Source organism: Shewanella sp. 433 (assembly GCF_059338565.1).
Map to the genome: position 1 here is coordinate 2,710,557 of NZ_CM181703.1, position 115,343 is coordinate 2,825,899.

The 115,343-nt window shown below is 46.1% G+C and carries 97 protein-coding genes (2 of these 97 cut by a window edge); 33 read left to right on the forward strand and 64 right to left on the reverse strand.

Annotated elements, in window-relative coordinates; genetic code table 11:
• Positions 1–26 carry the start of a heavy metal translocating P-type ATPase gene (locus AC5YB1_RS11925; RefSeq protein WP_494519358.1) on the reverse strand. The gene continues 2,284 nt to the left of window position 1, outside the view, so only the first 26 of its 2,310 coding nucleotides appear in the window; the start codon lies at positions 24–26; its stop codon lies off the left edge, out of view.
• A 94-nt stretch (positions 27–120) separates the two neighbouring features.
• Here AC5YB1_RS11925 and AC5YB1_RS11930 point away from each other — a divergent pair, with 94 nt between their 5' ends.
• Positions 121–516: a MerR family DNA-binding protein gene (locus tag AC5YB1_RS11930; protein ID WP_494519359.1), complete on the forward strand. Its 396-nt coding sequence runs from the start codon at positions 121–123 to the stop codon at positions 514–516.
• Here AC5YB1_RS11930 and AC5YB1_RS11935 read toward each other — a convergent pair.
• The 10 genes from AC5YB1_RS11935 to cobB form a co-directional block, all read right to left on the reverse strand.
• Positions 513–743 (reverse strand): hypothetical protein, encoded by a 231-nt coding sequence (locus AC5YB1_RS11935; protein ID WP_494519360.1) that lies wholly within the window; start codon positions 741–743, stop codon positions 513–515. The genes AC5YB1_RS11930 and AC5YB1_RS11935 overlap by 4 nt on opposite strands.
• 205 nt (positions 744–948) lie before the next feature.
• Entirely contained in the window at positions 949–1,707 is a 759-nt protein-coding gene (locus tag AC5YB1_RS11940; RefSeq protein WP_494519361.1) for an SDR family oxidoreductase, read from the reverse strand.
• Between the two features lie 4 nt (positions 1,708–1,711).
• Positions 1,712–2,611, reverse strand: a complete 900-nt coding sequence (gene mmsB, locus AC5YB1_RS11945) for a 3-hydroxyisobutyrate dehydrogenase (protein ID WP_494519362.1) — start codon at positions 2,609–2,611, stop codon at positions 1,712–1,714.
• Between the two features lie 56 nt (positions 2,612–2,667).
• On the reverse strand, positions 2,668–3,801 hold the full coding sequence (locus AC5YB1_RS11950) for an enoyl-CoA hydratase/isomerase family protein (RefSeq protein WP_494519363.1): 1,134 nt from the start codon (positions 3,799–3,801) through the stop codon (positions 2,668–2,670).
• Complete coding sequence (locus AC5YB1_RS11955) at positions 3,801–4,574, reverse strand: enoyl-CoA hydratase (RefSeq protein WP_494519364.1); 774 nt, start codon at positions 4,572–4,574, stop codon at positions 3,801–3,803. Before AC5YB1_RS11955 ends, AC5YB1_RS11950 begins: the two co-directional genes overlap by 1 nt.
• A gap of 21 nt (positions 4,575–4,595) precedes the next feature.
• Positions 4,596–5,753, reverse strand: a complete 1,158-nt coding sequence (locus AC5YB1_RS11960) for an acyl-CoA dehydrogenase family protein (RefSeq protein ID WP_494519365.1) — start codon at positions 5,751–5,753, stop codon at positions 4,596–4,598.
• Between the two features lie 147 nt (positions 5,754–5,900).
• Positions 5,901–7,406, reverse strand: a complete 1,506-nt coding sequence (locus AC5YB1_RS11965; RefSeq protein ID WP_494519366.1) for a CoA-acylating methylmalonate-semialdehyde dehydrogenase — start codon at positions 7,404–7,406, stop codon at positions 5,901–5,903.
• A 120-nt stretch (positions 7,407–7,526) separates the two neighbouring features.
• On the reverse strand, positions 7,527–8,717 hold the full coding sequence (locus AC5YB1_RS11970) for a thiolase family protein (protein WP_494519367.1): 1,191 nt from the start codon (positions 8,715–8,717) through the stop codon (positions 7,527–7,529).
• A 460-nt stretch (positions 8,718–9,177) separates the two neighbouring features.
• Positions 9,178–9,648 carry an ATP-binding protein gene (locus tag AC5YB1_RS11975; protein ID WP_494521634.1) on the reverse strand — a complete coding sequence of 157 codons (471 nt, stop codon included), beginning with the start codon at positions 9,646–9,648 and terminating at the stop codon, positions 9,178–9,180.
• Between the two features lie 44 nt (positions 9,649–9,692).
• A complete protein-coding gene (gene cobB / locus AC5YB1_RS11980; RefSeq protein ID WP_475516580.1) occupies positions 9,693–10,433 on the reverse strand; it encodes a Sir2 family NAD+-dependent deacetylase in 741 nt (246 codons plus the stop codon).
• A gap of 313 nt (positions 10,434–10,746) precedes the next feature.
• Here cobB and fur point away from each other — a divergent pair, with 313 nt between their 5' ends.
• Entirely contained in the window at positions 10,747–11,178 is a 432-nt protein-coding gene (gene fur, locus AC5YB1_RS11985) for a ferric iron uptake transcriptional regulator (RefSeq protein ID WP_110458160.1), read from the forward strand.
• A 231-nt stretch (positions 11,179–11,409) separates the two neighbouring features.
• Here fur and AC5YB1_RS11990 read toward each other — a convergent pair whose 3' ends face one another.
• The 10 genes from AC5YB1_RS11990 to sdhC form a co-directional block, all read right to left on the reverse strand.
• Positions 11,410–11,673, reverse strand: a complete 264-nt coding sequence (locus AC5YB1_RS11990) for a PepSY domain-containing protein (RefSeq protein WP_494519368.1) — start codon at positions 11,671–11,673, stop codon at positions 11,410–11,412.
• A 319-nt stretch (positions 11,674–11,992) separates the two neighbouring features.
• Entirely contained in the window at positions 11,993–13,321 is a 1,329-nt protein-coding gene (locus tag AC5YB1_RS11995; protein WP_494519369.1) for an IS4 family transposase, read from the reverse strand.
• A 123-nt stretch (positions 13,322–13,444) separates the two neighbouring features.
• The gene (gene sucD / locus AC5YB1_RS12000; protein ID WP_110458162.1) at positions 13,445–14,317 is read right to left on the reverse strand and encodes a succinate--CoA ligase subunit alpha; all 873 of its coding nucleotides are present in this window, start codon (positions 14,315–14,317) and stop codon (positions 13,445–13,447) included.
• Positions 14,317–15,483, reverse strand: a complete 1,167-nt coding sequence (gene sucC / locus AC5YB1_RS12005; RefSeq protein ID WP_475516578.1) for an ADP-forming succinate--CoA ligase subunit beta — start codon at positions 15,481–15,483, stop codon at positions 14,317–14,319. The genes sucD and sucC overlap by 1 nt, the downstream gene beginning before the upstream one ends.
• A 101-nt stretch (positions 15,484–15,584) precedes the next feature.
• The gene (gene odhB / locus AC5YB1_RS12010; protein ID WP_494519370.1) at positions 15,585–16,772 is read right to left on the reverse strand and encodes a 2-oxoglutarate dehydrogenase complex dihydrolipoyllysine-residue succinyltransferase; all 1,188 of its coding nucleotides are present in this window, start codon (positions 16,770–16,772) and stop codon (positions 15,585–15,587) included.
• A gap of 30 nt (positions 16,773–16,802) precedes the next feature.
• Positions 16,803–19,622 (reverse strand): 2-oxoglutarate dehydrogenase E1 component, encoded by a 2,820-nt coding sequence (gene sucA, locus AC5YB1_RS12015; RefSeq protein WP_494519371.1) that lies wholly within the window; start codon positions 19,620–19,622, stop codon positions 16,803–16,805.
• A gap of 216 nt (positions 19,623–19,838) precedes the next feature.
• Entirely contained in the window at positions 19,839–20,546 is a 708-nt protein-coding gene (locus tag AC5YB1_RS12020) for a succinate dehydrogenase iron-sulfur subunit (protein WP_475516575.1), read from the reverse strand.
• A 10-nt stretch (positions 20,547–20,556) separates the two neighbouring features.
• Positions 20,557–22,323 carry a succinate dehydrogenase flavoprotein subunit gene (sdhA, locus tag AC5YB1_RS12025; protein WP_475516574.1) on the reverse strand — a complete coding sequence of 589 codons (1,767 nt, stop codon included), beginning with the start codon at positions 22,321–22,323 and terminating at the stop codon, positions 20,557–20,559.
• Positions 22,324–22,671, reverse strand: coding sequence for a succinate dehydrogenase, hydrophobic membrane anchor protein (gene sdhD, locus AC5YB1_RS12030; RefSeq protein ID WP_110458168.1), 348 nt, complete (start codon positions 22,669–22,671; stop codon positions 22,324–22,326).
• Entirely contained in the window at positions 22,665–23,039 is a 375-nt protein-coding gene (gene sdhC, locus AC5YB1_RS12035; RefSeq protein WP_475516573.1) for a succinate dehydrogenase cytochrome b556 subunit, read from the reverse strand. Before sdhC ends, sdhD begins: the two co-directional genes overlap by 7 nt.
• A 435-nt stretch (positions 23,040–23,474) precedes the next feature.
• Between sdhC and AC5YB1_RS12040 the strand changes: the two genes are divergently transcribed.
• Positions 23,475–24,764: a citrate synthase gene (locus AC5YB1_RS12040; RefSeq protein WP_494519372.1), complete on the forward strand. Its 1,290-nt coding sequence runs from the start codon at positions 23,475–23,477 to the stop codon at positions 24,762–24,764.
• 518 nt (positions 24,765–25,282) lie between these two features.
• Here the strand turns inward: AC5YB1_RS12040 and AC5YB1_RS12045 are convergent.
• The 5 genes from AC5YB1_RS12045 to AC5YB1_RS12065 form a co-directional block, all read right to left on the reverse strand.
• Entirely contained in the window at positions 25,283–25,762 is a 480-nt protein-coding gene (locus AC5YB1_RS12045; RefSeq protein ID WP_494519373.1) for a zinc-binding dehydrogenase, read from the reverse strand.
• 38 nt (positions 25,763–25,800) lie between these two features.
• A complete protein-coding gene (locus tag AC5YB1_RS12050; RefSeq protein WP_494519374.1) occupies positions 25,801–26,214 on the reverse strand; it encodes an alcohol dehydrogenase catalytic domain-containing protein in 414 nt (137 codons plus the stop codon).
• Between the two features lie 66 nt (positions 26,215–26,280).
• Positions 26,281–27,369, reverse strand: coding sequence for an alkene reductase (locus AC5YB1_RS12055; protein WP_494519375.1), 1,089 nt, complete (start codon positions 27,367–27,369; stop codon positions 26,281–26,283).
• Between the two features lie 10 nt (positions 27,370–27,379).
• Complete coding sequence (locus tag AC5YB1_RS12060; RefSeq protein ID WP_494519376.1) at positions 27,380–28,477, reverse strand: alkene reductase; 1,098 nt, start codon at positions 28,475–28,477, stop codon at positions 27,380–27,382.
• 225 nt (positions 28,478–28,702) lie between these two features.
• Positions 28,703–29,584: a LysR family transcriptional regulator gene (locus AC5YB1_RS12065; RefSeq protein ID WP_069530148.1), complete on the reverse strand. Its 882-nt coding sequence runs from the start codon at positions 29,582–29,584 to the stop codon at positions 28,703–28,705.
• Positions 29,585–29,771: 187 nt separating this feature from the next.
• Between AC5YB1_RS12065 and AC5YB1_RS12070 the strand changes: the two genes are divergently transcribed.
• Complete coding sequence (locus tag AC5YB1_RS12070; protein WP_494519377.1) at positions 29,772–30,968, forward strand: MFS transporter; 1,197 nt, start codon at positions 29,772–29,774, stop codon at positions 30,966–30,968.
• A gap of 83 nt (positions 30,969–31,051) precedes the next feature.
• Positions 31,052–31,744, forward strand: a complete 693-nt coding sequence (locus tag AC5YB1_RS12075; RefSeq protein ID WP_494519378.1) for an SDR family oxidoreductase — start codon at positions 31,052–31,054, stop codon at positions 31,742–31,744.
• Between the two features lie 563 nt (positions 31,745–32,307).
• On the opposite strand, the gene AC5YB1_RS12080 is transcribed toward AC5YB1_RS12075, so the two are convergent.
• Positions 32,308–32,484: a hypothetical protein gene (locus AC5YB1_RS12080; protein WP_494519379.1), complete on the reverse strand. Its 177-nt coding sequence runs from the start codon at positions 32,482–32,484 to the stop codon at positions 32,308–32,310.
• 146 nt (positions 32,485–32,630) lie between these two features.
• Here AC5YB1_RS12080 and AC5YB1_RS12085 point away from each other — a divergent pair, with 146 nt between their 5' ends.
• The 6 genes from AC5YB1_RS12085 (at position 32,631) to AC5YB1_RS12110 (ending at position 45,147) form a co-directional block, all read left to right on the forward strand.
• Positions 32,631–33,695 (forward strand): efflux RND transporter periplasmic adaptor subunit, encoded by a 1,065-nt coding sequence (locus AC5YB1_RS12085; RefSeq protein ID WP_494519380.1) that lies wholly within the window; start codon positions 32,631–32,633, stop codon positions 33,693–33,695.
• A 14-nt stretch (positions 33,696–33,709) separates the two neighbouring features.
• On the forward strand, positions 33,710–36,970 hold the full coding sequence (locus AC5YB1_RS12090) for an efflux RND transporter permease subunit (RefSeq protein ID WP_494519381.1): 3,261 nt from the start codon (positions 33,710–33,712) through the stop codon (positions 36,968–36,970).
• Positions 36,967–40,011 carry an efflux RND transporter permease subunit gene (locus AC5YB1_RS12095; protein ID WP_494519382.1) on the forward strand — a complete coding sequence of 1,015 codons (3,045 nt, stop codon included), beginning with the start codon at positions 36,967–36,969 and terminating at the stop codon, positions 40,009–40,011. Before AC5YB1_RS12090 ends, AC5YB1_RS12095 begins: the two co-directional genes overlap by 4 nt.
• A 171-nt stretch (positions 40,012–40,182) precedes the next feature.
• Positions 40,183–41,553, forward strand: coding sequence for a sigma-54 dependent transcriptional regulator (locus tag AC5YB1_RS12100; protein WP_494519383.1), 1,371 nt, complete (start codon positions 40,183–40,185; stop codon positions 41,551–41,553).
• Between the two features lie 44 nt (positions 41,554–41,597).
• Positions 41,598–42,383 carry a DsbA family protein gene (locus AC5YB1_RS12105; RefSeq protein ID WP_494519384.1) on the forward strand — a complete coding sequence of 262 codons (786 nt, stop codon included), beginning with the start codon at positions 41,598–41,600 and terminating at the stop codon, positions 42,381–42,383.
• A 478-nt stretch (positions 42,384–42,861) separates the two neighbouring features.
• Entirely contained in the window at positions 42,862–45,147 is a 2,286-nt protein-coding gene (locus AC5YB1_RS12110; RefSeq protein WP_494519385.1) for a hypothetical protein, read from the forward strand.
• 72 nt (positions 45,148–45,219) lie between these two features.
• On the opposite strand, the gene AC5YB1_RS12115 is transcribed toward AC5YB1_RS12110, so the two are convergent.
• From AC5YB1_RS12115 to AC5YB1_RS12140, 6 genes are all read right to left on the reverse strand, one after another.
• Complete coding sequence (locus AC5YB1_RS12115) at positions 45,220–48,294, reverse strand: NEW3 domain-containing protein (RefSeq protein WP_494519386.1); 3,075 nt, start codon at positions 48,292–48,294, stop codon at positions 45,220–45,222.
• A gap of 621 nt (positions 48,295–48,915) precedes the next feature.
• Positions 48,916–49,632, reverse strand: a complete 717-nt coding sequence (locus tag AC5YB1_RS12120; protein ID WP_494519387.1) for a serine/threonine protein phosphatase — start codon at positions 49,630–49,632, stop codon at positions 48,916–48,918.
• A 154-nt stretch (positions 49,633–49,786) separates the two neighbouring features.
• A complete protein-coding gene (locus tag AC5YB1_RS12125; RefSeq protein WP_494519388.1) occupies positions 49,787–49,966 on the reverse strand; it encodes a Trm112 family protein in 180 nt (59 codons plus the stop codon).
• Positions 49,956–50,993 carry a tetraacyldisaccharide 4'-kinase gene (lpxK, locus tag AC5YB1_RS12130; protein WP_494519389.1) on the reverse strand — a complete coding sequence of 346 codons (1,038 nt, stop codon included), beginning with the start codon at positions 50,991–50,993 and terminating at the stop codon, positions 49,956–49,958. Before lpxK ends, AC5YB1_RS12125 begins: the two co-directional genes overlap by 11 nt.
• Before the next feature lie 4 nt (positions 50,994–50,997).
• A complete protein-coding gene (gene msbA / locus AC5YB1_RS12135) occupies positions 50,998–52,812 on the reverse strand; it encodes a lipid A export permease/ATP-binding protein MsbA (protein WP_494519390.1) in 1,815 nt (604 codons plus the stop codon).
• 35 nt (positions 52,813–52,847) lie between these two features.
• A complete protein-coding gene (locus AC5YB1_RS12140) occupies positions 52,848–55,457 on the reverse strand; it encodes a DNA internalization-related competence protein ComEC/Rec2 (protein WP_494519391.1) in 2,610 nt (869 codons plus the stop codon).
• 31 nt (positions 55,458–55,488) lie between these two features.
• On the opposite strand from AC5YB1_RS12140, the gene AC5YB1_RS12145 reads away from it, so the two are divergent.
• Entirely contained in the window at positions 55,489–56,001 is a 513-nt protein-coding gene (locus tag AC5YB1_RS12145) for a DUF2062 domain-containing protein (protein WP_494519392.1), read from the forward strand.
• Between the two features lie 108 nt (positions 56,002–56,109).
• Here AC5YB1_RS12145 and lolE read toward each other — a convergent pair whose 3' ends face one another.
• The 3 genes from lolE to AC5YB1_RS12160 are packed head-to-tail and all read right to left on the reverse strand — an operon-like array spanning position 56,110 to position 59,322.
• The gene (lolE, locus tag AC5YB1_RS12150) at positions 56,110–57,366 is read right to left on the reverse strand and encodes a lipoprotein-releasing ABC transporter permease subunit LolE (protein ID WP_494519393.1); all 1,257 of its coding nucleotides are present in this window, start codon (positions 57,364–57,366) and stop codon (positions 56,110–56,112) included.
• Positions 57,363–58,085 carry a lipoprotein-releasing ABC transporter ATP-binding protein LolD gene (lolD, locus tag AC5YB1_RS12155; protein ID WP_494519394.1) on the reverse strand — a complete coding sequence of 241 codons (723 nt, stop codon included), beginning with the start codon at positions 58,083–58,085 and terminating at the stop codon, positions 57,363–57,365. Before lolD ends, lolE begins: the two co-directional genes overlap by 4 nt.
• Before the next feature lie 4 nt (positions 58,086–58,089).
• On the reverse strand, positions 58,090–59,322 hold the full coding sequence (locus AC5YB1_RS12160) for a lipoprotein-releasing ABC transporter permease subunit (protein ID WP_494519395.1): 1,233 nt from the start codon (positions 59,320–59,322) through the stop codon (positions 58,090–58,092).
• Positions 59,323–59,417: 95 nt separating this feature from the next.
• On the opposite strand from AC5YB1_RS12160, the gene AC5YB1_RS12165 reads away from it, so the two are divergent.
• From AC5YB1_RS12165 to AC5YB1_RS12185, 5 genes are all read left to right on the forward strand, one after another.
• Positions 59,418–60,011: a hypothetical protein gene (locus tag AC5YB1_RS12165; protein ID WP_494519396.1), complete on the forward strand. Its 594-nt coding sequence runs from the start codon at positions 59,418–59,420 to the stop codon at positions 60,009–60,011.
• Between the two features lie 78 nt (positions 60,012–60,089).
• Positions 60,090–63,572: a transcription-repair coupling factor gene (gene mfd, locus AC5YB1_RS12170; RefSeq protein ID WP_494519397.1), complete on the forward strand. Its 3,483-nt coding sequence runs from the start codon at positions 60,090–60,092 to the stop codon at positions 63,570–63,572.
• Entirely contained in the window at positions 63,565–64,587 is a 1,023-nt protein-coding gene (locus tag AC5YB1_RS12175) for a peptidoglycan binding protein CsiV (RefSeq protein ID WP_494519398.1), read from the forward strand. The genes mfd and AC5YB1_RS12175 overlap by 8 nt, the downstream gene beginning before the upstream one ends.
• Before the next feature lie 373 nt (positions 64,588–64,960).
• The gene (locus tag AC5YB1_RS12180; protein ID WP_494519399.1) at positions 64,961–66,274 is read left to right on the forward strand and encodes a molybdopterin-dependent oxidoreductase; all 1,314 of its coding nucleotides are present in this window, start codon (positions 64,961–64,963) and stop codon (positions 66,272–66,274) included.
• Positions 66,275–66,279: 5 nt separating this feature from the next.
• Positions 66,280–66,933 carry a c-type cytochrome gene (locus AC5YB1_RS12185; RefSeq protein ID WP_494519400.1) on the forward strand — a complete coding sequence of 218 codons (654 nt, stop codon included), beginning with the start codon at positions 66,280–66,282 and terminating at the stop codon, positions 66,931–66,933.
• A gap of 158 nt (positions 66,934–67,091) precedes the next feature.
• Here the strand turns inward: AC5YB1_RS12185 and AC5YB1_RS12190 are convergent, their stop codons facing one another.
• The 3 genes from AC5YB1_RS12190 to nagZ all read right to left on the reverse strand — a co-directional run bounded on the left by AC5YB1_RS12190 (position 67,092) and on the right by nagZ (position 69,577).
• On the reverse strand, positions 67,092–67,361 hold the full coding sequence (locus tag AC5YB1_RS12190) for an acylphosphatase (RefSeq protein WP_494519401.1): 270 nt from the start codon (positions 67,359–67,361) through the stop codon (positions 67,092–67,094).
• A 572-nt stretch (positions 67,362–67,933) separates the two neighbouring features.
• Positions 67,934–68,488: an alpha/beta hydrolase YcfP gene (gene ycfP, locus AC5YB1_RS12195; RefSeq protein WP_494519402.1), complete on the reverse strand. Its 555-nt coding sequence runs from the start codon at positions 68,486–68,488 to the stop codon at positions 67,934–67,936.
• 75 nt (positions 68,489–68,563) lie between these two features.
• Positions 68,564–69,577 (reverse strand): beta-N-acetylhexosaminidase, encoded by a 1,014-nt coding sequence (gene nagZ / locus AC5YB1_RS12200; protein ID WP_494519403.1) that lies wholly within the window; start codon positions 69,575–69,577, stop codon positions 68,564–68,566.
• A gap of 354 nt (positions 69,578–69,931) precedes the next feature.
• Here nagZ and AC5YB1_RS12205 point away from each other — a divergent pair, with 354 nt between their 5' ends.
• Positions 69,932–71,308: an L-serine ammonia-lyase gene (locus tag AC5YB1_RS12205; RefSeq protein ID WP_494519404.1), complete on the forward strand. Its 1,377-nt coding sequence runs from the start codon at positions 69,932–69,934 to the stop codon at positions 71,306–71,308.
• Positions 71,309–71,564: 256 nt separating this feature from the next.
• Here AC5YB1_RS12205 and cysB read toward each other — a convergent pair whose 3' ends face one another.
• A complete protein-coding gene (gene cysB / locus AC5YB1_RS12210) occupies positions 71,565–72,539 on the reverse strand; it encodes an HTH-type transcriptional regulator CysB (RefSeq protein WP_494519405.1) in 975 nt (324 codons plus the stop codon).
• A 232-nt stretch (positions 72,540–72,771) separates the two neighbouring features.
• Here cysB and AC5YB1_RS12215 point away from each other — a divergent pair, with 232 nt between their 5' ends.
• Positions 72,772–73,548 (forward strand): hypothetical protein, encoded by a 777-nt coding sequence (locus AC5YB1_RS12215; protein WP_494519406.1) that lies wholly within the window; start codon positions 72,772–72,774, stop codon positions 73,546–73,548.
• A gap of 179 nt (positions 73,549–73,727) precedes the next feature.
• On the opposite strand, the gene pdxH is transcribed toward AC5YB1_RS12215, so the two are convergent.
• From pdxH to speA, 4 genes are all read right to left on the reverse strand, one after another.
• On the reverse strand, positions 73,728–74,369 hold the full coding sequence (gene pdxH, locus AC5YB1_RS12220; protein ID WP_494519407.1) for a pyridoxamine 5'-phosphate oxidase: 642 nt from the start codon (positions 74,367–74,369) through the stop codon (positions 73,728–73,730).
• Between the two features lie 59 nt (positions 74,370–74,428).
• Complete coding sequence (gene speB, locus AC5YB1_RS12225) at positions 74,429–75,352, reverse strand: agmatinase (protein ID WP_494519408.1); 924 nt, start codon at positions 75,350–75,352, stop codon at positions 74,429–74,431.
• 28 nt (positions 75,353–75,380) lie between these two features.
• Complete coding sequence (locus AC5YB1_RS12230) at positions 75,381–76,301, reverse strand: adenosylmethionine decarboxylase (protein ID WP_494519409.1); 921 nt, start codon at positions 76,299–76,301, stop codon at positions 75,381–75,383.
• 96 nt (positions 76,302–76,397) lie between these two features.
• Positions 76,398–78,311 (reverse strand): biosynthetic arginine decarboxylase, encoded by a 1,914-nt coding sequence (gene speA / locus AC5YB1_RS12235; RefSeq protein WP_494519410.1) that lies wholly within the window; start codon positions 78,309–78,311, stop codon positions 76,398–76,400.
• A gap of 430 nt (positions 78,312–78,741) precedes the next feature.
• Between speA and AC5YB1_RS12240 the strand changes: the two genes are divergently transcribed.
• From AC5YB1_RS12240 to AC5YB1_RS12255, 4 genes are all read left to right on the forward strand, one after another.
• Positions 78,742–79,575: a CvfB family protein gene (locus tag AC5YB1_RS12240; RefSeq protein ID WP_494519411.1), complete on the forward strand. Its 834-nt coding sequence runs from the start codon at positions 78,742–78,744 to the stop codon at positions 79,573–79,575.
• Positions 79,576–79,676: 101 nt separating this feature from the next.
• Positions 79,677–80,360: a YceH family protein gene (locus AC5YB1_RS12245; RefSeq protein WP_494519412.1), complete on the forward strand. Its 684-nt coding sequence runs from the start codon at positions 79,677–79,679 to the stop codon at positions 80,358–80,360.
• 171 nt (positions 80,361–80,531) lie between these two features.
• Positions 80,532–81,368, forward strand: a complete 837-nt coding sequence (locus AC5YB1_RS12250; protein ID WP_494519413.1) for an ABC transporter permease subunit — start codon at positions 80,532–80,534, stop codon at positions 81,366–81,368.
• A complete protein-coding gene (locus AC5YB1_RS12255; RefSeq protein WP_494519414.1) occupies positions 81,365–82,270 on the forward strand; it encodes an ABC transporter ATP-binding protein in 906 nt (301 codons plus the stop codon). Before AC5YB1_RS12250 ends, AC5YB1_RS12255 begins: the two co-directional genes overlap by 4 nt.
• Positions 82,271–82,644: 374 nt before the next feature.
• On the opposite strand, the gene AC5YB1_RS12260 is transcribed toward AC5YB1_RS12255, so the two are convergent.
• From AC5YB1_RS12260 to AC5YB1_RS12270, 3 genes are all read right to left on the reverse strand, one after another.
• Complete coding sequence (locus tag AC5YB1_RS12260) at positions 82,645–82,851, reverse strand: cold-shock protein (RefSeq protein ID WP_028764848.1); 207 nt, start codon at positions 82,849–82,851, stop codon at positions 82,645–82,647.
• Between the two features lie 303 nt (positions 82,852–83,154).
• On the reverse strand, positions 83,155–83,967 hold the full coding sequence (gene rlmA / locus AC5YB1_RS12265) for a 23S rRNA (guanine(745)-N(1))-methyltransferase (RefSeq protein WP_494519415.1): 813 nt from the start codon (positions 83,965–83,967) through the stop codon (positions 83,155–83,157).
• A 78-nt stretch (positions 83,968–84,045) separates the two neighbouring features.
• Positions 84,046–84,867, reverse strand: a complete 822-nt coding sequence (locus tag AC5YB1_RS12270; RefSeq protein WP_494519416.1) for a hypothetical protein — start codon at positions 84,865–84,867, stop codon at positions 84,046–84,048.
• Between the two features lie 165 nt (positions 84,868–85,032).
• On the opposite strand from AC5YB1_RS12270, the gene sbcB reads away from it, so the two are divergent.
• Together sbcB and cdd are read left to right on the forward strand one after the other, a co-directional pair.
• Entirely contained in the window at positions 85,033–86,445 is a 1,413-nt protein-coding gene (gene sbcB, locus AC5YB1_RS12275) for an exodeoxyribonuclease I (protein WP_494519417.1), read from the forward strand.
• A gap of 96 nt (positions 86,446–86,541) precedes the next feature.
• Positions 86,542–87,435 (forward strand): cytidine deaminase, encoded by an 894-nt coding sequence (cdd, locus tag AC5YB1_RS12280; RefSeq protein ID WP_494519418.1) that lies wholly within the window; start codon positions 86,542–86,544, stop codon positions 87,433–87,435.
• A gap of 105 nt (positions 87,436–87,540) precedes the next feature.
• Here cdd and AC5YB1_RS12285 read toward each other — a convergent pair whose 3' ends face one another.
• The 12 genes from AC5YB1_RS12285 to yceD all read right to left on the reverse strand — a co-directional run bounded on the left by AC5YB1_RS12285 (position 87,541) and on the right by yceD (position 97,677).
• The gene (locus AC5YB1_RS12285) at positions 87,541–88,416 is read right to left on the reverse strand and encodes an NAD(P)-dependent oxidoreductase (protein ID WP_494519419.1); all 876 of its coding nucleotides are present in this window, start codon (positions 88,414–88,416) and stop codon (positions 87,541–87,543) included.
• 451 nt (positions 88,417–88,867) lie between these two features.
• Positions 88,868–90,196, reverse strand: coding sequence for an IS4 family transposase (locus tag AC5YB1_RS12290; RefSeq protein WP_494519369.1), 1,329 nt, complete (start codon positions 90,194–90,196; stop codon positions 88,868–88,870).
• Between the two features lie 118 nt (positions 90,197–90,314).
• Positions 90,315–90,794, reverse strand: coding sequence for an acyl-CoA thioesterase (locus AC5YB1_RS12295; RefSeq protein ID WP_494519420.1), 480 nt, complete (start codon positions 90,792–90,794; stop codon positions 90,315–90,317).
• Positions 90,795–90,882: 88 nt separating this feature from the next.
• Positions 90,883–91,242, reverse strand: a complete 360-nt coding sequence (locus tag AC5YB1_RS12300; RefSeq protein WP_494519421.1) for a hypothetical protein — start codon at positions 91,240–91,242, stop codon at positions 90,883–90,885.
• 160 nt (positions 91,243–91,402) lie between these two features.
• A complete protein-coding gene (gene fabF, locus AC5YB1_RS12305; protein WP_494519422.1) occupies positions 91,403–92,644 on the reverse strand; it encodes a beta-ketoacyl-ACP synthase II in 1,242 nt (413 codons plus the stop codon).
• 185 nt (positions 92,645–92,829) lie between these two features.
• Entirely contained in the window at positions 92,830–93,063 is a 234-nt protein-coding gene (gene acpP / locus AC5YB1_RS12310) for an acyl carrier protein (protein ID WP_011865403.1), read from the reverse strand.
• A gap of 160 nt (positions 93,064–93,223) precedes the next feature.
• Positions 93,224–93,970, reverse strand: coding sequence for a 3-oxoacyl-ACP reductase FabG (gene fabG, locus AC5YB1_RS12315; protein WP_494519423.1), 747 nt, complete (start codon positions 93,968–93,970; stop codon positions 93,224–93,226).
• Between the two features lie 11 nt (positions 93,971–93,981).
• On the reverse strand, positions 93,982–94,908 hold the full coding sequence (fabD, locus tag AC5YB1_RS12320; RefSeq protein ID WP_494519424.1) for an ACP S-malonyltransferase: 927 nt from the start codon (positions 94,906–94,908) through the stop codon (positions 93,982–93,984).
• Positions 94,909–94,951: 43 nt separating this feature from the next.
• Complete coding sequence (locus tag AC5YB1_RS12325) at positions 94,952–95,911, reverse strand: beta-ketoacyl-ACP synthase III (protein WP_494519425.1); 960 nt, start codon at positions 95,909–95,911, stop codon at positions 94,952–94,954.
• A 9-nt stretch (positions 95,912–95,920) separates the two neighbouring features.
• Positions 95,921–96,949, reverse strand: a complete 1,029-nt coding sequence (gene plsX, locus AC5YB1_RS12330) for a phosphate acyltransferase PlsX (protein ID WP_494519426.1) — start codon at positions 96,947–96,949, stop codon at positions 95,921–95,923.
• Positions 96,950–96,964: 15 nt separating this feature from the next.
• Positions 96,965–97,135: a 50S ribosomal protein L32 gene (rpmF, locus tag AC5YB1_RS12335; protein ID WP_020913118.1), complete on the reverse strand. Its 171-nt coding sequence runs from the start codon at positions 97,133–97,135 to the stop codon at positions 96,965–96,967.
• Positions 97,136–97,152: 17 nt separating this feature from the next.
• On the reverse strand, positions 97,153–97,677 hold the full coding sequence (gene yceD / locus AC5YB1_RS12340; protein WP_494519427.1) for a 23S rRNA accumulation protein YceD: 525 nt from the start codon (positions 97,675–97,677) through the stop codon (positions 97,153–97,155).
• 325 nt (positions 97,678–98,002) lie between these two features.
• Between yceD and AC5YB1_RS12345 the strand changes: the two genes are divergently transcribed.
• Positions 98,003–98,611: a Maf family protein gene (locus AC5YB1_RS12345; RefSeq protein WP_494519428.1), complete on the forward strand. Its 609-nt coding sequence runs from the start codon at positions 98,003–98,005 to the stop codon at positions 98,609–98,611.
• Positions 98,612–98,787: 176 nt separating this feature from the next.
• Here AC5YB1_RS12345 and AC5YB1_RS12350 read toward each other — a convergent pair whose 3' ends face one another.
• Both AC5YB1_RS12350 and rluC read right to left on the reverse strand, forming a co-directional pair.
• Positions 98,788–99,444 (reverse strand): HAD-IA family hydrolase, encoded by a 657-nt coding sequence (locus AC5YB1_RS12350; protein ID WP_494519429.1) that lies wholly within the window; start codon positions 99,442–99,444, stop codon positions 98,788–98,790.
• Positions 99,441–100,400 (reverse strand): 23S rRNA pseudouridine(955/2504/2580) synthase RluC, encoded by a 960-nt coding sequence (gene rluC, locus AC5YB1_RS12355; RefSeq protein WP_110456148.1) that lies wholly within the window; start codon positions 100,398–100,400, stop codon positions 99,441–99,443. The genes AC5YB1_RS12350 and rluC overlap by 4 nt, the downstream gene beginning before the upstream one ends.
• 597 nt (positions 100,401–100,997) lie before the next feature.
• On the opposite strand from rluC, the gene rne reads away from it, so the two are divergent.
• Together rne and AC5YB1_RS12365 are read left to right on the forward strand one after the other, a co-directional pair.
• Positions 100,998–104,363 carry a ribonuclease E gene (rne, locus tag AC5YB1_RS12360; RefSeq protein WP_494519430.1) on the forward strand — a complete coding sequence of 1,122 codons (3,366 nt, stop codon included), beginning with the start codon at positions 100,998–101,000 and terminating at the stop codon, positions 104,361–104,363.
• Positions 104,364–104,490: 127 nt separating this feature from the next.
• Positions 104,491–106,050 (forward strand): SulP family inorganic anion transporter, encoded by a 1,560-nt coding sequence (locus AC5YB1_RS12365; protein ID WP_494519431.1) that lies wholly within the window; start codon positions 104,491–104,493, stop codon positions 106,048–106,050.
• Positions 106,051–106,187: 137 nt separating this feature from the next.
• Here the strand turns inward: AC5YB1_RS12365 and AC5YB1_RS12370 are convergent, their stop codons facing one another.
• A complete protein-coding gene (locus tag AC5YB1_RS12370; protein ID WP_494519432.1) occupies positions 106,188–107,096 on the reverse strand; it encodes a bifunctional methionine sulfoxide reductase B/A protein in 909 nt (302 codons plus the stop codon).
• A gap of 298 nt (positions 107,097–107,394) precedes the next feature.
• Between AC5YB1_RS12370 and AC5YB1_RS12375 the strand changes: the two genes are divergently transcribed.
• From AC5YB1_RS12375 to AC5YB1_RS12385, 3 genes are all read left to right on the forward strand, one after another.
• On the forward strand, positions 107,395–108,234 hold the full coding sequence (locus AC5YB1_RS12375) for an isopenicillin N synthase family dioxygenase (protein ID WP_494519433.1): 840 nt from the start codon (positions 107,395–107,397) through the stop codon (positions 108,232–108,234).
• A 105-nt stretch (positions 108,235–108,339) separates the two neighbouring features.
• Positions 108,340–109,278, forward strand: coding sequence for a ribosome biogenesis GTPase YlqF (gene ylqF / locus AC5YB1_RS12380; protein ID WP_494519434.1), 939 nt, complete (start codon positions 108,340–108,342; stop codon positions 109,276–109,278).
• A gap of 566 nt (positions 109,279–109,844) precedes the next feature.
• The gene (locus AC5YB1_RS12385) at positions 109,845–111,722 is read left to right on the forward strand and encodes a methyl-accepting chemotaxis protein (protein ID WP_494519435.1); all 1,878 of its coding nucleotides are present in this window, start codon (positions 109,845–109,847) and stop codon (positions 111,720–111,722) included.
• Between the two features lie 197 nt (positions 111,723–111,919).
• On the opposite strand, the gene AC5YB1_RS12390 is transcribed toward AC5YB1_RS12385, so the two are convergent.
• Positions 111,920–112,795 (reverse strand): DNA ligase, encoded by an 876-nt coding sequence (locus AC5YB1_RS12390; protein WP_494519436.1) that lies wholly within the window; start codon positions 112,793–112,795, stop codon positions 111,920–111,922.
• A 227-nt stretch (positions 112,796–113,022) separates the two neighbouring features.
• Between AC5YB1_RS12390 and AC5YB1_RS12395 the strand changes: the two genes are divergently transcribed.
• Entirely contained in the window at positions 113,023–113,394 is a 372-nt protein-coding gene (locus tag AC5YB1_RS12395; RefSeq protein WP_494519437.1) for a diacylglycerol kinase, read from the forward strand.
• A gap of 403 nt (positions 113,395–113,797) precedes the next feature.
• Positions 113,798–114,604: a DUF481 domain-containing protein gene (locus tag AC5YB1_RS12400; protein WP_494521635.1), complete on the forward strand. Its 807-nt coding sequence runs from the start codon at positions 113,798–113,800 to the stop codon at positions 114,602–114,604.
• A 117-nt stretch (positions 114,605–114,721) separates the two neighbouring features.
• Here the strand turns inward: AC5YB1_RS12400 and AC5YB1_RS12405 are convergent, their stop codons facing one another.
• A protein-coding gene (locus AC5YB1_RS12405; protein ID WP_494519438.1) for a nucleoside recognition domain-containing protein crosses the window boundary here: on the reverse strand, positions 114,722–115,343 show its 3' portion. Its footprint extends 605 nt past the window's final position; the window shows 622 of its 1,227 coding nt (coding positions 606–1,227); its start codon lies beyond the right edge, outside the window; its stop codon occupies positions 114,722–114,724.

Genomic DNA, 115,343 nt, shown 5'->3' on the forward strand with positions numbered 1-115,343 from the left:
GGCACATAAAAGATAAGTTTATCCATGGGTATGACTCCTGTAGATGGATATTAATTTGTCTTTCTATACCATCAAGCGTAATGTCTCCCCTTATGGGAGAGTCAATGTGTGGAGATAAATATGATCAATATTGGAGAGGCGGCAAAACAAACTGGCTTATCGGTTAAAAGTATCCGCTACTATCACGATATTGGCCTAGTGTGCGCCGAACGCGGCCATAATGGTTATCGATATTATAGTGATGCCCAGCTCGATGAATTACACTTTTTACACCACTGCCGCGAGCTCGGCTTTAGTCTAGACGATTGCCGTACGTTACTGAGTTTAAAAAGTGACACCAGCCGCAGCGCAGAAGATGTGAAACGTATTGCTCAAGTGCACCTTGATGAGACTAACCGGCGTATAGAGCAACTGAATCAACTGAAACAACAACTGAGTGAGTTGATCCATCAGTGTGCCGGCGGGGCTCAGCCAGAATGCGCCATTTTAAAAGGGTTAAGCAACAATAACCTTTAATTAGAACGATTAAATGGCCACTTTTTTCGTAACCAATGAAGCGTGCGACGCTGTTGTTGTGCGCTTAAACCAAAGTAAATACATAACCAGGGAGACAGCAAGATATACCAAGGCAACTGTGGCCTTTGAGACTGAAATAACAGATAAAAAAAGCCACTGTAAATCACTAATACTCCCATAATGCCAATGAGCAACATCAACTGTTTCGCGACTTTTTCTATCCACATAATCTCTGCCTAATCTCTGACTAACCATTTAAAACATTGATGACCGTATTTAAGTATCACTCATCTCCATATAATCTCTGACTCATGTATAAGATGTATATGACGAAACAAGCTAGTTAAGTATCACTCATTTAGCCCATTGATGAAATCCGCCAACAAAAAACGGGCCTATGCCCGTTTTGCTTGGTGTATCAAGACGTTTAGCTTAAATACGAATGCCACCGTCGATTTCAAATACTCGGCCGTTAACATAATCGTTTTCGATGATAAATTTCACCGTCGAGGCGATTTCACTCGCTTGACCTAAACGGCCAACTGGCACCATCTGTTCAAGACGCGCCAAGGCCTCAGGCTTCATGGCGGCGGTCATCTCGGTTTCTATCACACCTGGCGCTACGGCGGCGCTACGAATATTGTAGCGTGCAAGCTCTTTCGCCCAACCAACCGACATCGCGGCCACACCCGCTTTTGATGCCGCATAGTTGGTTTGACCAATATTGCCGGCCTTAGCAAGACTAGAAATATTGATGATCACGCCCGGCTGCTGTGATTCAATCATGGCGGCTGCCGCTTCACGACCGCACAAGAATGAACCTGTCAGGTTAACATTGATCACCGCTTGGAATTGCGCAAATGACATACGGTCGGTCACCTTGCCATCTTTGGCTTTGACCAACATGCCGTCGAGCAAAATACCAGCATTGTTGATTAACACATTCACCTGACCAAAGTCTTCTAAAATGTAACCAAACCCCGCCACCACATCTTCTTCATCGGTGATATCAAAAGCGTAACCTTGAACTTCGGTCGCCGCGCCAATATCGGCGCAGGCGCGTTCGAGTTTTTCTTGATCGACATCGATAAGCGCCAATTTCGCCCCAGCAGCCGCTAACTCTTGTGCCATCGCCAAACCAAGTCCGCCAGCTCCACCTGTGATGACCACTACCTTATCTTTTAAATCCATCAACTTACCCTTTGTTATTAAACTGCTCAAAAATACTGGAGAAATCACGCTTACCATTGCCTTGACGGGCATGATTAACATATAAACTGCGTGCCAAGGATCCCATTGGAGTACTGGAATTAGACAACAGCGCCGCTTCTTGCGACAAGCCTAAGTCTTTTACCATTAAATCCACCATAAAACCGCCTTGGTAACCGTTCGATGACGGCACGCTTGGCATCACATCTGGACAAGGATTATATTTATCTAGCGCCCAATTACCACCACTACTGACTTTCATGATCTCAGAAAGCACTTTGGGATCAAGGCCATGATCTATCCCCATCTGTAATGATTCACTGGTGCCAACCATTAATACCGACAGCAACATATTGTTGCAGATCTTAGCCACTTGCCCAGCGCCAGCGGCGCCTGCGTGGAATATATTGGCTCCCATGGCATTTAATACCCCTTGGGCTTGCGCAAAAGCACTGTCACTGCCACCGCAGATAAACGTGAGCGTACCCGCGCTCGCGCCTGCGGTGCCACCCGATACGGGCGCATCGATAAACTCAAGCCCTTTGGCTTTGGCCTGCTCGGCTACAAAGCGCGCGCTTTCGGCATCAATAGTCGAGCAATCGATTAATAAGGTGCCTTGAGCAACCACATCGACAATCCCTTTATTGGTGTCGTCACCAAGATACAAGGTACGCACATGCTTGCCTGCAGGTAACATGGTGACCACGATATCGGCCGATGCCGCCGCTGCGCAGGCGCTCGGCGCTGGGATGGCGCCTTGCTCACTCACATGATGCAGCGCATCTTGAGACAGATCGAACGCTTTAACGGTAAAACCCGCTTTTACTAGGTTAACCGCCATTGGGCCACCCATGTTACCTAAACCGATAAATGCAACTGTACTCATCTCTTACTCCTTTTCCCTAGGACAATACCCTGACGAAAACCTGTAACTTACTCGTCCTATCGGCCGAGTTTAGCTAGTGGATGTAGATCCTCAGGCCATGGTGAGGTCAATAGCTGTGTAACCGCTTGTGCGTCCACTGTATCGACACTGGCATATTTCCACTTTGGCTGGCGATCTTTATCAATTAATAGCGCTCGAACACCCTCGACAAAGTCACCGATAGCACAGCAATTACAACTCATACCCAGCTCGCGCTGAAATACTTGTTCGAGTGATAATTCGGTGCCTAAACGTGATTGCTCATAAACCAGATGAAGGCTCAATGGGCTTCCGGCTAACATAGTATTAAGTGCACGTTCTAGCCAAGGTTGATCAGTCTCATAGGCGGCCACTCTTGCCATGATCTGACTTAAATCGCCCTCCATCAACTGATCAATCAGCGCTTGATGCAGTGCAAGCACACTCTCACCCATCTTGATCGAGCAGCGACTCGTCATCGCTTCTAATAACGCATTAAGTTTAGAGTGATTAACCCCGATGTCGCCTTCCCAATCGATACTGGCTAGCGCATCAAACAGCGGCTGTTTATCATCGCTATTAAGATAATGATTTCCCAGGCCAACGAAATAAGCATCCGCGCTATTCATATTGTAAGCGGTCATGCCAAGAAAACGGCCAATGTGGCCAGGCATACGATTGAGGAAGTAACTGCCCCCCACATCGGGGTAAAGTCCAATGGTCACCTCTGGCATGGCGATGCGCGATTTTTCGGTGACAATGCGATGACTGGCGCCAGCCATGAGTCCGAGGCCGCCGCCCATCACTATGCCATCGCCCCACACCAACACGGGTTTATCGAAGGTGTGCAGCAGATGATCTAAATGATACTCGTCGGTAAAAAACACCCTCGCCATGTCGGTCACTTCACCCGGCGTCTCTTTAGAGGCGTGATACAGGGCGCGCACATCACCACCGGCGCAGAATGCTTTTTCGCCGGCACCATCTAGCACCACCATAGCGATGCTATCATCTTGTGCCCACGCGGAGAGTTGACGAGTAAGCGCTTGGATCATCTCCAAGTTAAGCGCGTTGAGTGCCTTTTCCATGTTCAGCGTGGCAACACCGACCAACTTGCCTGACAAGGTGCCTAAGGTTTGAAATACCACGCTATTGCTTTGCTCAATACTCATTAGCTATTGGTCCATTTTGCTTGGCGCTTTTCTAAAAACGCGTTAACCCCTTCGGCCTGATCTTTCGTGTCAAACAAGCCAACAAACAACTCACGCTCGACAGGCAGCGCCTGCGTTCGTGGCATCATTCGGCCCGCTTGAATAAGCTGCTTACACACAGTCACACTGCTAGGGCTCTGGTTAGCCACCTTTTCAGCAAGGGTTAACGCCGTATCTAAGGCTGAACCTTTAGCCACCACCTCTTCAACTAATCGCAGCTGCAGTGCCTTGTCGGCATCGACACGTTCGCCACATAAGATCATCCGCTTTGCCCAGCCTTCCCCGACCAAGGCGGTAAGATTTTGAGTACCACCAGCGCAAGGAAGTAAGCCAACGGTCGCCTCAGGCAATGCCATCACGGCCTGTGCTTCAGCGATGCGAATATCACAGGCAAGCGCCACTTCGAGCCCGCCGCCCATAGCATAGCCATTGATAGCAGCAATCGATACCCCACGAAAACCACTGAGGGCTTCAAACGCTTCGCCAAAATGTTTGGCCATTGAAGCCGCATTACCTTTATCGCCATCGGCAAACAGTTTGAGATCGGCACCAGCACTAAAAAACTTTTCCCCGTCACCCGTTAGCACTAAAGCATAAATCTCTTTGTTGGCATTCAGTTCGCTTACTTTTTGCTTAAGTAGCTGTAAACTCGATGCTGTCCATGTATTTGCTGGCGGATTGCTCATTGTGAGTACCGCGGTATGGCCAATAATTTTCTCGATAATCGCTGTCATCTTTATGCTCCTTTGTGACAATTACAGGATCGGGCTAGCGTTTTCGTCGAGTAGACGACGAGCAATAATCAAACGCATGATCTCGTTAGTTCCCTCTAAGATTTGATGTACGCGCACATCACGGAAATGGCGCTCCAGCGGATATTCACGAATGTAGCCGTAACCACCGTGAAGCTGCAATGCACTATCACAAACGCTAAAGCCAATATCGGTGGCAAAACGTTTTGCCATGGCGCAATAGGCCGTCGCTTCAGGGTCACCACTGTCGAGTTTAAAGGCGGCTAAACGCACCATCTGCCTAGCAGCAACTAACTCCGTCGCCATATCGGCTAACTTGAACTGCAATGCTTGAAATGCCGCGATCGGCTTACCAAACTGTTTACGCTCATTCATATATTGAGTTGCGCGATCGAGCGCCGCTTGCGCCGTACCCACAGAGCAAGTGGCAATATTGATGCGACCGCCATCTAATCCCTTCATGGCAAACGTAAAACCTTGACCCTCTTCGCCTAACAGATTGCTTACTGGCACACGAACATTATCGAAGGTAATTTCACGGGTTGGCTGGGCGTTCCAGCCCATCTTATCTTCCGCTTTGCCGTAGCTGATGCCATCGGTGTCTGCGGGTACCGCAATGGCCGAGATCCCCTTAGGACCCGCTTCGCCGGTGCGGCACATAACAACCAGCATCTCAGTCGAACCAGCGCCAGAGATAAACATCTTAGCGCCGGAGATCACATATTCATCGCCTTCACGAACGGCTTTGGTTTTGAGTGACGCCGCATCACTGCCGGCACCCGCTTCGGTTAAGCAGTAAGAGGCCAGTTTTTCACCTGTGGTCAATGGCGCTGACCATTCATCTCGCAGGGATTGAGAGCCAAAGCTAGTGATCATCCAGGTCGCCATATTATGAATAGTCAACATGGCCGTGGTGGCGGTGCAGCCCATCGCAAGCTGCTCGAAAATGATCGAGGAATCGAGGCGAGATAAGCCCATGCCACCTTCCGATTCTGGCGAGTATAAAGCGCAAAAGCCCAGCTCTCCGGCTTTTTGAATGACATCTTTAGGGAAATGATGCTCTTCATCCCACTTGGCGGCGAATGGAGCTAGCTCTTCATTGGCAAATTGAGTTGCCAGTTCGGCAAACTGGCGTTGGTCTTCATTCAGATTAAAATCCATCTGATTAACTCCTTGAGCACCTATGGTTATTCGCCGCTAGTGATAATGCGGCATTTTTTAATATCGGTGCGTTACTTGTTGATTGTTGATTATTAGCGGTAAACACATGATGAAAAGCCTTGGACCCATTAGTCCAAGGCTTTCACGTTATTTCAGGGCAATCGTCATATTCGGCGCATGATGCTCAACATCGGAGATGTCCGATTCAAACCAGCGCGCGGTGATGGTCTTGGTCTCAGTGTAGAAACGCACCGCTTGTTTTCCATAGGCGTGCTGATCGCCATAGAAACTGCCTTTCCACCCCGTAAACGAGAAGAAAGGTAGCGGCACAGGAATCGGCACGTTAATCCCCACCTGGCCCACTTCAATATTATGCTGATACTTACGCGCCGCCGCGCCGCTCGCGGTAAAGATAGAGGTACCGTTACCATATGGGCTGGCGTTGACTATCTCGATAGCGTCTTCAAGAGAATCACTTTCCATGCAGCACAACACAGGCCCGAAGATCTCCTCTTGGTAGATGCTCATCTCTGTAGTCACATTAGTGAACATAGTCGGTCCGACCCAGTTACCGCTTTCATAGCCCTCGACAGTGAAATCGCTACCGTCGAGCAGGCATTCGGCGCCCTCTTCTTTGCCTTGAGCAATCAGCTTAAGCACGCGAGCTTTCGCCGCAGGGCTGATAACAGGACCATAGGCTGCGTCTTTATCATCCCATAAGCCCGGTCTGACTTTGGCGATGGCATCACGTAGCTCAGGGATCCAGTTTTTCGCTTCACCCACAAATACTGCTACCGACAGCGCCATACAACGCTGACCCGCGGCGCCGACAGATGCACCAACCAAGTTATTAATGACTTGCTGTTTATTAGCATCGGGCATGATCACGCAGTGATTTTTAGCGCCGGCAAAGGCTTGTACACGCTTAAGATTATCGGTACCCGTCTTGTAGATATATTGACCCACGCCAACTGAGCCGACAAAGGAAATGGCTTTAATATCTTGATGCGTCAGCAGCACATCGACCGCCGTTTTGTCACCATGAATTAGCTGCAGAACACCTTTGGGTGCGCCCGCCTCTTCAAACAGTTCGACCAAGCGCTGCGGCGTCATCGGATCTTGCTCCGACGGCTTAAGTACAAAGGTGTTGCCGCAGGCAATCGCCAACGGGAACATCCATAATGGGATCATCGCCGGAAAGTTAAATGGTGTAATACCAGCGCATACGCCCAAAGGCTGGGTATAACTGTAGGTATCGATACTGCGCGCCACGTTTTCAACGGTTTCACCCATGATTAGGTTAGCAATGTTACAAGCGTGCTCAGCCACTTCGATACCACGCCACACATCACCTTTGGCGTCTTCAAAAGTTTTACCCGTTTCTTGAGCCAGAATCGTTGCAATCTCATCATGATGGGCTTTTAGTAGATGTTGATAGCGAAACATTACCCGAGCACGCTCTGATACAGGCACCTCTTTCCATGTCGTAAAGGCTTTTTTCGCACTAGCGATAGCAATTTCAACTTCTGATGTAGTCGCAGCGTTAATGGTCGCGATCACTTCATTATTAGCCGGATTAGTTACCGAGATCTGCTGAGTGCCTTGGCCTAAGGTAAATTCACCATCGATGTAATGTTTAACTTGAATAGTCATATTGCTTTCCTAAGATCTTTTTAACTAAGACAAAAATGTAAGTGACAGCTAAAAACTCACATCGTTAACTGAGGTTATGCCAATGGGCCAATAGCACATCTATCAGCCCGAGCAAATGGATTAGATTTCAATCGCCATAGCGGTGGCTTCGCCGCCACCGATACACAATGAAGCCACGCCGCGCGTAAGCCCTTTTGCTTTTAAGGCATGAATCAAGGTCACTAGCACACGGGCGCCAGAGCAACCGATTGGATGGCCTAATGCGCAAGCACCGCCGTTGACGTTAACCTTGGTTTCGTCTAGCCCGAGCTCTGAAATCGCTAGCATGGTGACCATGGCAAAGGCTTCGTTGACCTCAAATAGATCGACATCGGCTTTAGTCCAGTTAACCTTGTCGAGCAACTTAGTCATGGCGCCAACAGGCGCTGTGGTAAACATCGACGGCTCTTGAGCGTGAGTCGTGTGACCTTTAATGGTCGCCAGCACCTCCAGTCCCTTTGCATCGGCCTGCTCGCGGGTCATGAGCATGAGTGCGGCAGCGCCGTCTGAAATTGAACTTGAGTTTGCGGCAGTGATAGTGCCTTCTTTGGCGAATGCGGGGCGTAGTGTGGGGATCTTTTCAGGACGCGCATTCCCTGGCTGCTCGTCGGTATCGACCACGACATCACCACGTCGGCTCGATACTGTCACCGGGGTAATTTCAGCTTTAAACGCGCCAGATTCAATCGCGGCATTGGCTTTTTGCAGTGAGCTTAGCGCAAAGTTATCCATCGCTTCACGACTAATGGAGAAGTCATCAGCGGTCTTCTGGGCAAACGTCCCCATAGCACCACCGGTATAGGCATCTTCGAGGCCATCAAGGAACATGTGATCCATCACCTTGCCATGACCCATACGCATGCCGCCTCGGGCCTTGTCGAGTAGATAAGGGGCTTGACTCATGCTTTCCATACCACCAGCGATAACAATATTGGCACTACCCGCTTTAATGAGATCATGCGCTAACATCACCGTTTTCATTCCAGAGCCACAGACTTTATTGACTGTGGTCGCACCAACCGATAATGGCAGTCCAGCCCCTAACGACGCTTGACGCGCCGGCGCTTGACCAAGACCCGCTGGCAATACACACCCCATAAGTACTTCATCAACGTCAGCGCCTGCAATTGACGTGAAATCCATCAAGGCTTTAATTGCGGTGGCAGCCAGTGTTGGCGATGTGACACTCGATAGCGCGCCTTGAAAGCCCCCCATAGGGGTGCGCTTCGCCGCGACAATCACGATATCTTGGTTTGTTTGCTCTGTAGTCATCTTCCGCTCCATCTCGGTATTTTTTGCTCGAACCACATGTTGAGAACACGTGATGAACTGTGATCAATTTCAAATAATATTACTCTGACGTTTACGCGAACGTAAAGCAAGTGTTAACTCGCCAAAATGGTATAACTTTAGTCTAAGGTTTTGTCAGTCTGGATTTACACTTTGGCGTAATGTGTGAGTGGCCAAAAGGCTTGCTGGCAAATAAAGAGAGGACACCTGCCACTATATGGGCAAGCAAATTTTGGGGGGCGATAAAACTTTATAATGTTAAAAATTAACAACTTAAAGGTTAAATTTCAAATACAAATAAAATGCCATCAAGAAAAGCTATACATAAAACCAAGTTATTGGCACTCGCTAAGTGAGCGCCATCAAGGCGACACCGTCAAACTGCACGTCCTTATCTCAGTTGATATATTCGGGCTGCAATGCAGCCACCAAACTTACCGATTTAAAAATCGTCAAATTGTTTGCCCATAGCGCGAATTTGCTTTAATCCCACCCCATGCTGATTACGCTCGGCGCAGAGTTGCTGATGCACTTCATCCAGCGGTTCGCCAATTAACACGATGCGCACCTGATACCCTAGTGCCTTTGCCGCCGCGTCGTAGGCCATATATTCCCAATAGGCCATATTGGTATTATCACAGATGACTATGGGCTCACCCCGTGCCAACGCCTGAATAAACAGGGTTAAATTACGTTGATGGTATTCACTCAGCCGACTGGGATTAAACTGATACTGCCCCTGTTGATAAAATAAGTTATCGGTCGAAAAATAACCCCTAAGCCTTATCTGTTGCGCGACTGCGGCAGGCTGCGCTGCAATAAACTGCTCAACCCAATAACTTTTGCCGCTACCAGGTAAGCCGCGCATAATAATCGCTAACTTGTCAGTCTGAGTATTTTGACTGGCCAACATCCTATCGAGCGCCACGCTTGTATCCAGTTCTATGTCTAATTGCATTACTGCGGCGCACCTATTAGCTCATCGTTAATCTTGTCACCACGCAAAATCGTATCAACCATATGTGGCAAAATGCGGCTGGCCTTATCCTGCAGATGATATTGAAACTGACTGTGGCGATCGGCGGGCATAATATTAACTTCAACTGTTTGCGCGCCGTGATGATTAGCCGTGTCAACAAATCCGGCGGCCGGGTAAACCGTCCCCGAGGTGCCGATGGCAATGAATAGATCGCAAGTATCGAGCGCATGTTGGATACGATCTAGTCCGATAGGCATCTCACCAAACCACACCACATGAGGCCGCAGGCGCTGGGCCGGTATGCAACAGGTGCAGGTATGATTAACCCCAAAGTGATCTGTCAGCAAAAATGTCTGTTGTGAACGAGGGCAGCGCCCTTTTGTGAGCTCACCGTGCATATGCAGTAAGCGGCGAGAACCCGCCCTTTCATGCAAGTCATCAATATTTTGCGTCACCACGAGTAGCTGACCATCAAACTCTTGCTCGAGTCGGGCTAAGGCCTTATGCGCCTCGTTGGGTTCGATATGGCCGTCATGCAGCTGCTGCCAGCGTTCGTTATAAAAACGCTCCACCATTTCAGGATCACGCGCGTACCCTTCTGGGGTCGCTACATCTTCTATTTTATGTTCTTCCCATAGCCCGTCTTGATCCCTAAAGGTTCTGAGCCCTGACTCGGCAGAGATGCCTGCCCCGGTTAATATCACGATCTGCCGATACATCTGCTTTCCTTGTTATTGTTATCTTAATACTGACTCGTTGCCATATATCCAATACGCCTATGTTCAATTTAAGCCTGCCAGAACACAGTGGCGAGGTGTATTGGGCATTAGTATAAATACCACTATAAAAAGTATGTGTAAAATTCGCTATATTTTACCAGCAAACAATCAATTGCACTCGATTTGCTGACTAAGCGAACAATATGCAAGATCAAAGGTTTAAGTTTTTAAATTCAGCCCCTATAATGGTTGCCATTATCAACAACTGAACCTTTATTGGCGATGCTAAGGTTCTGCAATCAAGAGATTAATAATGACAGATGGAAATCAAGCGCTAAAGAAAGCGGGATTAAAGGTCACCTTACCACGAGTCAAGATCCTCGAGCTGATGCAGGGACCTGAAAATCAGCACATCGGTGCAGAAGAACTGTACAAAAAGCTACTCGATATTGGTGAAGAAATTGGGTTAGCAACTGTTTATCGCGTATTAAATCAATTTGATGATGCAGGTATTGTCACCAGACATCACTTCGAAAGCGGCAAGGCGGTTTTCGAATTATCATCACAACATCATCACGATCATTTAGTCTGTTTATCTTGCGGCAAGGTGATTGAATTTTCCGATGATATGATTGAGCGTCGTCAAGATGAGATAGCGATGAAGCACAATATTAAATTAACCAATCATAGCCTCTATCTCTACGGTGTTTGCACCAATGATGAGTGCGATCACGGCGATGCTTAATGGTTAACAGACCAGAGGCGATATAGCCAAGTTAATCTTGATAGCCAGCTGATATGAAAAAGGGATCCTAGGATCCCTTTTTCATTGGTCGCTTTTCACATTTGAGGAGTCAATGCATAAGCCTAAGGAGACAACGCCTAAACGCGGCAGTCACCTTCGACATCACAATGCTTATCAATAAACGGGTTGCTTACATTTTAAATCTCAAATTAACCCAAGCATGACCTCGGCTTAATCGTCTAATCTATCTGAAAGAATTTTGCCATCGATAGGATCGATACGCAGCTCACGCTCGACTCCATCTTTGTAAGCTTCCACTTCCCACTGGTCCCTTTTAACAGAGACTTCAGTAATGGGCGAGTAGCCCTGCGCTTCTAATGCCTTAATCACTTCAGAAAGCGGTTTAGCATCGACAGGTGGCTTCTCATGTGCAAAAGAGTGAGTCGCACCAAGGCATAAAGTACAAGCTATCATTGCACCAAACAGCTGCTTCATAATATCTCTCCTTCATTGCATTTGGATAACACGTTAATTGGGACGATGACCTGACACCCATTTACATCATACCTGCTCTTTTTCGCGGCAATTTTTATCATAGGATTTTGGGTTGTTCAATAATTTTTAGCAGCAAAAAAATGCCTTTTTATATCGATACAGTTATATGACAGCCTGATAAAAAACACAGCACGATTAACTGATACAACAACTGACATAACAGAGGCAAGATAGCGGCGTTTAATGGTTATAGTCGTAAGTTATCAAACTGAAAGCTCAAAAATAACCCACAAAAAAGGCGCCCTAAGGCTAATGCCAGTCAGTTAAGCTGATTGGCATTTTTCTTTTTATGGGGATATTTGCTTGGTTTTGACTTTATAGCCCTTGGGTACACCCTATCTTCTCGTTTCGTTGGTAGCTCGAAGTTACCTAGCATTTCTATCAGTTGCTCGTAATGATTGGGTAAATTTCCTGGGCTCATCAGTGGTAATCTTGCTAGGTAACTTAGTATCGTACTCGCGCAGTTACTGAAGCTGAGGCGATTGGCCCATATTCCTTTTCTTGACGCGGCCTCAGTCATTGCTTGACGCATCAGGTTGTAGCCAAGTAGTAAGCCCCAAAGTTCCTGTTCTACCATCTCTGATTTTTTACTTCTTAGCGTATACTCGCTGTTTAGTAGGGTCTGTTTCATCTCTCGGTAGCCAAGCTCTATTTCCCATCGATGATTATATAACTCAACGATGTCAGCACTTGGAAAGCGTAATGGGTCGACCATTGAGGTTAATACCTGATGCGTCTTACCTTTTATTGATTTTGTCACCAGCCTCGCTTCTATATGCGTCGGTAGCGCTGGGTTTTGTTGTCTGGCTTGGGCGGTTATTGCCAATTTCACCTGTTTATCTAACCGGCCATTTGAGTGTAAAACCTCGTACTGAAGCCCCTTTCTCGCAGGGATTAACCAGTGCCGCTCTTCACCACCTAGTTGCCATTGATGTAGCAAGTTTAAGGAGTAAAAACCTTTATCGAACATCGTGAGACTATGGTCTGGAGTTGACTGTATGAGCGCTTCTGCTAGCTTCATTTCACTCGTTTTATAACCATCAAACGCGCTATTTATCAGTTGATGGCTAGTGAGCTCCATATGACACACCATACGAACCTGAGGAAATGAGGTGTCACCATGTTGATTTGATGGTGAGCCAAAAGCATTACGATTATCAGCGGTGTCCTGAGTGCGCCAGACTACACCATCAACGGCTAATAAATTCAGTCCACACCACGTCTCAAATTGAGTGTTGCTATAGTAATGTTTTGCCATCATTTGAAAGGCATTTTTCATACTCTGCACACCTAACCTCTGGCGCCCTTGAACAAGAGCACTGGGGGCAATGAGCTTCTTTTTACCTGGTAGCATCAACTCCATATGAGTCGCAAGCTCCCATACAGACTGTTGTCGGTAAAAACTCATACCAATGACAGACCACATAACTGCATCAAGGGGTAAGCGACGTTTTCTTACTGTGGCGACCCCAGCAGTTTCAAAGGCTTGCTGGATGATGTTTTCATCCAATAAGTGATTAAGATTGGTAAAGGCTGTGGCTTCTTGGTGGTATTCAAAAGCGGTGCAGAAAGCTTGTTCTAAAGACATAAAAAAATCCAATATCATTTCTGATATTGGATTTTGAAGCCTTTTAAAGATCGGTCAACTGATCGTTTATATGCTTAACTGATCGGCATTAGCCCTAAGGCGCCTATTTACAAGTGGGTAAGATTACCAACCTGTTTTAGTACGTAGTGCACTGCCGATATCTGCAAGTGAACGTACGGTAGTTACGCCCGCCGCTTCTAGTGCTGCAAACTTATCTTCTGCAGTACCTTTACCACCAGCGATGATCGCACCAGCATGACCCATGCGCTTACCTTCTGGTGCAGTCACACCAGCAATGTAAGAAACAACAGGCTTAGTCACGTTAGCTTTGATATATTCAGCCGCTTCTTCTTCAGCCGTACCACCAATTTCACCAATCATCACGATGGCTTCTGTTTGTGGATCGTTTTGGAACATTTCCAATACGTCGATGAAGTTAGTACCTGGAATTGGGTCGCCACCAATACCAACACAAGTTGATTGGCCGAAACCTTCATCGGTAGTTTGCTTAACCGCTTCGTACGTTAGGGTACCAGAGCGAGAAACAATGCCCACTTTACCAGGCTTGTGGATGTGACCAGGCATGATACCAATCTTACATTCACCTGGGGTGATAACACCTGGGCAGTTAGGACCGATCATGCGCACGCCAGTTTCTTCAAGCTTAACCTTAACTTGCAGCATATCCAGAGTAGGAATGCCTTCAGTAATACAAACGATTAGCTCGATGCCACCATCGATAGCTTCAAGAATGGCATCTTTACAGAAAGGGGCTGGTACATAGATAACGGTTGCTGTTGCACCCGTTTCAGCTACGGCATCTTTTACAGTATTAAATACTGGAAGACCTAAGTGAACTTGACCACCTTTTCCTGGAGAAACACCACCAACCATTTGAGTGCCATACGCGATAGCTTGCTCAGAATGGAAAGTACCTTGACCACCAGTGAAACCTTGGCAAATGACCTTGGTATCTTTATTGATTAATACAGACATTATTTGCCCTCCGCAGCAGCAACAACTTTAACAGCAGCGTCAGTTAGTGACTCAGCTGCAATAATGTCAAGACCAGAGTTAGCCAATACTTCGCGACCGAGATCAGCGTTAGTACCTTCAAGACGAACCACAACTGGCACTTCAACACCCACTTCTTTCACTGCGCCAATGATGCCTTCGGCAATCATGTCACAACGTACGATACCACCAAAGATGTTCACCAGAACCGCTTTAACGTTAGCGTCAGACAAAATGATCTTAAATGCTTCAGCTACGCGCTCTTTAGTCGCTCCACCGCCAACGTCTAGGAAGTTAGCTGGCTTGCCGCCGTGTAGGTTAACGATGTCCATGGTACCCATTGCTAGGCCGGCACCGTTTACCATGCAACCTACGTTACCGTCGAGGGCAACATAGTTAAGCTCAAATTTAGCCGCATGTGCTTCACGCGCGTCATCTTGTGATGGATCGTGCATGTCGCGGATTTTTGGTTGACGGAACAATGCGTTGCCATCGATACCTATCTTACCGTCTAGGCAGTGAATGTTGCCTTCGGTCGTGATAACCAGCGGGTTGATCTCAAGCAGTGCGAAATCATGGTCGTTGAACATCTTAGCAAGACCCATGAACACTTTAGTGAACTGCTTCATTTGTGTTGGGTTTAGACCCAATTTGAAGCCAAGATCACGTGCTTGGTAAGGCTGTGGACCCGTTAACGGATCGATAATGGCTTTGTGAATAAGCTCTGGCGTTTCTTCAGCCACAGTCTCAATCTCAACACCACCTTCAGTTGATGCCATAAACACCACGCGACGGGTCGCACGGTCAACAACAGCGCCAAGATAAAGTTCGTTAGCGATATCGGTGCAGCTTTCGACTAAGATTTTAGCAACTGGCTGGCCTTTTTCGTCAGTTTGGTAAGTGACAAGGTTCTTACCTAACCAATTTTCAGCAAATGCTCTGATCTCTTCTTTGTCGCCGGTAACTTTAACGCCACCTGCTTTACCACGGCCGCCTGCGTGTACTTGACACTTAACAACCCACATATCACCGCCAATATGGCCTGCCGCTTCTACCGCTTCTTGAGGGGTATCACAAGCAAAACCTTCTGACACTGGTAAACCATATTCGGCAAATAGGGATTTTGCCTGATATTCATGCAAATTCATGATGATCTATCCGTATACTTCTTATCAAATCCAACCGGCTCATAGGAGCCAGTAGCGAGGGTGATGCCCACCAAAGCGATAGGCATCGAATCAACGTCGTCTTACAGGTCGAGCAATAGACGAGTTGGGTCTTCGAGGAAGTCCTTAATGGCAACCAAGAAGCCAACAGACTCACGACCATCGACTATGCGGTGGTCATAAGACAATGCTAGGTACATCATAGGCAGGATTTCAACCTGACCATTAACAGCCATCGGGCGATCTTTAATGGCATGCATGCCTAAAATCGCACTTTGTGGCAGGTTCAAAATAGGCGTCGACATGAGTGAGCCAAATACGCCACCATTAGTCACGGTGAAGTTGCCGCCTGTCATATCATCAACAGTCAGCTTACCGTCACGGCCTTTGATGGCTAATTCACGCACGTTACGTTCGATCTCAGCAAGGCTCATGGTGTCGGTGTCACGCAGTACTGGCGTCACCAAACCACGTGGGGTCGATACCGCGATACTCACATCGAAATAGTTATGATAAACAATGTCATCACCATCGATAGAGGCGTTAACTTCTGGGAAACGCTTCAGGGCTTCAGTCACGGCTTTGACGTAGAAAGACATGAAACCTAGACGAATACCGTGACGCTTCTCAAACACTTCTTGATACTGCTTACGAATGTCCATGATAGGTTTCATGTTCACTTCGTTGAACGTCGTCAACATTGCAGTTGAGTTCTTCGCTTCAAGTAGACGATTGGCAATGGTCTTACGCAGACGTGTCATAGGTACACGCTTCTGGCTACGCTCGCCTAGTGGGGCTACAACAGCAGCAGGCGCTGATGCAGGTTTCGCAGCAGGGGCTGATTTTACGAAGGCTTCAACGTCTTCTTTCGTGATACGTCCACCCACGCCAGTGCCTTTCACTTGAGCTGCATCCACATTATGTTCGGCGATTAAGCGACGAACAGATGGACTTAGCGCATCATTTGACTCATCACTTGCCGCTTCTTGTGGTGCTTCAGCTTGCGCCTTAGTCACTTCTTGACCAGCAACCGCGCCAGCAACAAATTTAGCAATCACAGCTTCACCTAGAACGGTGTCGCCTTCTTCGGCTAGAAACTCAACGATTGAACCATCTTCTGGCGCAACCACTTCAAGTACCACTTTATCGGTTTCAATATCAACCAAGTTTTGATCACGAGTCACTTGCTCGCCAGCTTTGACATGCCAAGTGGCGATGGTTGCATCAGCAACTGATTCTGGCAGTACGGGTACCTTAATTTCGATACTCATGGAAAGCTATCCTTTTTAAATTATCAATTACTACAGTTTTAATGCGCTATTTATTAGAGATTCTTGTTGCTGAGCATGCAGTGCTGGGTAACCACAAGCAGGGGCAGCAGATGCTTCACGGCCTGCGTAGGTTAACTGTGCGCCTGCTGGAATCGCCGCCCAGAAATGGTGTTGGCTACAATACCAGGCACCTTGGTTCTGCGGCTCTTCCTGACACCAAACGAAATCTTTAACGTGCTGATATTGCGCCAGGATTTGTACCATGTCCTCATGTGGGAACGGATACAATTGCTCGACACGGATCAGTGCAATATTAGTGAGATTCTCTTTGCGACGCTTTTCAAGCAGCTCAAAGTACACTTTACCACTACAGAACACGACGCGGTCAACCTGGCTGCTATCTTGCTCATCGATCTCCGCAATCACGTTTTGGAAGGTGCCAGTGGCAAGCTCTTCCATACTCGATACGGCTAATGGATGACGCAGTAGCGATTTAGGCGACATCACCACCAATGGACGACGCATAGGACGTACCACTTGACGACGTAGCATGTGATAAACCTGCGCAGGCGTTGATGGCACGCACACTTGCATATTGTGGTTAGCACAAAGTTGCAAGAAACGTTCAAGACGCGCACTGGAGTGCTCTGGACCTTGACCCTCATAACCGTGTGGTAACAGCATGGTTAAGCCACATAAGCGGCCCCACTTTTGCTCACCCGATGACAAGAACTGGTCAATCACGACCTGCGCGCAGTTAGCGAAATCACCAAACTGGGCTTCCCAAAGCGTTAATCCGCCAGGCTCGGCTGTGGCGTAACCATATTCAAACGCCAGTACTGATGCTTCAGACAATACCGAATCAGAGATATCGATAGGGCCTTGCTCGTCGGCCACATTACGCAGTGGTAAATAAGCCGTTGCATCGTTTTGATTGTGTAATACCGCATGACGATGGAAGAAGGTGCCGCGACCTGAGTCTTGCCCCGTAATACGTACCCGCTTGTTATCTTCAAGAATTGAGCCGTAGGCTAAGGTTTCAGCAAACCCCCAATCGAGCAGCTTTTCACCCTTTGCCATGGCAACACGATCTTTATAAATCTTGGCGACACGTGACTGTAACTTATGATTTTCAGGTACATAACTTAACTTGTCAGCCAAGTTTTGCAGACGCTCGATAGACATTTCACCTGGGTAGGCTTCGTCCCACTCGCGATCAAGATAAGGCGTCCAGTCAACCGTATGCAGCGTCATAGGGCGCCACTCTTTAACGACGCAATCACCTTTATCGAGTGCATCACGGTAGTCGTTGATCAAGCTGGTGACTTCATCAGCAGCTAAGGTGCTCTCTTCGATTAAACGCTCGGCATAGATCTTACGCGGCGTCGGATGCTTTTTAATCTTGGCGTACATTAATGGCTGCGTAGCACTTGGCTCATCGGCTTCGTTATGACCATGACGACGATAACAAACCAGATCGATAACCACATCACGCTTAAACTCGTTACGGTAATCAACCGCCAGCTGCGCAATGAAGGCAACGGCTTCAGGATCATCAGCATTAACGTGGAAAATCGGCGCCTGCACCATCTTAGCGATATCGGTACAGTATTCTGTTGAGCGAGTATCTTCAGTCAAGTTAGTGGTAAAGCCCACTTGGTTATTGACTACGATACGAATACTGCCACCCACTTTAAAGGCACGGGTTTGAGACATGTTAAATGTCTCTTGTACTATCCCCTGACCTGCAATAGCACTGTCACCATGGATGGTGATGGGCATTACTTGCAGACCGGTTTTACAACCGCGGCGATCGAGACGTGCTCTGACAGAGCCCATCACCACAGGGTTAACTATCTCAAGGTGCGATGGGTTGAACGCAAGGGCTAGATGAACATTGCCACCTGGCGTTTCAAAATCTGAGGAGAAACCTTGATGATACTTAACGTCGCCTGAACCGAGTAATTCGTCGCTGTGCTTACCAGCAAATTCATCAAACAGTTCTGACGGTTTTTTACCGAGAATGTTCACCAATAGGTTTAAACGACCACGGTGAGCCATCCCCACGACCATCTCTTTGGTACCGGCTTGGCCACCACGGTAGATGATTTCACGCATCATGGGCACGAGTGCGTCACCGCCCTCGAGTGAGAAGCGCTTAGCACCGGGGAACTTGGCGCCGAGGTATTTTTCCATACCTTCGGCGGCGTTAAGGCCTTCGAGAATACGGAGTTTGGTGGATTTATCGTAATTAGCTCTACCTAAGGATGGCTCCAAACGTTGTTGGATCCAACGTTTCTCATCGGTATCTGTGATATGCATGTATTCAGCGCCGATAGCACCACAGTAGGTGGCCTTCAGTGCATTCACAAGATCACCTAGCTTCATGGTGTCGCCACCGTGCGCAAATGAACCTGTGTTGAATTCACGATCCATATCGTCGCTAGTTAAGCCGTGGAAGGCAGGGTCCAGTTCAGTGACGGCATCGCGCTTCCATAAACCGAGGGGATCCAGATTCGCATTCTGGTGACCGCGGAAACGGTGAGCGTTGATCAACTGTAGGACTTTAACTTGTTTAGCATCCACATCAGGGTCGGTAATACGAGCAGAGCTCTTATGGCGGCCTTCTAACGCTAAACTACGAAAATATTCACGTACTTTTGAGTGGGCAGCTTCGGGCACATCTGTTGCGCCGTTGGCATATGGGAGGTTATCAAATACCGCGCGCCAGTCGTCTGATACTGACTGTGGGTCTTCTTGATAGGCTTCATACATCTCTTCTACATAGGTCGAGTTCGCGCCACTTAAGTGAGACGAATCGAGCCAGGCTTTCATGATGCCTTGGTGCATTTCTATTCCTTTCAAACTTGATACACGTGTTTAGCCAAAGTCTTAAAAATGCAATCCCAGTTAATCGCACTGCAATTGCAATCTATCTGCCGCCCCGAGAATCCAGATTGTACGGCACATGTGTAGTTCCATTACATAAAAGAGCCACTTCCTCTCAAAGAAGAAGTGACTCTTCATGAGCTATATCATTATTAGAATCAGCTCAGGTTGTTGCATTTACACTGCTCTCTTAAGCAACATTGACTTAATGTGTCCAATGGCTTTAGTCGGATTCAATCCTTTCGGACAAACATCCACACAGTTCATGATGCCATGGCAACGGAATACGCTGTATGCATCATCAAGCTCAGACAAACGCTCTTCAGTCGCGGTATCACGGCTATCGATAAGGAATCGATAAGCATGTAATAGACCACTTGGACCGATAAACTTGTCTGGGTTCCACCAAAACGATGGACAGGCTGTAGAACAACAAGCACACATAATACACTCGTAAAGACCATCTAAGTGTGCACGTTCTTCAGGTGATTGCAGATGCTCACGCGCAGGCGTTTTCTCATCGTTAATCAAATAAGGTTTAATCTTTTCGTACTGTTTGTAGAACTGAGTCAAATCTACAATCAGGTCACGTACGACAGGCATGCCTGGTAGTGGGCGGATCTCAATAGTCTTACCCTTAAAGGTAGATATTGGCGTGATACACGCAAGGCCGTTCTTACCATTCATGTTGACACCATCACTACCACACACACCTTCACGGCATGAGCGACGGAACGCCAATGTTGGATCTTGTACTTTAAGTTGCATCAGCACATCAAGCACCATCATATCGGTACCGTCAGCCACTTCCAACGTGTAATCCTTCATGTAAGGCTTAGTGTCTACGTCAGGATTATAGCGATAAATAGCAATCTTTAAATTCATCTGACAGTCCTTAGTAAGTACGCTTGATTGGCGGGAACGCGGCACGAAGCTTAGGCTCCATGTTCACATCACGCTTAGTCATCTGCTCAGTCACTGGGTCAAACAGACTGTGACACAGCCAGTTTTCATCATCACGCTCAAGGTAATCTTCACGTGAATGCGCGCCACGACTTTCAGTACGATAGTTTGCTGCATAGGCTGTGGCTAACGCCGTTGCCATTAGGTTGTCTAACTCAAGACATTCAATACGTTGAGTATTGAACTCTTGTGAGTTGTCAGACAGCTTAGCATTCGCCAAACGGTCGCGAATAGCCTTAAGTTCAGCCAGACCTTCAGCCATAGCGTCACCGCTTCGGAATACTGAGAAGTTAAGCTGCATACATAGCTGCAGATCTTTACGGATTGTGGCTGGGTCTTCACCGTCTTTATTGCTTTCCCAACGGTTTAGACGCTCAAGTGACTTGGCGATATCAGCATCTGTCGCATCTTTTGGATCGACAGTGGCGTCAAGCGCTTTACCTAAGTGTTGACCCGCAGCACGACCAAATACCACTAAGTCGAGTAGTGAGTTACCACCTAGGCGGTTAGCGCCGTGTACTGATACACAGGCAATTTCACCGACAGCAAATAAGCCGACGACATCTTGCTCGCTGCCATCTTCATTCTTACGAATGACTTGGCCGCTGACTTTCGCTGGTAAACCACCCATCATGTAATGACAAGTCGGCAATACTGGAATTGGACCATCGGCGGGATCGATGTGAGCAAAGGTACGAGACAGTTCACATACACCAGGAAGACGCGCTTCTAGGGTTTCTTTACCTAAATGGTCAAGTTTCAACAGACAGTGTGGTCCTAATGGACCATCGAGGCCGCGACCTTCACGAATTTCGGTCATCATTGAACGTGCAACCACGTCACGTGATGCCAAATCTTTCGCGTTTGGCGCATAACGCTCCATGAAACGCTCACCGTCTTTGTTGAGCAGGTATCCGCCTTCACCACGGCAACCTTCGGTCACCAAAACACCGGCGCCAGCAATACCCGTTGGGTGAAACTGCCACATTTCCATGTCTTGCATCTGCACGCCAGCGCGCATCGCCATACCAATACCATCGCCAGTATTAATGTGGGCGTTAGTGGTAGAAGCGTAGATACGCCCTGCTCCACCAGTCGCGAGAATCGTGGCTTTGGCTTTGAAATAAACGATTTCACCGGTTTCGATTTCGATTGCAGTACAACCGACAATCGCGCCATCATCATTCTTGACTAGGTCCAGTGCATACCACTCAGAGAACACTTCAGTCTTGTGCTTAACGTTCTGCTGATAAAGACAATGCAATAAAGCATGACCGGTACGGTCGGCTGCCGCTGCAGTACGTGCCGCTTGCTCACCACCAAAGTTCTTTGACTGGCCACCAAACGGACGCTGGTAAATCTTACCATTGTCAAAACGTGAGAATGGTAAACCCATCTGCTCAAGCTCGATAATGGCTTCAGGACCGGTTTTACACATAAATTCAATCGCTTCTTGGTCACCGATAAAATCGGAGCCTTTCACGGTATCGTACATGTGTTGTTCCCAGTGATCCTCATGGGCGTTACCCAGCGCTACGGTGATACCACCCTGTGCTGATACGGTATGAGAACGCGTTGGAAACACTTTAGATAACAGCGCGCAGCTCTTACCTTCTTTAGAAATCTGTAGTGCAGCGCGCATACCTGCGCCACCAGCGCCAATAACGACTGCATCAAATTCACGAACTGGAATACTCACTTAAACACCCCACACAATAACAATGCCAGCAGCCAAATAAGAGAAGGCAGCCACGACGAAGACGAATTGGAGTACACCACGCAAACTGACGCATTTCACGTAGTCTGTCAGCACCTGCCAAATACCAATCCATGAGTGGATTAATAGGGCAACTAGGGCCAATAATGTAAACACTTTCATCGGCAGAGTGCTAAATAGACCATGCCAGACGTCATAAGTGAGAGGAGAACTAGCGGCGATAAATCCTACTAAAAAGATAGTGTAACAAGTAAGGATAACTGCACTAGCACGAATAAGAATAAAATCATGAACGCCGCTGCGTCCAAGACTTGCTGCATTTGTTACCATACCCAAATCCCCGCAATGATTGACAGTGCCGCGGCAATAACGAAGGCGGCTTTCGCTGAAGCGTTACCTGAGTCTAACTCTTCCCAACGTCCGGTATCCATGATGAGGTGGCGTACGCCAACGACAAGATGGTAACCCAGCGCGGTTAGAATTCCCCAGACGACAAACTTAACGAACAAGTTATCAAACAGAGATTGTATGCCTGCGAAACTCTCAGCAGATGCGAGTGATTCACTCAACAACCAGATAAGAATGCCGACGGCAAACAGCATGATAACACCGGATACACGGTGTAGGATTGACGCAATCGCTGTTGCAGGAAAGCGAATGGTCTGCAGATCTAGATGGACAGGTCTTTGCTTTTTCACGTTCTGCTCACTTCTGCTCCATTGAGCATTATTTTTGTTATCGAACCCCTTTCGAACGAAATTTGATCAGCAAGCAAACTTACCACCTCGTCTCGCCACAAAAGAAAAGTTTAAACAAACTGTTAACTAATTCAAAAATCACTAATTAAGCTTGTAAGAAATGGTTTATGAATTGGTTTGTTTGTAGCTCTTTTCGAGCCGAGGCAAGTATACGCCGCCGAAATGTCAAATACAAACATCACATTATGCAAATTTAGTTTTTTTGGTAAAAAAATCTGCCAAGTTCCTGTATTGATAAGGGCTTCAGCCAATTTAAGACCATGGTCTAACGAATTTAAACGCTTATTTAAATTGAAATGTGATCTAGATTCACTGTAAAGTATTGGCGTTTGACAAAGCCGCACTCACATAAGAATGAAGTAAGGAGAACGGGGTATGGCTGATAATATAGCCAAATTGGAATTACCAGGGAACGATTCGATTGACCTGCCTATTAAAAAAGGGACAGCAGGATTTGATGTAATCGACATCAGCAAACTAGGTAGCAAAGGTCACTTTACATTTGACCCAGGATTTTTAGCGACAGCATCCTGCGAATCCGCTATCACTTACATTGATGGCGCCCAAGGTATACTTTTACACCGTGGTTACGCAATCGACGAATTAGCCGTCGATTCAGATTATTTAGATCTTTGTTATCTATTGCTTTACGGTGAGTTACCCACTAAGGCCCAATACGATAAGTTTGTCTACACGGTTAAGACTCACACTATGGTTAACGAGCAATTGGCTTCGTTTTTCCGTGGTTTCCGCCGTGACGCTCACCCAATGGCGATGCTATGTGGTGTGACGGGCGCATTATCTGCGTTTTACCAAGACTCTTTAGACGTAAACGATGAGCATCACCGCGAAATCGCCGCGTTCCGTTTAGTGTCTAAAATGCCGACGATTGCAGCCATGTGCTACAAATACTCAATTGGCCAACCCTTTATCTATCCACGCAACGACCTAAGTTACGCGGGTAATTTCCTAAGCATGATGTTTGCTGTACCGTGCGAAGAATATAAGGTCAACCCAATTGTTGAACGCGCGATGGATCGTATTTTTATCCTTCACGCCGATCACGAACAAAACGCATCGACCTCTACCGTTCGTTTAGCGGGTTCTTCTGGAGCTAACCCATTTGCGTGTATCGCAGCGGGTATCGCCTCACTTTGGGGGCCGGCTCACGGCGGCGCCAATGAAGCCTGTTTAAACATGCTTGAAGAGATTGGCAGCGTTGATCGTATTCCTGAGTTTATTGCACGCGCTAAGGACAAAGACGATCCTTTCCGCCTAATGGGCTTTGGTCACCGCGTTTACAAGAACTTCGACCCACGCGCTAAAGTGATGCGTGAAACCTGTCATGAAGTGCTTGCCGAACTTAAAGTGAACGATCCGCTACTTGATGTGGCGATGGAGCTTGAACGCATTGCGCTTGAAGATGAGTACTTTGTGTCTAAGAAGCTGTATCCGAATGTCGATTTCTATTCAGGCATCATCATGAAAGCCATCGGTATCCCGACCAGTATGTTTACCGTGCTATTTGCATTGGCACGTACTGTTGGCTGGATTGCCCACTGGAAAGAGATGCTAGATCAGCCTGGTCACAAGATCAGTCGTCCGCGTCAGCTATACACAGGTTCACCTGAGCGTAGCTTTGTCGATTTAGACAAACGCGGCTAATCAGAACGATCTTTGCTAAACGTTAAAAGGCACTCATTGAGTGCCTTTTTTATTCGCATCTATCTAATGGTAGCGTTAACTCTCATGCTCATGGCAACCAATTGCTTGCAGCATGCTTACGTGCAGGTGTTTCTTCGACACCGCTGACTCTCTTTTTGAAAAGAATCATCCCTAGGTGCTCTGCGATTTCACTGCTGAAATCGAAGATCACAGCCGCACCTACACCGATTTCTTAATCTCTTCGATTTAGCCGTCATTGTGTAACCACATAGCCGTCAAAAGCTAACTCGGTTTTGGACAATTCTGTTTTAGGGAGTTTGCTAATTTAGCTATTCATAAATAAGTTATGGTATTGAAAACTGGCTACTAGCTACAGACTAATATTTCAAAATCATCCGCAGTCCTCACCACCTTCATCTCACTTCTGCCACTTTTGGTGAGAAATTTGAACAAGTCTACTTAACCTGTCTACTACTCTACAGTTCATACTATCCAAATACTAAGAATATATAATACGACTAGGCGATGACCGTTTTTGTTTTCATAAGTTCGCTGTTCTCCAACGCTTCGGGCATCTGTTCGAATTTAAAATATGCAGGTAAACTAACGTTAAAACTGCCTTTTGAAATACGCTCAAGCAGCGCTTCACCATTTTGCATTAATGCATGCCAATCGTCTTTATCACCAAAATCATGTAACGCTCCAAGGGCTATTTCGTGATAGGAAATAGTACGGGTAAATGGCGGGTCAATAGGTTTAGCAATACGATCTTGAATGCAGACAATATGTCCATTCGCTCTTAACAGTGGCACTAAATGGGCGGCATTTTCCCCACTCACCGCATCAAAAATGGCGAAGTATTTCATGTCGATTTGAGATTGCTCCCGATAAACTTGGCGAATACCTAAGCTTTTGGCTCGCTCTTCGCTCAGACTCGCTGAGACAATATCAACGATATAACCTGCTCTGACAAGGATCTGGGATAACAAATTATTCACCGCGCCAAAACCAACGACAAGCACTTCTCTTTGTCGGGTTAATGGAATTTTTTCAAATGCCTGCCACGCAGTAAGCATCGGGGAAGTGCCGCAGCAAGTTCAAACGATAGGCCCTCAGGCAGTGTCATCACACGCTCAGCGTTCAAAACGGTATATTCAGCGAAGCTACCATGGCGATTTAGTGAGCCATGATATGTCACTCGACGCCCAATTAGACTGGTATCAACTTTAGAACCTACTTGAACGACGACGCCAGCACCATCAACACCTGGAACATGGCCATTCGGCCAATTTAAAGGATTGGCTTTAATAAATTTCCAATCGACAGGGTTAATACCTATCGCTTTGTTTTGTAATAAGACTTCGTTGTCATCTAAAGCTGGTATTTCAGCCTTACCTAAAACAAGACTGTGTGTCTCAGTTTGATATTGCCAAATTCGATAGGGTTCCATATCACTTCCACTCGCTTAATGAAAAGGTAAGGCACCAAAGAGTTATCGTCCTTGGTACCTGGTGTATTAGGCCTGATATGTTGGATAATCGGTGTAGCCTTCGGCTCCTCCTCCATATAAGGTTAACCTAGCATCGGCATCAAACTCGGCCAATGGTAAATCATGGGCAAATCGGGCGACTAAATCTGGGTTCGTTACAAAAGGTGTACCAAAGGCAACGAAATCAGCATACTGCTTATCTAGCAACTGTTGCGCAGATTGCTTGGTCAACTTTCCTGCAACCATGATTGGATTAGAGTATATTCGGCGTACTTGCTGGCGAAACTCTTCAGGCACCTCTACATAGCGTGATATGTTTTCTGAAAAATGCACATACGCAAGGTTCATCGGTTGTAGTTTTTCCAACAATGCTAACGTTAGTGGAACAATTTCAACATCATCCCCAGCAAAACCCTCTCCGATATGAGGAGACAGACGAACCGCAACTCTTTCCCCACCAATTTCCTCGGTAAGTGCTTGTAACGTATCAACCAGAAAGCGCATACGATTCTCTTGGCTGCCACCATATTGATCAATTCTTTGGTTGCTTTCTAAGCGTAAAAAGGTATCAAACAAGTAACCATGCGCAGCATGAACTTCAACACCATCAAACCCTGCTTCAACAGCATTTCTTGCAGCTTTAACAAAGTCGGCAATGGTTGCTTGGATTTCATCTGCACTCATTGCTTTTGGCTGCTGGGTTTCCACCATGCCAAACCCGCCTTCAGGTAATGGGCCGAAGACCTGATCTGGAATTTTTATCGCTGATGGTGCCAGGGGTTGTGAACCTGAAATATCGGAATGACTACGACGGCCAACATGCCAGAGTTGGATAAATATCTTACCCCCTTCCTCATGAACAGCCTGAGTCACTTTCTTCCAGCCTTCAATGTGTTCTTCTGTGTAAATACCTGGCGTCATAGAGTAGCCCCGACCAACGGCTGAGACAGGAGCACCTTCTGTGACAATCAAACCAGCACTGGCACGCTGACGATAGTAGGTTGCCATCATCTCGTTTGGTACATCACCAGGTTGAGACGTGCGTGAACGAGTCATCGGCGCCATAGCGATACGGTTTCTAGTCTCAAGTCCGTGACCTTTAAATACCTTAAACATACTTCCCCCCTTAAGCTTTATACGTTGGATAATCAATCAGCCCTTTTTCACCACCACCAAACAAGGTGTTTGGATCATGCTCTGCCAATGGGTAGCCGTGAAGTAGACGTTCAGGAAGATCGGGATTCGCCACAAAAGGTCGACCAAAGCCGATCATATCAGCCAGTCCGTCATCAATAGCTTGCTTTGCTTTTTCCGCATTATAACGACCTGCGTAAATCAAAATGCCTTGATAAACCTCGCGTAAGGCACGTTTAAAAGACACGGGCGTATCAGGGGCGTCATCCCAATCAACTTCCGCGATATGCAGATAAACGATACCGTGCTTATTCAGTAACGCAGCCGCAGCGGTATAGGTCTCAATAGGGTTCGCATCCACGGTGCCATTTAAGGTAGTCAAGGGAGCAAGACGCACGCCTACGCGGTTAGCGCCAATCGCTTCAACTAATGCTGCAACAACTTCATCAAGAAAACGAAGACGATTTTCCAGGCTACCACCGTATTCATCGGTACGGTTGTTAGCTTCGGAGTCTATGAATTGGTTGATCAAATAGCCATTCGCCGCATGCAGTTCAATACCATCAAAACCTGCCTCAACGGCATTCAATGCCGCTTGACGATAATCCACGATGACTTGTTGAATATCTGCTTTTGTCATTGCTCTAGGCTGCACTACGTCAACAAAACCAGGTTCATCACTGCCATTATCAATGAATACTTTTACGTTTTCCGCTTTTAACGCTGATGAAGAAATCGGTTGCTCACTACCAATGTTATCTGGGTGAGTGACTCTGCCCACATGCCAGAGCTGCGCGAAAATAGCGCCATTTTCTGCATGTACTGCTTGAGTTACTTTACACCAGCCTTCAATCTGCTCAGGTGTGTATATACCTGGCGTCCACGCATAGCCTTTTGCATTCGGTGAAATTTGTGTACCTTCGGAGACAATTAAACCTGCACTGGCTCTCTGAGCGTAATACGTCGCCATCATATCATTAGCGACATCCCCAGGTTGAGTTGCTCTGGATCGTGTCATTGGTGGCATGACGATGCGGTTTTTGAGAGTCAATGACCCCAATTGGATAGGTTGAAAAAGTGATTTAGACATAATAAGCCCTCTTATTTCTTGTGAGGGATACTAACAAACTCAACGCATTACATTGATAGCAACAAAGACAAATGATATTTGTTAAAATTGCAATAGTATAAGCATGTTCCAGCAATGATCTTGTTGGGTGTCGATGTCTCATCGGCTTTTATTGGTATCTGTTTTGTCCAAGGTGCCAGAAGAAATAGCCTAAGCGAGGTACGGAGTTACCTCGCGTTGAACGATTTACAGATCCAGTTTTGGCTGAATAAAATCGATAAAAGCAGAAATCCGCTTGGCAACAGAAGAAGACTTATAGTAGACAGCATTAATTTGCTCCCTACCTGAGTTACCGATTTTTTCACCTTCTAACAACGCAATTAATCTTCCTTCCGCAATATCTTTTTTCACCATAAAGCCCGATAGACAGGCGATTCCATTTCCCATCAACGTGAGCTGTCTTACCGTTTCACCGTTACTTGAGGTCAGCGTGGGTGTCAGCCCTGAAAATCCTTTCAGAGGCCATTCGTTGAGTGTTTTTGGTGTTGAAAATCCGATGGTATCGTGGTGCTCCAAATCACTACTCTTACTCGGAAAGCCGCGCTTTGATAAATAATCAGGTGAAGCAACAATGTAAAGTAAACTTCGGCCAAGAGGCCTTGCATGTAAAGTTGAATCATTTAATGCACCGATACGAATAGCGATATCGGTTTTCTTTTCTAGTAAATCAACAAAACCTTCATTAGAGGTTAACTCCAACTCAATATCAGGATAGGTTTGATTAAATGGCTGAACGAGTGGAACTAACTGGTGAAACACAAATGGACTGGCGGCATCAACACGCAGCCGCCCTTTGGGTAATTCCCCACGGGATATGATCTCGTCTTCCGCTTGCTGCAACTGCATCAGCCCTATTCGCACCGACTCAACGAATTGCCGCCCCTCATCCGTTAATTCAATCCGTCTTGTGGTTCGGTTTAATATCGTCACGCCAAGTTGGCTTTCTACCTTACTCACCGCTCGTGATACGCGTGCCACCTGTATATCAAGACTTTCTGCTGCCGCAGTAAATCCGCCAGTATCAACGACAGTAAGTAGAATTTCTAAATCGTCCGATTTCGTGCGCATGCTGCCTACCATTTAATTAAGAGTCTCTTTTTAATTATTGCATTTATAACAAATATCATTTGTTAAATAACCTGTTTTTTGCAACTAAATTTCCACGCAAAATCCCTCCATCAAATCACACCAGCGCGACACGTTGATAAACACATTCGCTGCTGTGTACAGAACCTAACAAAAGAGGGTAAATGATATGCCATTAGCACTTCTCGCATTGACGCTCAGCGCCTTTGCTATCGGAACGACGGAGTTTGTGATCGTGGGGTTGCTCCCGACCATGGCTTCTGACCTAAACGTCTCACTGCCATCCGCAGGACTGCTGGTGAGCCTTTATGCACTCGGTGTTGCGATTGGCGCACCTGTCTTAACTGCGCTAACGGGAAAGTGGAACCGTAAGCATGTACTCATTACCGTTATGTCATTGTTTGTGATTGGCAACTTATTGGCATGGCAAGCACCTGGTTACAACACCCTTATCGTTGCTCGCATTTTGACTGGTTTAGCCCATGGTGTCTTTTTCTCTATCGGCTCCACAATTGCGACTGGCCTAGTACCTAAAGAAAAAGCAGCCAGCGCGATTGCGATTATGTTCACGGGATTAACCGTGGCATTAGTAACGGGCGTGCCGCTTGGTACTTACATCGGCCAAACCTTTGGTTGGCAATCGACGTTTTTGATTGTAGCGCTATTAGGACTTATTGCCTTGATTGGTAGTGTTTTCTTAGTGCCAAGCAACCTAAAACAGCCTACTGCCGCTAAACTGTCATCACAACTAAAAGTGTTAACGCAACCAAGACTACTACTGGTGTATGCCATCACAGCACTCGGTTACGGTGGTACCTTTACCGCTTTCACTTTCCTTGCGCCGATTTTGCAACAGGAAACAGGATTCAGCGCCAATGCAATCAGCCTAATTATGTTGGTATACGGCGTATCAGTAGCGATTGGTAATATTTGGGGCGGCAAAATGGCCGATAAGATGGGGCCAATAAAAGCACTGACGATTATTTTTGCGGGACTCGCCACCGTATTAGTTGTATTTAACTTTACGGCCGTTAACCCTATCACCGCAGTCGCGACCATTTTAGTTTGGGGGGCCTTTGCATTCGGTAATGTTCCTGGCTTACAAGTCTATGTGGTTAAACTGGCTGAAAAATACACTCCTGATGCGGTAGACGTCGCTTCTGGTCTAAACATTGCGGCGTTTAACGTGGGTATTGCGCTTGGCTCTTGGGGAGGCGGTATGATTGTGTCAGAAATGGGCTTAATGCATACCTCTTGGATTGGAGCCGTGATAGTGATCGTTGCGCTTGCTCTTACTCGAATGAGTGGACGTCTTGATAAACGTACAGCAGTTCATTTGTCAGAAGCAAACGTAGTTGTGAAGTAAGTATCACGACAATGGTTACAAGCTGGTCAAGGCTCGGCATTGACCAACTCATTCTTACTTATAATCAACTTAGGTAGCTCACAATGAAAACGGTTTTTATCACTGGCGCCAATCGAGGGTTAGGCCTAGAGCTTGTTAAACAATACGCTCAGCGTGGATGGCGTGTGATTGCATGCTGCCGTGACATCAATACAGCTCAGGCTTTGTGTCTCTTGGTACAAACTTATCCCACCATTTGTATTCATCCGCTCGACGTGAGTAATGAGTCCCATATTCTCGCTTTGACAGAAAAATTTGCGGGCATCGCCATTGATGTACTTATTCATAACGCGGGGGTAAGCGGAGATGAATGTGAAAGCCTAAGCAATATGAGGCAAAAGGAATGGATAAATGTATTAAAGGTCAACACCATTGCGCCCATGTTAATCACGCAGGCTTTGCTTAATAACATTCTTGCTGGCGAAGATAAAACCATCATTGGGATGACTTCAATACTCGCTAGCATCGATGACAACCGCTCTGGTGGTCGATACAGTTATCGCGCATCAAAAGCCGCCCTCAACCAAATAATTAAGTCTTTGGCTTGTGAACTATCCGAAGCGGGTGTGAAGACTATGGCAATTCATCCTGGTTGGGTACAAACCGATATGGGCGGAAAGGATGGCAAGGTAACAGTAGAAGAGAGTGTTAAAGGCATGCTTAATGTTATCGACAATTTAAAACTTAAGCATTCAGGTTCATTTTTTGTCTACGATGGAACTCAATTGCCATGGTAAGCCCTGTCGTTATGTTACATATAAGCTCTAAGGGTATGATATGCTTTAAACTTTTATAGTTTTAATCCTTTCTATAGTCGCTTTGCTCGGGTGGTATTTACACAAAGTCTCCCATGACATTTCCCAAATTGACTGGGATTGGGATGAAAATGAGATCCTATAAATTGATATTGCCTGAATCTATGGCTGGTCACATTACATATTCTAAGGAACAACTGCGAGCTTGCTCTGGACTGAGTAAATACTTTAACGTGAAGTGGGGCAAAACTGAGTTAGCTTTCTACTCGCCACTCACACCAAATGCAGCTTAATCGAAGAAACGTTAGAACCCAAGTGTAAACGCGGCTGCGGCCTTTGCCAGCAGGGATGCTGGTGTAGAGCCCACAAGGATGTGCTTGCGGCGTGTCACAGAAGCACCTGCACGAAAGGCCTGCGGCAAGCAATTCAAAATGATGAAGGTTAACGCTACTATCGTTAACTAAAAACCAAATCACGCAAAATGCCTCAACCTTCATTCAAGGCCACCAAATTTTTTTTTGGGGGGGGTAAAACCACGTTAGCTTTTAACTCACAACTCGCACCAGATGAAGTTGGATTGAAATAACGAAATAACCTAATGTAGGTGCGCCAGTGTAGGTGGCGCCTTCAAACACGCTTGAGCAATATGACGCACCCCATAAGATGCGGCCAATGCCGATATCACCATCGAGTTCACCACCGATTGTTAAAAACCGCAACATTTAAACTTTTACGCTACATCTTTCATTCGGCTCACCAACAAACTAATCCATTCCAAAGCTAACTTATTGTATATAAAGATATAAATGATTTGGCACATTTGATGCTTTATAACCGCTAATGAAATCACACCAATGAGTTTAACGACATGGAAGCACCCAATAATAAGACCATCATCCTACCTATCCTACTTGCGGCACTACTGAGTGCTTGCAGCCCTACCCCCGAGGAAAAAGAGGAGGTTAAATACGCCATTCCCGTTGAAACCACCACGGTCGTTCAAGGGGATGTCTCCTCCTTCTATAGCACGACTGGTACGTTAGAGGCGCCACTTGAAGCTAAGGTGGTTTCCCGTATTGCTGGGCTTATCGAAACCATTAAAGTGGAAGAAGGCGATCGCGTCACTAAAGGGCAGTTACTGGCAGTCATAGACGCTAAACGTCAACGCTATGATTTAGCCCGCTCTCAAGCCGAGGTTGAGATCATCGAGCAAGAGCTCAACCGACTCAACAAAATGACCGATAAAGCCTTTATCAGCGCCGATACTATGGCAAAACTTGAATATAACCTGCAGGCGGCCAGCGCAAAACGTGACTTAGCGGCATTGCAAGTAGAGGAGAGTCTGGTGCGATCGCCTATCGACGGGGTCATCGCCACCCGCTTTGTTAAGCAAGGCAATATGGCTAAAGAGTTTGATGAGCTCTTCTATGTGGTCAACCAAGATGAATTATATGCCATAGTGCACCTGCCTGAAGTTCAGCTCGATCGCCTGCGCCTAGGGCAAGACGCACAACTGTTTGCCAATCAACAAACCGATAACCGCATTGTCGCCAAAGTGCTGCGGATCAGCCCCATTGTCGATGCCCAAAGTGGCACTTTTAAGGTGACTCTGTCGGTGCCCAACCAACAGGCTCAATTAAAAGCCGGCATGTTTACCCGGGTTGAGCTCAGATACGACACGCACACCAATGTGATCACTGTGCCTTACAGCGCGGTGATCAATCAAGATAATCAGTATGCGCTCTATGTGATTGAAGGAGACAATGCCACTCGTCGCCAAGTCAGCCTAGGGTATCGTGAAGCCGACACCGTCGAAGTGATCTCGGGTATCAAACCGGGTGAGCAAATTGTGGTTCGAGGTCAGCAAAACCTGAAAGATCAGTCGTTAGTTGATGTCATAAGAGCACTCGATGTCGCCCGCGCGCAGCAATAACAGGAGTTGAGCTTATGTCGATAATTACTACATCAGTCAAGCGTCCTGTCTCGGTATGGATGTTCATGTTGGCGGTTTTGTTATTTGGTATGGTGGGCTTTTCTCGCCTTGCGGTAAAACTACTGCCAGATCTGAGTTACCCGACCATCACGATCCGCACACAATATAACGGCGCTGCGCCCGTTGAAGTTGAGCAGTTAGTCTCAAAACCCATCGAAGAAGCTGCTGGCATTGTCAAAGGGCTGCGTAAGATCAGCTCAATTTCACGCTCTGGGATGTCAGATGTGGTGCTTGAGTTTGAATGGGGCACCGACATGGATATGGCCAGTCTCGATGTGCGCGAAAAACTCGACACCATCGCATTGCCACTCGATGTCAATAAACCCCTATTACTGCGTTTTAACCCTAACCTCGACCCTATTGTACGTTTAGCCCTATCGCAACCAGAGGCTACGCCCATTGAGCTCAAACAGCTGCGCACCTTTGCCGAAGAGGAGCTCAAACGCCAGCTCGAGGCATTAAGCGGCGTCGCGGCGGTTAGGCTCTCAGGCGGGCTAGAGCAAGAGGTTCATATTCAATTAAACCAGCAAAAGTTAAACCAACTTAATCTTAACGCCGACACCATACGTGAGCGCATAGCCTCTGAAAACATTAACTTATCCGCAGGTAAGGTGGTGCAAGGCGAGAAAGAATATCTGGTGCGCACCCTAAATCAATTTAACTCCTTGCAAGATCTCGGGCAGATCATCATCTACCGTGATAACACCACATTGGTGCGACTGTCAGACATCGCTGACATTATCGACAGCCACAAAGATCGCAGTGACATCACCCGCATCGGCTCGCAAGAATCTATCGAGCTGGCTATCTATAAAGAAGGTGATGCTAATACGGTCGCGGTGGCGCGCAACATCAAAGCTGAACTGGAAAAGCTCAATAAGCTCAGCGAAAAAACTCAGCTGCAAGTCATTTACGATCAATCAGAATTTATCGAAAGCGCGGTCAGTGAAGTGACCATGGCCGCCCTACTGGGCAGCCTGTTGTCTATGTTAGTGATCTATCTGTTTTTACGCGATATCCTGCCCACATTGATTATCTCCATCTCTATCCCCTTCTCGGTTATCGCCACCTTTAACATGATGTATTTTGCCAACATCAGCCTCAATATCATGTCGCTTGGCGGCATCGCACTGGCGGTAGGCTTACTGGTTGATAACGCGATTGTGGTATTGGAGAACATCGACCGTTGTAAAAAACTCGGCATGAGTAAACTCGACGCGGCCGTGACTGGCACCAAAGAGGTCGCTGGCGCTATTTTTGCCTCGACCCTAACCACCTTGGCGGTATTTGTGCCCTTGGTTTTTGTCGACGGGGTCGCTGGGGCGCTGTTTTCTGATCAAGCGTTAACCGTCACTTTTGCCCTGCTCGCCTCATTACTGGTGGCATTAACCACCATCCCTATGCTCGCCTCGCGTAAAGGCTTTAGCGCCCTGCCACAGCTATTGCCCCAAGCTAAAAAGCCGCTGGCGGACACCAAGATGGCGAAAGTGAAACATTACGCCACCACAGTGTTTTCCTTGCCATTTATACTGTTATTTAACTATTTACCCTCGCTATTATTGACCTTAGTCTTAATGCTCACTCGGGTGCTTGCTTGGTTAACCGGTCTTATTATGCGCCCCATCAGTCAGTTATTTAATCGCGGTTATCAGTTATTAGAGCTGGCGTATCATGGTTTGCTCCCTTTTGCGCTGAAACGGAGCAGGCTTACTGTCGTTATTGCCATGGTCATTACTGCGGGCACCATGACTTTAGTGCCTCGTTTAGGCATGGAGCTTATTCCGGCGATGGAGCAAGGCGAATTTTACCTAGAGGTCGAGTTACCCCCAGGGACTCAGGTGAGCGAAACCGACAAGGTACTGCAAACCCTCGCCTTGGCGATTAAAGACCGCAGTGATGTTAAACACACTTATAGTCAAGCCGGTAGCGGGGGCTTAATGACATCCGACACCTCTCGCGGTGGCGAAAACTGGGGCCGATTACAAGTGGTATTAGCCGATCACCATGCCTTTATTGCGGTCAGCCAAGCGCTCAGAAGCACCGCTATGCGCATTCCAGCGCTCAATGCCACTATCGAGCACCCTCAATTGTTTAGCTTTAAAACGCCGCTGGAAATCGAAGTGATTGGCTACGATTTAGCCCAGTTAAAACACACGGCCGATAACCTAGTTAACACGCTATCTGAGTCTGCACGTTTTGCCGATCTCAACACCAGCCTGCGCGATGGCCAACCCGAGCTGAGTATTCGCTTCGATCATGCACGGCTTGCCGCCTTAGGGATGGATGCCCCAACGGTTGCTAACCGCATAGCCCAGCGCATTGGCGGCACTATCGCCAGCCAATACACAGTGCGAGATCGTAAAATTGATATCTTGGTGCGCAGCCATATTGAAGAGCGTAACCAGATAAGCGATATCGATTCGATGATAATCAACCCCAACAGCGCTCAGCCCATTCCACTGAGCGCTGTGGCTGAGGTGTCGCTTAACTTGGGGCCGTCTGCGATTAATCGCATCAGTCAGCAACGTGTGGCCATTGTTTCGGCAAACTTGGCTTTTGGTGACTTAAACGAGGCAGTGGCAGAAGCCAAGGCGCTCATACGCCAGCAAACCATACCAAGCACCATACAGATCCGCTTTGGCGGCCAAAATGAAGAGATGGAACACTCATTTAAATCACTGCAAATCGCCTTAGTGCTGGCCATATTTTTGGTCTACCTCGTGATGGCCAGTCAATTTGAATCCCTTATCCATCCGCTACTTATCTTGATTGCCGTGCCCATGGCTGTCGGCGGCAGTGTATTAGGCTTATACATTACACAAACCCACTTAAGCGTGGTGGTATTTATTGGCCTTATCATGCTGGCCGGCATAGTGGTCAACAACGCCATCGTCTTGGTGGATAGAATTAATCAACTGCGCCAGCAAGGCATAGAAAAAGTGCAGGCGATAGAACAAGCGGCCAAATCCCGTTTGCGCCCTATTATCATGACCACCATGACCACCGCGCTGGGGCTTGCCCCGATGGCATTAGGGCTGGGTGATGGCAGTGAAGTGCGTGCGCCTATGGCGATAACCGTCATCTTTGGTTTGAGCCTTGCCACCTTATTAACCTTGGTGGTGATCCCTGCCCTTTACTCACTCTTTGACCGTAAGCAGTATCAGGGAGAACCTGAGCCTACACCAGCCGCGCCAGCTATGGGAGAGGCACAATGAATATCACCCGCTTAGCGATTGCCCGTCCCGTGACCACCAGCATGTTTTTTGTCGCCATTTTACTGTTCGGCCTTGCCTCCAGCCGTCTGTTACCGCTGGAGATGTTTCCCGGTATTGATATTCCTCAGGTATTGATTGAGGTGCCCTATAAGGGGTCGACCCCCACCGAAGTGGAGCGCGAAATCACCAATATTTTAGAGCAATCTCTGGCGACCATGGGCGGGATTGAGGAGTTAAGATCACGCTCATCGCAAAATGGCGCCGAGATTGAACTGCGGATGAAATGGGGCGAGAACGTCGCCACGAAAAGCCTAGAAGCCCGAGAAAAGGTCGATGCCGTACGCCATCTGTTGCCCCAAGATGTTGAGCGGGTGTTTATCAGGCAGTTTTCCACCGCCGATATGCCACTATTGACGGTGAGAATTTCCAGCGACCGTGCACTCTCTGGCGCCTTTGATCTGCTCGATAAACAGTTAAAAAGGCCCTTGGAGCGGGTCGAGGGGGTATCGCAAGTGACCCTATATGGCGTGGAGCAAAAACAGATAGAGATAAGGCTCGATGCCGATAAGCTCACTGCCAGCAACCTATCCCTTAACGCGTTACAAGCGCGCCTGCGCCAAGCGAACTTTATTGTCAGCGCTGGCACAATACGCGCCAATGATAAGGTGTATCAAGTATCACCTAAAGGCGAATTTCGTGGTTTAGATGAGATCCAGGCCTTAGCCTTAGCACCGGGCATCACCTTAGGCGATATTGCCAGCGTGCGTTACGCCCTGCCCGAACGGCTCGATGGCCGTCATCTGGACCAAAATTATGCCGTAGGGTTAGATGTGTTTAAGGAGTCGGGGGCTAACTTAGTCGATGTCTCTGAGCGCGTACTCAAGGTAATTGAAGCGGCCAAACAAGATCCCCAATTTCAAGGGATCAAGCTATTTATCATGGAAGATCAAGCTCATGGGGTAAAATCGTCATTGTCAGATCTGCTGCTTGCCGGCTTAATGGGCGCCCTGCTCTCCTTTGCTGTGCTGTACCTGTTTCTGCGGGATCTCAAAATGACCTTGGTGGTGGTCTCCTCGGTGCCGATCTCACTGTGCATGACCTTAGCCGGCATGTACTTTTTAGGTTACAGCTTAAATATTTTATCCATGATGGGCTTACTGCTGGCCGTAGGCATGTTGATTGATAATGCCGTGGTCGTAACAGAAAGCGTATTACAGGAAAAACAACACGCCGATAACACCAGTGCAGAGCAAGCGGTACAAAATGGCGTTAACAAGGTGGCTTTAGCGGTGCTGGCTGGCACGCTCACCACCGCCATTGTATTTTTGCCCAATATTTTTGGGGTTAAAGTGCAGTTAACCATCTTTCTTGAACATGTGGCCGTGGCCATTTGTATCTCATTGGCCTCATCACTGCTGGTCGCGAAAACCTTAATCCCCTTGATGCTAAGTAAGCTGCACTTCAAGGTAGATAGCACGCCAAAAACCAGCACCTTACAAGCCTATTATGAGCAAAGCCTTGACTGGATCTTACACCGGCCAAAACGTGCTGGCGTCTTTGCGCTGCTTATTTTGGCTTCCACCGCACTGCCCCTGAGCCAAGTGAAACAAGATCAATCTGACGGTGAAGGCAACAATCGCCTTTATATTAATTATCAAGTCGATGGGCGTCATAGTTTAGCCGTCACCGAAGCGATGATAAACCGCATGGAGGACTATCTTTACGCCAACAAAGAGGCATTTTATATCGATTCAGTTTACAGCTACTACGCGGCCGATCGCGGTCAATCCACGTTATTACTGCAAGAAGATATGGATATCGATATCAAGGCACTTAAACGCCAAATACGTGACGGCTTTCCTAAGTTCTCGATCGCTACGCCGCAATTTGGCTGGGGCGATGAAAATAGTGGCATACGTGTCACCTTAACGGGCCGCTCAACATCAGATTTAATCAAGATCAGCCAGCAAGTAGTCCCCTTACTCAGCAACATCAAAGGGCTAACGGATGTTCATTCTGAGCTTAATGGCACCCAGCAAGAGGTAGTGATCCAGCTTAACCGCACCTTAGCGGCGAGGTTGGGGCTAAGCTTGAGGGAGCTGGCGCAAAACGTATCTCTCGCACTGCGCGGCGTGCCTCTGCGCTCATTTCGGCACGATCCCAACGGTGAGCTGCGTATCGAGCTTGCCTATGAAAAGCAGTGGCAAACCTCACTTGAAAAACTCAAGCAATTGCCCATAGTACGTATCGACAATCGCGTTTATCCGCTGCAAAGCCTTGCCGACATCAGCATTAAGCCCCGCTTCGATACTATCCGTCATTACGGGCGACTCACGGCATTATCCATTGGCGCTAACCTTGACGACATCACCACCGAAGAGGCGCAGCAAGCCATCATAGATGTGATGCAGGCGGTGTCATTCCCCCCTGGATACGGTTACTCGCTGCGCGGCGGATTTGAGCGCCAAGATGAAGACCAAGCGATTATGGCCACCAATATGCTATTGGCGGTGGCGATGATCTACATAGTGATGGCGGCGCTGTTTGAATCCTTGCTGCTGCCCACAGCCATTATCACCTCGATCTTGTTTTCCATCACTGGCGTGTTTTGGGCACTGCTGATAACGAACACGCCGATGGATATTATGTCTATGATTGGTATATTGATTTTAATGGGGATCGTGGTCAATAACGGTATCGTTTTGGTGGATCAAATTAATCAGCAAACGCCGCAATTATCACAACTGCCTGATACCATACACAAGGTGTGCATCACCCGCCTTCGTCCGGTGCTGATGACGGTGGCAACCACAGTCCTAGGTTTAATCCCCTTGGCGATGGGTGACACCCAACTCGGTGGCGGTGGCCCGCCTTACGCGCCGATGGCCATCGCCATCATCGGCGGTTTGAGTTTTTCCACCATCACCAGCCTCTATCTGGTGCCGCTGTGTTATCAGGCGCTATATCGCCTGCGACACCAAGCCAGCACCACACTGAGCAAGGCACAGCAGCGGGCACAGCGTCTCACTTACTGGTGCTAACATTATTGACCCCAAAAAAGATTTGTCAGCCAAATAGCACTTAACCCACCTTGTATCCCCAAAAATAAGGTGGGTAATACTGCGTTGATAGTTTGCACTCTAGATAAGGTTTCCTAGACTTAAAGTTACCTATCACTTTGCATCATAACTCAATTCCATATAGGAATTATTGTGACTCAAATAAGCGCAAATGACACCGAAGGCAATCGCACACTTTTAGTGTTAAACCTTACGGATAATGACAGCTTTTGTAATAAATCACTTAACGATAATCATTGGCATATTATTCATGCCAAGACCTTTGAACATGCCTATAAATTGCTCCAAGAACACCCCTGTTATGTCGCGATTGCGATCATTTCAACACCTTCTCTCGACAAAACCCTGCATGTGATTGAACTGCTGCAGAGCCATTACAACCAGCTGTTATGGGTAGCCCTTTGTACCGATGATAAATGCATTAAAGATCAGTTCACATTTTGTTTAACTGATTTTTTTATCGACTATCATCATCTGCCCATCGATAGTGAACGCCTACAACATACTTTAGGCCATACCTATGGCGTCGCCTTAGTCAATGCACAACATCAACAACGCTGTGCCCAAGATCAACCATTAGACTTGTTATTGGGTCATTCGACAGTCATTAATCAGCTAAGGACACAGATAGTTAAAGTGGCCGCCGCAGATGAGCCCATATTATTAAGCGGTGAAACTGGCACAGGTAAAGGTCTATGCGCTAATTTAATTCATAATTTATCGCGGCGACATCTCGGTCCGTTCGTCATCATTAATTGTGGCGCCTTGCCAGCAAGCTTGATCCACTCAGAACTCTTTGGGCACGAAAAAGGGGCATTTACGGGTGCCGACAAGCAATATATTGGCCGGATTGAACGTGCCAATACCGGTACGCTATTTTTAGATGAAATAGGTGATTTATCATTAGATTTACAAATTAATTTATTACATTTTTTAGAAGATCACTATATTGAACGCCTTGGCGGCAACAAGAGAGTCGACATCGATTGCCGTATTATTTTTGCCAGCCATATCAATTTAGAAGCAGCCGTTGAGGAAGGTCGTTTCAGAGAAGATTTATACTATCGTATCAATATTCTCCACCTTGAAGTCCCTAGCCTGAGAACCCACAAAGACGATATTGAGCTATTAACCAGCGCCTATTTAGCCAAGTTCAGCCCCCCCAGAACTCACTACCGTTTGACGAAAAAGGCACTGCATGTCATGACACAGTATGAGTGGCCTGGTAATGTGAGAGAGTTAAAGAACCGGATTCACCGTGCTGTAATTATGGCTAATAGTGAACGGCTGAGCGAAGCCGATTTAGGCATAAAATTAAGTAAACAGACCAATATAAACCAAGATGTTATCGATCTGGCTCAACATCGTACCGACATAGATACCGAGTTACTACTCGATGCCATTAAACGCAATAACCACAACATTTCGGCAGCTGCGCGTGAACTCAACATCTCTCGCACCACTTTTTACCGACTTATCAAAAAGTGTAAAATTAAGCTGTAATGCTCAACTGAAGGCTCCAACAAACTGAAAAATGAGGGCTTACCATGTTCAAATCGTCATTGAAAATTCTTATATTAATGCTGAGCAGTCTATTCATTGTCGCCTGTCAACCAGAAAGCCCACCTGAACACGATGAACTCACCATGCTAAAACAAGAGTTAGGCCAGTTAAAACAAGATATTCGTATCATGGCCAGTCAGGTAAACGATATTCACCGTGTCGCCATGGCATCGACCGAACCTCAGTATAAAACGTTAGCGACACAAGATAATATCGATGCCAATGGCCAACTGCCAACCCTCGGTGCTGATGAGGCAACCTTGGCCATTATTGAGTTTTCAGATTATCAATGTCCTTACTGTAAGCGCTATATCGATCAAACCTTTTCTCAACTAAAAACCCAATATATCGACACAGGAAAACTAAAATATATTACCCGAGACTTTCCTTTAAATTTTCATCCTAAAGCGAAAGGAGCCGCGATTGCGGCCAACTGCAGTCTACAGCAAGACGCTTATTGGCCAATGCGCGCCCTGCTGTTTAATAACATAAGAACGCTGGGTGACAAGCTATATCAAGACAGTGCCAATGCATTATCACTCAACATTAAGCAATTTAATGAGTGTTTAACAGAGCTGACGCCGTTAACTAAAATCGAGCAAGATGTCGCTTACGGCTCATCGCTCGGCATTCGTGGTACGCCCAGTTTTTTAGTCGGTAAAATAGAAAATAATCGTATTCTTAATCCGAAACTGGTGGTCGGAGCTCAGAGCTATCAAACCTTTAACGCTATTTTAGAAGCCTTGCAGACACCAGATCCAGCCCAGTAAAAAAACAGTTGCCTTGTGGTGGGCCGACAAGGCATGCTTTTTCGTCCATAGTTCCCCCTGTGACTAACCCATGGCCCAGGATTGTCATCGTCATTGTTAACCAAACTGAACACCTGAACAAACCAAGTTAAATAGAAAAAACCGATATAACAATCACCTACCTCAGCTAATCTCCACCAGTGTCCCAACCTAACACTCACTTGTTACAGTTATGCAACACCCACCTTCCTTCGTAAAAAAAAATTGAGTTAAAACCACATTATTATCAATAAGATAGGTATTGGCCTAATGCTTGCTTTACTTAAGGCACAGGTTTAGACCATCTCTGACTTAAGTCAGTCTACTATGCACACAATTTAACAATAGTCTGGCAGTAGTAAGCATTAAGTATCAACACGATAGTCTCTAGCCCAGCCATAAAACAGCATGAATAAACACATACGTTTTATCCATATTCACTGATATGAAGGTAAATATTATGAAACGATTTAAAGGTAACCAACTTATCAAGACGCTCGGGATAGGTTTGGTCAGCAGCGCCATTTTATATGGCGCAACCAGCACCGCTGCCTATGCGTCATTTTTTCCACAGAAAACAGATCAGGCCTGTATGGCCGAACAAGCGGGATTTGACCTCAACTGTACCGCTAACGACGTTAGGGTTAGTAAAGTGGATAACATCACTAACATTGATAATCCTGGCGAAGCTGTACAGTGTGTGCTCGGTGAAGAAGTCACCTTCCTTGCCGATGTCACCATTACCACAACGGCCAATGAAAGGTATGACTATTCCGTTTATCTTCCAGAAGGTAATTGGAGCGCACAAGATAGCAACCCAAATAACGAATGTTCTATCTTACTGGGTCGTACCGATGGTCCCGGCGTTGACCTTGAGGAAGGGTTAGATAGCTGCGCCGATATCAGTAAGGCACGTGGCTTCTCGCCCACTCACTTATATGAACAGGAGGAGATCACCCTATTTTGTCGTGATGACGATAACTCAGGCAAAGCCGAGTTTAATTACTGTGCCGCTTGGCATAATAAAACGGGCGCCGATTGTAGTGAAAATGATCCAGCCGCACCTGGTACACCTTCTAAGTGTCGCTGTGATGCATTCGATATTGATGTCTTTATTCGCCCCAATCCTCCTCAAGTGATAAAAACCCTTGTCGGTACCAATACCCATACCGAACCGGGCGGCCTCTATACCTTTACGGTTAATTTCACTAATCCAAATGCACAAACATCCATTTTTATCACCTCGCTCAGCGATGAAATAGATACTGCTGCCGATGGCAGTTATGAAACCTCTATCGATTTATGGGGAGCAACTGTGCCAGTCGGCGCAGCTGATGGTATTTATCTCACAAACACTAACTGTGCGCAGCCCGCCGATATCGGTAATGGCCCCGGTGAGGTCTTACCGAGTGCATCCTACAGCTGTCAATTCAGTGTACATATCGTTGATTCTGATCTACCCGACGATCAACAACCTGAATTGTATAATGACTTAGTCAAACTGGCCTTAATTGACCGTAATGGCGATCCAGTTGTTGATGGTAATACTTGCGCAGCCGTCAGTGGTATCGATGGCGAACACTGTAGTGACACGCGGCAGGTTAACGTAACTAACTTACCACCAAGCATCACGGTCTTGAAAACAGCGAGCCCAGATCAAGTACCAGAGTCGGGCGGCAATGTCACTTATACCGTGGATGTCACTAACACCTCTGATGCTTGGGATTCTCCATTATTGCTTAGCTCACTCATGGATAATAAATTTGGTAATTTAGATGGCCAAGGTGACTGTGCTATTAACGGCTATATCGCACAAGGCGGCACTTATAGTTGTAGCTTTAGTCAATTTATCAGTGGCAGCCAAGCGGGCTCACACACCAATATTGTGACCGCTAAAGCTCTCGACAATGAAAATGATCAAGCCAGTAATGCGGATTCAGAAACCGTGGTCATTAACGATGTGCCTTCGATGATCGATCTCCAGAAAACCGCAGATCCTATCGAAGTACTCGAGACGGGTGACGATCCGAGTGTCTCACGTTCGGTTGACTACACTTTCCTATTCAGTGTGGATGCGGCCGGTGTCGATACTGTGACCTTTAGCAGTTTAACCGATGACATGTTTGGTAATATTACCGCTGAATGTATGGTTGATACCGTCGATGGTGCGCCTATTGCACCTACGCCACTCAATGGCTTTATGCTCGACCCTAACCATAATGCAAGTTGTACCATTGCGAAATCGCTCACCGGTAATGCAACCGATGTGCATGTCAATGTGGCAACAATTAATGGTGTCGATGACGATGGTCAACCCGTATCAGATTTCGACGATGCGACAGTGACCTTCTTACCAAGCCAACCAGCTACCGATATGAAGTTCGCTGCCAGTCTCCTCGTGGTATTAGAGCTACATAATGCGGGCATTGAAAATGTGAACCTAACATTGATGACAGTCGGTGGGGCTAACGTATTTACAGAAGATGATACGGCCAGCTTCATGTTAATCAATGACGGCGGAATGCACGACAGCATAAGCTACCCAGCTTGCAATGAGGGGCAAGAGCTGACTTATAATGGTTCGCCCAATGATACCTATAGTTGTGCCTTTACAATCGAGTTAAAACCAGGGTTAGAAAATACCGATCCGATTACTTTCCTCGATGACGTTATCGTCAGTGTTGCTGATGATGAAGGTAATGTATCAACCAATGATGTGGCTATCGAAGTGAACACTATCGAATAACCCTTGCGTTACCTTCCAAAAACTGAAGTAGCCGAGGCCTTGCCTCGTGCTACTTCCGCTATCAGGGCATCTCTACTTATTGCCTTGTCCCTTATTCCCACCATTACCGCCATTACCACCCGAACTACTTAACGAAAGTATCACTCTGGCCGTTGCCGTGGTTTTACCATCACTAATGGTATAGCTAAAGCTATCGCTACTCTTAAAACTCTTTGCCGGTACATAGCGTACTTGGCCAGCGGATGTCATTTCAACCCTCCCCTTAGCCCCTTGGGTGACCGATACTAATACCAGCTCATTTTCTGCATCACTATCATTGGCCAACACATCGATAAGTACCGGACTTTTGGATGTCATGCTGACATTATCATCGACCGCTATTGGCGCCGTATTAACCACGGTCTTTACCGTATACAGGGCGCTATCGCTGGCAAAGTAGCGACTATCTTGGCTGTGAGTCGCGGTCAGTAACACCTCATAAGCACCGGGTTCTGCATTAAGATCTGAACTCACGACAATATTCGTTTGACTCGTTTGTCCTGGAGCTAAAAGCAATGAGTTTTGACTACTGTGCCACCCTAGCGGCAATTGTGCAGACAGCTCAAAGGTACTGCTATCACAAGCTTCGCTATCTTTATTGGTCACGCTAATGCCATAGCTTAACTGTGCACCTGCAACTACCTCAGTGTCATTAACACTGTTGAGCATCAGTATAGGGGCTGCACGCTCACATACCGCCACTGGCGAGGCTACCGTATAGGTCGCGGTGTCTGTGACACGATAAAGCGGCTCACTTACATGCTGGGCGCTAATGTCAAAATCATAAATACCGGCACTCGCCTCAGGCAGTGATGTGACATCGATACTGACATCGCGCTGCTCACCGGGTGACAAACTGATCCTCTGATGATTGGCGGTCCACCCCGTTGGGACATTGGCCGCTATCTCGTAATCACTCACGCTACACGCATCACTATCGCGATTGATAAGCGTGCCACGATACGTAACTGGAGTGCCGGCGGCTAGTGGTTCATTGCTATCGAGCGTCAACATAAAGCTTGGCGCGGCTGATACACAGGCCAATACTGGAGCTTCAACCACATAACTGACTGTTGATACCTGCTGATATTGGTTATTGGCGACATTCGTTGCGCTAATAGCAATATCATAAAATCCTTCACTGGCAGAGGTCGAAGAAGTCACGCTGACAGAGGTTGTAGCGCTTTCACCTGGCGCGAGATGCAGGTTTTGATCTTGTGATAACCAACCGCTGGGGGCATCAATGGTGATCGCAAAGCTAGCATCGGTACAGCCGGCGCTATCATTATTGGTAACACTCACCCGATAATCGACCTTACTGCCCGCCTCAACCCATGGGCTTTCATTAGGGGCGATGCTGAGGCTCGGAGCCGCTTGAATACAACTTTCGCCAGCGTAACTCACGTTAACTGATACACCACTTTCGTCGGCCCACTCCGTGGTGATCGTCACTCCAGCGGCAGCATCGGTATAACTTTGCCCCGCGATTAAGGCGGCATCATCGAGATCCCGTAATCCACTCTTAGGTGTCATATCCAGCAACAAGCTACTTTCAATATCTTCATCGCTTTGATTTAAATGCAGTAGCACACCTTGAGTCACGGCTTTGCCAGCAAGGAAACTATCAAAGCCTATACCTTGGCGATATTCTAAGTAATACCATAAGGGGTCGCCGGTTTGCGCATCGCTGCCACGGCGGACTTTAAGTCCTTTCGCTTGACCGTCGAGGGGGCTTTCATAAGGAGCTAACAGATAATTACCATCACTTTCTGCGCTGATAAGCTCGCCTTGCTCTGGCGTTAACCAGCCTAAACGTTCTTTGTTAAATAGGTTAAAGTGTCCCTCAGACTTGCCCATGATATCCAGCGTGTCACCATAGGTGATGGCAATGCACGCATCGCTCAGATAACCATCGCCACAACTGAGCTCCTTAGCATGCTTTAATCCCAAATTATGCCCTAGCTCATGGCCGATGGTGAGCAGATTCAATTCACCATTAATCCAAGCTCGCGACGGATTTCCGCCAAGCGTGCCTTGGCCACGCCAGCCACAACTGCTGTTTTGAGGCAGCAGATAGACCAAACGTTGATATTGGTTCAAATCAATACCAGCATCTATGGCCAATTGTTGCGCATAACGGTCCATACCAAAATAGTCACAATTGGTGTCTATTGGTAAAGTGAAATATCCTCTGACATCGCCACTAAGCCAAGTCTGACCATAAGAGGCTTCTTGGTAAAAGTCATTGACCCGGCCAAAAACCATCTGCTCAACCTCTTCTTGCGTCCAAGGTTGCAGGCTGGGGTTATCTTGAAAATTCAACATCAACACCAGCACTTTCTGCTCGCCAAGCGTATTGGCTAAAGTGCTGGTTTCCGCCATAAGCCGCTCGGTATTGCTCACGTTACTGCTTGCCGCTAACACCACAAGGTTCGCTTGATCATCATCCAAGACTAGGGTATCGAGCGTCTCTTGTTCGGGCGTGCCACTGAACAACCAACCATTAACGTTAACTTGCATACCCGATTGCAACTGTGCGACATCCTTGCTCTCTGGTAGCAGCAAACGAATGCGACCGCTCGGTGTAATGAGCTGATAATGGATTCGATGTAAGCTGGCATCGTCATAATCTTCATAAGTGATAAACAGCTGTCCTTTGAACTGCCGTTTTTGGGCTAACATATTCAGAATGTCGTCTGGTATTCCGGCACGCTTATTCATGGGAACGATACTACGCACCGCAGCAGCAGGATCTCGGTCAAGCAATGCCTGCTGTGCAAGTTGGCGCTTCTCGGCAAGCACCTTAATAGATTTAACTAAGCTTACCCGCTCTGACTGAGCCTGATCTGCTTGTTGGCTTCGATGATATTGAGCCATCAAATGAGATAATTTAAGGGTTTGTTGTTCTACTTGCCACCGATACGGTGAATGTTGGGAACTGTGTATGGCATGAGCCAGAGCATCACTATCATGATCACCAGGTTGTGCTAGAGCCATATTGGCGACCAGTTGAAACGTAACGATGAGCAGAGACAGGATAAATACTGGCGTTCGGCGAAGTGACACGCGGTTGAGCGCACTCTTCATGGTCATAACAGTGGTTTTCAATTAAGTACCCTCTAAAAAACAACACAAAACCAAGCCTTCACCTAAAATAAGGCGAACCTGATTAACTTAAACGGTGAGATATCGCTAGCTAACACCATCATAGGGACAACCCTAGAGATTTACTGGTGTTGAGAGCAAAACAGCGGGCATACTAACAAAGGAGTTGGCGATATTTCAATCAATGCAGAGGTGTTTTTTTAAACGGTAACGTCCACTTTTGATGAATTCGTATCGTAATCAAGGCGAAAGCAACAAAATTAAATAGTGGTTAGCATTGAGCCCGCATTAAGATAGGCAATTCAACAATAAACAAAATCGAAACATACCACAAAGCTACATAACAACTAACCATCAAGGCGCAACATTCAAACGCGATTTTTAAGCGCAACGAATATTGAGCTAATTAATTGTTCTAGTATCGCCCTAGTGATACGCAATAAAGAAGCGATTATATTTGACGAAAATTGATACGCCATATCATAGGGCACTTTCGTCAACAAATACCCTAGGTCTTTAAGGAGAACCAAGATACATGCATCGGCTTGTCTGGCAATGTCACCTAAGATGTTGAGCCAAAACGGGCTATATCATGCCAAGGTGAATAAGAGGAGTAATGTTATCTTAATGGCTACGAAAAGCCTTGAGCACCCAATACATAGGCTTAAGATCTTTGCCACCTTTGTAGCGAAATGGCCATAACAATTGCCCTAGCCATTGCCAAGGCGACAGACGTTGCTGCGCATAACGCCAGCACGTTTCGCCGCCACATTGACGGTAATGGGCTAATGCAGGGTTTATCAGCTGATGCTCGGCGCCTAAATAACGATACAGACTATGGATATACACCAGTAGATCACGTACCTGCTGACGCGCCATATTTTTGCCTTGCTGATTGGCTTCAAAATCGATAAAGGTGATATCACCTTCTTGCCAGCAGATATCACGCAGGGCTGGGCGCCCATGGGCAAAACCGGCTTGATGCAATTGGGCTAAGCCTTTAGCACTGTCTTTTAAAATCTGTAATTTTTGTTGTGGATCATCACTATCGGCCAACAGACCGTTGACAGGCATACCGGCATCGGCGACCACTAGGTAATCATCGCCAAAACTCACCAATTCTGGCACAGGTGCGCCTTTCGCGGCTAAGCTTCGCAGTGTGCTAATTTCAAGTTGCAACGATTGTAGCGGCTGGGACTTTAACCATCGCATGGCGCCAGTTAAGTGCTCGGCTTGCTTCAACCAGTAGGTTTGACCTTCAAAGTCAAAACTGACCACCCGCTTACCCTTATTGTCGGCTAACACTTTATCGATAACAGCTTGTATAGCAGGTTTAGTCACACGTTGAACTCCGGTTAGGCTGAGGGGGGATTATGGGCAGTCGATGAGATAAAATCAATTTATCGCCGTTTAGCTGCTGTAACTATAGGCAATGTGGGCAAAATAACAGATGAGTAGTAAAGCAAGCGCGCCTATATAAGCGCGCTCAGGCAGATTAAGCCTCGTCGGTCCACGGCTCGGCTTTATTGGCTAATAATACCGGGATCCCATCATCGATTGCATAAGCAAGACGATCAGCTTTACAGATAAGCTGCTGTTTAGCTTTATCATATTCAAGTTTGCCTTTACAAATTGGGCAGGCAACTATCTCTAAAAGTTTCTTATCAAACGCCATTTGAATTTCCTTGTTGTACTGATTTACGCTGTTGTAACTGAGCTATCAACTGCTGTTCAAACTGTGGGGCTATCTTGGCATCTACCGGTAGATACCACCAGTTTTGCTTTGCAAATTCGCGACATTTAACCGCATCTTTCTCTGTCATCAAGACCTGTGCGCCACAGGCAATGGCATCGATATCGGCTAAGGTCAACGGGTGGTGATCATCAAATGCATGTTGCTTTTGCGTCGTGATCCCCAGCTGGTTTAAGGTATTAAAAAACCGCTGAGGGTTACCAATGCCAGCTATAGCGACCGCCTGTGGTTCAGCACTAAATGCCGCTGTCGATAGGCTGTCGTCCTGTGGGGGCTTAACCGGTTGCCACTGAGCGGCATGCAGTTGCATTAACCATTCACCCTCTTGGCACTCATCACCATTCACTAAAGTAAAGTCAACCGCTTGCTGACGCCAGCGCCCTTCTCGCAGCGGGCCTGCAGGTAACAGATAACCATTACCGAAACGGCGCTCGCCATCGAGGATCAGCAGTTCAATGTCTCGGGCTAGCGCATAGTGCTGCAGGCCATCATCGGAGATGATGATATCAACATCATGTGCTTGCAGCAGAGCATGACAGGCATCAACTCGCTTGGCTCCAATGACCATAGGCACTTGGGTTCGCGCCACTATCATCGCGGGTTCATCACCAACTTCTCGGGCAGGCATACCCGGTAATACCGACTTCACGCCGCTAAAAGCCACGCCATAACCACGACTCACCACGCCAGGGCGGTAGCCATGGCGACGTAACAGCTCAATTAAATAGATAACGGTGGGCGTTTTGCCACTGCCGCCAACGGTGATATTGCCCACCACGATAACCGGCACTGGCATCTGAGTCGCTGACTTTATGCCGACTCGAAACAAAAGCCGCCGAGTGGCCGTCACCAAATAAAACAACCCACAAAGTGGCAGCAAGGCTAAGGCTAGCAGTCGATAACCCACACTTGCCTTAGCGTACCAGAGACGATTAACAAAACCTTGCATCGACTTAGCTACTAAATTGCATTTGGTACAAGTTGTAATAGATGCCTTGTTTTTCCAGCAGCTCTGCATGTGAGCCGCGCTCGACCACGCGGCCTTGGTCTATCACTAAGATTTGGTCGGCATTCTCAATCGTCGATAATCGATGGGCAATCACAATCGAGGTGCGGTTTTGCCTTAGATTATCTAAGCCGCCCTGAATCGCTTTTTCCGATTCGGTATCTAACGCCGAGGTCGCTTCATCTAAGATCAATAACGGCGCATCACGTAATATGGCTCGGGCAATGGCGATACGTTGACGTTGGCCACCCGATAACATCACCCCATTTTCACCCACTTGGGTGTAAATACCCTCAGGCATATCGGCGATAAACTCATACGCATTGGCCAGCTTAGCCGCTTCGATGATTTTCTCTTCGGTCACTTCACCCGGATAGGCATAGGCGATATTGGCTGCAATGGTGTCGTTGATCAAGGTCACTTGCTGTGACACAACCGCCACTTGGTTGCGCAGTGACGCCAATTTGTAGTCTCGTAAGCTAATATCATCCAGAGTGATATCGCCCGACTCTAAATCAGAATAGAAACGGGTGATCAAACTGGCAATAGTGGATTTACCCGATCCCGAACGGCCAACCAAGGCCAAGGTTTCACCCGGATTAACACTAAAGTCCACTTGATTAAGCGCCAAATTTTCTTGGTTATTATAACGAAAACAGACGTTATCAAAGCGCAAACGGCCTTCCACGCGGTCGGTTTCATAGGTACCGGTGTCGACTTCTGCTGGCGTATCTAAAATTTCAAAAATGGTGCTACACGCGGCAATACCACGCTGAAACTCTGCATTCACGCGGGTTAAGCTCTTAATCGGTTGTAGCATCGCCATCATGGCGGCCAATATGGTGGCAAACGTACCCGCGGTAAGGTCGGCCTTCATGCTGTCAAGGCTTGACGCATAAAGCACAAATGCCAATGCAAATGAACCTATAACCATCACCAAAGGTTGGCTAATCGCTTGCGCTAAGGCCAGCTTCATGGTGCGTGAGCGGTTTTCGTTATTGACTTGAGCAAAACGTGCTGACTCGGTTTTTTGTCCACCGAAGACCAGTACGTTTTTATGGCCTTTGATCATCTGCTCGGTCACAGAGGTCACGCCGCCCATGGCCGTTTGGATCTGTTTAGACACCTTACGGAACTTGCGGCTGACAACGGTGATCACTATGCCAATCAGCGGACCAACAACCAAAATACACAGGGATAACTTCCATGAGTTATAAAACATCACTCCAAGCATACCGATAACGGTAATACCGTCACGTACTATGGTGATCAGCGCACTACCTGAGGCTCTGGCGATCTGCTCGGTATCATAGGTGACCCTAGAGATAAGATTGCCACTACTTTCAGAATCGATATAGCTCACTGGCAGCTTAAGGTAATGTTCAAACACTTGCTGGCGCATATCCATGATCATGCGCGCACTGATGTAAGAGATACCATAAGTGGATAAGAAGTTCGCCAAGCCCCGCAGGGTAAATAAGCCAACCACCACAAAGGGGGCAATTTTTAGCACATCATTATCGGAGTTGAAACCGCCACTTAAGCCCATATCGACACCGTTGACTATGCTCGGTGTGCTTGGCACATTGCTGGCAAAACCCTGATCAATAAACGGGGTGATCGAATAGATAAACGTTGCGTCTACAAGGCCGTATAACACTAGGCCAACGATAGACAAAAATAGCACCCCTTTAAGGGGCACAAGATAAGTCAGCAACCTGAAAAAAACAGTGCTCACTTCACTTTTAGAAGAGTTTGTCATTCACGATTCTATATGTTGGTGCAAAGAAACACATTCTACTCTGTATTGAGCATCTGACCAAATTCAAACGTCCGATTATACCAAAACGGTGCAAAATCATACCGGTAGCCTTTGATTTTCATATCATCTTGGTTAAAAATCACGCTAAGCTGACCGTTATTGCCCACACTGTATTGCTCGACCAGCGCCAATTGATAGCGCTCAATCACTTTTGTTTTAGGAAATCCATAACGATTATTTAAGCCAGCCGCATACAGCACAACAGTGGGTGAGACGGCTTGGATAAACGCCTCGCTTGACGAGGTGTTACTGCCATGATGAGGGGCGACTAAGATACTGCTGCGTAGCCCTTCATAAAAACTGCCGCTCGCTTGGTCCTTAGATGCATAATCATAGCCGTTGCCGTTATTAACCCCATTTTTAACACTATTAGTAACGTCATCACTCACACCATAGCCACGCGGTGCCGTGCCTTGGCTCATATTCGTCATAAACAAGCCCTGTCTCTTGGCGCGTGCAACTAATTGCAGCTCGGCTTCAGACTCAATATCGCCAGGCAGTAACACTTGATGTGTATCGTCACCGATGCGCACGATACAGGAACCATTGTTGCCTTGCTGAGGGTGCGATGGCCCAAGCAGCGCGATAACCAGCCCTTGCCAATGCCAGCTTTGGGGCCGACAAGCAATTGCCCCCTGATGATCAAGATCTGTTACCAGCTGAGTGTGCGGATACATGCGTAACAGCACATCGGCGCCACCCGCATGATCGTTATCACCATGGCTCAAAAATAAGTAATCCACCTCCGTAATCCCCTGCCGCTGCAGAAAAGGAATAACAGTGTATTTAGCGTAACTAAATTGGCTGCCAAAGGCGGCGCCAGTGTCATACACCACGGCACGGCCTTGTTTAATTACCACCGCGCTCAGGCCTTGGCCAACATCGAGTAAATGCAGCGCCCAACGTTTGTCATATTGAGTCAACCAAGGAGTGAGCAGCAACAGTAGACCGGGTAATAATAAGATAACCACCACAAACACAGCGCTTGCCGAGAACTTGGCGGCGCTGGCATGAGCGGCCTTAGCGCATAAATTATCCATAGAGGGATCATCGGAGCTAGCATGCTTTAAGCGGTCATTTGCACAAGAATACATTCTTAACGCGGGGGTGATGCTTGCGTATAACAGCCGCAGCAAAAACAGACCCAATAAGGAAAATATCAGTGCCATTGCAGCATCGGCTGGCAAAGCTACCCAGCTTAATGGCAGTGAGTCTAACAGAGAGAAACTCGCCGTGAGCGGCGTAATGACACTATCTAACAAACTTAGCAGTGGCGCCATGCTCAGACTACTCAAGCTGTTTAGCATAGGGTCAGCCAATAGCCACATCAGCATCACAACAAAGGTTAAGGGGATCACCAGCAGGCTAAACCAAGGCACAAACACTAAATTAAATAGCAGTGAATAGGGTGCAATACCGCCAAACAGCAAGCCTTGCAGTAAGCCCAGTAACAAACTTAAACGCCACTGAATTGACCAGAGTTGAGTCAGTTTTTGCCAAAGCCCTAGCCCATAACCTCGCCACTTATCCGGCTGATGGGCATCAATGCTGACAAACTTTTGCTGATGGGCAAACCACAAAATAATCGCCAGCGCCCCAAAAGAGAGCCAAAATCCGGCGCTCATAATGCTTAAAGGATCGAGTACTAACACAATAAATAACGCCCACAACAAACGCTCGAATGGGGCTGAAAAACGGCGCAGCATACCTAGCCCTATCACTAACAACAGCATAGTTAAGGCGCGCTGGGTCGGTAGGGCAAATCCCGCCAAATAGGCGTAAAAGCTGCACATCACCAAAGCGATGATGCCTGCTAGATGCCAATTGGTCATTGAGGGCGCAAGGCGCCAACGATTGAGCGCATAACGCGCGAGTCCCACACACCACAGCGCCAGCACCGACAGGTGCAAGCCCGAAATTGAGATAAGATGCCCGGTACCGCTTTGACGCAACCCTTGCCAGTGCGCTTCACTTACCTGTTGTTTATCCCCAAGCATCAAGGCTAACATCAAGTCAGCATTGGCTAGATGGCTCACCTGCTGACGCAGACGCTCTATAAGCTTAAAGCGAAAACCGCTGGCACTGTGTAATTGCTGCGCAGCAACCACCCTACCTTTACCTATAATATGATGACCAAGATAATAACGCTGGCGATTAAAGCCCCCTTGATTCAGTGGGCTAGATATCGACTTAGGCTTGAGGGTGAGCAACCACTCCTCGCCCAAGCTTACAGGGTCGGAGACTTGCCACTCTAAACGCATAAATTTATTAAAAAAGAGATAAGAATTATCGTCTAACACGCGAATATCGACACTTATCTGGTCGCTGTTTCGCTGAACTAGTGATATGATTTCCGCCCTCACTGAGATCGTGGCATCATCATTACTCGTTTCAAACGCTAATAACTGATGACTAAACAAACTTACCCAAGCGAGTGCAAACACACCGCCTGCCAAGAGTTTTGACCAGCGAATGATAATAATAGCGGCCGCTACACAGCACCAAGCTTGGGTTGTTGTCAGTAGAGAGGGCCAGAGAAGTGCCGTGATAACTGTGGCACAGTAACCGAACATAAATGGATTCATATTGAATCATTTAAGACTGCAAACCTAAGCTATGCCAAAAAAAATCATCGAAAGATTTATGCCAAAACCAGAAACACTGCGAAATCATAAACACTTGCAGATGTTTGGGAAGTTGTTGCATAAACCCAACTTATGGGCGCTTAATCGGCGCTCGGCCCCAATGGCATTTGCCGTAGGTCTGTTTGTCGCATGGGTTCCTATGCCCTTTCAAATGGTATTAGCGGCAGCGTTAGCCATCATATTCAATTGTAACCTGCCCGTCGCCGTGGCCTTAGTCTGGGTCACCAACCCCATTACCATGCCCTTTATGTTTTATGCCGCTTACCTCTTTGGTACTACATTACTCAATCATCCACCGCAAGAGTTTGCCTTTCAAGCCAACTGGCAATGGATTGAAGCGTCACTTTCAACCATAGGCCCGCCCTTTCTAGTGGGATGCCTGGCATTTGCGATCATTTTTGCCACCTTAGGGTACTTTGTGGTTCACAACTTGTGGAAATACTCGATTTTATTCAAATGGAAGCGAAAGAAACGACAGTATTGAGCGATAAGCATGATAAACCGCAGCATACCAAGCACCAGCAAAAAATAAGGCATTGGTACTTAATTGCACCAATGCCTTTAGTTTTATCTTTACATGTTGACCTTAAACTCAACGCCCAGCAAGAGCCTGCGCTGGGTGGATGCGGCTGGCTTTCCACGCCGGATAGAGGGTCGAAATAAGGCTCATTACCAAGGCTAAAGCGATCACCATCGCCACGTCAGGCCAATACAGCTGCGAGGGTAAAAAATCAATAAAATAGATATCGGCTGACAGCAGTTGTATGCCTAAGAGCTGCTCAATGCTGCTGGCTATCGCGCTTAAATTCAGTGCAATAGTGACGCCTAACACCCCGCCAATGAGGCAGCCAAGCATGCCATTTAACGCCCCTTGCACAATAAATATCCCCATTACCGTGGCTTTAGCCATTCCCATGGTCAGCAAAATGGCAATTTCAGACTGTTTATCGCGCACCGCCATCACCAAGGTCGAGACGATATTAAAACAGGCCACCGCGATCACTAAGGCAAGCACTAAATACATTATAGCTCTAACCAACTGAATATCTTGATAAAGATGCCCTTGGGTTCGGGTCCAGTCGGAAAGGTACATATATTGCTGCTGGCTGTAACCAAGGCTGCGGATCAAACTTGGCGCGGCAAATACGTCATCCACTTTAATGCGCACGCCACTCACCCCGTCAGCAAGCCCTAAAATGGTCGCACCATATTGCAGCGGTATATAGGCGGTAGTTAGATCTAATTCGCCGCCAATTTCAAAAATGCCCGACACCACAAATCGATGGCTTTTGGCCGCACTGATGCGTTTAGTCTCATTTGGTTTCGCACTCAAATTTGGGGTGTAAAGGCTTAAACTATCACCTACTTGCAGCGATAAACTGTCGGCAAGCCCACGGCCCAGCACAATATTATTACCCGTTTGCTGCAGTGACTGCCAACTTTGTCGGCTCATATAGTGGGCAATATTAGACACCTTCGACTCAAGGCTTGGCTCAATACCGATCACGGTGAGACCCTGGAATCCGCCCGGCTTTTGAATTAAGCCTTGTAAACGTACAAAAGGCGCAGTGGCAACTATCCCGGCGATCTGCTGCGCATCTTGGGCGATTTGTGGCCAATCACGAATAGGTTCATTGACCCCGGTCAATTCCCCATGGGGCACGACGCCCAGCAAACGTTGTTCTAATTCACGCTCAAAGCCATTCATTGCCGACAACACAGTGATCAATACCGCCACCCCTAAGGCGATGCCGGCTGTTGAGGCAAAAGAGATAAAACTGATAAACCGATTCGATTGACGCGCACGGTAAAACCGCCAACCAACCCACAAGGAGAGCATCTGACTCATGATTTCTCCACACTTAGCGGCTGATTTTGCTCATAAAGTAAACCATCTTGCATTTGCAGTTGCCTGTCCATGCGCTCAGCCAGTTTAGGATCGTGAGTCACCACCACAAATGCGGTACCAAACTGGCTACCCAGCTCGCGTATAAGTTGGTAGACAGCCTCACCGCTGGCCGCATCTAGGTTACCCGTGGGCTCATCGGCTAATACTAATTTGGGTTGATTAATCAAGGCGCGAGCAATGGCGGTGCGTTGCCGCTCACCACCTGACATTTCGCTGGGAGTGTGCTGCAATCGATGACTTAAGCCGACTCGTTCCAGTAATGCCTTAGCTTGCTGCTCGACCTCTTGACGGGGGCGTCCCTGAATCAGCCCGGGCATCGCCACATTCTCTAACGCGGTAAACTCAGGCAGCAGGTGATGAAACTGATAGATAAAACCTAAATCTTGATTACGCACCTTAGCCTGGCGCGCCGCCGAAAGCTGATATAAATCTTCACCAAGCAGGGTCACTGTACCGCTACTGGGTTGATCTAACGTGCCCATGATATGCAGCAAGGTGCTCTTGCCCGAGCCCGATGTGCCCACAATGGCGAGCTGCTCACCGCGATACACATCGAGATTAACACCTTGCAGCACTTGGGTGTCGATGCTGCCTTCATGGTAGCCTTTACTGACATGGTTAACTTGTAACAATAAGTTCTTGTCTTGCTGTTGTGTCATATTACTATTCATACCTTAATGCGCTGGCGGGTTGAACATTGGCCGCGCGTAATGCTGGATAAACCGTGGCTAAAAAGGTGATTAACAAGGTGCCAATCACAATCGCACTCAGCTGCGATAGGGCTAACTGCACTGGCAACGACTGACCTGCTCCTAAGATGGAGATGCCTAAACTCGACATAATGCTATTAAGGTTAAGGGTGATAAGTACCCCCAATAATACCCCGCCCACTAAGCCTAATATCGCATTGAGCGAGCCTTGGATCATAAAAATGCCCATCACACTGGCGGTGGGTAACCCTTGGGTTTTTAGCACGGCTACATCGGTGGTTTTATCAACCACCATCATCACTAAAGCCGACACAATATTAAACGCCGCGACCGCGATGATAAGGCTAAGCATTAACGACATCATATTTTTTTCCATCTTCACCGCCGAAAACAGATGGCCATAATTATCGCGCCAATCAGAGGTGGTGACGCTAACGCCATCCTCGGCAAAAGCCGCCACCACTTGTGGTTGAAGAGTCGAAGCGTTAAATGGGTCACGCAGATATAACCTTAACTGTTTGATCTCACCAGCTTGTTGACGCATCAAGCGCTGGGCATCGTCATGGTGTACATAGGCCAAATTAGCATCGACTTGCGAGCCCATCTCAAACACGCCCGCCACATAAAAATTACGCTGGCTTGGCACTGGTCCTAAGGGGGAATAAACCACGCCATCGCCACTGAGCACCCTGACTTTATCACCTGGAGAAACGCTTAAACGGCGAGCCAATTCGGCGCCCAGCACAATTTGGTAATCGCCCGGCGTTAATACCGCTAATGAGCGATGAAAACGGGGATTCATCAGGGCCACATTTTGTTGTTCTATTTCGGGGTAGATGCCATAGATTTGCACCGCGCTGATGTTGCTCGGCGACTGCAGCATCGCCTGAGTCGAGATACTGGGGCTCACCGCGACCACATCATCAAGTTGCATTAGCTTAGCCGCAGTCTGTTGCCACTGCGCTATATCATGTTCGCTATACACGGTTAACTGCGGCACTGCGCCTAAAATACGCTGTTTTAATTGACCTTCGAGGCCATTCATCACAGAGCTGACAATGATCAGCGCTGCCACACCAAGTACAATGCCTGACACGGCAAAAAGGGTAATAAAAGAGGCGAAGGAGTTGGCTTTGCGTGCACGCCAATATCGGTAACCTATGGTCCAAGATAACGCTAAATTCATGTTTCGCTGGGTCTCTTTGCTCAGGAGCCTTGATAAATCATTGAGATGCGCACGATAATAGGGGTAATAGCACTATAAAAACAAGAGGCAATCCTGTGAACACCGACTCAAACTCCTTTTTTAGCGTCAAGCACAGGTTTTCAGTATACCTGTCGGCGTGGCCAGAGGATCAGCCTCTTCCCTCAGAGAGCCAACTCAAAGCGATGTTGCCCCTAGGGCTGCAACTTATCAGCGAAGTAAAAACCATGGAAGCGGGCTGTTTATTACAGCTGAGAAATCTCGATGACGACGCCCGTACCGTAGTCGAATACTTAAAACTGCAATCGCGTAAAATCGATTTAGTATTGCAACATGTGCTTGAACAACAAATCTATGAAGGTGATAAATGCCTTGGAGAGTGTTTTGGCGGCAGTGGCATTCGGGTCATCAGTGATCAGCCTTTACTTGTGGGGCGTCAATATAGGGTCACGCTACACATAAAAGAGGCATTGATTTCGATGTTGTGCATGGCGCAATGCACCGCTTGCGCCCCCATTGCCGGCAATGATGACCAAGATAACGGCTTTCTCTGTGACTTAAGCTTTAGCCAAATCCTCGATGAAGATATTGAACAATTGGTCAAAGCCAGCCTTAATGTGCAACAAAAACAGTTACAACAACGGAAAAAAGACAATCAAACCGCCCCCTAGTTTTCACTGGCACTAGCGAGACTAAGCCTCTACAATGTCGGGCATCTTTGTCGATTTTTGGCCACTAGTCTCATCCCAATGAATGCTTTTTCAGTCTTAACACCCCCGAAAGTCAAAGGGGTTAAAACGCCGCAAACACTGAGCCACTTGCATGGCGCCGCTCAGGCCATCACACTAGCCAATATTTGTGATGCCCATGATGGCTTAACCTTAGTGGTCACTCACGATACGCCCAGCGCCTTGCAACTCGACACTGAGCTTCACTATTTACTGGGCGCGAAATCGATACCTGTGTTGCTGTTTCCCGACCGCGAAACCTTGCCTTACGACAGCTTTTCACCCCATCAAGATTTGGTTTCCCAACGCCTAGAAACGCTGTCACGTATACCCAGCGCGAAGAAGAGTGTGGTGATTGTGCCCATTAGCACCCTGATGGTGCGATTACCGCCGCAGTCGTTTTTAACCGGTAACGTGCTATTGCTCAATAAAGGCGATACGTATCAGCTGCAACAGGTGCGTCAACAGTTGGTAAACACTGGCTATCAACTGGTCGAACAGGTCTACGAACACGGCGAATTTGCAGTGCGCGGCTCTATTATCGATATCTTCCCTATGGGATCGAACCACCCTTACCGTATCGAACTGTTTGACGACGAAGTAGAGTCTATTCGCCAATTTGACCCAGAGACCCAACGCTCCAGCGGTGAAATTGACGCCATTCGACTATTGCCAGCCAAAGAGTTTCCCACCGATGATGCCGCTATCGAAGGGTTTCGTCAGCGCTATCGCCGTCAATTTGAGGTTGTGGTTAAAGAGCCCGAATCGGTTTACCAAATGGTCAGCCGAAAAGTGATGCCCGCAGGCATTGAAAGCTATTTACCGCTATTTTTCGATGAAACGGCCACACTGTTTGATTATCTGCCAGAGCATACCCAATTAGTGGGCATTGGTGACTTAGATACCGCCGCCAAGACCCATTTAAATGAGGTCAGCCAGCGCTATGAAAATCGCCGTGTCGATCCTTTAAGGCCACTACTGCCGCCTAAAGACTTATACCTGTTAACAGAGCAAGTTTTTGAAGCCTTCAAACGTCTGCCCCGCATTTTATGTAAAGGCACTGATTATCAAGGCACCAGTATTGCTGCCAAGGTTGAAGCCTTACCCGATATCGCCTCCAACCATAAATTAAAGCAACCACTATTGGCGCTGCAGCAATATGTGCAATCGGGCATGCCGATACTGTTTTGTGCTGAATCTGAAGGACGCCGAGAAGCCTTACTAGAACTGCTGGCCAAAATAAACATCAAGCCCACGCTGTTTGAGCATTTTTATGAATATGTCAACCAACCTGTTGCCTTTGGCTTGATTGTCTCACCCTTGTCTCAGGGCGCGATTATTAGCGACAAAAAAGATAAACGCTGGGCATTGGTATGCGAAACTGAGCTGTTTGGCCAACGGATTTCACAGCAACGCCGCCGCGATAAACAGCGCCAAATTAGCAGCGATGCACTGATTAAAGATTTAGCCGAACTCAAAGTTGGCCAACCCATAGTGCACTTAGATCATGGTGTGGCCTTGTATCAAGGCCTCGAAACCTTAGACACCGGCGGCTTAGTTGCAGAGTACCTAAAACTCGAGTACGCGGGTGGCGATAAACTTTATGTGCCTGTGGCGTCACTCAATCTGATTAGCCGCTACAGCGTCGGCCCCGATGATGAGGCTCACCTTAATAAGCTAGGTAACGAAAGCTGGACCAAGGCAAAACGCAAGGCTATCGAAAAAATCCGCGATGTGGCCGCCGAGCTATTAGATGTTTACGCCAGACGCCAAGCTAGGCCCGGCACCGCCTGTAAACTCGACAAAGAAGAGTATGCACAGTTTGCTGGCAGTTTTCCGTTTGAGGAGACCGTCGACCAAGAAACGGCTATCGAAGCGGTACTCAACGATATGTGCTCGCCTATCTCTATGGACCGCTTGGTGTGTGGTGATGTTGGCTTTGGTAAAACCGAAGTCGCCATGCGCGCCGCCTTTGTCGCCGTGAATGACAACAAGCAGGTTGCCATACTGGTACCCACCACCCTGCTTGCCCAGCAACATTACGAAAACTTTAAAGACAGGTTTGCCGATTGGCCGATTAAAATTGAAGTGCTATCGCGCTTTAAAACGGTCAAAGAGCAACAGGCCATTCTCGAGCAACTGAGCAATGGCCAAGTGGATATCGTCATTGGCACCCATAAGTTGCTGCAAACCGATGCTAAATTTGACAATTTAGGCCTGCTCATCATCGATGAAGAGCACCGTTTTGGTGTAAGACAAAAAGAAAAAATCAAAGCCCTTAGGGCCAATATCGATATTCTTACCCTAACCGCTACGCCCATCCCCCGCACCCTGAATATGGCCATGTCGGGCATGCGAGATCTGTCGATTATCGCCACCCCGCCAGCTAAGCGCTTAGCAGTAAAAACCTTTGTGCGTGAATACGATGAAGCAACTGTGCGCGAAGCGCTACTGCGTGAGATCTTGCGTGGGGGTCAGGTCTATTTTCTGCATAACAATGTCGAAACGATTGAAAAGCGCGCGCGAGAATTAGAACTCCTGTTGCCAGAAGCTCGGGTGATCACCGCCCATGGTCAGATGCGCGAGCGTGAACTCGAAAAAGTCATGTCTGACTTTTATCACCAAAAATACAACGTGCTAGTGTGCACCACGATTATCGAAACCGGTATCGATGTGCCCAGCGCGAACACCATTGTGATTGAGCGCGCCGATCATTTTGGCTTGGCACAGTTGCATCAACTGCGGGGCCGTGTGGGACGTTCGCACCATCAAGCCTATGCTTATTTGATGACACCGCACCCCAAACGCATGACCAAAGATGCCAGAAAACGGCTTGAAGCCATTGGCGCACTGGAAGATCTCGGCGCAGGCTTTATGCTCGCCACCCAAGACTTAGAGATCCGCGGCGCAGGAGAACTACTGGGCGATGAACAGAGCGGCCACATATCTAAAATTGGCTTTACCCTCTACATGGAAATGTTAGAAGATGCCGTCAAGTCGCTTAAAGAGGGCAAAGAGCCGTCACTAGAGCAGATGCTTAGAGGCCAGTGTGAGGTCGACCTACGCATACCAGCCCTGCTGCCTGAAGATTATGTGCATGATGTCAATATTCGCTTATCGCTGTATAAGCGCATTGCCAACTGCAGTAATGAAAACGCCCTCGATGAGTTAAAAGTGGAACTGATCGACCGCTTTGGTCTGCTGCCACAACCCGCCAAAAACTTACTCGAGCTGACCCTTTATAAACATCAAGCCACGACCCTTGGTATCGCAAAAATCGAGATGCACGCCAAAGGCGGCAGCCTTGAATTTAGAGACGATCATATTGTTGACCCGGGCTTTATCATCGGCCTGCTGCAGAGCCAACCACAAAATTATCGTATGGATGGACCAAGTAAGTTAAAATTCATCATGCCAACAGAAACCGATAAAGAGCGATTAGCCTTACTGTCATTGCTGATCTCGCAACTGATGCAACACCGCCTTGGAGAACCACGTGCTTAAACAAAGTCTATTATTGGTCACCACACTGCTCACCCTTTCCAGTTCAGTATTGGCCGCCGATGAGCGCTGGTTTGAAGTAGAGATTTACCTATTTGAGCGCCAAGGCACGCCATTTGAAGAGATGGTTAAAAACCCGGCCAATATCAATAAACGCGCGCCTATAGACATGATAACGCCACTGTTTAGTACCAATATTACCGGTGCGAGCCTTGGGCTTGAAGGCTGCAGCGCCCAAGAGTGGATCGACGATGCCAATAGATGTGATCAGCAACTGAAATCGAGCCAAGTCAGTCATCCCAGTCGCATCCCGATGACGGTCGCCGCCAGCACACCTCAGTATGCCAAAGTGGGCCAGTCAACGGTATTACTGGCTGAATCTCAGGCGCAATTTGGCGACATCATCAAGAAGCTCAATCGAGAGTCAGGCCATCGCGGTTTACTGCACATGACCTGGCAACAGTCGATGCTGCCGCGCCATTTAGCTACCCCTGTTCGTTTGTTTGCTGGTGAAGACTTTTCAGGCCGTTATTATCCCGATGGCATGTCGATATCCCAGCAGATGGCACCAAGTGAGATCCCTGAATTTAATTTCGATCTTGGCCTCAATCCAACCACCACTCCTGCGCCATTGTGGCAACTCGATGGAAAGATCAATATCTATCTTAACCATTACCTATATGTTGAAACCGCGCTAACGCTTCGCGAAGAAGGCACCAAAGTATTGCCAGCACAAACCGCTGACGGCCTGCTCGCCAATAACGCTGGTACCAAGGTCCCCTATCTATTTAAGATCTGGATGGCGCAAAATAGACGTGTTAAAAGTGATGAAATTCATTACTTTGATCACCCCAATATGGGCATTATTTTACAAATCAGAAAAATGACTCACCCGAGCGAGATCAGCGCTGATACCTTAAAACAGCTGGGGGTAATGCTCGATACCACCTCGCCAATGCCAGCAAAAGATACCCTAGAACAAGCAAGTAACAGTGTTCATCAGACTTTATCGTATTAAAGTAAGACTTTGATAGATAACGCTAGTAGTTAGCGTTATCTACACTCTTGCAGCAAACTGTTACATCATGATAGCAATGCAATGGGTATCACCTTCGGCCATATTCATACAAAAAAGGTTTTCACTGCCGTAATTTCTCCCCTTTCTATCAGACCGAATGCATAGCAATCGGACAATTAAAAAATCAGCTATTTTCAGCAAACATCCATTGCCGTTTTACTAAAGCATTTTTAGCAATCAATCTTGTTAAGGCCATATAGTCAACTAATATTACAAGTTAGCAGCATCATTGGATCGTATGTTATTGAAACCGACTCACCTGACTTTCAATAAACGCGTGCCGCTTAGACGTTGACTAAAAAGGAACCTTAATATGGATGACAGAAAGCAAAAAAAGCGCAAAGGTATCTTCGAGTATTACGCGAAAAATCCTGAATCAGCCGATGAAAAAATCTTCGGTAGAGTCAGCTATCCCGACCGCCGCGGTTTTTTGAAAGGAGCAGGTCTGGCGACGATGGCGGCAGTACTGGGAGGAGCTATCCCCTTTCATCGCAACATGCCAGCAGGTATGATCCCTGCGGCGTTTGCAGAAGGCCTCGATGATGTAGTGATTGAAGGAAAAGAGGGTCTGACAGTACTCAACGACAGGCCGATGAACGCAGAGACGCCACCTCACCTGTTGAATGACGACATCACCCCAACCTCACGCCATTTTATTCGCAACAACGGTATTCCACCGACTGCGGTCAACGCCGAACGCTGGACCTTAACCATTAATGGATTGGTCGATAAGCCTTTGACACTCAGCATCAATGATCTCAAGCAGAATTTCGATGTAGTAGAACAACAGCTATTAGTGGAGTGTGGTGGTAATGGCCGTGCTTTCTTTGAACCCAAAGCCAAAGGTAATCAATGGACATACGGGGCAGTAGCATGTTCGAGCTGGACAGGTGTGCGACTCGCTGATGTGCTTAAGGCTGCTGGAGTTAAGGATGGCGCAGTTTATACGGCTCACTACGGCGCCGATAAGCACCTCTCTGGCGATGAGGGAAAACTCCCCATCTCCCGGGGCCTCCCCATAACAAAAGCCATGGGCAATGAAAACCTTATCGCCTTTGAACAAAACGGAAAACCACTTCACCCGATGAATGGTGCACCTCTTCGCTTAGTCGTGCCTGGTTGGCCGGGCTCGTGCTCACAAAAGTGGCTGACACGTATTCAAATTAGAGATCAGATACATGATGGTCCTAAAATGACCGGTACCGCTTACCGTGTACCTAATCGCCCTGTTGCACCGGGTGAAAAAGTCGCTAATGAAGATTTCGAGATTATCGAACGTATGCCAGTCAAATCACTGATCACCTCGCCACAAACCAATACCGAGGTTTATGGTAGCGAAGTCTTAGTGCGCGGTCATGCTTGGTCTGGCGATCGCAAGGTTGATAAAGTACAAATTTCTATCGACTTTGGCGCAACTTGGACCAATGCCTCACTTGCCGCACCAGCAAATGAAGGTGCTTGGCAAACTTTTAATACTAAAGTGAAGTTCCCTCAACCAGGATACTATGAAGTATGGGCTAAAGCTGTCGATGATCATGGGATCAGCCAGCCATTTGCCATTGCTTGGAATCCGAAAGGCTACCTTAATAATACCTTTCACCGTGTGGCATTAGTGGTTAAAGGTTGATAGCAATGAATAAAAGAAAACTATTTGAGCGGGTTTTCCCGCTCTCATTTTACTTGTTGATTAGCTTACCACTTTCAGCAAACGATGCGTTGATTTTAGCCGGTGAACAACAAGCTATGGTTTGCAAATCATGCCATCAATTTTCTCCCAACGGTGTCGAGGTCATAGGGCCACCGTTATGGGGCTTGGCTGACAGGAACATCGCCAGTTTCGACGGCTTTAATTACAGTGATGCTTTAAAGCAAATTAAGGGAAAGTGGAATGCGCCAAAGCTCGATGCGTTTTTGGCGTCACCCAGTGAATTTGCGCTCGGTACCAAGATGGTATTTCCAGGTGTAACAGACCCTGGTGCCCGCGCAGCAATCATAGCGTGGCTAGCAACTAAAAACCCTGTGCCGCCAAATTGGACCACGCAAGCATCTGGCTCACCAGTCAAATCAGCCGGAGATGGTATTTTGACACCTGGAGAGAACATGGATCTCGTCGCTGCGGTTTGCTCCGCTTGTCACTCGCTGCACCTCGTAGCACAACAAGGATTAAGCAAAGCAAGCTGGGATGAAACGTTGCAGTGGATGATCGATGAGCAGGGAATGGATGAGTTAAATGCTGAAGATCGCGAGGCTATTTTAGTCTATCTCTCTACCTATTATGGCTTGTAATCGATGAGTTAGTCTTTTGCGCAAAAGTGTTTCAATAGATCACTAACCTGTGAACTTGCTACCTTCTCTTTGGATCATGGGGGCTCTGTACACAAGTATTGATCTATTTTAAAGGCTCGAACATATAGAGCTTGATCACAAAGCAAAGCCCATCGGCCTCAATGTATCGAAAAGTCGAGGTAGATATCATCAGCCTCATCTTCTTCCACTAACACATCTTGAACAAGAGATTGAGGTGCCCCTTGATGACTCCAAGCGATAAATCGATCGACAGCATTACTGCCTCCCTGTAATAACACGGCAACGTCGCCATTATCGAGGTTTTTCACATAACCTGTCAGCCCAAATTCATTAGCTTTTTGCAGGCTATAGCGCCTAAAACAAACACCTTGGACTTTACCCGATATCGTCAGTAATACCCGTTTCATTTATGCCTCATTTGCTCAACCCGACAGTTAAATATAATCTCACTTGCCCCTTTGAAGATAACCTAAAGTTTCAAGATGGGCAAAATTTAGGCAAAAAAAACAGCTAACTAATAAAGTGGTTAGCTGCATCGGGCGACATACGCAAACAGGAACGGGCGATTAAACCCAAAACAGAATAATATGTATCAATTTGTATCACAAAAGCTGTGATTAACGCTATATCCAGATAAAGAAAATATACTAATAAGCGTAAATTTTAGCCTGAACTATGTTAAATACACGCTTCGCTCATCTTACCGATAAAAAACAATCAACCACTGATGAAGAAAGCTGGAGTAAACAGTAGCCAAAAAAGTTGACCACTACAGTTAAATGGTTAATGACTAAGGAGGAAAAGAAAGATTTAAAAACGGAGGTTAAAAATACCGAGCAAACGTCGCACTAAAATGAACTTGAATAAAACCATGTTCTAAGGCAAGACGTTGCCAGAGCCAAATGACTCAGCCAACACATATTAAAAATAAGATGACATTCATTTCGCTGAGCAACCAAGTTGCTCAGCGAAATGAAGCTCAGCCAAAATCGGGTGGAGCTAACTTAAAATCACTAATACGCGCAAGGTGAGCCGATAGTGAGGCAAATTTGTGGCGCTGTTCTTCATCCCACAACACTTCATAATAAGGGCTTAACGCCGCGGCCACTGCTTGGTTATCATTCACTTCATCATGGCGCGATAAAATACACAAACCATTACCACGATGCTTAGCGCGAAATTGACTCACACACTTATTGGCGATATCAGCGTACTCCTCAGGGCGATCGATTTTTCCCACCATGGTAATTTCTGGATGAATATTGGGATTAATCAATACCGTTTTAATGCCATTTAAAAAGCCAATACGTTCAGCCCAATATGCACCCAAGCCGACACCAATGGCAATAGGATGCGGATCGTCACACACTTGTAACTGGCGATTCACTTCATGTAACAAGTGTTGCATATCATGCTTAGGATGTAGAGTACTATAACTGACCAAACGCACATCATTATCAATAAACTGTAATTGACGCATTTTTTCGTGATTACCCGGACTGGTTGCATCGAAGCCGTGAAAATAGAGGATCATCCTGTCACCTATTGATAAAGATTGAACATTAACTTTAGCTAACTTACTACTGCTACTATTTGCGCTGTATCAAAGTTAGTTCAATACGATTTGCTCGGCTAGCAATTTAGCCTTATGCCAACGAACCTCATCTTGAAGTGCGATCGCAACTTGCACCGGATCGGCGCGTAATTGCGAAACCGATGCCTTAGGCGAGCAAGTTGGCCAACTAAAATCGCTGAGCAACTCGGTGACGCCTAGGTTATCGTTACATACTAAAATCATATCGCATCCCGCATCGAGTGCGGCTTTGGCACGCTGCCGATACCCCCCGACCACCCCCGCCCCTTTCATGCCAAGATCATCAGAAAAGATCACCCCATTAAACTGTAACTCGCTACGCAGTACTTCTTGTAACCAGTAATGAGAAAAACCGGCGGGATTAGGATCGACGCTATCGTAAATCACGTGGGCAGGCATAATCCCCTGCAATCGTTGCTCGGCAATGAGCTGCTTAAAGGGCAGCATATCGAGCTGTCTAATCTCTTGCTCTGATCTTGAGTCCACCGGTTGGGCGATGTGAGAGTCTGCAGCGACACTACCATGTCCGGGAAAATGTTTACCTACCGCAGCCATACCTGCGCTGCTCATCCCCTCAATAAAGGCATCGGCTAAGCTGATCACTTCTTGGGGGTGGCCACTAAAGGCACGCGTGCCGATCACTTGACTTATCCGATTAAGGTCAAGCACTGGCGCGAAGCTTAAGTCAATATCACAGCTCAATAGCTCTACTGCCATTAAAAAACCCAGCTCGCGAGCCCACAGCCTAGCCTGCTCAATATCGCCATTGGCTTTTGGCAAGATGTCGCCCATGGCAGGAATGCGGCTAAAACCATCGATAAAGCGTTGTACTCGTCCACCTTCATGGTCAACGGCAATTAACAGATCGGGCTGTAGTGCTCGGATAGAGGCCACCAGCTCACATAACTGTGCCCGGTCATGATAATTACGGCTAAATAAAATTATCCCGCCGACCATAGGATGCTGTAACTGGGTATTCTCCTGTTCAGACAAGGTTGTCGACAGCAGATCCATCATTAAATAGCTCACTTTATCTCCCTAAAACATGGTTAACACCAAGGCTATCTGTACTGTAATATATAAATCAAAAAATATCGATTAACGATAAATATATGTATCTTAAAAGAAATGGATTCAATTGATTAAAATTGCTTCACGCTGCAAGATACATATACATAATATGCCTAATCCGAACACCCTTCCCCAAAAATAACTAATGCGAAATATAGTGCAAAAGTATGGGATACTGCTACTTTATCAATCTTAATTTGCTGACACACTTAGCACAACATTTTCACAGGTTTGGTCAGCATAAACTGATGTATAGACCTAAAATTATAAGATTGAATAACGATCACCATGAACAAAAGCAGGGTTTTATAAATGATTAGCGTATTTGACATGTTTAAAATTGGTATTGGACCATCGAGCTCACATACTGTGGGGCCGATGAAAGCCGGTAATATCTTTATCAAAGATTTAGAAAAGCATGGTCATTTGGCAGCAACCGATGAGCTAAGATCTGAACTCTTTGGGTCGCTTGGACAAACAGGTAAAGGCCACGGTACGGGTAAAGCCGTTATTTTAGGACTAATGGGTGAAGATCCCGAAACCGTCGACACCGATGCTATCGATGACATTTTAGCTCATGTTAACGACACTCAATCATTGAACATGCCAAATCAAAAAGTGGTTCGCTTCAGCCGCGAGCATGGCATTACCTACCACAGACGTAAGAGTTTACCCGCCCATGCCAATGCGATGACGCTATATGCCTATGAAAAAGGACTGTGTATCTATCAGCGTACTTATTATTCTGTGGGTGGCGGTTTTATTCTCGATGAAGATGAAATTTTAGCTAAAAACGCCTCTCCAGCAGCGCCTATAGAGGCTGCTCCTTACGATTTTAATAGTGCCACTGAATTACTCAGCATGTGTGTCGATAACGGTTTAAGCATATCAGCACTGATGATGGCAAATGAGCGCTCGGTGGGTGAAGAGCAAGAAATTAAACAGCGCTTATGGCATATCTGGCAAACCATGAAAACTTGCGTTGAACGCGGCTATCAAAAAGAAGGTATTTTGCCTGGCGGCCTCAAATTACGTCGCCGTGCCCCAGCCCTTTATCGTCGCCTTAAAGCCGAAGGAAAAAACTCTGTCGATCCGTTAACGGCACTCGACTGGGTCGACCTATTTGCATTAGCCGTGAATGAGCAAAATGCGGCGGGCGATCGCGTGGTGACCGCCCCCACTAACGGCGCGGCGGGCATTATTCCTGCGGTATTATGTTATTACGATACTTTTGTTCAGGAAGTCGATATCGATATCTGCTGCCAATACTTATTAACCGCTGCGGCTATCGGGATTTTATATAAGAAAAACGCTTCGATTTCTGGCGCCGAAGTGGGTTGTCAGGGAGAGGTTGGTGTAGCCTGCTCTATGGCCGCAGCAGCATTGACCGAGATCATGGGTGGCACTGTAGAACATGTAGAAAACGCCGCTGAAATTGGCATGGAACATAACCTAGGTTTAACCTGCGATCCCGTTGGAGGCTTAGTGCAAGTGCCATGTATTGAACGCAACGCTATGGGAGCTGTTAAGGCTATTAATGCCTCTCGCCTAGCGATGCGCGGTGATGGTAACCATAAGGTGTCATTAGACAAGGTGATTAAGACCATGATGGATACAGGTAAAGACATGCGCAGTAAATACAAAGAAACTGCAAAAGGTGGTTTAGCGGTTAACATTGTAGAGTGTTAAGCTGATAATTTTGCCTTTGTCGTCTGTAGGCTTAGCCGTACGCGGGTATGGAGCTTGAACATAAACGAGCAAAAAGAAGGCACTAAGCGTCAAACGCTTTTTTGCTAATAATGACTCACAAAAAAACTCGCCTTGGCGAGTTTTTTTGTCTCTATCGGTTTATGTCACGATATGTTGTTATCGATTATCTCTTTCGATCGGGCTATGAGGAGTTGTCTAGCATATAATCGCAGCATCTCAGGTAAGATCCAAACGACTAGCGTATAGGCAACTCAACATCGGCAAACAAATTTTCAATCAGCTGCGGATCACGCAATGCCACCGCCTTCTCCACGATGTCTTTAGTCAAGTGAGGCGCAAAATGTTCTATAAACTCATACATATATGTACGTAAGAAGTTACCTTTTCTGAAACCAATTTTAGTGGTGCTGTGGGCAAAAAGATGACTGGCATCGATAGCCACCAAATCTTTGTCTATCACAGGATCGATTGCCATAGAGGCGATAACGCCCACCCCTAAGCCTAAGCGAACATAAGTTTTTAATACATCAGCACTGGTAGCAGTAAACACCACTCTGGGATCGATACCCGCCTGATTAAAGGCTTTCTCGATTTCAGACTCTCTATCGAAACCAAAGACATAAGTGACTAATGGAAAGCGGCCTAAATCTTCAATACTGATCTTTGACCGTGTTGCTAATGGATGATCTTTAAGCACTACAATTGAGCGATTCCAATGATAACAGGGCAGCATAATTAAGTCTGAATACAGGTGCATCCCTTCAGTTGCGATAGCAAAATCAGCATCACCTCTGGCGGCTAATTCACTTATCTGCGAGGGCGTGCCTTGATGCATATGCAAATTCACTTTAGGATAGCGATCAATAAAACCACGAATAATATTAGGTAAGGCGTAACGCGCCTGAGTATCTGTGGTGGCAATATTTAACTCGCCCTGATCAGGCTTAGTGTATTCCTCTGCCACTTTTTTGATACTCTCTACTTTACCAAGAATATCATTAGCAATACTGATCACCTGCAAGCCTGCAGGTGTCACATGGGTGAGGTGTTTACCACTACGACCAAAGATTTGAATACCCAGTTCATCCTCGAGCATCCTGACTTGTTTACTGATCCCTGGCTGCGATGTATATAAATTTTCAGCAGTGGCAGAAACATTTAGGTTATGATTAACCACTTCGGCGATATATCTAAGTTGCTGCAGCTTCATCGTCTATCCTTTAGCAAATAGCAAAGTCTGTGCTCCAAGGCTTAACACCACCTAAAATCGGAACCTAAGTATAAGAATTAGTTATAGTATACGAAAAAAATTAAAGCAAATAGAATATAGCATAGAGTTGTGGCAGATCACACGACATTAGCACAAAGCTAGACTAAGATAGCTATGCTAGAGTGTTGATTTATAGTAGCATTAACGGAATTGCATAAATTATGGTAGACCTATGATATTTACTTTGGTTCTGATCCTCATCGGTGCATTACTTCTACTGGTTATCGGTATCAATGTTATCCAACAGCAGAAAGAACGCGCCGAGGCAGAAAGAAGAACAGAATTAGCCAGACAGAGAGCCATAATAGATGAAACTGAAACCGTATTGTCTTGCACAGGTATGTTTCCCTGCTCTACCAATATCGTGCTTATCCTCTATAAACGCGTTCAAGAGGCGTTGTCACTGTCAGTAAACCTTGGAGGTAATCAGGCAACGGATTATCAACGTCGCTTACAAGACATAAATGCGCAAATCGAAGCGCTAAATAACGGCACAAAACAAAATCCGTCGGTAGAAAGCTTTCGCTTACCCGACACAGACAAACAGATCCTCACCTTAGTGCAAGTGCTTAAAAAGCTTAAAGCCATTTTGAGAGCTGAGCATAATAAAGGCAAAATTGATCCCACCATTTTTGCTCAAGAAGAGGCTCGGATCGACAATTTACAATTAAGAATTAATGTCGACTCTATGCTATCGCGCGCCCGTAGTGCCAGCTTTATGAAACAGTACGGCTCATCTAAACAGATGGTGACCAAGGCGCTGGCGACCTTGCATACCATAAAAGCCATGACCCCTAACGACCCCTTTATTTCCAAAAAGGTCGATGAAGCAAAAATATTACTCGATGAGATCATGGGGGCACAGAAGCAAGCAGCGCCTAACGCTCCAAGGCCTAAAAACGATGATGATGATATTGATGTATTGTTCCAACCGAAGAAAAAATGGTAACGCTGATCACAAACTAACAGCGTACGCATCAATACTACTCATAAAAAAAATCGCCCGTTGATGGGCGATTTTTTAGTTTCATACTAAAGAGAGTCGCAAGCGTAGCTAAGATGACTAAGTCAGTCGCTTAGCTCAAAAGACTAACTCAAAAAGACTAAGCCTCAAAAAGACTAAGCAGCTTAAGGCGCTAGACGGTCAATCTCCCAACCTTTATCCTGTTTAGTGTATAAAAAGCGATCGTGTAAACGATGCTCTCCACCTTGCCAAAACTCTATGCTCGATGGACGCACTAGATAACCGCCCCAAAACTTTGGCAAAGGAACTTCACCTTGACTAAGTTTTGCTTTCATTTCCGCAAATTTGCTTTCCAGCGCTTGTCTTGCCGAAATTTTACTCGATTGCTTAGATACCCACGCAGCTATCTGGCTCTCTTTGGGGCGAGTAATAAAGTACTTTAACACCTCTGCAGTCGACAACTGCTCAGCAACCCCCGTAACCGCCACCTGTCGCTCTAATGCATGCCATGGAAACAACAGACTCACTTTAGCGTTGTGGGCAATCTGCTCCGCCTTACGACTCGCAAGATTGGTAAAAAAGACAAAACCGTCATTATCAAACCGTTTAAGCAATACGATACGCTGAAAAGGTTGCCCCGTTTCATCCACCGTGGCAACAGACATGGCGGTGGGATCGGTCAACACCTCGGCATCACGAATTTGCTCTAGCCAGGTTTCGAATAACGCCATCGGGTGTTCAGGGAGCTCATCGCGATGTAAGCCGCCTAAAGTATATTCTCGCCTGATATCACTGATCTTAGACATCTCTCTACCTTTCCTTGCTAAATGGGATCAAAGCACTGTCGTCAAGTGCGCTGTGGCAATTACTTTTTATGCGCACTAGCCCACACATGCAGCATTTCTAGTCCTAACGTTGCGCCTGCTAACGCCGTGATCTCCGCCGAATCGTAGGCTGGCGCCACTTCTACAACATCCATGCCCACCACGTTCATTCCGCGCAGGCCACGAATGATTTTCATCGCTTTATCGCTGGTTAAACCGCCGCACACAGGGGTGCCGGTACCTGGCGCATAGGCAGGATCGAGGCAGTCAATGTCGAAGGTGACATAAAGTGGCATATCACCCACTCGCGCCTTAATTTGCGCCACAATATCATCGGCACTCAAATCATTGGCTGTCGCGGCATCAATCACCTTAAATAGATGGTTACTGGTATCGAAATCGGTGCGAATACCAATTTGAATCGAATGAGCAGCATCGATAATGCCTTCATTCGGCGCATGGTAAAACATCGTGCCATGATCATACTTGCTGCCCTGAGAATAGGTATCAGTATGGGCATCAAAATGTAACAAGGCCATTTTACCGTGTTTTTTATAGTGTGCCCTTAACAAGGGTAAGGTCACAAAGTGATCCCCACCAAAGCTCAGCATCGCCTTACCTGAACTGATAATGGCCGTAGCAAAATCTTCTACTCTTTGGGTAAAATCTGCCGCATCACCGCAGTCGTATACCAGATCGCCAGCATCGACCATTTTAAGGCGTTCGCTTAATTTAAAATCCCAAGGCCAACGCTGCTCTTCCCAAGCTAGATTAACCGAGGCTTGACGAATCGCACCTGGCCCCATTCGACCACCAGAACGACCCGTGGTTGCCATATCAAACGGTAAACCCAATATCACCACATCGGCATCGCTTTGCAGTGGTTTAAAATCCAGAGGTTGTCTTAAGTAACCAAATGCATTGGAATAAAGCGAATAGTCAGGCTTATCTGCAATCGTGGTCATGGCTGCTCCATATGTTGTTAACTAATGATCACAAGCTCACTACCGTTAGCGGTTCGCTAACGTGCGGTTTGTAATGGCTAATATAAAGGGTATTGGTATCGTTTAATGCTAAGTGGTTTTGCGCCAATAATTGCGAAGCCATAAACTCGTTATGACTTAACGGAGCATTAACACCTACCATATCCCAACTACTTGGTTTAAAAATAGTAATTAATGAGTTTAACCCATCCATTAGCCGGTGCCCCGCCTTCATATTGGTCTCTATGCTGACATATGAGCTAGGTTGTTGTGGCGTAATGTGCAGGGTAATGTATTCGCGCCCATGAATGCCGTTAACCGAATATCCCATGGGGCTAAATAGATAGTCATCAAAGGTAAACTCAGGCCAGATAACAGACAGTTGTAATAAGGATAAAATAGTGGCTTTACACTGCTGCGGCCCACACAGATAATCGGCAATCTCACCCTTTATATGGTAAAGCTGTAACGCGCAGCTGTACTGTCTGTGGGAAGATGATGCGCTACAAAAAAGATAATGATGGTGGCTGTCCAGATCACCAATACGATAAGCCTGCCCAGCAATAGACAGCTTTAATCGATCAATATCCTCTTCAAAGCGAGTCGCCTGCAGATGAGGAAACAGTTCGCTCTTGCGTTGATAGCTAAACCAGACAATATGGTCAATGCCAATGCTTTTTACAATATGCAAAGCCGTATCGACTAAACTGGTATTACCGCAGGTGATCAATAGCAGTTTGTTATGCCAAACAAATAAGCTCGACTCACTCAATACATAAGCGTCACATTCGGCATTAGTCTGCACCGACAATATCTCGGCTCCGGCTTTCGCCAAGGCTGATGACCAAAATTCACGAGTAAAACCGCGCAGCGATGCACTGGCATCGTCAATCACCATCTCTAACCGCTTCTCTGCGCCTTCAAACAACATAGTCTTAACTACCTAACAATCCATCAAAGTGCATAAAGCCAGCTTTAGCATAGGTTTATCTCTGGCTTTATGCTGCATACCATTATGATGATGTGCTTAAGAAAAATCTTCCAAATAGGTGTAGCCTTTTAGACCTAGCTGCAGCTCTTCTAAAATATTGGCCCGCTCACCCTCTTCAATGTGTTGATTGACCAGTTCTTCATAGGTACGCATAAACGAAACTGCATCAAGGTTAACGTAACGCAGAACGTCGGCGACGGTATCACCAGCAAGCACTGATTCTATATTAACCACACCATTGTCTTCCAGGCGCACAACGGCAGAATTAGTATCGCCAAATAGGTTGTGCATATCGCCCAAAATCTCTTGATAAGCGCCCACCAAGAAGAAACCTATTAGGTAGGGGCTTTCAGCGCTCCATGCAGGGACAGGAAGCGTGGTTTCAATACCTTGACCGTCAACGTATTGATCGACAATGCCATCTGAGTCACAGGTGATGTCTAACATCACCGCGCGGCGTTCAGGTTCTTTATCTAAGCCACTTAGTGGCATCACAGGGAAAACCTGATCGATCCCCCAGGCATCTGGCAGCGACTGAAACAGTGAAAAGTTAACGAAGAATTTGTCGGCTAGCTTCTCATTTAACTCATCGATCACTGGGCGATGGAAGCGATATTTACTGCTCATCACTCCTTTGAGTTCGTAACAAACACGCAGATTCATCTGTTCGGCCCAGGCTCGGTCGGCTAGACTCACTTGCCCAAGCGCAAACAGTGAATGCACTTCAGTCAAATCACTTTGCACATCATGATAAATTTCAATCAAGGCACGCTGGTCGGCACGTACGCTCACTTCTGTCCATGATTGCCACATATTTTTAAGTTGTTGGGGAGCGTCGTCACTCGGCTGCTCAATCTGTTCACACTTATAGGCTTCTGTGCCGATGACATCGGTGATCAACACCGCATGGTGCGCCGTTAAATAGCGGCCAGACTCAGAAATCAACCTTGGCATGGGCTGACCATACTCGGTGCACATATCTTTAAGCACACTAACAATATTATTGGCATATTCAGTCAAGCCGTAGTTCATTGAATTACTGCTTTGGCTACGAGTGCCATCATAATCAACCGCGAGACCGCCACCGACATCGAAACATTTGACATTAGCGCCCAGCTTTTGCAGCTCACAGTAAAAGCGTCCTGCTTCACTTACACCACTGCGAATATCGCGAATATTGGCGATTTGCGAACCTAAGTGGAAGTGTAACAACTGTAAGCAATCCAACATATTATTGGCTTTTAATGAGTCAATAACGGTTAACACTTGCGCCGCAGATAAACCAAATTTAGATTTTTCTCCACCACTGGCTTGCCACTTGCCTTTGCCTTGGAATGCTAAGCGCACCCGTAAACCCAAACGCGGTGTGACGCCCAACTTTTTGGCTTCTTCGAGTACGACTTTCAGTTCAGAGAGTTTCTCGAGCACAATATAGACGCTGTGACCCAGTTTTTCGCCTATTAACGCCAGACGAATATATTCGACATCTTTGTAACCGTTGCAGATGATCACCGAGCTAGCTTTTTGCGCCATGGCCAGTACTGCCATTAACTCAGGCTTACTGCCCGCTTCCAGCCCTAATTGCGGCACTTCCTTTGAGACTTGGCTAGCTAAGATCTCTTCAACCACTGTTTGTTGCTGATTAACCTTAATCGGATAAACTAACAAATAATCTGACTGATATTCGTAACGTTCAATGGCTTGGTTAAACGCATGACACAGACTATTGACTCTGTGATGAAGGATCTGCGGGAAACGTACTAATACTGGTAAAGCCACACCTGACTTAACCATATCCTTGGCTAACTCATTTAACCCAATGCTGTACTCAGGATGATTCGGATCGGGAGATACCGTCACCTCACCGGCCTCGCTTATGCCGTAGAGCCCAGAGCTCCAGTAATTAACGTTATAACCAGCGTAAGCATCTTGAATAGACCAATTACTCATATTTTCTCAACCTGTCTATTGACATTTATATTCAGTAAGCAGCTTGCTTACCAACACATTAATGTTACTCAATATCGCACCATATCGGGTAAATAAGCCGCAACATCAACACCATTTTAGAGTGTCAGCTATCGAAGAAAAACTCCGAGTCCCCGTCATTTATCTACCTAGATTGACTCTGTTTTAAAGTAAAAAAGGCGCGCAATTAAAACCTCGAAACTCACTCAATGCAAGTAACATTATCACAATAATTTAGCGCAAGGGGGATTACACTTTATTGCAACCGACTTTTAGTGCTGTATCGAGCAAGGTGCAGCGATTAACTCCATAAAAAAATAAACCATTTAAACTTAGCCGTAATGCAGCATCTTAAGTAAAATTCCACTATAATCCGCAGTCGAGTTTGTTAGCCAATACCATAGAGAATCCCATGATTGAGATAGGAAAATCCTGTAACCTCGAGATCGTCAAACAAGTCGATTTCGGTGTGTACTTAAATGCGCACGAATTAGGCCAAGTGCTACTGCCTAAAAAAGTGGCGCCTAAGCAGTTTAACATCGGTGATAAAATCGATGTGTTCCTCTATCTTGATTCAGAAGACATGGTAATTGCGACCACCAAGATCCCTAAAGTCGAAGTGGGCCAATTTGCCTACTTAAAATGCGTGGCTACCGGTCCATTTGGTGCATTTCTGGACTGGGGACTGGATAAAGATCTGTTTTTACCCTTTGGTGAACAACATAAAGAGATTGAAGTTGGTCGCTCTTATTTAGTTTATGTCTACCTTAATAGCGCCGATGAACGCATTGTTGCCTCATCGAAAGTAGATAAGTTTTTAGACAAAACGCCACCTCCTTACACCAATGGTCAAGAGGTCAACTTAATCATCGGTGGAACGACCGATTTAGGCTACAAGGCCATCATTAACCATGCTCATTGGGGGGTTATCTATAAAAATGAAGTATTTAGAGAACTGCGTTTTGGCCAACGTCTCAAAGGTTTTATTAAGCGTGTAAGAAGTGACGATAAAATTGATTTGGTATTACAACGAGGTGTTAAAGAAGAACTCGATAAGCATGCCAACACCATTATTATCAAACTCAAACAAGCAGGCGGTTTTTTAGCTCTTACAGATAAAACCGATGCCGAACATATTTATGCCGCGTTGGGCATGAGTAAAAAAGCCTTTAAAAAGAGCATTGGCGGCCTGTATAAGGTGCAAAAGATCACTATCGACAGCGACGGTATTCGTTTAGTTGAATAGATAACCCGCAATAAGTCCTCCTTGATTAGGATTGCCTTTGCATAAAAGCATAGCTCTGATATAACAAAGCTATGCTTTTTTATACGGAATATCCTACACCTATGAATCTGACCCCTTATGAAGCACGTATCATTGGTTGTCTTTTAGAAAAAGAAATTACCACCCCTGAACAATATCCATTGTCACTCAACAGCTTAACGTTAGCGTGTAACCAAAAGTCGAGCCGAGATCCCGTGATGGCTTTGAGTGAAAACGATACCCAAATCACCTTAGATTCACTGAGTAAAAAACGCCTCATTGCCGAGCAAAGCGGCTTCGGCTCACGAGTCGTTAAGTATAAACATCGCTTTTGCAATACCGAATTTAGCGATCTGCAATTAACATCAGCCCAAGTCGCCATTATCTGTTTATTACTTCTGCGTGGCCCGCAAACACCTGGTGAACTACGAACACGTAGTAATCGTCTCCACGCCTTTGCCGATGTCGCCGAAGTCGAACAAGCCTTAAAGGGCCTCAGTGATAAACAGGTACCACTCGTGCAGCAATTACCACGAGAGCCAGGTAAGCGGGAGTGCCGTTTTACCGAGTTAATCAGTCAACCCGGCATAAAGTTCAGTCAACAGACCGCCACCAGTACCACACAGACATCAAGTGACACCATTCACCCAGAGTCTTCAGACACTGAACAACTTATCGACCGTGTTGAAAAATTAGAACTCGAAGTGGCAGAGCTAAAAGAACAGTTAGCAAGGCTACTGAATCATAAAACCAATCATATTAAATAACCCAACGGCTTATATTGATTAGAAAATAGACCTCAAGCAGAGGTAAATCGAGATAACGATTTAGATTTGCTCCACTGCAGCAATGCTGCGTCGCCATTAATAACATCAATACTTTGCAGCTACACACCTCATATTAGTGTAGCGCGGTCAATTTAGACTAAGGATTAATCATTGGATACTGTCAGCCCAAAAGGTTCAGTTTCAGGGGCATTACTGTTGGCCCGTTTTGAGCTAAAAAAAATCTTATTCAGCACGCGAGGATTAGTTGCGGTTATCGCATTTGCCTTTGTTTGGTTACTGATTTTATGGTATCCGGTAAAGGAAGCTTCTGTGTACCTGTTTTCAACTGAATTTAAACAATTTATTACTGCTCTATTTGGTGAAAATTCAGTCAGCGAACTGTTTACTTGGCAAGTGCCTGAAATGGCAATTGTGTGGATTGCAGCCTTATATTTGTTTCCTCTATTTAGTATTTTAGTCAGCGCTGACCAATTTGCCTCCGACAGGGCGAGAGGTACTTTTCGCTTTTTAACTTTGCGCACCAGTCGGGATACGCTATTTTTTGGCCGTTTTACTGGCTACTTATTGATCCAAGCGCTTCTACTGTTACTCACCTTATTTGCGACTTTGTTACTCGTCGCCTACCGCGATATCAGTGCCATATTGCCAGCTCTAGGCTCAAGTCTCTTTGTGTTTGTGAACATCATGATAGTGCTGCTCCCTTATACCGCTTTAATGGCCATCTTATCGCTCTACGCTAATACTGCACGTCAGGCCACCATTTATGCCGTACTCCTGCTGGCAGGTATCAGTATCATTAACAATATTGTGGATTATTACCTACCTGGACTGAGCAACCTACTGCAATGGCTCGCTCCTGGTGCACAGCTGTCGATGATGATCAATACCCATGGGGTTAGCAGCCTGCCTATTGCATCCATTCCGCTAGTTCAAGCAGCGGTACTATTGATATTAGGAAGAACTTACATGGCGAGGATCGCATTATGAGCCTTATTAACTGTCACAACGTTGGTAAATCTTACGGTCACAAACGCGCATTAGATCAAGTGAGTTTTGAGCTTGAAGCTGGGCAGGCTGTGGCATTGGTAGGCCCCAATGGCGCGGGCAAAACTACACTTTTTTCATTATTGTGTGGCTATATAAGTCCCACCCAAGGTGAGATACACATTTTAGGTCATCGTCCCGGCAGTAAAGCACTACTCGGAAAAGTTGCCGCGTTGCCCCAAGACGCACGCTTAGATCCTAATTTGACGATAGAAGCACAACTGGCCTTATTCGCACAATTACAAGGCTTTAATAAACAAGCAGCCTTAGTTGAATGTGAACGCGTACTTAACCTTGTGGCTCTCAATGAGATAGCCAAACATAAGCCCTTGGCACTCAGCCATGGCATGAGTAAACGAGTTTCTATCGCGCAAGCCTTGATTGGCTCACCTCAATTAGTCTTACTCGATGAACCCACAGCAGGACTCGATCCCGCCAATGCCAAAGCCATTAGAGAGCTAGTACGAAACCAATCACATCAAACTACCTTTGTGATCAGCTCTCATAATCTCGATGAACTGGAAAAACTGTGCGATAAAGTGCTCTATCTTGATAAAGGCAGCTTGAATCAATCAGTGTCGATTAAAGATGAGCAAGCAACACAATACTTAACCTTAACCATGCAACATTGCGATACAGAGGCGCTCGTCACGCAACTTTCGATGTGGCCGCAAGTTAACAGTATTAAAAACAGCCAATACAACGAGTTTGTGATCCAGTACAACTTAATCCAAGACTACGAGCTCGAAAGTCAGTTATTTAAACTGTTTTCATCACAAGGCTGGACATATCGTACTTTACAGCGTGGTAGAACCTTAGAAGATAAGCTGTTCTCTAACGAATAAACCACTTATTGTATTTATCAAACCAGTGATCACACTTAAAAAGCCAGCGCCAATGCGCTGGCTTTTTTTATCAGCTCTCATTCAGCAACATGGACCATTTAGCTTGGTGCACTAAAGCAGGCATCAAAAAGAGCTTAAGGCTCAACGTGAAGGCGATTGATTACAACGAGGCGGTTTGTTCTGGAGACATTTAAGTTAACACAAAAGTGTCAAGCTAGTGGTGAGTAGGTATTAGTCGGTCGATAGAGGGCCGATGACAAACTAGAGGCCAAAGATAGAAAATGTTATTGGGAAACACAGGCAAAAAAAAGAGCCACTATGAATAGCAGCTCTTACAATTCTGTTCAGTAGCTAAATGCTACTAAAAGGTCAGCTTAAAGAACAGTTACGTTCTCAGCTTGTGGACCTTTTTGACCTTGAGTCACAGTGAACTGTACTTTCTGACCTTCGTCAAGAGTTTTGAAACCGTCAGAGTTGATTGCACGGAAGTGAACGAAAACGTCTGGGCCAGACTCTTGCTCGATAAATCCAAAACCTTTGTCAGAGTTGAACCACTTAACAACGCCAGTAACTTGAGACATGATATAAATCCTGTAACTAAATAAAATAAAGCCTTAAACGGCAGTAGAGCTGGAAAATGCCGGTTTTACTTATGTTAACAGGACGAACTGGTCGTATTGAACACATAAAGTTAAGCCCAACTTTCAAGCTGTAATCACTATAAATCATTCTGGCGGTATGTCAACAGCCATTAGGCATACTAAATATGGTTTTTTACTTTAATTTCTGTCAGTTGTTCGAAATCATGCCAAAGAATGAGGCCTAACAAACAACCTATTTTTTTCTAAGTAAAAAAATTAATAACCTAAACAATAGCTAACAATTTAGCTGGCGCGAAAAACCTCAATTTTAAAATCGAGCTCACAACTAAGAGATCCACTCATCAACCTCTGTTTTTGTTCATCCGTTAACTTCCAGCTGTAGGGGGTCATGGTCAAAAAATGTTGAATATCCGCGCTATCGTTTAACTGCAAATTCTGCTCTACCCGCTCACTATAAAGATGAGTAAATCCCGCTATCTGACTGATAATGTCTGGCTGTGGTCGAGGATTATCATAAATCAACTCTTTAAGAGCGAAGTGATGTTGAGGCCCGGCCGACACAGTAATTAACGTTGCACCGCTTTTAGCTACCCGTCTGAGCTCAGCATCCAGTGACGGCGCATAAATTCGTAGCAGCAGATCGAAACTCTTGTCCTCAAAAGGCATCTCAAAACTGCTAGCGACACAAAAATCGATATCTGGATAACGTTTAGCCGCGTACTTTAACGCGGATTTCGAAATATCGACACCATTCAAAGTAAATGCCCCACGCTGAGCCATCGCTTGATGTAATCTATGTGAGTAATACCCTTCGCCACAACCAATATCCAGTCCAGATGTGGCCTGTTCCCCATATTCAGCGGCGAGTTGATTAACACGATCGCTCATGACTTGATAATAACCTTTGTTAAGAAATTCACGACGAGCGAACATCATCTCTTTGTTATCGCCAGGATCTTTCGAGCGTTTTTTCTGTACGGGTAATAAATTAACATACCCCTCTTTGGCGCAATCAAATCGATGGTTATTTAAGCAGTACCAAGTCGTTTGCTTAAGACTTAAAGGTTGCTGACAAATAGGGCAACGGTAGTTCATTGTGTTATTTCCAAAAGAGAAACTTAAAAATAGAGTTTAAAATAATCAACATTGAATCTGGCTTATGGTTAACGATGACTAATCGTCGTTATCATCAACCAATATTTGCTCTACCATAGCATTAAGCTCTGGCGGTGCGAGTAATTGGTAAGAGGCCAGTTTACGCTGCAGCAAGTCTGAGTGTTCCACCTGATTAGCTGCATAATGCCAATTAGTACGTTCAGCCGATTGCTGATAATGCCTGGCAATCAATTGCTGACGGCGATGCAATTGCTTATCAAGGTTTGTCATCAGGTCAATAATGCTACTTTGATGCTTAATACCATTATCACTAGCAAAACGGCTCAGCTCTCGACGCACCATGTCGAGCTCACTAAGTTCTAATAACAAACCTTGCTCATTCGATGCAAAATCAAACGGGTGTGCAAGTATCGTCTGTGCACGTCTTAAAGCGTTAGGGCCGCCAAATAAACGAAGATCTTTTTCGAGTTCAATGAGCTGCCATCTGCAACCTGAATCAATCGAAAAACGTAATTGTGTTTCTATAGGCTCAATATAAATGTTCAATCCTTGACGGAGTAAACTGATACATAACGAGAGTGAATAACCTAATCCAGTAAATAAGCGAGCCCCTTGTCCAAGCCCTCGAAACAACCTAGGAGTTAGATATGGCATAGGAATATCATCAAGCGGTACAAGATTCAGCTGCAATAAAGGATGGACACGAGCTATTAATCCACTCGCTGCTCCAGAATCTTCAACGACAACAAACTCAGCAATATGGCCATCCATTGTCTGTAATAAACAATGTTCGCTTACCTGTTCATTAAGGGTTAATACCAGACGAGAGGCTGTCGAAATGTCGATTAACTGTGGTTGCGTAAGTAACGATTCAAACATGATATTCCCTTTAGATAGAGCATTATTGTACCTTTGTTGACACATTTCTGCTAATTCTAAAGAGGCTTAAACTCAGCCTAGTAGCGATAAATATTGGCTTGCAATGGCACTTAATAGTTTGTCGATGCTATGATAGGCAACAATATTCACTCTGTAGTTTTTTCTATGTCATCGACTCATTCAGCAACTATTTTTTGGCACGATTATGAAACATTTGGCGCTAATCCTGCGAAGGATAGACCGTCACAATTTGCTGGGATCCGTACTGATTTAGATCTCAATATCATTTCAGAACCCGTAACCTTTTATTGTAAAGTCGCCAGTGATTATTTACCTTCCCCAGAAGCGATTTTAATCACTGGCATAACGCCACAATTGGCAAACATGAAAGGGGTGCCTGAAGCCGAATTTATGGCCAAAGTGCATGAGCTATTTTCTGTGCCTAACACCTGTGTAGCGGGTTACAACTCCATTAGATTTGATGACGAAGTTAGCCGTTATGGGTTTTATCGAAACTTTTTTGATCCCTACGCCAGAGAATGGCAACAAGGTAATTCTCGCTGGGACATTATCGATCTGGTCAGAGCCTGCTATGCACTACGTCCTGAAGGTATCAATTGGCCAACAAAAGATGATGGCAGCCCTAGTTTTAAGCTCGAGCATCTTACACGAGCTAATAATCTCAGCCATGAAAAAGCACATGATGCGATGTCAGATGTGTATGCCACCATTGCCATGGCGAAACTGATAAAACAGACACAGCCTAAGCTATTTGAGTTTTATTTTGGCCTACGCAAAAAGGCTGAAGTAGCTAAACATATCGATGTACTCAATATGCAACCTTTGCTGCATGTCAGTTCAAAAATCAGCGCGTTACATGGCTGCACCACTCTCATTGCACCGGTTGCCCATCATAATACCAATAAAAATGCGATTATTTGTGTCAATTTGACCATGGATGTAACCCCCCTTATCGAGCTCGATGTTGAGCAGATAAAACAACGTATGTATACGCCCCGCACAGATTTGGCGCCAGATGAACTCCCTATTGGATTAAAACAAGTCCACATCAATAAATGCCCGTTCATTGCGCCAGCAAAAACCTTAACCGATGACAATGCCGAGCGGCTAAACATAGATAAAATATTTGCCAGGGAGCAATACAAGCGTTTAAGGCAACATCCAGAGATCCGAGAAAAACTGGTAGCTGTATTCGATACGGAACATGACAATGAAATAAGCGACCCCGATTTACAGCTATATAGCGGTGGTTTTTTCAGTAGTGCCGATAAGAATAAGATGGAGATCATTCGTCATACCCAGCCACACAATCTAGCCGCACTGGAACTGAATTTTGACGATCCTCGCCTTAAAGAGATGCTATTTAGATATCGTGCACGTAACTACCCTGAAACGCTAGATGACTCAGAGCAATACCGCTGGCGTGAATTCTGTCAGCAGCGCCTCAATGACCCCGATTACATGATAAAACTGGAAACCCTGCTCAACGATACTGAGGGTGATGAAGAAAAGCAGAAATTACTTCAAGCCTTATGTCATTATCTTAGCAACCTATAGTTAACAAGCTGAGTAAATGCGAGCCTGATCGCATTTACTCAGTAACTTAATTACTAAAATGATTTATCAATTGCCTAACCATTAAGGAAATAGCTCATGCAAGATAGATTTATTCACTGCATAGCTCAGCTACCATCGACCTTGGCTGATAAGTTAGTACCCATCTTAAATGACGACTTTGCCGGTCATATCGATGCACAACAAATTGCCGATTTAGTTAAAGTCACTCAATTACCCATTAATCAACTACTCTTAGCACTGTTGCCTGTGGCTGCGGCGTTAGCAAAGCCCCCCATCAGTGAATTTTATGTCGGTGCCATTGCCAAGGGCAAAAGCGGCGACATTTACATGGGCGGGAATATTGAGCTAGATGGCGAGGCCCTTTTCCACAGTGTTCACGCCGAACAAAGCGCCATTAGCCATGCTTGGTTAAGTGGTGAAAGCGTCATCGAAGATATCATAGTCAATGAGTCCCCTTGCGGACATTGTCGCCAGTTTATGAATGAGTTAGTTGCGGGCCAGCAAATCAAAATCCATCTACCGAATCAGACCACTCAACCACTGTCACATTACTTACCTTATGCGTTTGGCCCAAGCGATCTAAATATCACTCAGCCATTATTGTCTAAGCAACAACATGAACTTGCGCTAGATAGTACAGATCCCATGGTAATTGAGGCGTTGGATCATGCCAGCTTAAGTTATGCCCCTTACACTGGCAGTTATGCCGCCGTCGTGCTCGAAACCCGTGATGGGCAAACCTTCTGTGGACGTTACGCCGAAAACGCCGCCTTTAATCCGTCTATGCTACCGATGCAGATGGCGTTATCTGCCATGGTGCGTCACAACCGTGACTTTAGTGAAATAAAACGTGCAGTATTGGTCGAATCGGGTGAGGGAAAGATTTCCTTGGTCGGAGCCTCAATGGACGCCTTGCATGCCTCTGCGCCAGTGGAACTTGAGCATATCGTGCTCGAACCAAGCAAATAAACACCTTTAATTGAGCCCAATAACAAAAAGGACTGCATTGCAGTCCTTTTCCTATGTACTCACCTGAGCATTAACCGACTATGTCATCACAACGGCCTGATATGCTTATTTACGGTGTCTTTCTAAACGCGATAACAAGCTAGAGGTATCCCAGCGCTGGCCACCACTGGCCTGCACGTCACAATAAAATTGATCCACCAAGGCGGTTAAAGGCAGCTGCGAGCCATTACGTCTAGCCTCATCTAATGCAATACCTAAATCTTTACGCATCCAATCAACGGCAAAACCTAAATTATATTCCCCTTGCCACATGGTCTGATAACGATTTTCCATTTGCCAAGACTGCGCCGCGCCTTTGCTGATCACCTCAACCACTTTTTCGCCATCAAGCCCTGCACTTCGCGCAAAGTGTAATCCTTCAGCAAGCCCTTGGACTACACCGGCAATACAAATTTGGTTAACCATTTTAGTCAGCTGGCCACTGCCAACCTCACCTAACCGCTCAGCACAACGTGCGTAGGCTTGCATCACAGGTTTAGCGGCATCAAACGTGGTTTGTGCACCGCCGACCATCACAGTCAATACGCCATTTTCTGCGCCCGCTTGACCGCCAGAGACTGGCGCGTCGATAAAACCAACATCTTTAGCTGCCGCTGCTGCGCCAATCTCACGCGCAACGTCGGCTGAAGCTGTGGTATGGTCAACCAATACGCTACCAGGCAGCATCGCCGCCAATGCCCCCTTCTCACCTAAGATAACCGCACGTAAGTCATCATCATTACCAACACAAACAAAGACAAAATCTTGTCCTTTAGCAGCATCGAATGGGGTTGCTTGGTATTGTCCACCGAACTCTGCTGCCCAAGCTACCGCCTTTGCTGTAGTGCGATTATAAACTGTTACCTCATGCCCCTGTTTCACTAGATGACCCGCCATTGGGAAACCCATGACGCCTAACCCTAAAAATGCGATCTTTGCCATTTGTAGTCCTATCTTTTTAATTGATGTTTTTACCGTCGAAAAATACGGCTTAAATTGTGGGTACAACACATTGTACCTTTAAAAATGAGTCTTTAAAAAAGGCCTTTTAAAAAGAGATTGATAGGCCTATGTAACCGTGAACAATGAGCTCAAATGAAGCTCAATATGCATCATATAACTTACTGCCGCAATGATGGCTTGTACGCTGTGCGCATAGTAATGCCAAAACAAGGAAGTCTATCAGGGCGTAAAGGTTTATTTGTTGCTGAAAGTGATGAGATTCATGCATTCGGCCATGTTCACGCTTAGTGGCAATTAACTGAAAGGAAATAGGCTGAATGAGGCCTGTATTCAAAATGAAACTGATGAGAGTCACATTAGATTTTTAGCTGTAGAGTGTGGCCATGATGAATAGCTGAGCATAAAAAAGGTGCCCATTGGCTAATGCCAGTCAGTTAAGCTGATTGGCATTTTTCTTTTTATGGGGATATTTGCTTGGTTTTGACTTTATAGCCCTTGGGTACACCCTATCTTCTCGTTTCGTTGGTAGCTCGAAGTTACCTAGCATTTCTATCAGTTGCTCGTAATGATTGGGTAAATTTCCTGGGCTCATCAGTGGTAATCTTGCTAGGTAACTTAGTATCGTACTCGCGCAGTTACTGAAGCTGAGGCGATTGGCCCATATTCCTTTTCTTGACGCGGCCTCAGTCATTGCTTGACGCATCAGGTTGTAGCCAAGTAGTAAGCCCCAAAGTTCCTGTTCTACCATCTCTGATTTTTTACTTCTTAGCGTATACTCGCTGTTTAGTAGGGTCTGTTTCATCTCTCGGTAGCCAAGCTCTATTTCCCATCGATGATTATATAACTCAACGATGTCAGCACTTGGAAAGCGTAATGGGTCGACCATTGAGGTTAATACCTGATGCGTCTTACCTTTTATTGATTTTGTCACCAGCCTCGCTTCTATATGCGTCGGTAGCGCTGGGTTTTGTTGTCTGGCTTGGGCGGTTATTGCCAATTTCACCTGTTTATCTAACCGGCCATTTGAGTGTAAAACCTCGTACTGAAGCCCCTTTCTCGCAGGGATTAACCAGTGCCGCTCTTCACCACCTAGTTGCCATTGATGTAGCAAGTTTAAGGAGTAAAAACCTTTATCGAACATCGTGAGACTATGGTCTGGAGTTGACTGTATGAGCGCTTCTGCTAGCTTCATTTCACTCGTTTTATAACCATCAAACGCGCTATTTATCAGTTGATGGCTAGTGAGCTCCATATGACACACCATACGAACCTGAGGAAATGAGGTGTCACCATGTTGATTTGATGGTGAGCCAAAAGCATTACGATTATCAGCGGTGTCCTGAGTGCGCCAGACTACACCATCAACGGCTAATAAATTCAGTCCACACCACGTCTCAAATTGAGTGTTGCTATAGTAATGTTTTGCCATCATTTGAAAGGCATTTTTCATACTCTGCACACCTAACCTCTGGCGCCCTTGAACAAGAGCACTGGGGGCAATGAGCTTCTTTTTACCTGGTAGCATCAACTCCATATGAGTCGCAAGCTCCCATACAGACTGTTGTCGGTAAAAACTCATACCAATGACAGACCACATAACTGCATCAAGGGGTAAGCGACGTTTTCTTACTGTGGCGACCCCAGCAGTTTCAAAGGCTTGCTGGATGATGTTTTCATCCAATAAGTGATTAAGATTGGTAAAGGCTGTGGCTTCTTGGTGGTATTCAAAAGCGGTGCAGAAAGCTTGTTCTAAAGACATAAAAAAATCCAATATCATTTCTGATATTGGATTTTGAAGCCTTTTAAAGATCGGTCAACTGATCGTTTATATGCTTAACTGATCGGCATTAGCCCATTGGCACCTTTATTTCAATCGATTAGGGCTTTAGATGCGCCGCCATCTCTGCCCCAATTTTTTTACGCATATCCATTAATCGAATAGCCGATTCACGCATCTCTTTATCACCGTCTGTCTGCGGTATCCATTCAGGTACCTCTGTCGGCTGCCCATCATCATCCACTGCGACCATGATCACCACGCAATGTGTTGTCAGATGACGCTCGGCATGTTTTGGGTCACCCGCTTTTACATCAATCCCCAAATGCATTGACGTACGTCCGGTATAAACCACTTTGGCGCTAACTTCGACAATATTGCCTACATGAATAGGCTTAACAAAACGAATCCCGCCAGCATAGACAGTAATACAATATTTACCACTCCATCCAGCTGCACAGGCATAGGCAGCTAAATCGATCCACTTCATCACGGCGCCACCGTGAACTTTCCCTCCAAAATTGACATCGGCCGGCTCGGCTAAAAATCGTAGTGTGATGTTTCTTTCTGTTCCAGCCATGTAATTTAACTCTGTATGATCACCTGATTAAAGTGTACTGCAAATAGCGTAAATCGAATATCTAAGATTGACGATTTACGCTGTAATATTAACCAAACATCATCACTAACCAACATGAAAATAGGATTAACGGTAATGCTAAGCGAAATAGCCACAATTGCACCGAAGCAGTAATAAAGCGATCGAGTTTCAACAGGCGATAGGCTATCAGGCCAGTAAGAAACAACATTAAGACCTCAACCCCGGCAAGCGTATTGGTATCGCCACCGGTATAAATCGCCGTGACTAGCAGCGCAAACCACACAGATGCAAATGCTGTGGCAGCGCAGACAAAGGTTTTCATTCCTATATTGAGCTTTAGCTTGCTTTCGCCACGGATCATAGTACTTAAATTCGCAGTTAAAGCCCCCACAATTAGCATTAAAGGCGTAACGAATATATTTAGCACGGTAGTTTCCTAATCATAGCTGTAATCTAAACAGAGTCGGATTATCTACCGATACCGCGGGCTTGCCAATAGAGATGAATTAACATTAACCCTTATATCATCTAGCGTTAATCACCCATAAAAAAAGCACCCTAAGGTGCTTTAACAGAAGCAAGCTGGTTTATTCACCACGTTTAAACAATAACGAACCATTGGTTCCACCAAATCCAAATGAGTTACAGAGTGCGTACTCAAACTGATGTTGGCGAGCTTTATGGGCAACGAAATCCAAATCGCATCCCTCATCAGGATTATCTAAGTTCAGCGTCGGTGGTACTATCTGATCGCGCAGGGCCAATAAGGTAATAATCGCCTCAACCGCACCAGCTGCACCTAATAGATGGCCAGTCATCGACTTAGTTGAACTCACCAATAGCTCATAAGCATGTTGCTCAAAAACAGATTTAACTGCTGCCACTTCCGCTTTATCACCTGCTGGTGTCGACGTGCCATGAGCATTAATGTAACCCACTTGTGTCTTATCAATACCCGCATCATTGATGGCGTTAACCATAGCCGCAGCAGCGCCTGCACCATCAGCCGGTGGCGAAGTCATATGGAAAGCGTCACCGCTCATACCAAATCCGACCAACTCACCGTAGATAGTGGCACCGCGTGCTTTAGCTCGCTCATATTCTTCTAATACCATTACCCCTGCACCGTCACCAATAACAAAACCGTCACGATCTTTGTCCCATGGTCGGCTAGCCGCACTCGGATCATCATTTCGCGTTGACAATGCTTTAGCTGAACCGAAACCGCCTACCGCTAACGGACAAGTTACATCTTCAGCCCCGCCAGCAACCATCACGTCAGCATCGCCATAGGCAATGGTGCGGGCAGCAAAACCAATGTTGTGTACACCAGTAGTACAGGCAGTCGTTACCGCAAAGTTAGGTCCAGTCATACCATATTTGATCGACAGATGACCGGCTATCATATTGATAATGGTGCTAGGCACAAAAAAGGGCGAAATCTTACGAGGGCCGCCTTTTAATAACGCAGAGTGACCTGCCTCGATCAGCGGCATACCGCCCATACCAGCACCAATAGCGGTGCCAACACGGGTTGGATCTTCTTGCTCCATGTTTAAGCCAGCATCTTCTATGGCTTGAATACCTGCAGCCATACCATACTGAATAAACAGATCCATCTTACGCGCTTCTTTTTTGGGCAGATACTGCTCAACATCAAAATCTTTTACCGACCCACTAAAACGGGTCGAAAATTCAGATGCATCAAATTTTGTGATTGGCGCGATACCGCTCTGTCCTGCAACTAATGCTTTCCAGGACGTCTCTACGGTATTGCCTACAGGAGTGACGAGACCAAGACCTGTTACGACTACACGACGTTTAGACACGTTTTCACCTTTTGACTAAAGTAATGATGATATGCCCCAAGAGGCAATGAAATGATTGGGCTTACTAACGTTATAGCACATTGAGGGGCGAGAGTTGCCTCTGCACACGAACGGTGCTGAGAATGTTCATAAGCCTAAAACAAAAACAGGCGGCATAAATGCCGCCTGTTTTGTAGAATTCAGTATTACTGATTCTTAGAAACGTAATCGATCGCTGCTTGAACAGTAGTGATCTTTTCAGCTTCTTCATCAGGGATCTCAGTGTCAAACTCTTCTTCTAGAGCCATTACCAACTCAACGGTGTCCAGAGAATCTGCACCTAGGTCGTCAACGAATGATGCTGCTGGTTTAACGTCTTCTTCTTTAACGCCCAGTTGCTCGATAATGATTTTCTTTACACGTTCTTCGATGTTGCTCATTAGTTTTCTTTCCTATTCAAATTACGCACTTGCGTAAGATTGCGAGTAGTTTATTCAATTTGGTACACAATGCAAGCTTAACTTTTGTGGTCTAACCACGAAACTTACGCAAATTTACGTCCAAATTCAATTAAAATCAGCCAGTTATTTTAACTGACGATTACACCATGTACATGCCGCCGTTCACATGTAGAGTTTCCCCTGTAATGTAAGCAGCTGAATCCGAGGCTAAAAATAGTACAGCATTCGCAATTTCTTGCGGTTGACCTAATCTTTCCATCGGAACTTGCGACATGATACCCTTTTGCTGCTCTTCAGTCAGCTCATCTGTCATATCAGTCTGAATAAATCCAGGTGCTATAGCATTCACTGTTATTTGACGAGATGCAACCTCTCTGGCCAGAGATTTTGTAAATCCGATCAATCCTGCTTTCGCAGCGCAGTAGTTAGTTTGGCCTGCATTGCCCATTGTACCGACAACTGAGCCAATGTTAATAATACGCCCCTGACGCTTTTTCATCATAGTACGCATCACCTGCTTAGAGGTGCGATAAACCGATGTTAGATTCGTATCGATAATATCGAGCCACTCATCTTCTTTCATGCGCATTAACAAATTATCACGCGTGATACCTGCGTTGTTAACAAGAATATCAACATCGCCAGCTTTTTCTTTGATCGAGGTAAACAATTGGGCCACTGACTCACTGTCGGTCACATTTAAGACTAATCCAAACCCCTTGTCCCCAAGATACTCTTGGATAGCTGCTGCGCCGCGGTCACTGGTAGCCGTACCAATAACGGTGGCTCCTGCTTGCACTAATGTTTCAGCCACTGCGCGACCAATACCACGGCTTGCACCTGTAACTAAAGCAACCTTGCCAGTTAAATCAATAGTAAAACTCATTAATGACTCCTTTATTCGCTAAGTGCAGCAACGGTGGCAGAATCGTTAGCCACTTTAGCACTCAGTGATCGATTAATTCTTTTCGCTAGACCCGTTAATACTTTACCAGGGCCGACTTCCACTAATTGTGTTACACCAGCGCCAGCCATAGCATCTACTGTTTCAGACCATCTTACAGGACAATAAAGCTGACGCACTAAGGCATCTTTGATGGCGTCAGCCGCTTGCGGCGCGGCAACATCGACATTATTGATAACCTCAATGGATGGTACATTAAATTCAATAACCGCTAACGCTTCGGCTAACTTGTCAGCAGCGGGCTTCATCAACTCGCAATGTGACGGCACGCTCACTGGCAGTGCCACAGCCATTTTAGCTCCTGCGGCTTTACATGCAGCAGCAGCACGTTCTACCGCTGCCTTTTCACCAGCAATAACCACTTGACCAGGACTATTATAGTTAACTGGGCTAACGACGGCGCCTTGAGCAGCTTCATCACACGCCGTTTGGATAGCGTCATTATCTAAGCCGATAATGGCATACATAGCACCGGTCCCAGCTGGGACAGCTTGTTGCATCAATTGACCACGAAGCTCAACCAGTTTTACCGCGTCAGTAAAGCTCATCACACCAGCGCAGACTAAGGCTGAATATTCACCTAGGCTGTGACCTGCCAACATGGCAGGCTTAGGTGCATTAGTTGATGCTATCGCACGCCAAATGGCAACACTTGCTGTTAGCAATGCTGGCTGGGTTTTATCGGTCTGATTAAGGGTTTCGGCAGGGCCATCTTGAACCAATTGCCAAAGGTCATAGCCCAGCACTTGGCTCGCCTCATTAAAAGTTTGTCCAATAATCTCATGCTCTGCAGCTAAATCAGCCAGCATTCCTACGGCCTGAGAACCTTGCCCTGGAAACACATAAGCAATCTTTTCCATTTTTATACCTTTGCTAAATCAATGTATTGTATAAGGAACAACACTAAAAACGAACTAATGCACTACCCCAAGCAAATCCTGCACCAAAGGCTTCTAATAACAATAGTTGACCACGTTGAATACGACCATCACGCACCGCTTCATCCAGTGCAATAGGTACGGAAGCCGCTGAAGTGTTACCATGTTTTGCTAGAGTTAACACCACTTTATCTAAACTCATATCGAGTTTTTTAGCGGTCGCTTTTATAATGCGGAAATTAGCTTGATGAGGAACTAACCAGTCGATATCAGCTTTATCAATTTGATTAATACGTAATGTTTCTGTGACCACATGCGACAATTGCGTTACGGCAACTTTAAACACGTCATTGCCTTTCATCGTCATGTAACCTACGGCTTCAGAACTTTCACCCGCTCGCGGTGGGAATGCACACTTAAGCAGATCACCTTGACGACCATCAGCATAGATATGAGTCGATAAGATACCCGGTGTATCCGAGGAACCAACCACAGCCGCGCCAGCACCATCACCAAATAAAATAATCGTTGAGCGATCTTCAGGCTGACACAGACGTGATAATACATCGGCACCTATGACTAACACTTTTTTAGCCGCGCCAGTTTTAACAAACTGATCTGCAACCGATAAAGCATAGACAAAACCTGAACACGCAGCAGCGACATCAAATGCGGGAATAGTGTGAACACCGAGTAAAGCCTGGATCTCACATGCGGCAGCTGGAAAAGCATTACTGGCACTGGTGGTGCCACACACTATCATGTCTAACTCACTTGCTGCTATACCGGCCATTTCAAGCGCTTTAACTGCGGCTTGATAACCCATGGTCGATACAGATTCATCTTTGGCCGCTATTCTGCGCTCTGAGATACCGGTACGTTCAACAATCCACTGATCACTGGTTTCCACCATTTTTTCCAGATCGTGATTGCTACGGACTTGCGCTGGCAAATAACTACCAGTTCCGAGAATTTTTGTATGCATAAGGAGATATCAGTTATTTATGTCTAAAAGGATCGACTCAAGACGTTCTTCAATCATCTTGGGGAGTCGACGTTGCGCTTCGGTTACTGCCAAACTAATTGCTTGCAAATAGGCAGATTCATCGGCACTTCCATGACTTTTTACTACAATTCCGCGCAATCCTATCAGACTTGCCCCGTTATAGTGGTCGGGGTTCATCTGATTTAAAACACTATTGATACGCGGAGCGATTAACTTTGCCATTAATCGTACAAAAAAGCCTTGAGTTAACCCTTTCTTTAACTGATGTACGAGAAGTCTGGCGATCCCCTCGGAAGTTTTAAGCGTAATATTACCGACAAACCCATCACAGACAATGACATCCACATTACCTAAGTAAATATCATCACCTTCAATAAAGCCGGTGTAATTAATTTGTGGAGTCTGCTGCAATAACTGCCCAGCTTGCTGGACTTGATCGTTGCCTTTTATCTCTTCAATACCAACATTGAGCAAAGCCACTTTAGGTGAAGGAGTCTTATCGACCGCTTCACACAATACCGACCCCATCACTGCAAACTGAAATAAGGTTTCCGAGCAACATGACACATTTGCCCCTAAGTCGAGCAAGTAAACCGGCTTCTGATTGACTGCAGGCAGACAACTGACTAAAGCGGGCCTGTCGATGCCGGGTAAGGTTTTCAGTAATACTTTAGAGATTGCCATTAACGCACCAGTATTACCGGCGCTGATACAGGCTTGTGCCTTGTTATCACGAACTAATTCAATGGCGAGGCGCATTGAACTTTGCTTACAATTACGCAAAGCATGCACTGGGCGATCGCACATTTTTACCACTTCAGTGGTATGAATAATTTCAATTCGTGACAGTAGTGACGATTCACATTGGCGTAATAGAGGCTCTATTTGCGATCTATCGCCAACCATAATGACATTTAGGAAGGGGTATAAGCGAAGTGCCTGCAGGGTTGCAGGCACTGTGATGCAGGGGCCAAAATCGCCCCCCATCGCATCTAACGCAAGCGTCAGATCAGTCATATAATTATCAACAAATTACTTGTTGATAACCTTTTGACCACGGTAGAAACCGTCTGCTGTCACATTGTGACGACGGTGTAGTTCACCACTCGTAGCATCCACTGACAATTGAGCAGTGCTCAATGAATCGTGTGAACGGCGCATACCGCGCTTTGAACGAGATTTTTTATTCTGTTGTACAGCCATTTGACCTGTCTCCTAGATTACTTGCTCTTCAGTTTTTCTAACACTGCAAACGGATTTGGACGCTCCTGTTGAGCGGGTTCAATCTCGCCTACTACTATATCTTGATCGCCTTGGCTGCAACTTTCGTCAACATGCATCGGGATCAGAGGCATAGCTACGATCAATTCATCTTCAATCAATTGATGCAGACGAACTTCACCTATCTCATTGCACTCAATAGGGTCATACGCATCCGGGAGCTCATCGATTTCTGCCTCAGACCCGCAAGGGCTAAAACAAAAGTCGACCGTAACCTCCGTGGTAAATAGTGCCATGCAACGTTGACAATTCAGAGTGAGCTCCGTCACAGCCTTCCCTTTCAGGTAGACTATCCCCTGTATATCTACGCCACATTCAAGCGACACTGCCACATCGGAACAGTCGCCGGCACATAATTCATTTAACCTTTTTAACTGCACACCAGAAACCATGCCTTCATAGGAAAGCTTGCTTGCCGCTGCGCGGTTTGGATCAATTGAAACCGGTATCTTTACTGTTTGCATAAGGCGCGCATATTATAGTTTGAATTACTCTTAGTCAAAGGAAAATTCACTACCTTCATCATTCAAGATAGTTATTCTTAAAAACTCATGAATAAATCAAAAATTATTGGAGGCAAAATTCTACCCAAGCGCTCAGTGATACTCAAGCCCCGCGCGCTTAAAATAGAAGCATTCATTCACTAATTTTAGTCGAATACTGACAGATTTTAGTGGGTAGTCGCACAATGTGACACAATAAGGCTTTGCCTAGCGTACTTGCCAGCCATTGTCAGTACGATTGTATGCCATTATCTTATCTTGAAATATCTTATATAAAGGCCAATTAATGACTCCGTCCATTGTTTTAGCATCGACCTCTAGCTACCGTAAATCACTGCTGGAAAAATTATGTATTACTTTTGATACTTGCGCGCCCGATGTAGATGAAACCCCCAACATCGATGAAACAGCACCCGATTTGGTGACGCGCTTGGCCGTGGCCAAGGCAAAAGCCGGGGCTAGCGGAAAAACGTCAGGGCTCATTATTGGATCAGATCAGGTAGCCGTTGTTGATGGTCAAATCGTGGGAAAACCCTTAACCGAAGCAAACGCAGTAACCCAGTTGATGAACGTCTCAGGTAAAAGCGTTACCTTTTATACTGCCATAGCGCTCTACAATGTGGTTGGTGACAGCGTTGAGGTGAGATGCGAGCCCTTTATTGTCCACTTTAGAGAGCTCACGGAAACGCAGATACGCTACTACATAGCCAAAGAACAGCCACTAAATTGTGCCGGAAGCTTTAAATGTGAAGGATTTGGTATAGCCCTGTTTACTCGCCTTGAAGGGCGCGACCCCAATACCCTAGTGGGGCTGCCTCTTATCGCGCTCACCGAGATGTTACTCAATCAAGGAGTCGATATCCTCACCCCGCAAGCCGATCCTAAGCTTATCTAGGGTGAAGTCAGCCATCAAACGGTTAAACAGACAAAGCAAACTCAGACGAATGAGTAAGAGCATAAGTTATTTTGATGTCGCTGAGGCGGTGATTGTTTGGGCTACACTAATTTGAGTAAACCATCGTAATCGTTAGCGTCTACACGCTAGCGATTACGAAAAAGCAACCAGTTTAACTACCGCGCAGCGGTGATCGCGGCAAATAGGTCGGGAGTTGATGAGACAATCGCAACAGGTAAGGCTGCACTTAATCGCGCTGCACTATGGGCGCCATAACTCACACCAATGGCATCCATTCCCGCATTTCGGGCCATATTGAGATCATGAATAGAATCACCAATCATCACCGCCTTTTCTGGTGCCACCGTCAATTGCTGTAATAATTGCTGCAACATTTGTGGATGCGGTTTACTGTGGGCTTCATCAGCACAGCGACTGGCGACAAAGTGTTGATCAAATCCAGTCTCATTTAAGACCCTATTCAATCCTGCTCGGGCTTTGCCAGTCGCCACAGCCAATTGATGCCCCGATGCCTTCAAGGATAACAACAACTCCTCCGCCCCATCGAAGACGGGGCTTGGAGTTTGGTTAAGCTGCAAATATTGTTCACGATAGACATTAATCATATTCTGCCGAGTCTGATGACAGGCACTGGGGTGCAATACATTTAACGCTTCATCCATCGACAAACCGATAATATCGCGCACCGCCGTCTCAGTAGGCACCAATAAGCTCAACTCTTTTGCCGTTTGTTGCATACATGCCACAATTTTACCGACCGAGTCCATTAGCGTACCGTCCCAGTCGAATATGACTAATTCGTATCGTTTCATACTTTTTCCAATTTCGATAATAGCTGTTCTAACGCCTTATCTAATGGCGCCTTAACCTGCATAACCTCTTCCGTACTCGGATGAATAAATTTAAGCTGCGCCGCGTGTAAAAACAAACGGTTGAGCCCAAGTGCTCGCATTGAATCATCAAAATTCTGCTCACTGTACTTATCGTCACACGCAATGGGGTGCCCCGCATATTGGCAATGCACCCGAATTTGGTGGGTTCGCCCAGTAACAGGACTTGCCTGAACTAACGTTGCCCCTTTATAACGCTGCTTTATTTTAAAGCGCGTCTCAGAGGCTTTACCCTCTTGATTGACTCGCACAATTCGCTCACCCGATTTTAGGGTCAGTTTTAATAGTGGGGCGTTTACGACTTTATCATGGCTCTGCCACTCACCACGCACCAGTGCATAGTAATCTTTCTGCATTTTTTTATAACGCAATTGGTCATGCAGATGCTTAAGCGCACTGCGTTTCTTAGCGATCAGCAAAACGCCCGAGGTGTCTTTATCTAATCGATGCACTAATTCAAGAAATTTTTGTTGTGGCCTGAGTGAGCGCATCGCTTCAATGACACCAAAATCAACGCCACTCCCCCCATGTACCGCAATGCCAGCAGGCTTATTAAGCACAATAAGCCAGTTATCTTCAAATACGATGCGCGCTTCAAGTTGCGAAACCTTGGTCAACTTAGCGCTCGGCGCGGGCTTGTCGTCACTGGCTGACACACGAACAGGCGGGATGCGAACAATGTCGCCATCTTGTAATTTATACTCAGGTTTAATCCGTTTCTTGTTCACCCGCACTTCACCTTTACGCACGATACGATAGATCATGCTTTTCGGGACGCCCTTGAGTTTAGTCACAAGAAAGTTGTCGATTCGCTGGCCTAAATGATCCTCATCTATGGTGACCAATTCGACTTTATTTAAGGGTTGTTGATTATTCATGCTACGCCTTGCTCTCGTTCAAGCCGCTTATTGTACACAACTAACAACTTTTATGCCTTTCCATTTGCTGAATTTCTGGTTTGTTGCTATATTTGCCACGCCAATCGGGTTAAATGGTGAATAAAGTGTTCCCTCACCCCGAAAGCATGCGCGAAAAGCGGAGAGTAAAAGACATTACTACTGAGTAGCAAATCATTGATTTACAAGTCGTTGCATCAAAAATAAACCGAGAAAACGCGTTTGAACGACTAAACCCAGTATCTATGCCACATTTCAAAGAGGTTTCTCCAGCAAATAGCGCTCCAAATTCGAAGTTTAATTCTAACTCGTCATCAGACTGACGCTTATCGATTTTGGCATTACAGGAAAGTACATAGAATTTATGGGGTTGGTTGACGTTTTACAACGAATTCCTTGTTTTTAGTAATATTAAAAAATAAGCCATAAATAGGTTGCGACACGCAGTGATTGCGTTTTACAGACAATGCGCACCTTAGCCCAGACCCAAGCCGCGAGGCTTCACTCATTAAATCTGGGCCCGTAATGCATCGAAATTAGCGAGTTTGATGACCCTATTTTAAGAAGAAATACGTCATCATGAAACGGATGTTAATTAATGCGACTCAATCTGAAGAGTTGCGCGTTGCCCTCGTTGATGGGCAACAACTGTATGACCTAGATATCGAAAGCCCTGGTCACGAACAGAAAAAAGCCAATATTTACAAGGGTAAAATTACCCGCGTAGAACCCTCTCTAGAAGCTGCGTTTGTGGACTATGGTGCCGATCGCCATGGCTTCTTACCGCTGAAAGAAATTGCACGCGAATATTTCCCTAACGGTTACTCGTTCCAAGGCCGCCCTAACATCAAAGAAGTGGTGAAAGAAGGTCAAGAAGTCATTGTTCAAATTGATAAAGAAGAGCGCGGTAATAAAGGCGCAGCATTAACGACCTTTATCAGCTTGGCTGGCTCTTATTTGGTTCTGATGCCAAACAATCCTCGCGCTGGCGGTATTTCTCGTCGTATCGAAGGTGATGAGCGTACCGAACTCAAAGCGGCGATGTCAGAGCTTGAAGTGCCACAAGGCATGGGGTTGATTGTCCGTACCGCCGGTGTAGGTAAAGATGCCGCTGAACTAAAGTGGGACTTAAAAGTCTTACAGCATCACTGGACCGCTATCGAAGAAGCCGCTAAAACACGTCCAGCGCCATTCCTTATTCATCAAGAAAGTAACGTTATCGTGCGTGCTATCCGCGATTACTTACGCCGTGATGTGGGCGAAGTCCTTATCGACCATCCGCGCATTTACGAGCAAGCTAAACAGCACGTTGCACTCGTTCGCCCAGACTTTGTCGACCGTATTAAACACTATGATGCCGAAGTGCCGCTGTTTACTCACTTCCAAATTGAAACTCAAATTGAATCGGCTTTCCAACGTGAAGTGCGCTTACCTTCAGGCGGCTCTATCGTTATCGACCCGACCGAAGCATTAACGTCAATCGATATTAACTCTGCCCGTGCCACTAAAGGCGGTGATATCGAAGAGACAGCACTGAACACCAACCTTGAAGCCGCCGACGAAATTGCACGCCAATTACGTTTGCGCGATCTAGGTGGTCTGGTGGTGATTGATTTCATCGACATGACCCCAGTCAGACATCAACGTGAAGTTGAAAACAGAATGCGCGATGCCGTTCACCACGACAGAGCCCGCGTACAATTAGGCCGTATTTCGCGCTTTGGTTTGATGGAAATGTCACGCCAACGCCTGCGTCCATCGCTGGAAGAGTCGGCTGCACACTTATGCCCACGTTGTCATGGTCAAGGGACAATTCGCGGTACCGAATCATTAGCGCTGTCTATTTTGCGTCTAATGGAAGAAGAGGCTATCAAAGAGAACACCTCGCAAATTGAAGCCGTAGTACCTGTGGATGTTGCAGCGTTTCTACTCAATGAAAAACGCAAGGCGATCCGCATCACCGAGCAGCGTCACAACGTCGAAGTGTATGTGATCCCAGATCCAAACATGACCACGCCTGATTATCGTGTTTCGCGTCACCGTAAAGATGACCAAATTAGCGAGTCAAGCTACAAGCTACTTGAAAAGCAAGAGTCTAAGCTTTACGAGCCACGTAAACTTGAACGTGCAGCATCACCAGAGCCTGCACTAAAAGGCTACGCTGCGCCTACGCAAGAGCCAAAAACAGAAACGCCGGCACAGAAACCTGTACAAAAAGCCGCTGACGTTAAAAAACCAGGTTTATTGTCAAAGCTGGTTGCCGCTGTCAGTAACCTCTTCAGTGCCAGTGAGCCAAGCAAAGAAGAGCAAGAAACTAAAGAGCAGCCTCGTCGCAATACGCAAAGCCGTGGTAATAGTCGTCGTAACACACGTCGTAATGATACCCGCAAAAATCGTGATGACAGCGACAACAAAGAGACTGATAACAAGCGCACGCGTTCGCCTAAGGCCGATGCAAGTGATGCTCGCCCAACTAAAGCGCGTAATGACAATAAGCGTGTTAAACGTGACGATACCAAAACGCGCAGCCCACAAAAGGCCGCTGAAGAGGTTAGCACTGAGCAAGAGCAGCAACCTAAACAGGAAGCAGCAAGAGAGCGTCGTCAACGTCGTAACATGCGTCGTAAAGTCCGTGTTCAGACCGAACAGCAACAAGCTGATGAAGCAGCGTTAGCATTGCAAGCACAAACTCAAGATGTCGAGGTTGAGCCTACGCCTGATACCAAACAAGCTGATGTAGCAACGCCACAAGATGGACAAAACGTCCGTCCAAAGCGTCAACCACGTAAAGCTAAGCCTAAGCAAGATAAAGCGACCGATACAGCAGAAAGCTCTTCAGAGTCTAGTGCTGTTGAAGCAAAGCCAGTCGAATCAAAGGCTGATGCTGAACCTGCAAAAGTTGTTGAATCAAAGCCAGCGCAAAACGTTGACTCGACTAACGAGACTCAACCTAAACAAGAGCAGGCTCAAAGCGATAATGATGACAACTCAGCCGACAACAATGACGCCGACGCCGATAACAAACGTGAGCCACGTGATGGTCAACGTCGCAGTCGCCGCAGTCCTCGTCATCTGAGAGCTGCAGGCCAACGTCGTCGTCGTGACGAAGATGGCGACCAAGAAAGCCGTTCAGACAATGGCCAGCCAGCGTTCATCCCAAATGATGTTGAAACCGCGCCGATCCTTGATAAGGATATGGCTCAAACTGTTAACACTTATGAAGTAAATAACACTAAGCCTGCAGCGTCACCGTCTGTTGACGCACCGGCGACAGCCATGGTTAATGCTGAAGCAACTGAAGCCACGACAACAGAAGCTAACACACCAGCTTCAGTTCAGACTGAGACTCAAGAGGCTCAGCCTACTGTTGATGCTAAAGCAGATAAATCAGCCTCTAAACCTAAAGGCCGTGTCACTTCGTCATCAAGCGCATCGAGCACTTCAGCGAAAACCACTGCCGACAGTGTCAAGGCTGACAATGTTGCTGATAATGTTAAAGTAGATGTAGATAAAGTTGACGTTGTGCCAGCGGCTAGCGCGCAAGCAGCTGCCCAAGAAGATGTCGCTAAACCTGTTGAAACAACAACGCCAGTAGCAAAAGTTGAAGTGTCAGCAGATGTGGATACCGCTACGGATTCGACGCAAGCACCTAAATCGGTTTCTGCGCCGATGGCCAAGCCAGCGAAGATAGAAGCTCCTGCAGTATCAGTTGCAACACCGCCAACTTCGGCACCTGCAGCCCCAGTAGCAAAGGCTAAAACAGCAGCAAAACCTGCCAGCCGTTTTGGTACTATGGTCAGTTCGACAATGACCAAGCCAACGGTAGAGGCTCGTCCAAATGTTGATATTCCCACAGGGCGTCAATATGAGGCTTCAACAAAAGAAGCAACGACAGAGCCGGCGGCTCGTGGTAACAGCGCCAATTCGGATATGGCCCGCCCTTAAGAGGTAGCCATTTTCGAACTAAAAAGCCATGCTGAGCAGCATGGCTTTTTATTTTATTGCGGTCAAAATTTTGCTAGTATGCCCGGCCGCAATTTCCTTCAACCTATCATTTAATAATAGAGGCTAAATGTTCGATCTTATTCGTCACAAAACCGCTAGCCATAGAGCTGATTTACTTTCAGGATTAACCGTTGCGTTAGCCTTGGTACCGGAAGCTGTCGCATTTGCGTTCGTTGCAGGTGTAGAGCCCATGGTAGGCCTTTATGCCGCCTTTATCATGGGACTGGTTACCGCATTGATTGGTGGTCGCCCAGGAATGATTTCGGGGGCAACTGGCGCCATGGCCGTCGTGATGGTCGCACTTGTCGCCGAACACGGTATCCAGTACCTATTTGCAGCCGTCGTGCTCGCAGGACTTATCCAGATCAGCTGCGGCCTGCTTAAATTAGGTAAGTTTATTCGCATCGTGCCCTACCCTGTAATGATTGGTTTCGTCAACGGCCTTGCGATTGTGATTTTCCTGGCACAGCTTGGCCAATTCAAAGCCCCTGATGCCAATGGTGTACTGACTTGGTTACCGCAAGATCAACTCATGCTGATGTTAGGGTTGGTGGCGCTGACCATGGTGATTATTCAGTTTTTACCTAAGCTGACTAATGCCATCCCCTCTTCTCTGGCGGCAATCCTCACAGTAACAGCCTTGGTGGTCTACTTCGATCTTGATACCCGTAACGTATTAGACTTTTTGAAGTCTATGAGTGGTGATGATAATGCCACTATAGCGGGTTCACTGCCGACATTTGCCATCCCTGAAGTGGCCTTTAACTTAGAAACCTTATACATTATTTTGCCCTACTCCTTTATTCTTGCTGCGGTTGGGTTAATCGAATCACTGTTAACCTTAACCGTGATCGACGAAATGACGGGCACACGAGGCAAAGGCAACAAAGAGTGTATTGGTCAAGGCATCGGCAATATGACCAGCGGCTTCTTTGGCGCCATGGGCGGTTGTGCCATGATTGGTCAGTCGATGATTAATATCAACTCTGGCGGGCGCGGACGTCTCTCGGGTATCACGGCTGCTGTGGCACTCTTGGCCTTTATCTTATTTGGCTCATCCTTGATTGAAATGATCCCACTGGCAGCGTTAGTTGGTGTGATGTTTATGGTTGTTTTAGGTACTTTTGAATGGGCCAGCTTTAAGGTGATGCGCAAAGTGCCTAAGCACGATGCTTTCGTGATCATCTTAGTAACCGTGGTCACTGTGTTTACCGATCTTGCGTTTGCAGTGTTTGTTGGCGTGATTGTGTCTGCTTTGGTATTTGCTTGGGAACATGCAAAGCACATCAACGTGGATGTGAGCCAAGATGCTAACGGCTGGAAAGTATACAAACTCAATGGTCCGTTATTCTTTGGTTCGGTAGCTCACTTCTTAGAACTGTTTGATGCTAAATCTGATCCACAAGATGTTATTGTTGATTTCCAAAATTCACGGGTGTGCGATCACTCTGCGTTAGGTGCGATCGATACTTTAGCCGAACGTTACGTGAGCAGTGGTAAAAAACTGCATTTACGTCACTTAAGCCAGGATTGTAAGCAGTTGCTGCATAAAGCAGGCGATCTGGTTGAGGTTAACTTTATCGAAGATCCGCACTACAAGATTGCCGATGACAAGCTCGACTCATAAGGTACCCTGCTCAAGGTACTCAAGGTGTTGAACTGTAAATTAGTTGAGTGTTAGCTAAGACATCTACATAAAAAAGGCGCATCTGCGCCTTTTTTATTGGTTGTTGCTCATCCGTATTTAAAAACCATTCCTCGTGGCTAACTTTGTTTTACCTTATTGGCAAAGCGCGCCTTAAACTTATCCACTTTGGGCTTAACCACTAACTGGCAATAGGGTTGCTCACCATTATTGGCAAAATAATCCTTATGGTAAGCTTCAGCCGGGTAAAAATGTTGAAACGCCACTAATTCGATCACTATCGGTGCATCAAATAACTGGGCTTGAGTAAGCTTGGCTACTATGGCTGACGCAGTATTAATTTGTGCTTCATTATGGGCAAAAATGACCGAACGATACTGTGTCCCAACATCATTCCCCTGACGATTTAGTGTCGTGGGATCGTGACTATTAAAAAATATGTCGAGTAATTCATTAAAGCTAATTTGCTCTGCATCAAACTCAATATGCACTACCTCAGCATGATCAGTGGTACCACTGCACACCTGTTTATAATTGGCACTATTTTCATCGCCACCGCTATAACCAGATTGTACCGATATCACCCCGTGAAGCTGAGCAAAAATGGCTTCTAAACACCAGAAACAGCCACCACCTAAGGTAGCCCATTGATGCTTGTTAGTAACTGGTGTTGGGCTTGCCGGTTTAAACACCATAGAGACCGAATTAACACAATGACGGGTATTTTTCTCTGTTAAATATTCGCCTTTAAACACATGGCCTAAGTGCGCGTTACACTGCTGACACACAATTTCGGTGCGCTGACCATCGGCATCGGCTATACGTTTAACTGCACCAGGGATCTCATCATCAAACGCTGGCCAGCCACAATGAGCATTAAATTTATGCTCACTGCGATATAAAGGCGCATCACAGCGCTTACAATGATAAACGCCTAAGGCATCATGATGATTATATTCACCACTAAAAGGGCGTTCAGTGCCCTTGTCTTCAATAACATACTGCTCAAACTCGGTTAATTCACGCATAGATAACTACTCTCTATTGATTCTTTTTTAGTGCTAAATGGCGCAGCCAAGATACCGATGATGATAGTTGCAACCCCTAACAAATTAAAGACAAAGACCGACTGTTCCAGTCCTATATTACACCGTTGCCAATGAACCGACTGTCGATAATAAGTTAATGAGCAACTCAAATGTGGAGTTCATTATGAGGCGCCTCATTAATTAGAACCATATTAAGGTGATTTTTATCACACTTATTTGCCCAACTGCAGCGACAACGGTAAACTCTCGCCGGGGTTTACTAACAAGAAAACAGAAGATGAAATTAGAAACAATCGATTATCAAGCACCCGATAGCGCTGAGCGTTTTGTCCAATCGCTGCGCGATACCGGCTTTGGCGTATTATCCAACCACACTATCGACAAAACACTGGTTGAAACCATCTATAGTCAGTGGCAAGCCTTCTTTAACAGCGATGAAAAACAGGACTTCCTGTTTAAAGCAGAAACCCATGACGGCTTCTTCCCTGCCAGCATCTCTGAAACCGCTAAGGGCCATAGCGTTAAAGACATCAAAGAGTATTACCATGTTTATCCTTGGGGGCGCATTCCTGACTCGCTCAGAGACAATATTCTCGCCTATTACCAACAAGCCAATAGCCTAGCAGCGGAACTACTCAGTTGGGTAGAAGCACACACACCTGCAGAAATCGCAGTTAACTACTCGATTGCACTACCCAAGATGATAGAAGGTAGCCATAAAACACTGCTGCGCATTTTGCATTATCCGCCAATGTCGGGCGATGAAGAGATGGGCGCTATACGAGCTGCAGCGCATGAAGATATTAACTTATTGACTGTGTTACCCGCCGCGAGTGAACCTGGTTTACAAGTAAAAACCCAAACCGGTGAATGGTTAGATGTCCCTAGTGACTTTGGTAACATCATCATCAATATTGGTGATATGCTGCAAGAGGCCTCTGGGGGGTACTTCCCCTCGACCACTCACCGAGTGGTTAATCCTGAAGGTACAGATAAAACCCGCTCGCGTATTTCTCTGCCGCTGTTTTTACACCCTAAGCCAGAAGTGGTGCTATCTGAGCGCTATACTGCAGAGAGTTACTTGATGGAACGCTTAAGAGAACTTGGGGTCATTTAACCTGAACTCCCCAATAAAAAGCGCCATTTGGCGCTTTTTATTTGTGATTTTTCCGACATATCAAGGTAAAATCGCGCCAACTTCAGCTAAAGGTAGAGTAATAACATGGCTATTCAGTGGTATCCCGGTCACATGCACAAGGCGCGTAAAGAGATTGAAGAGGTGATGCCTCAAATCGATCTCGTGATTGAGGTACTCGATGCCCGTATCCCCTTTAGTAGTGAAAACCCTATGGTAAAAACACTGCGCGGTGATAAGCCATGCATAAAATTACTCAATAAATCCGATCTCGCCGATCCTGCTACCACACAATTATGGATTGACCACCTCGAGCAAGAACAAGGGGTGAAAGCCATGGCGATCACCACCTTACAAGCTGCACAAGTACGCAAAGTGCCTGATCTGTGCCGTAAGCTGGTACCCAGTCGAGATACCACAGAAAAAGATATTCGCACCATGATCATGGGTATTCCTAACGTTGGGAAATCTACTATTATCAATATTTTGGCTGGTAGAGTCATAGCTAAAACCGGTAATGAACCCGCAGTGACTAAAAGACAACAACGCATCAACCTTAAAAACGGTATTGTGCTGTCTGACACACCCGGTATTTTATGGCCAAAAGTGGACAATGAAGCCAGCAGCTATCGCTTAGCCGTCACCGGTGCGATTAAAGATACGGCAATGGAATATGAAGATGTCGCCATGTTTGCCGCTGAGTATTTTTTAACGGCTTACCCAGAGGCCATAGCTGAGCGCTATAAATTAAAAGAACTCCCTAAAGATGATATCGGCCTGCTTGAAGCCATTGGTCGTAAACGCGGTGCACTGAGACCTGGTGGACGTATCGATCTGCACAAAGCATCTGAACTGTTATTACATGAATTCCGCTCAGGAAAAATCGGCCAATTATCACTAGAAACCCCTGCGATGGCTGAAGCAGAAAAGGCCGAAGTCGCGCGCATATTGGCCGAAAAAGAGGCGCTAAAACAGCAAAAGCTCGAAGCTGAACGACTCAAGCGCTCAGGTATTCGCCATAGCTAGCCGCTAATGACTCAATGCGAGCATATACACTCGCATTGAGTCTATCAAAATAGTTTTTATTATAGCTATCTGACATCAATAATATTTATTAGCTTACGACACCTTTTATATAAATAACCATCAAATCAACTTCAATAAGTTCACAGTGTTGGGATGCTGCTAATTAGCAAATGACGATAACGCCTATTTATCACTCAAACAGTACATATCCTTAAATTATTTATGGATTAATATCACAATTTAAACATTACCATCTTTTCAGCTGTCACCACCTATCCAGCCTACCAAATAGTTCAATAACCATACAGATCATTCAAATAAGTCGATTATGAGCATTTATTCAAACTTAATCACGACTCAACAAGTTAATGCTAGTATCCTTTATACAACAAGTACAAATTAAACCAATCAATTGTATCAATTTGCAACGTGTTGATACTAAATATAAAATCATTTATAACACGCATCAAATTATTGATAAGCTGGATAAATGATGTTTAAGAATTTGCGGTTAGCAGTAAAAAATAGGTGCGAGTTTCTTTATTGTACTGACGTTGCTTTCATTAGTGCTGATAGTAGCTATTTTCTCGCTCAATAAAGCCAGCGACGGGATCAACAGCTACCAAGACTTTAACCAAGACACTAACATCGTCAGTGATCTTCAAACTACCATGTTAATGGTCAGAATGAATGTTAAAGACTACTTAATAACCCACAGTGACAAAGACCTTAATGAATATCGAGATTACTTAGATAAACTCAAGCAATTATTGGTGAACGCAAAAGTCGAAATCCAAGAACCCCAGCGCGCCAATTACATCGCCACTATTGAGTCCGAGCTTCTCACTTATCAAGACGCCTTTACTAAGGTGGTTAAGTTAATGTCAGAGCGAGATAAAGTCTTAGCAAAAGCGATTTTACCTCCAGGCGAAACCATGCGTCAGACAATCGATGCCATCATCCAATCTGCCCATGTTAATGATCAAGCCGAGGTGATTTTTTATGCCGGCGAAGTGCAAAAGTCACTCTTATTCGGGCGTTTATTTGCCTCTAAATTTTTAGACTCAAATAGTGAAGCTGACTATAAAACCGCCCTTGATGAACTGAGTAACAATTTGAGCCAACACACAGCTGCACTCAAGCCCTATCTAGAGCAGCCTCAACAGCACGACTCACTGTCGCAATTCACTCAAGCTCAACTCACGTATGTCGATGGCTTAAAGCAGATCCATCAGTTAATTGACACACGCAACGATCTGATTAGCCATACCTTAGATCGTATCGGCCCCATAGTCGCTAGCCATGCCGAAAGTACCAAAGAATCTGTCATAACCGATATGCAACGCTTAGGTGCCGAAGTACAAAATAGCACTAGTAACAGTATTCGCCTCACCTTACTATTGTCATTGGCAGCCGTAGTCTTAGGCAGTGTGGCAGCGTATGTGCTTACCGTCTCAATAACCCGTCCGATTAGCCAAGCGGTCGCGGCCGCACGCCAATTAGCACAGGGAGATTTAACCATTGAAATCCAGAGTACGAGTAGAGATGAAACAGGGGTATTGATTGATTCAATACAAGAAACAGCAAGTAACTTACGTAATATGGTCACCACAATCACATCAGCCAGTGTTGAATTAGCGACTGCTTCTGAAGAACTTGCTGTCGTCACTGAACAGTCGAGTTTTGGCGTCGTAAAACAGCAAAATGAAACCGATTCTGTGGCGACAGCCATGAATGAGATGTCCACAACGGTTAATGACGTAGCTCAAAATGCAGCACAAGCGGCTGATGCTGCTAAGCAAGCAGATAACCAGGCGAATATCAGTCGTCAAGAGGTAGAGAAAACCATTATGGCTATCAGCAACCTCGCCGATAGGGTTAATGAATCATCAGAAAAACTAACTAGTGTTGAACTGGAAACCGACAATATTGTAAAAATATTAGATGTGATTCGTGGTATCGCAGATCAAACCAATTTATTAGCCCTTAATGCAGCTATCGAGGCTGCTCGTGCGGGTGAACAAGGCCGAGGATTTGCAGTGGTTGCAGATGAAGTGCGAACGTTGGCACAACGAACTCAAGTTTCGACGCAAGATATTCAAAATATTATTCAACAACTACAAGCAAGTACCCAAAGTACCGTATTAGTTATGCAGCAAGGCAAAGAACAAGCCGCGAGCAGTGTAGAACAAGCCAATAAAACGGGCAAAGCCTTAGCCGTTATCACTCAAGCGATTAGCGTTATCAATGACATGAATATTCAGATTGCCAGCGCATCAGAGCAACAGAGCTCTGTAGCTGAAGAGATCAATCAAAACGTGCTAAATGTTAAACATATCGCCGAAGAAAATGCCGTATCAGCCAATCAGACCAAAGGATCGACTATCGAAATTGCTCAACTGTCTGAACAGCTTAAGCTGATGGTAAGTCAATTTAAGGTGTAAACACGGTATACCGAGGATGATAGTTTACGGCTAAAAGTGAAGCGTTTTACAAGTATTACGCAATGACAGTTAACCATAAATGAAAGCTATACCCCTGAACAAGAGTAGCGCCACATCCCCTTAAGATAATGGTATGTGGCGCGTTATGATGTTCACCATTTAAGCGTTTTCAGTGCCTAAGATTATGAACAACTTGCTTACAAGCTAGGTCTTACACGTATAAAGCTGGCAAATCGAGGCACGCCATTACTGGTTAAACCATAATATTTATAGGTCACTATGGTGCCTAATGCTGGAGGGTGTAGCCGTTCGGCGTCGGTCAGTCCTGAGCCCAACTTAAATCGGATCCCATTGGGTGTTTTGACCTCTAATGCCCCAAGCATCCCCAGATACTTACCTTTTCCTTGATGATAACCAACCACTTCAGCCTCAGCGTCTTCATAACGTTTAAACTTCACCAACTCCTTGTTGCGTCCTTGACGGTATAGAGCCGATTTATGGTGTAACATTAGGCCTTCGCCACCATCCTTAATCACTTGAGTCAACTGTTGCTCTAACGCGGCCATATCCGCAAATTGTTGCTGCAATATAACGACTAAATAAGGAGTAATATCAGCAAATCGTTCCAAAGCATAGCTGTAGCGCTTAGCAAAAGGCTGCGCTAAATGTGGCACATCAAAGACCATAAACTTAACTTGACGCCATTGTGTCTCAATGGGCTTGCTTTGACGGATCAGTGCCGAAATCTCATCGAAACGACCGTGTCCAATCCATAACTCTCCATCTAAAGCTTCGGTGGGAAAATCAGCAGTAAACCACTTGGGAATATCGATCTGACGACCACTTCGAGTGTACATAGCACTGCCAGACCAAAAACCTCGAACGCCATCGAACTTTTCGCTGACCAAGTACTCTGATATAACATCTTGCGGGGTATTAGCACCAGCATGTTGTAATTGCAGCTGAACTTCAGTATCCGCATTAAGTGAAATAGGCTCAGCGTAAACAGTTGCACAATACAGGTGTGCTAATAATACACTGCAAACCACCAAACGAAATAAAGTAAATACCATAGACTCCTCCTTGAGTTAGGTTATGGCTCACTACGTAAAACAACATGGATAATAAGTGTAGACTAACAAGGCAAAGTTAAACCTAATGCTAGCAGATAGATAAGCTAACCATTAGTGCTAACAGCTATTGGACCATGATGATTAAAACCGCTCCTGCATATAATCATCATTGGTCACCTTAACTAAAATCACTACTGCGCATCGCTCAGTTTTTACAATGGAATATTATGAAACCAGAAAATAATCATGGCATAAAGCGGGTTTTTAGAGCCACGGGCTTCTCAATCCAAGGGCTCAAACTTGCTTGGCGCTGTGAGGCGGCTTTTAGGCAGGAACTCCTCCTCGCGATGCTGATGTCCCCCATCGCCATTATCCTTGATATATCGACAGTAGAGCGCATCTTACTCATCATGACACTGTTTATTGTGCTCATTGTCGAACTGTTAAATTCTGCCATTGAAGCTGTAGTCGATCGTATCGGCAATGAGATCCATCCCTTAAGCGGACAAGCCAAAGATATAGCCTCAGCAGCGGTATTTATGAGTTTACTATTATGCGGTATCACATGGCTGGTCATCATCCTGCCATTGATTTATTAAGCTTTAATCAACAGTTTCGATTAATAAACCATTGTACTGAGAAATGTCGGATAAAGATCTTATCAATCATCTTTGATAAATTAAGTCATGTAAACCAATTGCTAACCAACTTGTTAAATCTTTAGTTAGCCGAAGAGCCCCACCAGCCCACTGCTATTGCAGAAAAGCCATTGTTGTGAACATTTTTTGATACAAATCATTTAACAAAAACGATAACATGCTAAACTGTTCACAGTAAGATTATAGCTAACACAATACAATCAGAGGCTTATCAATAAGCAATGATTTAACGGAGTATTCTTTGGCTTACAAATATTTACCTTTATTAGCATTAGCACTGGCAATACTCAGTACTCCGTCGTTGGCGAACCAAGAGGCTGACGTGGCCAATGTGTCAGCCGAAATGAAACAGAAGAAAACCGTGATCCGCATTGGTGGGTTTTATTCAAATTCAAATTCAAGTATGGATGTCACCGACCCACTGTTAGGCAATGACTTTAAACTTGATTTTGAAGAAGATCTTAATCTAGCAGAGTCTCAATTCCTGCCATTTTTTGAAATCCAGTATCACTTTAATGCCAAGCATCATATTTATGCCGATTGGAAACAGTTACATCGTAATGCCGAAGTCAAAAAGCTAACAGTTCCGTTTCAAGTCACGTTAGACGATCAAATTTATAATGTGCAGGCAGGTGCCAGATTAGACACCACGCTCAACATTGACATTGCTCGTATCGGTTATGGCTATAATGTTTTCCAAGGTAATAACTACAACCTTGGCTTATCCCTTGGTCTCCATACCATGTTCATCAAAACCGCATTCAGTGGTGATATTGCAGTCTGCCTTGAAGGCAATAACGTGCAACAATGCGGCGATGCCACTCCTAAATTTGTCGATGAAGATGTTACAGCCCCATTACCCGATATTGGTTTATACGCCGACTATGAGTTTATCTCTGGATTTAAGTTCAATGCGCATGCACAATACTTTTATATCGAACTCGATGATATTAAAGGTAGCCTTGTGGATATTCGTGCGGGATTAGAAGCGAAGATCACCGATAATTGGCACATGACCGCTGGATTTAATTACTATAAAGTCGATGTAGATTTCGATAGTACAGTGACACAAGCTGATATTAAGGTCGCTAATTACAACCTTTATTATAGCTTTATCGGCCCCATGCTTTCGGTTAGTTACCACTTTTAACCATACGCATCAACCAATCACTCAACACAGACAGAGCCTGACCCAATATAACAATTATTACGGGCTCTTAATGTTGAGTCATAAAACAAGCAACTTCATCAATGTCGAGCCTTATGCTCAACCATAAAACTGATAACAGACCCAAATCGCCGCACAGATCCCTGCAATATCAGCCGTCAAGCCACACACCAATGCGTGGCGTCCATTGCGAATGCCAACGGCACCAAAATATACCGCTAACACATAAAAAGTTGTCTCTGTGCTGCCTTGCAGAATCGCTGCAAGACGTCCGGCAAAGGAGTCGACACCATGATGCTGCATGGTTTCTAACATCATAGCGCGTGCGCCCGAACCGCTAAAAGGCTTCATTATCGCCGTTGGTAAGGCATCAATAAAGCGAGTGTCGCCATTGAATAGATTCACTAAGGCTGCAACCAAATTGAGTAAATAATCCAGCGCACCAGATGCCCTTAACAAAGCAATCGCTAATAGCATTGCCAGCAGGTAAGGAATAAGCTTTATCGATTGTTCAAACCCCTCTTTCGCACCAGTGATAAACTCATCATACACCGCGACCTTACGCAGACCTGCAATGATAATAAAACTGAAAATCAATGATAATAAGATACCGTTGCCTAGCCCCGTCGAAAGCTCACCAATCGCGGTGACACTTAAGCTACCAAGATAAAATACCAACGCTGAGATCATGGCGAAAAACAATGCACCGTAGCCCAAAATC

What these genes read in the sequence shown, in the direction of transcription:
- AC5YB1_RS11930 (WP_494519359.1), top strand. Translation starts at nt 121, where the DNA reads ATGATCAATATTGGAGAGGCGGCAAAACAAACTGGCTTATCGGTTAAA.
- AC5YB1_RS11935 (WP_494519360.1), bottom strand. Translation starts at nt 743, where the DNA reads ATGTGGATAGAAAAAGTCGCGAAACAGTTGATGTTGCTCATTGGCATT.
- AC5YB1_RS11940 (WP_494519361.1), bottom strand. Translation starts at nt 1,707, where the DNA reads ATGGATTTAAAAGATAAGGTAGTGGTCATCACAGGTGGAGCTGGCGGA.
- mmsB (WP_494519362.1), bottom strand. Translation starts at nt 2,611, where the DNA reads ATGAGTACAGTTGCATTTATCGGTTTAGGTAACATGGGTGGCCCAATG.
- AC5YB1_RS11950 (WP_494519363.1), bottom strand. Translation starts at nt 3,801, where the DNA reads ATGAGTATTGAGCAAAGCAATAGCGTGGTATTTCAAACCTTAGGCACC.
- AC5YB1_RS11955 (WP_494519364.1), bottom strand. Translation starts at nt 4,574, where the DNA reads ATGACAGCGATTATCGAGAAAATTATTGGCCATACCGCGGTACTCACA.
- AC5YB1_RS11960 (WP_494519365.1), bottom strand. Translation starts at nt 5,753, where the DNA reads ATGGATTTTAATCTGAATGAAGACCAACGCCAGTTTGCCGAACTGGCA.
- AC5YB1_RS11965 (WP_494519366.1), bottom strand. Translation starts at nt 7,406, where the DNA reads ATGACTATTCAAGTTAAACATTACATCGATGGTGAATTTACCTTAGGC.
- AC5YB1_RS11970 (WP_494519367.1), bottom strand. Translation starts at nt 8,717, where the DNA reads ATGACTACAGAGCAAACAAACCAAGATATCGTGATTGTCGCGGCGAAG.
- AC5YB1_RS11975 (WP_494521634.1), bottom strand. Translation starts at nt 9,648, where the DNA reads ATGTTGGCCAGTCAAAATACTCAGACTGACAAGTTAGCGATTATTATG.
- cobB (WP_475516580.1), bottom strand. Translation starts at nt 10,433, where the DNA reads ATGTATCGGCAGATCGTGATATTAACCGGGGCAGGCATCTCTGCCGAG.
- fur (WP_110458160.1), top strand. Translation starts at nt 10,747, where the DNA reads ATGACAGATGGAAATCAAGCGCTAAAGAAAGCGGGATTAAAGGTCACC.
- AC5YB1_RS11990 (WP_494519368.1), bottom strand. Translation starts at nt 11,673, where the DNA reads ATGAAGCAGCTGTTTGGTGCAATGATAGCTTGTACTTTATGCCTTGGT.
- AC5YB1_RS11995 (WP_494519369.1), bottom strand. Translation starts at nt 13,321, where the DNA reads ATGTCTTTAGAACAAGCTTTCTGCACCGCTTTTGAATACCACCAAGAA.
- sucD (WP_110458162.1), bottom strand. Translation starts at nt 14,317, where the DNA reads ATGTCTGTATTAATCAATAAAGATACCAAGGTCATTTGCCAAGGTTTC.
- sucC (WP_475516578.1), bottom strand. Translation starts at nt 15,483, where the DNA reads ATGAATTTGCATGAATATCAGGCAAAATCCCTATTTGCCGAATATGGT.
- odhB (WP_494519370.1), bottom strand. Translation starts at nt 16,772, where the DNA reads ATGAGTATCGAAATTAAGGTACCCGTACTGCCAGAATCAGTTGCTGAT.
- sucA (WP_494519371.1), bottom strand. Translation starts at nt 19,622, where the DNA reads ATGCACCAAGGCATCATGAAAGCCTGGCTCGATTCGTCTCACTTAAGT.
- AC5YB1_RS12020 (WP_475516575.1), bottom strand. Translation starts at nt 20,546, where the DNA reads ATGAATTTAAAGATTGCTATTTATCGCTATAATCCTGACGTAGACACT.
- sdhD (WP_110458168.1), bottom strand. Translation starts at nt 22,671, where the DNA reads ATGGTAACAAATGCAGCAAGTCTTGGACGCAGCGGCGTTCATGATTTT.
- AC5YB1_RS12040 (WP_494519372.1), top strand. Translation starts at nt 23,475, where the DNA reads ATGGCTGATAATATAGCCAAATTGGAATTACCAGGGAACGATTCGATT.
- AC5YB1_RS12050 (WP_494519374.1), bottom strand. Translation starts at nt 26,214, where the DNA reads ATGGAACCCTATCGAATTTGGCAATATCAAACTGAGACACACAGTCTT.
- AC5YB1_RS12055 (WP_494519375.1), bottom strand. Translation starts at nt 27,369, where the DNA reads ATGTTTAAGGTATTTAAAGGTCACGGACTTGAGACTAGAAACCGTATC.
- AC5YB1_RS12060 (WP_494519376.1), bottom strand. Translation starts at nt 28,477, where the DNA reads ATGTCTAAATCACTTTTTCAACCTATCCAATTGGGGTCATTGACTCTC.
- AC5YB1_RS12065 (WP_069530148.1), bottom strand. Translation starts at nt 29,584, where the DNA reads ATGCGCACGAAATCGGACGATTTAGAAATTCTACTTACTGTCGTTGAT.
- AC5YB1_RS12070 (WP_494519377.1), top strand. Translation starts at nt 29,772, where the DNA reads ATGCCATTAGCACTTCTCGCATTGACGCTCAGCGCCTTTGCTATCGGA.
- AC5YB1_RS12075 (WP_494519378.1), top strand. Translation starts at nt 31,052, where the DNA reads ATGAAAACGGTTTTTATCACTGGCGCCAATCGAGGGTTAGGCCTAGAG.
- AC5YB1_RS12080 (WP_494519379.1), bottom strand. Translation starts at nt 32,484, where the DNA reads ATGTTGCGGTTTTTAACAATCGGTGGTGAACTCGATGGTGATATCGGC.
- AC5YB1_RS12085 (WP_494519380.1), top strand. Translation starts at nt 32,631, where the DNA reads ATGGAAGCACCCAATAATAAGACCATCATCCTACCTATCCTACTTGCG.
- AC5YB1_RS12090 (WP_494519381.1), top strand. Translation starts at nt 33,710, where the DNA reads ATGTCGATAATTACTACATCAGTCAAGCGTCCTGTCTCGGTATGGATG.
- AC5YB1_RS12095 (WP_494519382.1), top strand. Translation starts at nt 36,967, where the DNA reads ATGAATATCACCCGCTTAGCGATTGCCCGTCCCGTGACCACCAGCATG.
- AC5YB1_RS12105 (WP_494519384.1), top strand. Translation starts at nt 41,598, where the DNA reads ATGTTCAAATCGTCATTGAAAATTCTTATATTAATGCTGAGCAGTCTA.
- AC5YB1_RS12110 (WP_494519385.1), top strand. Translation starts at nt 42,862, where the DNA reads ATGAAACGATTTAAAGGTAACCAACTTATCAAGACGCTCGGGATAGGT.
- AC5YB1_RS12125 (WP_494519388.1), bottom strand. Translation starts at nt 49,966, where the DNA reads ATGGCGTTTGATAAGAAACTTTTAGAGATAGTTGCCTGCCCAATTTGT.
- lpxK (WP_494519389.1), bottom strand. Translation starts at nt 50,993, where the DNA reads ATGCAAGGTTTTGTTAATCGTCTCTGGTACGCTAAGGCAAGTGTGGGT.
- msbA (WP_494519390.1), bottom strand. Translation starts at nt 52,812, where the DNA reads ATGACAAACTCTTCTAAAAGTGAAGTGAGCACTGTTTTTTTCAGGTTG.
- AC5YB1_RS12140 (WP_494519391.1), bottom strand. Translation starts at nt 55,457, where the DNA reads ATGAATCCATTTATGTTCGGTTACTGTGCCACAGTTATCACGGCACTT.
- AC5YB1_RS12145 (WP_494519392.1), top strand. Translation starts at nt 55,489, where the DNA reads ATGCCAAAAAAAATCATCGAAAGATTTATGCCAAAACCAGAAACACTG.
- lolE (WP_494519393.1), bottom strand. Translation starts at nt 57,366, where the DNA reads ATGAGTCAGATGCTCTCCTTGTGGGTTGGTTGGCGGTTTTACCGTGCG.
- lolD (WP_494519394.1), bottom strand. Translation starts at nt 58,085, where the DNA reads ATGACACAACAGCAAGACAAGAACTTATTGTTACAAGTTAACCATGTC.
- AC5YB1_RS12160 (WP_494519395.1), bottom strand. Translation starts at nt 59,322, where the DNA reads ATGAATTTAGCGTTATCTTGGACCATAGGTTACCGATATTGGCGTGCA.
- mfd (WP_494519397.1), top strand. Translation starts at nt 60,090, where the DNA reads ATGAATGCTTTTTCAGTCTTAACACCCCCGAAAGTCAAAGGGGTTAAA.
- AC5YB1_RS12180 (WP_494519399.1), top strand. Translation starts at nt 64,961, where the DNA reads ATGGATGACAGAAAGCAAAAAAAGCGCAAAGGTATCTTCGAGTATTAC.
- AC5YB1_RS12185 (WP_494519400.1), top strand. Translation starts at nt 66,280, where the DNA reads ATGAATAAAAGAAAACTATTTGAGCGGGTTTTCCCGCTCTCATTTTAC.
- AC5YB1_RS12190 (WP_494519401.1), bottom strand. Translation starts at nt 67,361, where the DNA reads ATGAAACGGGTATTACTGACGATATCGGGTAAAGTCCAAGGTGTTTGT.
- ycfP (WP_494519402.1), bottom strand. Translation starts at nt 68,488, where the DNA reads ATGATCCTCTATTTTCACGGCTTCGATGCAACCAGTCCGGGTAATCAC.
- AC5YB1_RS12205 (WP_494519404.1), top strand. Translation starts at nt 69,932, where the DNA reads ATGATTAGCGTATTTGACATGTTTAAAATTGGTATTGGACCATCGAGC.
- cysB (WP_494519405.1), bottom strand. Translation starts at nt 72,539, where the DNA reads ATGAAGCTGCAGCAACTTAGATATATCGCCGAAGTGGTTAATCATAAC.
- AC5YB1_RS12215 (WP_494519406.1), top strand. Translation starts at nt 72,772, where the DNA reads ATGATATTTACTTTGGTTCTGATCCTCATCGGTGCATTACTTCTACTG.
- pdxH (WP_494519407.1), bottom strand. Translation starts at nt 74,369, where the DNA reads ATGTCTAAGATCAGTGATATCAGGCGAGAATATACTTTAGGCGGCTTA.
- speB (WP_494519408.1), bottom strand. Translation starts at nt 75,352, where the DNA reads ATGACCACGATTGCAGATAAGCCTGACTATTCGCTTTATTCCAATGCA.
- AC5YB1_RS12230 (WP_494519409.1), bottom strand. Translation starts at nt 76,301, where the DNA reads ATGTTGTTTGAAGGCGCAGAGAAGCGGTTAGAGATGGTGATTGACGAT.
- speA (WP_494519410.1), bottom strand. Translation starts at nt 78,311, where the DNA reads ATGAGTAATTGGTCTATTCAAGATGCTTACGCTGGTTATAACGTTAAT.
- AC5YB1_RS12240 (WP_494519411.1), top strand. Translation starts at nt 78,742, where the DNA reads ATGATTGAGATAGGAAAATCCTGTAACCTCGAGATCGTCAAACAAGTC.
- AC5YB1_RS12245 (WP_494519412.1), top strand. Translation starts at nt 79,677, where the DNA reads ATGAATCTGACCCCTTATGAAGCACGTATCATTGGTTGTCTTTTAGAA.
- AC5YB1_RS12255 (WP_494519414.1), top strand. Translation starts at nt 81,365, where the DNA reads ATGAGCCTTATTAACTGTCACAACGTTGGTAAATCTTACGGTCACAAA.
- AC5YB1_RS12260 (WP_028764848.1), bottom strand. Translation starts at nt 82,851, where the DNA reads ATGTCTCAAGTTACTGGCGTTGTTAAGTGGTTCAACTCTGACAAAGGT.
- rlmA (WP_494519415.1), bottom strand. Translation starts at nt 83,967, where the DNA reads ATGAACTACCGTTGCCCTATTTGTCAGCAACCTTTAAGTCTTAAGCAA.
- AC5YB1_RS12270 (WP_494519416.1), bottom strand. Translation starts at nt 84,867, where the DNA reads ATGTTTGAATCGTTACTTACGCAACCACAGTTAATCGACATTTCGACA.
- sbcB (WP_494519417.1), top strand. Translation starts at nt 85,033, where the DNA reads ATGTCATCGACTCATTCAGCAACTATTTTTTGGCACGATTATGAAACA.
- cdd (WP_494519418.1), top strand. Translation starts at nt 86,542, where the DNA reads ATGCAAGATAGATTTATTCACTGCATAGCTCAGCTACCATCGACCTTG.
- AC5YB1_RS12285 (WP_494519419.1), bottom strand. Translation starts at nt 88,416, where the DNA reads ATGGCAAAGATCGCATTTTTAGGGTTAGGCGTCATGGGTTTCCCAATG.
- AC5YB1_RS12290 (WP_494519369.1), bottom strand. Translation starts at nt 90,196, where the DNA reads ATGTCTTTAGAACAAGCTTTCTGCACCGCTTTTGAATACCACCAAGAA.
- AC5YB1_RS12295 (WP_494519420.1), bottom strand. Translation starts at nt 90,794, where the DNA reads ATGGCTGGAACAGAAAGAAACATCACACTACGATTTTTAGCCGAGCCG.
- acpP (WP_011865403.1), bottom strand. Translation starts at nt 93,063, where the DNA reads ATGAGCAACATCGAAGAACGTGTAAAGAAAATCATTATCGAGCAACTG.
- fabG (WP_494519423.1), bottom strand. Translation starts at nt 93,970, where the DNA reads ATGAGTTTTACTATTGATTTAACTGGCAAGGTTGCTTTAGTTACAGGT.
- fabD (WP_494519424.1), bottom strand. Translation starts at nt 94,908, where the DNA reads ATGGAAAAGATTGCTTATGTGTTTCCAGGGCAAGGTTCTCAGGCCGTA.
- AC5YB1_RS12325 (WP_494519425.1), bottom strand. Translation starts at nt 95,911, where the DNA reads ATGCATACAAAAATTCTCGGAACTGGTAGTTATTTGCCAGCGCAAGTC.
- plsX (WP_494519426.1), bottom strand. Translation starts at nt 96,949, where the DNA reads ATGACTGATCTGACGCTTGCGTTAGATGCGATGGGGGGCGATTTTGGC.
- rpmF (WP_020913118.1), bottom strand. Translation starts at nt 97,135, where the DNA reads ATGGCTGTACAACAGAATAAAAAATCTCGTTCAAAGCGCGGTATGCGC.
- yceD (WP_494519427.1), bottom strand. Translation starts at nt 97,677, where the DNA reads ATGCAAACAGTAAAGATACCGGTTTCAATTGATCCAAACCGCGCAGCG.
- AC5YB1_RS12345 (WP_494519428.1), top strand. Translation starts at nt 98,003, where the DNA reads ATGACTCCGTCCATTGTTTTAGCATCGACCTCTAGCTACCGTAAATCA.
- AC5YB1_RS12350 (WP_494519429.1), bottom strand. Translation starts at nt 99,444, where the DNA reads ATGAAACGATACGAATTAGTCATATTCGACTGGGACGGTACGCTAATG.
- rluC (WP_110456148.1), bottom strand. Translation starts at nt 100,400, where the DNA reads ATGAATAATCAACAACCCTTAAATAAAGTCGAATTGGTCACCATAGAT.
- rne (WP_494519430.1), top strand. Translation starts at nt 100,998, where the DNA reads ATGAAACGGATGTTAATTAATGCGACTCAATCTGAAGAGTTGCGCGTT.
- AC5YB1_RS12365 (WP_494519431.1), top strand. Translation starts at nt 104,491, where the DNA reads ATGTTCGATCTTATTCGTCACAAAACCGCTAGCCATAGAGCTGATTTA.
- AC5YB1_RS12370 (WP_494519432.1), bottom strand. Translation starts at nt 107,096, where the DNA reads ATGCGTGAATTAACCGAGTTTGAGCAGTATGTTATTGAAGACAAGGGC.
- AC5YB1_RS12375 (WP_494519433.1), top strand. Translation starts at nt 107,395, where the DNA reads ATGAAATTAGAAACAATCGATTATCAAGCACCCGATAGCGCTGAGCGT.
- ylqF (WP_494519434.1), top strand. Translation starts at nt 108,340, where the DNA reads ATGGCTATTCAGTGGTATCCCGGTCACATGCACAAGGCGCGTAAAGAG.
- AC5YB1_RS12390 (WP_494519436.1), bottom strand. Translation starts at nt 112,795, where the DNA reads ATGGTATTTACTTTATTTCGTTTGGTGGTTTGCAGTGTATTATTAGCA.
- AC5YB1_RS12395 (WP_494519437.1), top strand. Translation starts at nt 113,023, where the DNA reads ATGAAACCAGAAAATAATCATGGCATAAAGCGGGTTTTTAGAGCCACG.
- AC5YB1_RS12400 (WP_494521635.1), top strand. Translation starts at nt 113,798, where the DNA reads ATGAAACAGAAGAAAACCGTGATCCGCATTGGTGGGTTTTATTCAAAT.